Raw genomic sequence first — 112783 nt, forward strand, 5'->3', positions numbered from 1 at the left:
CCTCACCGCGGGGGCGGACCTCGGGCAGAAGTGCACCCTGGGGACGGCGAACTGCGCGCTGCCCGCGGAGAGCCCCGCGGCCGCGGCCGGCCTGCGCCCCGGCGACACGATCGTCGCCATCGGCGGCCGCCCGCTGGAGACCGACGCCTTCGACAGCTGGACGACGGTCCAGGAGGAGATCCGCAGCTCCCCGGGCCAGGCCGTCGTCCTGACCGTCGAGCGGGACGGCGACCGGCGCGACGTGACCGTCACGCCCATCGAGAACACCGTCTACGTCGAGGCCGGCAGCGCCGAGACCACGACGGCCGGCTTCCTCGGCGTGAGCCCCACGCCGGGGTTCGCCCGCCAGTCGATCGGCGACGTGCCGGGCTACTTCGGCATGGTGATCTCGCAGTCGGTGCAGAAGCTGGTGCAGATCCCCGAGCGCATCCCGCAGGTGTTCCGGGCGGCGTTCCTCGGCGAGGAGCGGGACCCGAACGGCCCGATCGGCGTCGTCGGGGTCGGCCGGATCTCCGGCGAGGTGTTCGCCGAGCAGAACTTCAGCGGCATCCAGAAGGTCAGCCTGTTCCTCAGCCTGCTGGCCTCGATCAACCTGGTGCTGTTCCTGTTCAACCTGCTGCCGATCTACCCGCTCGACGGCGGGCACATCGCCGGGGCGCTCTACGAGAAGGCGCGGGCCACCGTGGCCCGCCTGCGCGGCCGGCCCGACCCCGGCCCGTTCGACATCGCGCGGCTCATGCCGGTGGCCTACCTGGTGGCCGGCGTGTTCCTCGTGCTGTCGGCGCTGCTGCTCGTCGCCGACGTCGTCAACCCGATCACCCTCGGCTGAGGCCCCCTCCAGGGCACCGCCCCGAGCGTGCGAGGGGTGGGGAGGAGGGGGTCCTTGATCACACGGCTGCTCCCGGCGTGAGCCGGAACGCCGGGCGATACTGGGAGCCATGGCGATCCCCGTCAGCCTCGGCATGCCCGAGGCGCCCCCGCCCGTGCTCGCTCCCCGCCGCAAGACCCGGCAGCTGAACGTCGGCGGGGTGGGGGTCGGCAGCGACTTCCCGATCAGCGTGCAGTCGATGACGACGACGAAGACCGCCGACGTCAACGCGACGCTGCAGCAGATCGCCGAGCTCACCGCCTCGGGCTGCCAGATCGTGCGGGTCGCCGTCCCGGACACCGACGACGCCGAGGCGCTGCCGCAGATCGCGAAGCACTCGCAGATCCCGGTGATCGCCGACATCCACTTCCAGCCGCGGTACGTGTTCGCGGCCATCGACGCCGGGTGTGCCGCCGTCCGGGTCAACCCGGGCAACATCAAGAAGTTCGATGACCGGGTCGGCGAGATCGCCAAGGCGGCCAAGGACGCCGGCATCCCGATCCGGATCGGCGTCAACGCCGGCTCGCTGGACAAGCGGCTGCTGGCCAAGTACGGCAAGGCCACGCCCGAGGCGCTCGTCGAGTCGGCGCTGTGGGAGTGCTCGCTGTTCGAGGAGCACGACTTCCGCGACATCAAGATCTCGGTGAAGCACAACGACCCGGTCGTCATGGTGCGCGCCTACGAGCTGCTCGCCGCGCAGTGCGACTACCCGCTGCACCTCGGCGTCACCGAGGCCGGCCCGGCGTTCCAGGGCACGATCAAGTCCGCCGTCGCCTTCGGCGCGCTGCTCTCCCAGGGCATCGGCGACACGATCCGCGTCTCCCTCTCCGCCCCGCCGGTGGAGGAGGTCAAGGTCGGCACCCAGATCCTGGAGTCGCTGAACCTGCGCCAGCGCGGGCTGGAGATCGTCAGCTGCCCGTCGTGCGGCCGCGCGCAGGTCGACGTCTACCGGCTGGCCAACGAGGTCACCGCGGGGCTCTCGGGCATGGAGGTCCCGCTGCGGGTCGCGGTCATGGGCTGCGTCGTCAACGGCCCCGGCGAGGCCCGCGAGGCCGACCTCGGCGTCGCCTCCGGCAACGGCAAGGGGCAGATCTTCGTGAAGGGCGAGGTCATCAAGACCGTCCCCGAGTCGCAGATCGTCGAGACGCTGATCGAGGAGGCCCTGCGGCTCGCCGGGGAGTCCGCCGAGGACGGCGCCCCCGCCGGGTCGCCGGTCGTCACCGTCTCCTGACCGGCGCCCGGCTCGCCTCGATGCTCCGCACGCAGCCCGCCCGGGTGCTCGGCGAGGCCGACGAGCCGGCCGTGCTCCGGCTGCTGGCCTCCGACCCCGTGGCCGCCTGCGTGCTCGCCGGGCGGGTCGAGGCCGCCGGGACCTCGCCGACCACCCTGGGCGCCCCGCTCTGGGGCGTGGGCAGCGGCGAGACGCTCGACGCCGTCTGCCTCGCCGGGGCCAACCTCATCCCGTTCGCCGCGCCCGGCGCCGAGCGCGCCGCCGCCGCGGCCTTCGCCGAGCGCGCCCGGCGGGCCGGCCGCCGCTGCTCGACCATCGTCGGTCCCGCGACGTCGGTCGCGCCGCTGTGGGACCTGCTCGCCCCGTACTGGGGCCCGTGCCGAGACCACCGGCCGCGCCAGCCGCTCATGGCCATCGAGGGCCCGCCCGCCGTCCCGCCGGAGCCGCGGGTGCGCCCGGTGCGCCCCTCCGAGCTCGAGGTGCTGATGCCGGCCGCGATCGCCATGTTCACCGAGGAGGTCGGCGTCAGCCCGCTGCGCGCCGACGGCGGCGTCGGGTACCGCGCCCGGGTCTCCGAGCTGGTCCGGGCCGGGCAGTCGCTGGCCTGGATCGAGGGCGGCGAGGTGCTGTTCAAGGCCGAGATCGGCGCGGTGTCCCGGGCGGCCTGTCAGATCCAGGGCGTCTGGGTCGCGCCGGCCTACCGCGGCCGCGGCGTCGGCACGGTCGGGACGGCGGCCGTCGTCGAGTACGCCCGCACCGCCATCGCGCCGGTCGTGAGCCTCTACGTCAACGACTTCAACGCCCCCGCCCGCGCGGCCTACCGCCGGGTGGGCTTCCGCGAGGTCGGCCGCTACGCCAGCGTGCTGTTCTGACCCGTCCCGCCGGGCCGGAGAGGGGTGCGCACGGCGCGTCGAGAGGCCACCATGGGCGCTGCCCGAGCCGGGGTAGCCGACCCCGGCCGCGGGTCACCTCCCCGGGAGCCGCGATGGCCACAGGGCTCATCGAACTGGTCGAGCACGAGCCGCAGCGGGTGGCGGTGGTCCACGGGAACGTGGGCAACTCCGAGTTCGACGACTTCCTCGCGCGCGCGTTCAGCGAGGTCCGGGCGCTGCTGGCCGACCAGCACCGGACCGCGGCCGGACCACCCTTCGCCCGCTACCGGGCGACCCGGCGAGGGATGGACGTCGAGGCCGGCCTGCCCGTCGAGGACGGCGTCCGGCCGTCGGGCCGGGTGACCGTGGAGACCCTGCCCGGCGGCGCGATGGTGACGGCGCCGCACCACGGCGACCACGACACCGTCGGCTTCACCTACGAGACCCTCTGGGAGTGGCTCGCCGGCAACGGCTGGGTCGCCACGGGCGACCCGTGGGAGTCCTACGTGGACCTGCCCGGGGCCTCTCCCGTGACCGTGGTGACCGTGCCCTGCCGACGGGTCCCCCCGGCGCCGCCACACCACTTCCACAACTGACCGGCGGAGGTCACTCGCAGGCCACGCCGTCGCCGTCGCCGTCGAGCTCGGGGCGGTAGCCCGGCTGCCCCTCGCGCAGCGGCGCGGCGCCAGCGGCCCGGGCGGCGTCGCAGCTCGCGTAGCCGTCCTCCGGAGGGGAGGACGGCGCCGGGACGTCGGCGCGCACTCCGCCGGGCAGCGGCTCGCCCGGGCAGGTGCTGAGCACCGTCGCGGCTGCGTTCTTCTCCGCGCCGGTCATCCAGAGGCCGTAGGAGATCTTGACGGCCACCTGCCGGGCCACGTACGCGCAGCGGTAGGACCGGTTCGGCGGCAGCCAGGTGGCCGCGTCGCCGTCCCCCTTCTGCGTGTTGAGCGAGCCGTCGACCGCCAGCAGGTTCAGCGGGTCGTTGGCGAAGGCGACGCGGCGCTCGGCGGTCCAGCCCTGCGCGCCCTTCTGCCACGCGTCGGAGAGCGCGACGACGTGGTCGATCTGCACGTCGTCGCTGGTGCCCTCGCCCCGCACGAACGCGATGGTGGTGCCGGAGTACGGGTCGTCGAGCGTGCCGGTCCGGACCACGCAGTCGTGCGTGCCCGGCGCGAACGTCTCGTCCACGAGGTCGCGGGCGAGGACGTCGTTGCGGGTGTCGCAGCCGTTGCGGTCGGTGTCGACCCAGCCGGAGCCGAACTCGTCCCGCGCGTACCCCGTGCGCGGCGCGCGGCCCTTGACGTCGACGGCGGCCAGCGCCGCGAGGGCCGAGGACGGCGGGGCGGCCTCGACCGCGGACGTCGCCGCCGGGTCGTCCAGGACGTCCGTCGGCGCGCCCGGTCCGGCCGACGGCAGCGGCGTGCACCCGGCGAGACCGGCCAGCAGGACGACGCCGGCGACCGCCGACCGCACGGATCGGCCCGACTGCTGCCTCACGAGGTTCCCCCTTCCACCGCGACGGTAGGTGAGCGCCCGGCCCCACCCGGAAGCGACCCTCCGCGCGTGCGCCTCGGCGCCGGCCGGCCGATCTGAGAGGCTGGCCGTCGTGCGTAGACGGCGGGGGAGAGCCCTGGTCCTGACCGCGGCGCTGCTGGCCGCGCCGGTGCTGACGGCGTGCTCGGGATCGGCGGAGGACGACGTGCGGGCGGCCGCGCAGGACTTCCTCGACGAGTGGACCGGCGGCTCCCCGGACGCCGCGGCGAAGCTGACCAGTGACCCCGCGGCCACCACCACCCTGCTGCAGCAGACCGCCGAGGACCTGCCCGACGCGACGCTGTCCGCCGAGCTCAGCCGGGTGCGCGTCGACGGCGAGCAGGCGACCGTCGCCTGGACGGCGACCTGGGACCTCGCCGCCGCGCCCGACTGGAGCTACGACGCGACGCTGGACCTGCGGGAGGGCGACGACGGCTGGCAGGTGGTCAGCGCGCCGACGATCGTCAGCCCGGAGCTGGGGGAGGGGCAGCACCTCGCGCTGACCCGCAGCCTGCCCGAGCGGGCCGCGATCACCGACGCCACGGGAGCGCCGCTGTTCACCCCGACCGAGGTGGTCAACGTCGGCGTCGACCCCGGTCAGGTCACCGACCTGCCCGCGCTCGCCGCCGCGCTGTCCGCGGCCACCGGCATCGACGCGCAGCAGATCGTCACCGACGTCCAGAAGGCGCAACCGGGGCAGTTCGTCCCCGTCATCACGCTGCGCCGTCCCGACTTCGAGGCGATCCGCGCCCAGGTGTTCGACCTGCCCGGCGCCGTCTTCCCGACCGACACCCGGCTGCTGGCGCCGAGCTCCCGCTTCGCCGTGGGCCTGCTGGGCCGGGTCGGCGCGGCAACCGCGGAGGTGCTCGACGAGACCCGGGGCGACGACGACGGGCCGCTGTACGCCGCCGGGGACCAGCTCGGGCTGTCCGGCCTGCAGCGGGCCTTCCAGGAGGAGCTGACCGGCACCCCCGGCTTCACCGTGTCGGTGGTCAGCACCGACGAGAGCACCGGCGACGAGGGGCGCGAGATCGCCTCGGTCGCCCCGGAGCCCGGCACGCCGGTCCAGACGCCGCTCGTGCCGGCGATCCAGAACGCGGCCGACGCCGCCGTGGCCACGCAGCAGCTGCCGGCGCACATCGTGGTCGTCCGACCCGGCACCGGCGAGATCCTGGCCGTCTCGTCGAACGAGGCCGCCGACCCGGGCAACGCGCTGCGCGGCCAGTTCCCGCCCGGCTCGAGCATGAAGACGATGACGGCAACCGCGCTGCTCACCGCCGGCGCCGTCACGCCCGACACCCCCGTGGCCTGCCCCGGCACCACCGTGGTCGAGGGCCGCGAGTTCGAGAACGAGGACCAGTTCGACCTGGGCACCGTGCCGTTCACCGAGGCGTTCGCGCAGTCCTGCAACACCACGTTCATCCAGCTCGGCCTGGAGCTGCCCGACGACGCCCTGGCGCAGGCGGCAGCCTCGTACGGCGTCGGCTCCGAGTGGGACCTCCCCATCGGGATCTTCAGCGGCGAGGTGCCCTCCGACGCGACGGGCACCACCAAGGCCGCCGACGCGATCGGGCAGGGCCAGGTGCTGATGAGCCCGGCGCAGATGGCGCTGGTCGCCGCCGGCATCGCCAGCGGCACCCCGGCGCCACCGGTCGAGGTGGTGGGCGCCGATCCGGCCGGCGACGCGCCGTCCGGGCCGTCGCAGCAGGTCCTCGACGCCCTCCGGCCGCTGATGCGGCAGGTGGTGCTCAGCGGGACGGCGACGGCACTGGGCGACCGCGGCGAGGTCTACGGCAAGACCGGGACGGCGGAGTTCGGCGACAAGACGCCGCCGGACGCGCACGGCTGGTTCGTCGGCTACCGGCTCGGCGGGACGCAGGGTGACATCGCCTTCGCCGTCCTCGTGGAGGGCGGGCAGTCCAGCAGCGCCGCCGTCGCGATCACCGACGCCTTCCTCGGCAACCTGGGCTGATCCGGAGGGGATTCGTCTGCGTGACGCGCACGAATCCCCTCCACTTACTGCTCCGGGAGCCCGGGGAAGGCGGTGGTCACCGGGGTCTGCCCCGCCGCGGTCCGCCAGCCGACGGCGCGCACCTCGGTGGCGCCGAGCGTCTCGACGGCTAGCACCCGCACGTCGCGGTCGGCCGCGCCGCCGAGCACCCGCACCCAGGCCCCGGCAACGCCGTTCTCGAGGACGACGGCCAGCGCGGCGGCGTCGACCGCGGACAGCACCGGGAAGGGGAGGTCGTACGCGGCCTGCGCCGGCACGGGGTCGGCCTCGCGCTCGTCCAGCATCGCGACGAGCTGGTCGCGGACGTCGCGGTGGGCGCCCTCGGACACCCCTGCCGCCGCACGGGCGTCGGGCGCGAGCGCCGCACCCACGACGCCGTAGCCCCACACGGCGGCGTGCTCGGCGGCCAGCGCCTCGCGCAGGGCCGAGGTCTCGGTGCGCGCGTCGACCTCGGTGCCGGTGTCGTCAGCCATTCGCCGTCCCCCTCACGCGAGCTGTGCGTCCTGGCCGCGCAGCCCCGCGGCGATCGAGCCGAGCAGCGCGGCCCGCGCCCCCGTCTGGTCGAGGCAGGCGGCGGCGTGCGAGTCGGCCGTCGCGGCGACCTGGCTGCGCAGCCAGGCCCGGGCGTCCGGGGCGGCCGGCGCAACGGCGTTCGACGACGAGGCGCTGGCGGAGGAGCCGGGCGCCGCCGCCTTCAGCCGGTCCAGCTGCTCCTGCGCCTGCGCCGCGAGGTCGGCCACCTGCAGCGCCGGGTCCGCCGTCGTCGCGGCCGTGAAGGCCGCCACGAGGGCCTCCTGCACGGTCACCTGCCCGGCGAGCTCGTCGGCCTGCTGCGGGGTCACCGAGGCCTCGTCGTCGGACGGCGTGCACCCGACCAGCAGCGCGCCGAGCCCCGCCGCGGAGGCGGCGAGCAGCGTGCGGCGGGAGAAGGCCGTGCGCGCGCCGGGTGGGGAGGACACCGCGGCGAGGGGGGTCGTGGGGGCCATCACCGCAATCCTGACAGCCGGGACCGCGGAGGGCCGCAACGCCCACCGGCGACCCTCCGGGCGCGTCACACCCGTCCCGTCCGGCACGGTCGCGCCTGCGATGGCCCGCGTCCGGGCCGAACGTGCGCGACCGCCGGGCGGTAGCCTGACCACTTCCCGCCGTTCCCGGCCCGACCAGCATCTGGACCGTCCCGGACGGCGGGTCTGCCGTGCGCTAGAGAGCCGATCGAGGACTGCGATCGAGCCAGGAGGAGGAGCCCGTGTCCGCGTCTCGCGGCAGCCGACGGCCCGATCCGGCGACCGAGCGGCTGGCCGGCTGGATCGAGCCCGTCGTCGGCGCCGCCGGCTACGACCTCGAGGAGCTCGTGGTCACCCCGGCCGGCCGGCGCAGCGTCGTCCGGGTGGTGGTCGACCGCGACCACGGCGTCACCCTCGACGACATCGCGGAGGTCAGCCGGGCGGTCTCCGCGGTCCTCGACGACAACGACGGCGACCTGGGCCGCGCGCCCTACGTCCTCGAGGTGACCAGCCCCGGGGTCGACCGGCCGCTCACCGAGCCGCGGCACTGGCGGCGCAACGTCGGCCGGCTGGTCTCGGTCGCGGTCGGGCCGGCCGGCTCGGCCGAGCAGGTCACCGCCCGGATCACGGCCGTGGACGACGCCGGCGTCACGCTGGCCGTCGAGGCGAAGGGCAAGCCGGGAGCGAAGAAGCGGGCGCCGGTGCCCCGGCAGGTCCCGTGGGCCGCGCTGGGCACCGGCCGGGTGCAGGTCGAGTTCGGCCGCACCGCGGCAGGGGAGGACGACGAACCCGAGAACGACCTCCCGGACGACGAGGACGTGCGCGCGGGGAGCGACGGAGGAGAACGGTGAACATCGACGTGACCGCGCTCAAGGCGGTCGAGCGCGAGAAGGGCATCCCCGCGGACACGGTCATCGAGGCGATCGAGTCGGCACTGGTGACGGCCTACCGGCACGCCGACGGCGCGGCCAAGCACGTGCGCGTGCACGTCGACCGCAAGACCGGCGAGGTCGCCGTCCTGGCCCAGGAGCTCGGGCCCGACGGCGAGGTGGTGCGCGAGTGGGACGACACCCCGTCCGACTTCGGCCGGATCGCGGCCAGCACGGCCAAGCAGGTCATCGTGCAGCGGCTGCGCGACGCCGAGCACGAGCAGACCTTCGGCGAGTACGCCGGCAAGGAGGGCGACATCGTCAGCGGCATCGTGCAGGCGCACGACCGCCGCAACGTCCAGGGCACGGTGCTCATCGACATCGGCAAGGTCGAGGCCGTCCTGCCCCCCGCCGAGCAGGTGCCGGGGGAGACCTACGCGCACGGCACCCGGCTCAAGGCCTACGTGGTCTCGGTCTCCCGCACCTTCCGCGGTCCGCAGGTCACCGTCTCGCGCACCCACCCGAACCTGGTGCGCAAGCTGTTCGCCCTCGAGGTGCCCGAGATCGCCGACGGCAGCGTGGAGATCGTCGCCGTGGCCCGCGAGGCCGGGCACCGGTCCAAGATCGCCGTCCGCACCAAGGTGGCCGGGCTCAACGCCAAGGGCGCGTGCATCGGCCCGATGGGGCAGCGGGTGCGCAACGTCATGAGCGAGCTGCACGGCGAGAAGATCGACATCGTCGACTGGTCGGAGGATCCCGCCACGTTCGTCGCCTCCGCGCTCAGCCCGGCCCGGGTGAGCAGCGCCCGGGTGGTCGACCCGCAGGCCAGGGCGGTGCGGGTGGTCGTCCCCGACTACCAGCTCTCCCTGGCCATCGGGAAGGAAGGGCAGAACGCCCGGCTCGCCGCGCGGCTGACCGGCTGCCGGATCGACATCCGCAGCGACGCCCAGCCCGACGACGACGCGGCCACCCCGTCCCCGGGCATCGGCCGGCCCCCCCTGCGCTCCGGTGTGCCCGCCGGCGGTCCCGGTGGACGCGGCCAGGCCCCGGGAGGGGGAGGTCACCGTCCCCCGCCACGCCGGGCGGAACATCCCGGTCCCGCCGCGCGCTAGACTCCGAGGTGGCCGAAACGTCGATCCCGGTGCGCACGTGTGTGGGCTGCCGGAAGCGCGCTCCGGTCACCGAGCTGCTGCGTGTCGTCGCGCGGAACGGGGAACTCGTCCCTGATCCGCGGCGCCGGCTCCCCGGCCGGGGTGCGTCCCTGCACCCCACGCCGGAGTGCCTGCACGCAGCGGAGCGACGCCGGGCCTTCGTCCGGGCGCTGCGCTGCAGCGCCCCGCTGGAGGTCGGTCCGGTCCGGTCCCACGTCCTCGGCGTCTCCCCGGAGGCGCACGCGGGCGCGGAGCCGGAACGGGCACAGACAGCACGACAGACCCGCAGTTCCACAGTCGGGCCGGCACCAGGCCGGCCCACGCGTCGAGAGCAGGACGTCGTCGGATGAGTCAGCCGTGAAGTTCCCACGATGACCATGCACCACTAGCGACAAGGTCGAGCGGGCAAGCCGCCGGCCTCGAAGAGGAGATCCGTGCCAGGCAAAGCCCGTGTACACGAACTCGCCAAGGAGTTCGGTGTCGACAGCAAGACCGTGCTCGCGAAGCTCAAGGAGCAGGGCGAGTTCGTGAAGTCCGCCTCGTCCACCGTCGAGGCCCCGGTGGCCCGTCGGCTGCGTGAGGCGTTCGTCGCCGGTGGTTCCGGCGGCTCCGGCAACGGTGGTGGGGCGCCCGCTCCGGCGCCGGCCGCCCGCCCCGCCGCTCCGGCAGCCCCCGCTCCGCGTCCCGCCGCTCCGGCGGCGGCCGCACCCGCCGCGCCGGCCGCACCCGCGGCGCCGGCCCAGCCGGCCGTGCGCCCGTCCGGTCCGACCCCGGGCCCGCGCCCGGCGCCCCGTCCCGCCGCGCCCCAGGCTCCGGCGGCCAGCGCTCCGGCGGCCAGCGCTCCGGCGGCCAGTGCTCCGGCGGCCGGCGCTCCGGCTCCGTCCGCTCCGTCCGCCCCGGCACCGGGCGCCCCTGCGCCCGGCCCGCGTCCGGCCGCGCCGGGTCCGCGCCCGGCTCCCGCCGGTGGCGCGGCGCCCGGTTCGGCGCGTCCCGGCGCGCCCGGCCCGCGGCCCGGTCCCCGTCCGGCCCCGCGGCCGGGCAACAACCCCTTCAGCAGCGCGCCGCGTCCCGCCCCCGCGGGCGGCGGCCCGCGTCCCGGCCCGGCCGCTCCCGGCGCCCGGCCGGCCCCCGGTGGCCCGCGTCCGGGTCCCGGTGCCGGCGGTCCGCGTCCCGCGGCCGGTCCCGGCGGCCCGCGTCCCGGCCCGGGTGCCGGCGGTCCGCGTCCCGCGGCCGGTCCCGGTGGTCCCCGGCCGAACCCGGGCATGATGCCGCAGCGCCCGTCGCCCGGCATGATGCCGCCGCGGCCGGCCGGCGGTGGCCGTCCCGGTGGCCCGGGTGGCCCCGGTGGCGGTCGTGGCCGTCCGGGCGGTGGCCCGGGTGGCGGCGGCGGTGGCTTCCGTCCCGGCGGCGGTGGCGGCGCCCCCGGTGGCGGCGGCGCTCCGGCCGGCGGTGGCTTCCGCGGCGGCGGCGGCGGCCGTGGCCGTGGGCGCGGCGGTTCCGGTGCGGGTACCGCGGGGGCCTTCGGGCGTCCCGGTGGTCGCGGACCGGTCCGCGGGCGCAAGAGCAAGAAGCAGCGGCGTCAGGAGTTCGACTCGATGGCGGCGCCCAGCATGGGCGGCGTCAGCCTGCCCCGCGGCAACGGCCAGACGGTCCGCCTGCCGCGCGGTGCCTCGCTGACCGACCTGGCCGAGCGCATCGGCGCCCAGCCGGCCGCCCTGGTGACCGCCCTGTTCCACCTGGGCGAGATGGTCACCGCCACGCAGTCGGTGAACGAGGACACGCTGCAGCTGCTCGGCGCCGAGATCGGCTGGGACATCCAGGTGGTCAGCCCCGAGGACGAGGACCGCGAGCTCCTCGAGACCTTCGACCTCACCTTCGGCGACGAGGGTGACGAGGAGGACTGGGAGGCCCGCCCGCCGGTCGTCACGGTCATGGGTCACGTCGACCACGGCAAGACCAAGCTGCTCGACGCCATCCGCAACACCAACGTGGTGGCGCGGGAGGCCGGCGGCATCACCCAGCACATCGGCGCCTACCAGATCGTCACCGAGCTGGAGGGCGAGGAGCGGCCGATCACCTTCATCGACACCCCGGGTCACGAGTCGTTCACCGCGATGCGTGCCCGCGGCGCGAAGGTGACCGACATCGTCGTCCTGGTGGTCGCCGCCGACGACGGCGTCATGCCGCAGACGGTCGAGGCGCTCAACCACGCCCAGGCCGCCGACGTGCCGATCGTGGTAGCGGTGAACAAGATCGACAAGGAGGGGGCCAACCCCGCCAAGATCCGCCAGCAGCTCACCGAGTACGGCCTGGTGGCCGAGGAGTACGGCGGCGAGACGATGTTCGTCGACGTCTCGGCGACCACCCGCCAGGGCATCGAGGACCTGCTCGCGGCGATCCTGCTCACCGCGGACGCCTCGCTGGACCTGCGGGCGAACGCCCAGCAGGACCCGCAGGGTGTGGTCATCGAGGGCAAGCTGGACAAGGGACGCGGCCCCGTGGCCACCGTCCTGGTCCAGCGCGGCACGCTGCGGGTCGGCGACTCGATCGTGGCCGGCGACGCCTACGGGCGCGTCCGGTCGCTGCTCGACGAGCACGGCACCAAGCTCAAGGAGGCCCTGCCGGCCCGCCCGGTGCAGGTCGTCGGCCTCACGTCGGTGCCGCGCGCCGGTGACACGTTCCTCGTCGTCGACGAGGACCGCGTGGCCCGGCAGATCGCCGACCGCCGGCAGGCCCGCATCCGCAACGCGCAGAACGCCTCGATGCGCAAGCGGATCAGCCTCGAGGACCTCGACGCAGCGCTCAAGGAGACCCGCCAGCTCAACCTGATCATCAAGGGCGACAACTCGGGCACCGTGGAGGCGCTCGAGGAGGCCCTGATGAAGATCGAGGTGAGCGACGACCTGTCGCTGCGGGTCATCCACCGCGGCGTCGGCGGCATCACCAAGAGCGACATCGACCTGGCGCTGGCCGACGACGTCATCGTCCTGGGCTTCAACGTCCGGGCCGAGGGTCAGGCCACCGAGCTGGCCAACCGCGAGGGCGTCGACGTCCGGTACTACTCGGTCATCTACCAGGCGATCGAGGAGATCGAGGCGGCCCTCAAGGGCATGCTCAAGCCGGAGTTCGAGGAGGTCGCGCTCGGGACGGCGGAGGTCCGCGAGGTCTTCCGGGTGCCGAGGATCGGCAACGTCGCCGGTTCGATCGTCCGCAGCGGGACGATCAACCGGAACTCGAAGGCCCGGCTGGTCCGCGACGGCGTCGTGGTCGCCGACAACCTCACCGTCGAGTCGCTGCGCCGCTTCAAGGACGACGTCACCGAGGTCCGCGAGGGCTACGAGTGCGGTATCGGCCTGGGGTCGTTCAACGACATCAAGGTCGAGGACGTCATCGAGACGTTCGAGGTGCGCGAGAAGCCGCGCGCCTGAACAAGGACCCCCGTGCCCCCCGGCGTCCGAGCAAGCTCGGACGCCGGGGCCCTGCACGGGGGCCGTTCCAACACCTCAGCAGGGGGTAGTCCGGTGTTCACGGGGGCGCTGACCGCCGACCTGCTGCTGGGCGACGTCCACTCGCTCAAGGGCAAGCGCGCCGTGGTCCGGCCGATCGTGGCCGAGCTGCGGCGACGCTTCGCGGTGGCCGCCGCCGAGGTGGGCGACACCGACCTGCACCGCCGCGTGCAGGTCGGTGTCGCCACCGTCGCCGGGGACGCCGGTCAGGTGACCGACGTGCTCGACGCGTGCGAGCGGTTGCTGGCCGAGCGGCCGGAGGTGACGCTGCTGTCGACGCACCGACAGCTGTTCTCCGATACCGACGACTGAGCACCGGTCGAGCAGCCCCTCGTCCCTGTCCGCCCGGCGCACTGCTGCGCCCCGACACCCAGGAGGGTCCGATGGCCGATCCGGCCCGCGCCCGCAAGCTGGCCGTCCGCATCCGGCAGATCGTCTCCGCCGCGATCGAGATGCAGATCAAGGACCCCCGCCTGGGCATGGTCACGGTGACCGATGCCCGCGTGACCAACGACCTGCGCGAGGCCACGGTCTTCTACACGGTCTTCGGCGACGACACCCAGGTCGCCGACTCGGCCAAGGCCCTGGCCAGCGCCACCGGAGTGCTCCGCTCCACCGTCGGCCGGCAGACCGGGGTGAAGTTCGTCCCCACGCTGACCTTCGTCGCCGACCACGTGCCCGACACCGCCCGTGAGCTGGACGAGGCGCTCGAACGGGTCCGGCACGCCGACGCCGAGCTGGCCCGTGCCCGGGAGGGCGCCCGCTACGCCGGGGACGCCGACCCGTACCGGCGTCCGGCTGAGCGTCTGGACGACGACGAGACTGCCGATGAGAGTGCTGACGACGTCGACGCCCTCGGGCAAGCCGTGCCCGCCGATCCCTGGAGCCGTTCGTGAGCGAAGTGGACCCGGATCCCCAGCTCCCCGACGAGGGGCAGGACCGCGCCACCCTCGGCGGCCGGCAGGAGCCGGCCACGGGTGATCCCACCGAGGGCGGCAAGCGCGGGGAGATCGGCGAGGCGCCGAGCATCGCCGCCGACGAGCCCGGCGACGGGACCAGTTTCCCGGTCGGCGGCGGGCACGTGAGTGAGGAGTCCGACGCCGCGCCTGTCGCCGACCCGGGCCCGGGCGCCTGAGCCCATGAGCTTTCCCCTGCGCGAGGTCGCGCAGCCGAGCGTCGCCGCCGTGCTCGCCGAGGCGGCGGCCGCCCGCGCCACCGTCGTCCTCTCCGGGCACGTCCAGCCCGACGCCGATGCCGTCGGCAGCACCCTCGCCCTCGCCGAGGGGCTGCGTCGGCGCGGCGCCCGCGTGCTGCCGACGTTCCCGGATCCCTTCGTGCTGCCCGCGTCGCTGGGCTGGTTGCCCGGCGCGGACGCCTTCGTCCCCTCGAGTGAGGTGCCGGCCTCCCCGGACGTGTTCGTCAGCCTGGACGCCGCCTCCCCGGGCCGGCTCGGCGAGCTGGCCGGGCTGCTGGAGTCCGCGGCCACCGCCGTGGTCATCGACCACCACGCCAGCAACCCGGGCTTCGGCGACGTGTCCCTCGTCGACCCCTCCGCCCCGGCCACGGTGACGCTGGTCGCCGCGGTGCTCGACGACCTCGGGGTGCTGGTCGACCGGCGGATCGCCACGTGCCTCTACGCCGGGCTGGCCGCCGACACCGGGTCCTTCCGCTTCGGCAGCACCCGGCCGGAGACCCACGCGTTCGCCGCCCGCCTGCTGGCCACCGGCATCGACCACGCCGACATCAGCCGGCGGCTGTTCGACACCGCGCCGTTCGGCTGGCTCGGGCTGCTGTCGGTGGTCACCGGCCGCGCCGTCCTCGAGGCCGGCATCGGCGCGGGCCTGGTCTGGACCTGGTCGAGCACCGCCGAGGCGGCCGAGCACGGCCTGCCCGGTGAGCAGCTGGAGGCGCTCGTCGACGTCGTCCGCTCCACGCAGGAGGCCGACGTCGCCTGCGTGCTCAAGGGCCAGGACGACGGCTCGTGGTCGGTGTCGCTGCGCTCGCGCGGCGCCACGGACGTCGCGCGGGTCGCGATGGCGCTGGGCGGCGGCGGGCACCGCGCGGCCGCCGGCTACACGTCGTGGCAGGACCGCGAGACCACCGTGGCGGCGCTGCGGAAGCAGCTCACCGCGGAGTGACCCGCCCTCCGCAGCGCGGCGTCCTCGCCCTCGCCGCGCCGGCTCTCGTGGTCCTGGCCGCGGAGCCGCTGTACCTGCTGGTCGACACCGCCGTCGTCGGGCACCTCGGGACCGTGGCGCTGGGCGGGCTCGCCGTCGGCGGCGGCCTGCTGGCCTGGGCCGGGGCCCTGCTGAACTTCCTCGCCTACGGGACGACGGCCCGCGCCGCCCGCCGCGCCGGGGCCGGGGACCGCGCCGGCGCCGTCGCCGAGGGCGTGCAGGCCTCGTGGCTCGCCCTGGGACTGGGCATCGGCGTCCTGCTGCTCTTCCAGCTGCTGGCCGGGCCGCTGACCCGGCTGCTCGCCGGCTCCACCGGGCCGGTCGCCGAGGCGGGGGAGACGTGGCTGCGGATCGCCTCCGTCGGCCTGCCCCTGCTGCTGCTCTCGCTGGCCGGGAACGGGTGGCTGCGCGGCGTGCAGGACCTGCACAGGCCGGTGCGCTACGTGCTCGCCGGCAGCCTGCTCAGCCTGGTCCTCTGCCCGCTGCTGGTGCACCCGGCCGGCGTGGGGCTGCCCGGCTCGGCGATCGCCAACGTCGTCGGCCAGGCGGTCGCCGCCGCGCTGTTCGTCCGCGCGCTGCGGCGGGAGGGCGTGCCGCTGCGCCCGCGTCCGGCCGCGATCCGTGCCCAGCTGGGCATCGGCCGCGACCTGCTGCTGCGCGCGGCGGTGCTCCAGCTGTCCTTCCTCGTCGCCGCCGGCGTGGTCGCCCGCGAGGGAGCGGCGCAGCTCGGCGCCCACCAGATCGCGCTGCAGCTGTTCTTCTTCCTCGCCCTGGTCCTCGACGCCTACGCCATCGCCGCGCAGACGCTGGTCGGCTCCGCCCTCGGTGCCGAGCGGCCCGACGAGGCGCGCACGACCGCCCGCCGGGTGACCCTCTGGGGCCTGGGGACCGGGGTGCTCGTGGCCGCGGTGCTCCTCGCGCTGCGCGACGTCCTGCCGCCGTTGTTCACCAGCGACCCCGCCGTCCTCGAGCAGGCGGCGCTCGTCTGGTGGTTCCTCGCGCTGATGCAGCCGCTGGCCGGCGTCGTCTTCGCGCTCGACGGCGTGCTCATGGGCGCCGGCGACGTCGGCTACCTGCGCACCATCACGATCGGCTCCGCGCTGCTCGGGTTCCTCCCGCTCTCGCTGCTGGCGCATCCGCTCGGCTGGGGCGTGGCCGGCGTCTGGACCGGGCTGGACCTGTTCATCGGGCTGCGGCTGGTCGCCGTCCTGGCCCGCGTGGCCGGACGGCGGTGGCTGTCTGCTGGGGTGGTCGCATGAGTCCGAGACGGCCCGACGCCGACGTCCCGCCCGGTCTGCTGCTGGTCGACAAGGCCGGCGGCATGACCTCGCACGACGTGGTGGCCCGGGCGCGGCGGGCCCTGTCGGTGCGCCGGATCGGGCACGCGGGCACCCTCGACCCGATGGCCACCGGCCTGCTGGTCCTCGGTGTCGGCGCGGCCACCCGGCTGCTCGGGTACGTCGGCGGGCACGACAAGACCTACGAGGCGACGATCCGCCTCGGTGAGACGACGGTCACCGACGACCGGGAGGGCGAGGTCCTGACGACGACGTCGGCGGCCTCCCTCACCGACGACGACGTCCGGACGGCGCTGGCCGCGCAGACCGGCGCCCTCCAGCAGGTGCCCTCGTCGGTGAGCGCGGTCAAGGTGGGCGGCCGGCGCTCCTACGACCGGGTGCGCGCCGGGGAACAGGTCGAGCTGGCGCCGCGCGCGGTCACGGTGCACGACCTCGTGGTCCACCGCATCACCCGCCCCACCCCCGACCTGGTCGACGTCGAGGTGACCGTGCGCTGCTCCGCCGGCACCTACATCCGCGCCATCGCCCGCGACACCGGGGCGGCCCTCGGGGTCGGCGGGCACCTCACCGCCCTGCGCCGCACCGCCTCCGGCCCGTTCACCGTCGCGCAGGCCGCGCCGGTGGAGGAGGCCGCCGCGGCGCTCGCGGCCGGCGGCGGGACCGGCACGCTGGCACTCACCGAGGCGGCGACGACGACCTTCCCCGCCCGCGCGGTCACCGAGGACGAGGCCCGGGCGCTGGTGTTCGGGCAGCGGATCCCGGCCACCGGCGCACCCGGACTGCACGCCGCGGTCGACCCGACCGGCCGGCTGGTCGCGCTGGTGGAGGACGCCGGCCCGACCGCGCGCGTGGCGGTCGGCTTCCCGCCGGGTGGCTAACCTCGCCTCCGTGACCCTCGACGCCCGCCTCGCCGCGCTGCACGAGCAGCTGGCCGCGCTGCCCGGCGTGCTGGTCGCCTTCTCCGGCGGCGTCGACTCGGGGATGCTGCTCGCCGCCGCCGTCCGCGCCCTCGGCGCCGACCGGGTGGTCGCGGCCACCGCCGTCTCGGCCGGCCTGCCCGCGGCCGAGCGGGCCGGCGCGGTCGCGTTCGCGGCGGGGCTCGGGGTGCGGCACGAGCTGCCCCGCACCTTCGAGCTCTCCCGCGCCGGCTACGTGGCCAACGCCGGCGACCGCTGCGCCTTCTGCAAGACCGAGCTCGTCGACGTCCTGCTGCCGCTGGCGGCCCGGTTCGGCATCGCCGACGTCGTCACCGGCACCAACGCCGACGACCTGCAGGCCGGCTTCCGTCCCGGCATCCGCGCCGCCGCCGAGCGTGGGGCATGGGCGCCCCTGGCGAAGGCCGGGCTCACCAAGGACGACGTCCGCGCGGCCGCCCGCCGGTGGGGGCTGTCCCTGGCGGACAAGCCGGCCGCCGCCTGCCTGGCCAGCCGGATCGCCTACGGCGTGCCGGTCTCCGCCGAGGGCCTGGCCCGTGTGGAGGCCGCGGAGGGAGCGCTGCGCGCGGCCCTGACCGACGCCGACCTGCCGGTGCGCGACCTGCGGGTCCGCGACCTGGGGGACGACGTCGCCCGGGTCGAGGTGGACGCCGCGCTGGTCGCCGACCTGCGGACGCGGCCGGAGCTGCTCGCCGGCGTCCGCGGGTTCGCCCGCGTGGAGGTCGACCCGCGGGGCTTCCGGTCCGGCTCGATGAACGAGCTGCTGCCGGACCCGGCGCGCTACCGCTGAGCCGAGCGGGCGATCCGCGCGGCGGCGACCCCCGCGCCGAAGCCGTTGTCGATGTTGACCACGAGCACGCCGGGGGCGCAGGCGGTGAGCATGGTCAGCAGCGCCGCGAGCCCCTCGAACGCCGCGCCGTAGCCCACCGACGTCGGGACGGCGACCACCAGCCGGTCGGTCAGCCCCGCCACCACGCTGGGCAGGGCGCCGTCCATCCCGGCGACGACGACCACGGCGTCGGCCGCGGCGATGTCCGGTGCGACCTCCAGCACGCGGTGCACGCCGGCGACGCCGACGTCATCGACCCGCCGGGCGCGGACCCCGCAGGCGGCCAGCGTTGCCGCGGCCTCGGCCGCCACCGGGCCGTCGGAGGTGCCGGCGGTCAGCACGAGCACGTCCCCGACCGGGGCCAGCAGCTCACCCACGAACACGCAGCGGGCCTCGGCGTCGACCCGCGCCTGCGGCCACCGGGCCAGAACGGCGTCGGCGGTGGCGTCGTCCACCCTCGTGGCCCAGGCGAGCGGGGTCCCGGCGTCCAGCAGCCCGGCCAGGCAGGCCACCGTCTGCTCCGGTGTCTTCCCGGCGGCGTAGACGACCTCCGGTGTCCCGGTGCGGGCGGCCCGGTCGACGTCGAGCCGGGCGAAGCCGAGGTGGGCGGTGCGCTGCGGGTTCACGCCGTCCAGCATGCGGGATTGATCTCCGGCCGTGCCGGGAAGGGGAGGCCCATGAGCATCGTCAAGATCAATGCGATCACCGTGCCCAAGGACAAGCAGGACCGCTTCGAGGAGCGGTTCCGCGGGCGGGCCGGGGCGGTCGAGGAGACCGAGGGCTTCGAGTGGTTCGAGCTGCTGCGGCCGCTCGAGGGCACCGACCAGTACCTCGTCTACACGCGGTGGAGCAGCGAGGAGGCCTACCGCACCTGGGAGAGCGGCCAGGACTTCGCCCGCGCGCACGAGGGCGGCGGCAGCGATCTCGCGCCCGCGGCCAGCGATTCCCACCACCTGTGGAGCTACGAGGTGATCGAGAGTGCGGGGCCGAAGGCCGGTCAGGCGTAGTCGCGGGGCTACTGTGACGAGGCGGGGCGGCGATCCGCCGCGCCCGCCACGTCCCTCGCCCGCAGGTAGGAGCCATGACCGACACGCTCTCCGACAGCCGCAACACCTCCCGGTTCTTCACCGAGGGTGTGCCGGTGGTCGTGGAGGACGTGCGGCGCCGGCCGGCGGCCGAGCGGGCCGAGCTGCTGGCCGACCCCGGGTTCGGCCGCTACTTCACCGACTCGATGTTCGTGGCCCGCTACCGCACCGGGGAGGGCTGGTACGACGCCCGGCTGACCGCCTACGCCCCGCTGCAGATGGACCCGAGCACGGCCGCGCTGCACTACGCCCAGTCGATCTTCGAGGGGCTGAAGGCCTACGCCCAGCCCGACGGCAGCGTGGCCACCTTCCGCCCCGAGGCCAACGCCGCCCGCTTCGTCCGCGGTGCCAAGCGGCTGGCGATGCCGCCGGTGCCGGAGGAGGCCTTCATCGCCGCCGTCGACGCGCTGGTCGACGCCGACCGCGACTGGGTTCCCACCGGCCCCGACCAGACGCTGTACCTGCGGCCCTACCAGCTGGCCACGGAGCCGTTCCTCGGCGTCCGGCCGGCCAACGAGTACCTCTTCCTGGTCATCGCCAGCCCGGCCGGCGCCTACTTCGCCCGCGGCGTGCACCCGGTGTCGGTGTACCTCTCGGAGGACTACATCCGCGCGGCGCCGGGCGGCACCGGTGACGTCAAGTGCGCCGGCAACTACGCCGCCAGCCTGCTCGCGCAGGAGCAGGCGATCGCGGCCGGCTGCGACCAGGTCGTCTGGCTCGACGCGGTGGAGAAGCGCTACGTCGAGGAGATGGGCGGGATGAACCTGTTCTTCGTCCTCGGCTCCGGCGCCGACGCCGAGCTGGTCACCCCAGAGCTCACCGGCACGCTGCTGCCCGGCATCACCCGCGACTCGCTGATCACGCTGGCCCGGGAGATGGGCCACCGGGTGACCGAGCGGCGGTTCAGCGTGGAGGAGTGGCGCAAGGGCGTCGCCGACGGCACGGTCACCGAGACCTTCGCCTGCGGCACCGCCGCCGTCATCACGCCGGTCGGCGAGGTGCGCGCCCGCACCGGCGACTTCGTCATCGGCGACGGCAGCCCCGGCCCGCTGTCGATGACGCTGCGCGAGTCCCTCCTGGACATCCAGCACGGCCGGGTGGCCGACACCCACGGCTGGCTGCACCGGGTCTCCTGAGCGTGCGCCGCTGGCGGGGGCTGGAGGCGACCCCGGGGGATCTCGGCCGCACCGTCGTCACCATCGGGATGTACGACGGCGTCCACCGGGGGCACCAGGCGCTGATCGGGGAGGCGGTCGCGCGCGCCCGGGCCCTGAACCGGCCCTGCCTGCTGCTCACCTTCGACCCGCACCCGGCCGAGGTCATCCGCCCCGGCTCCCACCCGGCGATCCTCACGTCGCTGGACCGCAAGGCCGAGCTGGTGGCCGAACTCGGCGTCGACGCCATGTGCGTGCTGCCGTTCACGCAGGACTTCATGCGGCTGTCGCCGGAGAGCTTCACGCACACGGTGCTCGTCGAGCACCTGCACGCGGCGCTGGTCGTCGTCGGCCAGAACTTCACCTACGGCCACAAGGCCGCGGGCAACGTGCAGACGCTGGCCGACGAGGGCCGCCGGTTCGGCTTCGCGGTGGAGGGCGTGCCGCTGGCGAGCGTCGAGGAGGACGACGGGGTCACCATCTCCTCGACCTACATCCGCGCCTGCGTCGCGGCCGGCGACATGGAGCCCGCCGCCCACGCCCTCGGGCGGTCGCACCGGGTGGACGGCGTCGTCGTCCGCGGTGACCGCCGCGGCCGGGCGCTGGGGTACCCGACGGCGAACGTGGAGACCCCGGCGTTCACCGCCGTCCCGGCCGACGGCGTGTACGCCGGGCACCTGGTCCTGCGCGACCCTCGCAGCGGAGCCAGCAAGCAGCGGTACCCCGCCGCGATCTCCGTCGGTACCAACCCGACCTTCGAGGGCAGCCGGCGCACCGTGGAGGCCTTCGTCCTCGACTTCGACGGCGACCTGTACGGCGAGCACGTGGGGGTCGAGTTCGTCTCCCGGCTGCGGGGCATGGTCGCCTTCCCGGACGTCGCCGCGCTGGTCGCCGCCATGGACGACGACGTGCGCCGGACCCGGGTGCTGCTGGACGTGCCGTCGCCGGACTGAGTGCTGCCCGGCGAGCTCCAGATCTGCCGCTGGTAACGTTGGTCCGTCGTCGGTGAACCCGACGCGTGTGCAGGCTGCCCCCGTGACCGAGACCGGGGGCCACACGTGACCTGGTCCAGGAGGCCGTCCATGGCGCTCGAGAGCGCAGTCAAGAAGCAGATCATGACCGAGTACGCGACGGTCGAGAACGACACCGGTTCGCCGGAGGTCCAGGTCGCGATGCTGACCCGCCGGATCAGCGACCTGACCGAGCACCTCAAGCAGCACAAGCACGACCACCACAGCCGGCGGGGCCTGCTCCTGCTGGTCGGCCGTCGTCGCCGCCTGCTGAACTACCTGGCCAAGACCGACATCAACCGCTACCGCTCGCTCATCGAGCGGCTCGGTCTGCGCCGGTAAGCACGACGAGGGGACCGTCTCCGGACGGTCCCCTCTCTCGTGCGGCACCCGCCGCACGGGACCGACGGCCCCGCCGCACCCGTCAGCGGGCCGGTCCTCGGTAGTGGCTCCCGGGCATATCCGGTCCCCGTTCGGGGGATCAGTTCCCGGGGGCTTCGATCGAAGACCGGTCACCCCGGAGCAGCAGGCGCAGGGTCGCCACAAGAGGAGAAGCGCACCGGTTCTCGGGGGCATGGGCCCCCAGGGCCGGGTGCGACGAAGAGAGAAGGACACGTGTCCGCACCCACAACCCAGGGCAGCATCGCTGCCGAGTTCGACCCCGAGGACGGGGTCACCACGGCCACCGCCGTCATCGACAACGGCAGCTACGGCAGCCGCAGCATCACCTTCGAGACCGGCCGCCTCGCGCGTCAGGCCGCCGGCTCCGTCACGGTCACCATGGGCGACACCATGCTGCTCTCGGCCACCACGGCCGGCCGCCAGCCCAAGGACCAGTTCGACTTCTTCCCGCTGACCGTGGACGTCGAGGAGCGGATGTACGCCGCCGGGCGCATCCCCGGCTCGTTCTTCCGCCGCGAGGGCCGCCCGTCCGAGGACGCGATCCTCACCTGCCGGCTGATCGACCGCCCGCTGCGGCCGACGTTCGCCAAGGGCCTGCGCAACGAGGTCCAGGTGGTCATCACCGTCCTGTCCCTCGACCCCGACCACCTCTACGACGTCCTCGCCATCAACGGCGCCTCGGCGTCCACCCAGCTGTCCGGCCTGCCGTTCTCCGGCCCGGTCGGCGGCACCCGTGTCGCGCTGATCGGCGGCCAGTGGGTCGCCTTCCCGACGCACAAGGAGCTCGAGGAGGCCGTCTTCGACATGGTCGTGGCCGGCCGGGTCCTGCCCGACGGCGACGTCGCGATCATGATGGTCGAGGCCGAGGCCACCGAGAAGACCATCGAACTGGTGGCCGGCGGCGCGACCGCGCCCACCGAGGAGGTCGTGGCGCAGGGCCTCGAGGCCGCCAAACCGTTCATCAAGGTGCTCTGCGAGGCGCAGAGCGCGCTGGCGGCCAAGGCCGCCAAGCCGATCGCCGACTTCCCGCGCTTCCTCGACTACCAGGACGACGTCTACGCCGCCGTCGAGGCCGAGGCCGCCGCCGAGCTGGCCACCGTCCAGGCCATCGCGGGCAAGCACGACCGCGAGCTCGCCACCGACGAGCTCAAGGAGACGGTGAAGGCCAAGCTGGCCGAGCAGTTCGCCGGCCGCGAGAAGGAGGTCTCCGCGGCGTTCCGCGCGGTGACCAAGAAGGTCGTCCGGCAGCGGATCCTCCGCGACAAGGTGCGCATCGACGGCCGCGGCGTCACCGACATCCGGCCGCTGTCGGCCGAGGTCGAGGTCGTCCCGCGGGTGCACGGCTCGGCGCTGTTCGAGCGCGGCGAGACCCAGATCCTGGGCATCACCACGCTGAACATGCTGCGCATGGAGCAGCAGCTCGACACGCTCTCGCCCGAGACGCGCAAGCGCTACATGCACAACTACAACTTCCCGCCGTACTCCACCGGTGAGACCGGCCGCGTGGGCTCGCCGAAGCGCCGCGAGATCGGCCACGGCGCGCTCGCCGAGCGGGCGCTGCTGCCGGTGCTGCCCGACCGCGAGGAGTTCCCCTACGCGATCCGGCAGGTGTCCGAGGCGCTGGGCTCCAACGGCTCGACGTCCATGGGCTCGGTGTGCGCCTCCACCCTGGCGCTGCTCAACGCGGGTGTGCCGCTGAAGGCCCCGGTCGCCGGCATCGCCATGGGCCTGGTGTCCGACGAGGTCGACGGCAAGACCGAGTACGTCGCGCTGACCGACATCCTCGGCGCCGAGGACGCCTTCGGTGACATGGACTTCAAGGTCGCCGGCACCAAGGACTTCGTCACGGCGTTGCAGCTCGACACCAAGCTCGACGGCATCCCGTCCGACGTCCTGGCGCAGGCGCTGACCCAGGCCCGTGCGGCCCGGCTGCACATCCTCGACGTCATGAGCGAGGCCATCGACGGCCCCGACGAGATGAGCCCGTACGCGCCCCGCGTGACGACGGTGCGCATCCCGGTCGACAAGATCGGCGCGGTCATCGGCCCCAAGGGCCAGATGATCAACGCGATCCAGGACGAGACCGGCGCCGACATCACCATCGAGGACGACGGCACGATCTACGTCGGCGCCTCCGACGGCCCCTCGGCGCAGGCCGCGGTCGACCGCATCAACGCGATCGCCAACCCGCAGATGCCGAAGGTCGGCGAGCGGTTCCTCGGCACCGTGGTGAAGACGACGCCGTTCGGCGCCTTCGTCTCGCTGCTGCCGGGCAAGGACGGCCTGGTGCACATCAGCAAGCTCGGTGGCGGCAAGCGCATCGGCAAGGTCGAGGACGTGGTCAACGTCGGCGACAAGCTGCAGGTCGAGATCACCGACATCGACGCCCGCGGCAAGATCAGCCTCGTCCCCGTGCAGGCCGAGGCCGCCGCTGAGGGCGGCGACTCCGCCGAGGTGGCTGCCGCCGAGGACGTGGCCGAGGCCGCGCACGCGGGTGAGTGACCACGCCTGAGGTTCTGGGGAACGGGGTGGGTGCTACGGCACCCACCCCGTTCCCTGTCGGGAAGACCGTGCTGCTCGACCAGGACGAGGTCGGCGGGCGGGTGGAGCGGACCGAGCTGCCCGGGGGGCTGCGGGTCCTGACCGAGACGATGCCGGGGGTGCTCTCGGCGACCCTCGGGATCTGGGTGGGCGTCGGCTCGCGGGACGAGTCCCCCGCGCTGGCCGGCTCGTCGCACTTCCTCGAGCACCTGCTGTTCAAGGGGACGACGAGCCGCACCGCGCTGGAGATCGCGACGGCGATGGACGCCGTCGGCGGGGAGATGAACGCCTTCACCGCCAAGGAGCACACCTGCTACTACGCGAACGTGCTCGCCAGCGACCTCCCGCTGGCCGTGACCCTGCTCTCCGATCTGGTCACCGAGGCGTGCAACACCGCCGAGGACCTCGAGGCGGAGCGCACGGTGGTGCTCGAGGAGATCGCCATGCGCGACGACGAGCCCTCCGACGCGGTGCACGACCTGTTCGCCGAGACGCTGTTCGGTGCCACGCCCCTCGGGCGGTCCGTGCTCGGCTCGGTCGAGTCGATCGAGAACCTCACCCGGGACGACGTCGACGGCTGGTACCGCCGGCGGTACACGATGCCCTCGATCGTCGTCACCGCGGCCGGCCGGGTGGACCACCAGCAGGTGCTCGACCTGGTCACCGCGGCGTTCGCCGACCGGCTCGGCGGCGAGTCCGGCCCCGCGCCGCTGCGCCGGGGCGACGACATCTCCCTGGAGCGCCCGGCCCGGGCCACCGGGCTGATCAACCGGCGCACCGAGCAGACGCACCTGCTCTACGGCGGCCTCGGCCTCGGCCGGCTCGACGAGCGGCGCTACGCCGCGGCCGTGCTCGAGGCCGCGGTCGGCGGCGGGATGAGCTCGCGGCTGTTCCAGGAGATCCGCGAGAAGCGCGGGCTGGTCTACAGCGTCGGCTCGGCGCTGACCCACTACGCGGGCACGGGCTCCTTCTCGGTGTACGCGGGCTGCTCGCCCAAGCGGGTTCCGGAGGTGCTGCGGCTGGTCCGCGAGGAGCTGGCGCGGGTGGCCTCGGAAGGTCTCACCGCCGAGGAGGTGGCGCGCGGCCGCGGCCAGCTCAAGGGCGGCCTGGTGCTCGGCCTCGAGGACACCGGCTCCCGGATGAGCCGGCTGGGCAAGAGCGAGCTGTCCTACGGGGAGTACCTGCCGGTGCGCGAGGTGCTGGGCCGCCTGGACGCCGTCGACGAGGACCAGGTGCGCGCCGTCGGCGCCGACCTGCTCACCCGGGAGACCTGCCTGGCGGTCGTCGGCCCGTACCGCGAGTCGGACCTCGACCGCCTGTAGCGATGACCGGCCCGCTGCAGGTCCACAGCCCGCTGTCCCGCGGCGTCTTCGCCGTCACGGTGCTCGTCTCGCTGGCGGTGCTGTTCGCGCCCGCGGCCGACGTGCCGACCGCGCCGCCGGGGGTGGACAAGCTGGTCCACGTCGTCCTCTTCGGCGCGCTGGCGTTCACCGGGCGCTGGGCCGGGCTGCCGCGTGCACCGCTGGCCGGGCTGCTCGTGCTCTACGCAGCCGTGAGCGAGGTGCTGCAGGGCCTCCCGCTCCTCGACCGCTCACCGTCGGTCGGCGACTGGGTGGCCGATGTCGCCGGCGTCCTGCTCGGGTTGCTGCTGTGGGGCGTGCTGGAGCAGCGGCGGGCTGCGCGCTGACCCGGTGTGTTGCACCGGGCCTGCCGGTTGGTAAGCCTGACGCCGTGACCACGAGCGCCTCCGTGCCCGGCCGGAAGTCCGATTCCTCCGAAGGGGCATCGGTCATCACCGTCGGCGTCCTCGGGGCGCGTGGCCGCATGGGCACCGAGGTGGTGAAGGCCGTCAACGCCGCCGACGACCTCGAGCTCGTGGCGATGGTCGACGCAGGGGACTGGCTGTTCAACGTCGCCGACGCCGGCGCCCAGGTCGTCGTGGACTTCACGCGCCCGGACGTCGTCATGGACAACATCCGCTTCTGCATCGACAACAACATCCACTGCGTCGTGGGGACGACGGGCTTCGACGAGCAGAAGCTGGCGACGGTCGCCGAGTGGCTCGAGCCCAAGCCTGACCTCGGCGTGGTCATCGCCCCCAACTTCGGCATCGGTGCGGTGCTGCTGATGCGCTTCGCGCAGGAGGCGGCGCGGTTCTTCCCGTCGGTCGAGGTGGTCGAGCTGCACCACCCGAACAAGGTGGACGCCCCCTCGGGGACCGCCGTCCGCACCGCTCGTCTCGTGGCCGCCGCCCGCCGGGCCGCCGGGCTGCCGGCCGCGCCCGACGCGACGACGGACTCGCTGCCGGGCGCGCGGGGGGCCGACGTGGAGGGGATCCCGGTGCACGCCGTGCGGCTCACCGGGCTGGTCGCCCACCAGGAGGTGCTCATGGGCGCCGCGGGGGAGACGCTGACCCTCCGCCACGACTCCTACGACCGCGCCTCCTTCATGCCCGGCGTGCTGCTCGCCGTCCGGGAGATCGGCCGGCGTCCCGGCCTGACCGTGGGGATCGAGGGCCTCCTGGGCCTGTGACCGGGACCCCGGGGACCCCTGTGCACCGGCCTCCCGAGTCGTGTATGGTCGTCGATGCGCCGCGCGGGCCGAGAGGCCAACCGGACGATCCCCTGCGGGAATGTCCGGTCGCGGTGTAGGGTTGGACATTAAGCCGCCATCGACGAAGCCCGTGAGGGTCTGTTCGGTGCGCGTCCGCTCCTTGAGAACTCAACAGCGTGCCGAAAGTCAGTGCCAAGTAACAACCCCTTTGTGGGTTTCTTTGGGTTGATTGACATCAAGAGTGCTAGCTCTTGGTTCTCGGCCTGGTTTCGAATTCATCTACGGAGAGTTTGATCCTGGCTCAGGACGAACGCTGGCGGCGTGCTTAACACATGCAAGTCGAACGGTGAACCCGCTTCGGTGGGGGATCAGTGGCGAACGGGTGAGTAACACGTGGGCAACCTGCCCTCAGCTCTGGGATAACTCCAAGAAATTGGGGCTAATACCGGATATGTCCGCTGACCGCATGGTCGGGTGGTGGAAAGGGTTTCCGGCTGGGGATGGGCCCGCGGCCTATCAGCTTGTTGGTGGGGTAGTGGCCTACCAAGGCGACGACGGGTAGCCGGCCTGAGAGGGTGACCGGCCACACTGGGACTGAGACACGGCCCAGACTCCTACGGGAGGCAGCAGTGGGGAATATTGCGCAATGGGCGAAAGCCTGACGCAGCGACGCCGCGTGGGGGATGACGGCCTTCGGGTTGTAAACCTCTTTCAGCAGGGACGAAGCCGTGAGGTGACGGTACCTGCAGAAGAAGCACCGGCCAACTACGTGCCAGCAGCCGCGGTAATACGTAGGGTGCAAGCGTTGTCCGGAATTATTGGGCGTAAAGAGCTCGTAGGCGGTTCGTCGCGTCGGCTGTGAAATCCCGGAGCTCAACTCCGGGTCTGCAGTCGATACGGGCGGACTGGAGTTCGGCAGGGGAGACTGGAATTCCTGGTGTAGCGGTGAAATGCGCAGATATCAGGAGGAACACCGGTGGCGAAGGCGGGTCTCTGGGCCGATACTGACGCTGAGGAGCGAAAGCGTGGGGAGCGAACAGGATTAGATACCCTGGTAGTCCACGCCGTAAACGTTGGGCGCTAGGTGTGGGGGCCATTCCACGGTCTCCGTGCCGCAGCTAACGCATTAAGCGCCCCGCCTGGGGAGTACGGCCGCAAGGCTAAAACTCAAAGGAATTGACGGGGGCCCGCACAAGCGGCGGAGCATGTTGCTTAATTCGATGCAACGCGAAGAACCTTACCTAGGCTTGACATGCACGGAAATCTCCCAGAGATGGGGGGTCCGTAAGGGCCGTGCACAGGTGGTGCATGGTTGTCGTCAGCTCGTGTCGTGAGATGTTGGGTTAAGTCCCGCAACGAGCGCAACCCTCGTTCCATGTTGCCAGCACGTAATGGTGGGGACTCATGGGAGACTGCCGGGGTCAACTCGGAGGAAGGTGGGGATGACGTCAAATCATCATGCCCCTTATGTCTAGGGCTGCAAACATGCTACAATGGCCGGTACAAAGGGCTGCGATACCGTGAGGTGGAGCGAATCCCAAAAAGCCGGTCTCAGTTCGGATTGGGGTCTGCAACTCGACCCCATGAAGTTGGAGTCGCTAGTAATCGCAGATCAGCAACGCTGCGGTGAATACGTTCCCGGGCCTTGTACACACCGCCCGTCACGTCACGAAAGTCGGTAACGCCCGAAGCCGGTGGCCCAACCCCCTGGGAGGGAGCCGTCGAAGGCGGGATCGGCGATTGGGACGAAGTCGTAACAAGGTAGCCGTACCGGAAGGTGCGGCTGGATCACCTCCTTTCTAAGGAGCACTCACCGCCCGGGAGCCCCGGGTGGTGCAGGGCCACGCCAGAACAGGAGCGGCGCCCGTGGTGGGTGCTGCCGGGTCGTCTGGGTGGTGCTCGAGGGTGGAACGCTGACCAGTTCGGCCGGTGCGTCCGGTGGGCGCCGCTAGTACTGCACTCCCGTCCGCGGGGTGCGTGGAGCGCGGTGTGCTCGGGGGGGTCGGTCGTAGGCACGCTGTTGGGTCCTGAGGGAGCGGGCATGCTTCCTTGCCGACAGGGCCGGTTGTCTGTCGTACCGCCCGGGGCCGTGGGTTCCCGGGGCCGGCGGCGGAGGCTCAACCGGTGGCTGTTTGTTCGTTGAGAACTGCACAGTGGACGCGAGCATCTTCTGACTCTGTTTTGCAGGGTGTGTAGGCCCGCCCGGATCGCCGGACCCTCTTCGGGGGTGTGGTGGTGTGGGTGGGGTTTTGTTGTGTCAAGTTGGTAAGGGCACACGGTGGATGCCTGGGCACCAGGAGCCGATGAAGGACGTGGGAGGCTGCGATAAGCCTCGGGGAGCTGCCAACCGAGCGTTGATCCGAGGGTGTCCGAATGGGGGAACCCCGCACCAGTCATGTGGTGTGACCCGCGCCTGAACACATAGGGCGTGTGGAGGGAACGTGGGGAAGTGAAACATCTCAGTACCCACAGGAAGAGAAAACAACCGTGATTCCGTGAGTAGTGGCGAGCGAAAGCGGAGGAGGCTAAACCGGTCGCATGTGAGACCCGGCAGGGGTTGTGCGGTCGGGGTTGTGGGACGATCCAGCCATTTCTGCCGGAGTGGCGGGGAGTGAGAAAGCGGCGTCGTTAGTGGAAGGCCTCTGGAAGGGGTCGCCGTAGAGGGTGAGAGCCCCGTACACGAAAGCGTGTCGCCTCCCGGATCTGTTTCCCAAGTAGCACCGAGCCCGTGGAATTCGGTGTGAATCCGGCGGGACCACCCGCTAAGCCTGAATACTCCCTGGTGACCGATAGCGGACAAGTACCGTGAGGGAAAGGTGAAAAGTACCCCGGGAGGGGAGTGAAATAGTACCTGAAACCGTGTGCCTACAAGCCGTGAGAGCCTTAGCCGCATCCGTGTGGCGGGGTGATTGCGTGCCTTTTGAAGAATGAGCCTGCGAGTTAGTGGTACGTGGCGAGGTTAACCCGTGGGGGGTAGCCGTAGCGAAAGCGAGTCCGAACAGGGCGCCTTTGAGTCGCGTGCTCTAGACCCGAAGCCGAGTGATCTACCCATGGCCAGGTTGAAGCGCGGGTAAGACCGCGTGGAGGACCGAACCCACCAGGGTTGAAAACCTGGGGGATGAGCTGTGGGTAGGGGTGAAAGGCCAATCAAACTCGGTGATAGCTGGTTCTCCCCGAAATGCATTTAGGTGCAGCGTCGCGTGTTTCTTGCCGGAGGTAGAGCACTGGATGGCCTAGGGGGCCCACAAGCTTACTGAAGTCAACCAAACTCCGAATGCCGGTAAGTGAGAGCGCGGCAGTGAGACTGCGGGCGATAAGGTTCGTAGTCGAGAGGGAAACAGCCCAGATCATCGGCTAAGGCCCCGAAGCGTGTGCTAAGTGGAAAAGGATGTGGGATCGCAGAGACAACCAGGAGGTTGGCTTAGAAGCAGCCATCCTTGAAAGAGTGCGTAATAGCTCACTGGTCAAGTGGTTCCGCGCCGACAATGTAGCGGGGCTCAAGCACACCGCCGAAGCCGTGACACTTCAGCACGTCCCCGCCGCCGGCCTCGAGTCGGCGGCCAGGGGCTGGGGTGGGTAGGGGAGCGTCGCGTGGTGGGTGAAGCGGCGGAGGGATCCAGCCGTGGACGCCACGCGAGTGAGAATGCAGGCATGAGTAGCGAGAGGGGAGTGAGAAACTCCCCCGCCGGAAGACCAAGGGTTCCTGGGCCAGGCTAATCCGCCCAGGGTGAGTCGGGACCTAAGGCGAGGCCGACAGGCGTAGTCGATGGACAACGGGTTGATATTCCCGTACCCGCGAAGGAGCGCCCATGCCGAACCCGGCGATGCTAACCACCCGAAACCGCGCCGAGCTTTCGAGCGAGGCGCGGCGGAGCGTGGGACCCGGACTGGTAGTAGGCAAGCGATGGGGTGACGCAGGAAGGTAGTCGGGCCGGTGAGTGGTAGGACCGGTGCAAGGGTGTGGCCCGTGGGGTAGGCAAATCCGCTCCACATCAGGGTGAGGCCTGACGCATAGCCGAATGAGGCGAATTCGATGATCCTATGCTGCCGAGAAAAGCCTCTAGCGAGTTCCGAGCGGCCCGTACCCCAAACCAACTCAGGTGGTCAGGTAGAGAATACCGAGGCGATCGAGCGAACTGTGGTTAAGGAACTCGGCAAAATGCCCCCGTAACTTCGGGAGAAGGGGGACCCCAGCCCGTCAACACCCTCGCGGTGGGCGGCGGGAGGGGGTCGCAGAGACCAGTGAGAAGCGACTGTTTACTAAAAACACAGGTCCGTGCGAAGTCGTAAGACGAGGTATACGGACTGACGCCTGCCCGGTGCTGGAACGTTAAGGGGACGGGTTAGCTCTTCGGGGCGAAGCTCAGAACTCAAGCGCCAGTAAACGGCGGTGGTAACTATAACCATCCTAAGGTAGCGAAATTCCTTGTCGGGTAAGTTCCGACCTGCACGAATGGCGTAACGACTTCTCAGCTGTCTCAACCACAGGCTCGGCGAAATTGCACTACGAGTAAAGATGCTCGTTACGCGCGGCAGGACGGAAAGACCCCGGGACCTTCACTACAGCTTGATATTGGTGTTCGGTTCGGCTTGTGTAGGATAGGTGGGAGACTGGGAAGCGGGCACGCCAGTGTTCGTGGAGTCGCCGTTGAAATACCACTCTGGTCGAATTGGATGTCTAACCTCGGTCCGTGATCCGGATCAGGAACAGTGTCAGGTGGGTAGTTTAACTGGGGCGGTTGCCTCCCAAAATGTAACGGAGGCGCCCAAAGGTTCCCTCAGCCTGGTTGGCAATCAGGTGTCGAGTGCAAGTGCACAAGGGAGCTTGACTGCGAGACCGACGGGTCGAGCAGGAGCGAAAGCTGGGACTAGTGACCCGGCACCGGCAGGTGGAAGCGGTGTCGCTCAACGGATAAAAGGTACCCCGGGGATAACAGGCTGATCTTCCCCAAGAGTCCATATCGACGGGATGGTTTGGCACCTCGATGTCGGCTCGTCGCATCCTGGGGCTGGAGTAGGTCCCAAGGGTTGGGCTGTTCGCCCATTAAAGCGGTACGCGAGCTGGGTTTAGAACGTCGTGAGACAGTTCGGTCCCTATCCGCCGTGCGCGTAAGAGACTTGCGAAGAGCTGTCCCTAGTACGAGAGGACCGGGACGGACGAACCTCTGGTGTGCCAGTTGTACCGCCAGGTGCACTGCTGGTTGGCTACGTTCGGCAGGGATAACCGCTGAAAGCATCTAAGCGGGAAGCTCGCTTCAAGATGAGGTCTCTCACCTCCACGAGAGGGTAAGGCCCCCGCCCAGACCAGCGGGTTGATAGGCCGGAAGTGGAAGCACCGCAAGGTGTGCAGCTGACCGGTACTAACAGGCCGAGGACTTGACACACTCATCTACTTGTTCTCCTGCCGGCAGCGGCAGGGAGATCTCGCGTCCACTGTGCGGTTCTGAACGCACAAACCAGCCCACCCCCACCCGGGGTGCCCGGTTTGACATGTTCACAGCGTTACGGCGGCCATGGCGAGAGGGAAACGCCCGGACCCATTCCGAACCCGGAAGCTAAGCCTCTCAGCGCCGATGGTACTGCCCCGGGGACGGGGTGGGAGAGTAGGACGCCGCCGGACACCACCTCCCGAACGGGGCCCCAGCCACCAGGCAGCGGGCCCCGTTCGCCATGCCCGCACCCCCTGCGCTTCATCGGGATAAAGCGCACGCGCTTTGCCGCGACAAGACGGGCCGGCGGTGCCGTCAGCGGCGGGGTTCCTTGGTCGTGGCTCCGACATTGTCGGCGAGCCACAGGTTCAGCGGGTGCAATTCGCGCCAGGCCGCGCGCACCTCGTCGAGCGCCTGCCGCTGGTGCAGCCAGTCGGCCGGCTCCCAGCGGCGGCTGGCGTGCAGCGACTTGTGCTTCAGCAGTTCCACCCGGGGCGCGTCGGCGGCGTGCCCCGAGGGCACCCGGGTCAGGCGCTCGCCGTCGATGCTGAAGCCGGCGGCGGCCAGTCGCTCCACCTCCTGCTGGAGGCGCGGTCCCTGCACGTCGTCGGCCACAGCCCGGCGGAACCGGTCGACCTGGTCGGACTCCAGCCGCCAGGAGCCGCCGGACACCATCAGCCCGTCCGCGGAGATCTGCACGTACCAGGCGCCGGCTCCCCGCCCGTCGGGGGCCACGACCGCGCCGGCGTGCGTCTTGTACGGCGTCTTGTCGTGGCTGAACCGCACGTCGCGGTACGGGCGGAACATCTTCGCCGTCCCGAACTCCGGCGCCAGCTCCTCGAGCAGCGCCAGCATCGGCTTGTGCACGTGGGCCTCGTAGTCGGCCTTGTGCCGGGTCCAGTAGGTCTTGCTGTTGTCCGCCTCGAGGCCCTCGTAGAAGACCAGCCCCTCGTCCGGGAACCCCTCGAACGTCACCGGGTCTCCTCCCCGTCGTCGACGACGTCGTCGAGCATCGTGTGCCAGCGGAGCTCGCGCAGCGGCTCGCCGCCGGTGTCCAGGGTTCGCGCCCAGCCCTGCTGCGCCCAGCCCGCGGACTCGAAGAACCGGGCGGAGACGCTGTCGGCCTCCGGCAACCACACCTGCAGCCGGGCGGCGCCGGTCGCGCGGGCCAGGTCGGCCACCGCGGCGAGCAGCCGGCTGCCGTGGCCGCGCCGGCCCCAGCGCGGCTCCACCAGCAGGGTGGCGATCTCCGTCGTCGGCCCGGACGGGTCCGGCTCCTCCCCGCGGGCGAGCTCGGCAGGGCCGTAGGCCGCGAAGCCCACCACGTCGTCGCGCTCGACGGCCACGAGGACGCCGTGGCCGGGCGTCGGCGGCGTCGTCACCGCGGCGCGCCAGGACTCCGTCGCGGCCGCGTCGTCCCAGTCGTCGAGGACGGCGGGGGGCAGGACGTCGCGGTAGGCGGTCCGCCAGGTCACCAGCTGGACGCGCGCGACCGCGGCGGCGTCGTCGGCCCGGGCCGGCCGGACCGAGACCTCCGCCGTCCCCGAGAAGCGGGGGAAGGGGCTGGCGGCGTCCACCCCGGCAGCGTAGGACGCGCACCGGACCGGCTCGGACGGGCGGCGGCGCGGGTGCTGGAATCGGGGAGTGACGACGACGCGCGAGAACAGCGCACCCCGCCCGTCGGCGGGCACCCGGCCGGTGACCGCAGGCGTCGTCGGCGCCCTGGCGATCGTCTACGTGGTCTGGGGCTCGACCTACCTGGCCATCAAGTACACCGTCGCCGATCTGCCGCCGTTCCTGGCGATGGGTTGCCGCTTCCTGCTCGCCGGCACGCTGCTGCTGCTCGTCGTCCTCGCCACCCGCGGCCGGACGGCGCTGCGCGCGACGCGCGGCCAGCTGGCCACTGCCGCGGCCTGCGGGCTGCTCCTGCTCGTGGGCGGCAACGGGCTCGTCGCCGTCGCCGAGCAGTACGTCGACTCGGGGCTGGCCGCACTGCTCATCGCCGCGACGCCGCTGTGGGTCGTCGTCCTCCGGGCGCTGTTCGGGGACCGGCCCGCGGCGGCGACCGTCGGTGGCCTCGTCCTGGGCATCGCCGGGGTCGGCGTGCTGCTGCGGCCGGGCTTCGGCGGCGAGCACGGGATCGGCCCGCTCCTGCTGGTCTGCCTCAGCTCGCTGCTCTGGTCGGTCGGCACGGTGCTCGCGACCCGGCGCCCGCTGCCGGCGGACCCGTTCGCCACCACGGTCGTCGAGATGGCGGCCGGTGGCACGGTCATGGTCGCCCTCGGTTCGGTGGGCGGTGAGTGGGCGCGGGTCGACCTCGGCGCCGTCGACGGGGCGTCCTGGCTCGCCTTCGGCTACCTCGTCGTCGTCGGCAGCCTCGTCGCCTACAGCGCGTACGTGTGGCTGCTCGCCCACGCGCGGGTCTCGCTGGTGACCACCTACGCCTACGTGAACCCGGCCGTGGCCGTCGGCCTCGGCGCGCTGTTCCTCCACGAGCCGCTCAGCGCCCCGGTGCTGATCGGCGGCGCGGTGATCATCGTCGCCGTCGCACTGGTGATCACGGCCGAATCGCGCAGCGCCCGGCGAGCGCTGCCCGTGGAGCCGACCTAGCCCCGACCTGAACCTGTCGGACCGGAACGGCACCATCCATCGGGTGAGCACCCGAGCCGAGCGCCTGCCGGCGGCCCTGGCCCGGCGCATCGCCCTCGCCGCCCAGGGCTTCGCCGAGCCGCGGCCGACCGGCCTCGTCGACACCCGGCAGTTGCGCCGGCTCACCGCGCGGCTCGGCGTCGTCCAGATCGACTCGGTCAACGTGCTGTCCCGCTCGCACTACCTGCCCGCGTTCAGCCGGCTCGGGCCCTACCCCCGCGCGGCTCTCGACGACCTCGCCGGGCCTCGGCGCGAGCTCTTCGAGTACTGGGCGCACGAGGCCTCGTACCTGCCCGTGCGGCTGCAGCCGTACCTGCGCTGGCGCATGGCCGCCGCCGAGCAGCACGCCTGGGGGTCGATGGTCCGTCTCCAGCGCGAGCGGCCCGGCTACGTCGCGGAGATGCTCGACCGGGTGCGCGAGCAGGGCCCGCTCAAGGCGAGCGACCTGCTCGAGGCCAGGCCCGAGCGGCCGGGGACGATGTGGAACTGGCACGCCGGCAAGGTCGCGCTCGAGTGGCTCTTCTACACCGGTGTGCTCACCGCACGGCACCGGACCGCGGGCTTCGAGCGCGTCTACGACCTCACCGAGCGGGTCCTCCCGGCCGAGGTCCTGGCCGTCCCGACCCCCGAGCCCGGGGCGGCGTTCCGCGAGCTGATCCGCACGGCGGCCCGGGCGCTCGGGGTGGCGACCGAGCGGGACCTGCGGGACTACTTCCGGCTCAAGCCCGCGCCGGCGCGGCAGGCGATCGCCGAGCTGGCCGAGGCCGGCGAGCTGCACCCGGTCGAGGTCGACGGCTGGGGTGCGCCCGCCTGGCTGGACCCGGCGGCGCGCCGGCCGCGCTGGATCCGCGCCCGCGCCCTGCTCAGCCCGTTCGACTCGCTGGTGTGGGAACGGCCGCGGGTCGAGCGCATCTTCGGCTTCCGCTACCGCCTGGAGATCTACACGCCCGCGGCCAAGCGGGTGCACGGCTACTACGTACTGCCCTTCCTGCTGGGCGACCGCCTGGTCGGCCGGGTCGACCTCAAGGCCGACCGGCAGGCCGGCGTCCTGCGCGTGCAGTCGGCCTTCGCCGAGGACGGCGTCGACCGTGCGCTGGTCGCCGCGGAGCTGGCCGACGAGCTGGCGCTCATGGCCGGGTGGCTGGAGCTGGACGCCGTCGCCGTCACCGACCGGGGAGATCTGGCGCCCGACCTGCAGGCAGTGCTGGGACCGGCCGCCGCGGCGGGCTGACCCCGTGGCTCATGCCCGGGTCGCCGGCCGGATGCGCAGGTCGCCGGAGACGGTCCGTACCGCGACCCGCAGCTGGGCCGGCCCGTCGCCGTCCGGTCCCTCCTCGTCGAGCAGGGACTCCATCCGGCCGGACACGCTGGCGAGGTCCAGCCAGACCCGCAGGCCCGGGACGACGCCCAGTGAGACGTCTCCGGACACGGTCTTGACGCCCACCTTGCCCCCGGCGACCCGGTCGATGCCGACGTCCCCGGACGCGGTGTTGATCGAGACGTCGCCCCCGGCGGAGCCGACCTCGACGTCCCCGGACGCCGTCTTCACCTCCAGGCCGGCGCCCACCTCTTCCACCCGCAGGTCCGCCGACGCAGAGCCGACGGTCGCCCGGCCGGACACCGTGCCGATCCGGGCGTTCCCGCTGGCGGTGCGCAGCTGCAGGTCGGTGCAGGACTCCACGGCGGAGTCGCCGCTGGCCCCGGTCAGCTCGACCCGGCCGAGCTCACCCCGGAGCTCGACGTCGGCCGAGGCGACGGCGACGCGGGCGGCGGTGCCCGTGGGGACGGTGACCCGCAGTGCGAAGGCGGGAGTGCGCAGCTGCAGCCGCCGCTCGGGAACGGCGACCCGCAGCCGCGAGCCGGCGAGGTACAGGTCGACGCGGTCGACGAGCTCTTCGGCGGCGCTGTCGAGGGGCGCGATCTCGACCACGTACTCGGTCGTGCCCTCGACCGCGTCGACGTCGACCGAGCCGGCGGGGTTGCGGATCTCGACGGCGAACGGGCCGGCGCCGACGGGGAAGCGGTGCGTGCGCGTGTCCAACGATTCCTCCAGAAGACGGCTAGCTGCGGGCGAAGCCGGAGTAGCGGCGGGGGCCACGGCCGGGCGGGGGACCGGGGCGGGGCTCGCGCAGCGCACCCGAGACCGCTCGCACGAGCCAGGCGTTGAGCGAGACGCCGGAAGCGGCCGCGGCCGCCTCCGCGCGGGACTTGAGCTGCTCGGGGAGGCGCAGGCTGATGCGGGCGACCGACCCGTCGTCGTCCCCGGCGTCCTCGTCGGGAGCCTCGGGCTCCTCGGCCGGCTCGTGGTGCACGGGCGGGACGACGACGACCTCGGGGTCGCGTCCGCGCACGCGGATGTCGACGAGGCCTCCCTCGAGCGCCGCGGTGACCTCGGCCGCCATGTCCGACAGCGCGTTGGTCACCGTCAGCCGGACGGCGGGCTCCATCGTGTCGGCCAGCAGGCGGGCGGTCTCCCGCGCCTGCTCGCCGCCGGCGGCCGCTGCCGCGGTCAGGGAGGTGCGCAGAGCCTCGACGTAGTCGCTGAGATCCATGGACGCCATGGTGGCGTCAGTCCCCCCGCACGACGGTCTCGGGGCCGCCGCGGTGCCTCCGCCAAGGGGACAGCAGGCGCGCCACGTCGCGGTCGTGGTCGCGTCCGGCGTGCCGGCTCCGGGGCTGGCGCAGCCGGGCCCGGAGCTCCTCGGTGTAGGTCCAGTTGTCCATGGCGTCATCATGGCACCACGGTGACGCCATAGCAATGCCATACTGCAGTCGTCGTGATGTCGGGACCCGGCGCGCCGTAGGCTCCGCGCCGTGCCCTCGATCGTGCGGCTCAAGGTCCAGGTGATCGCCCAGACCCACTTCGATCCCCCGGCCGACGTGCCCTGGGAGACCGACGCGGACGGTGGTCAGGCGCTCGCCGAGTTCGCCGGCCGGGCCTGCTACCAGTCCTGGAGCAAGCCGAATCCGGCGACGGCGACCAACGAGGGCTACCTGCGGCACATCCTCGAGGTGGGCCACCTCTCGGTGCTCGAGCACGGGACGGTGAGCCTGTACCTGTCCGGGGTGTCCCGCTCGCTGACCCACGAGCTGATCCGGCACCGGCACTTCTCCTACAGCCAGCTCTCCCAGCGGTACGTGCCCGAGGGCGACGCCGCCGTCGTCGAGCCGGCCGTGATCGCCGACGACCCGGAGCTGCACGAGAAGTTCCTCGCCGCCACCGACGCCGCGCTGGCGGCCTACGGCGAGCTGCTCGAGGCCCTGGAGAAGCGGTTCGCCGACGTCCCGAACGGCACGCTGCGGCGCAAGCAGGCCCGTCAGGCCGCCCGCGCGGTGCTGCCCAACGCCATCGAGACCCGCATCGTCGTCACCGGCAACTACCGCGCCTGGCGGCACTTCATCGCGATGCGGGCCAGCGAGCACGCCGACGTCGAGATCCGCGAGCTGGCGATCGCGTGCCTGCGGGAGCTGCAGGCGGTCGCCGGCCACGTCTTCAGCGACTTCCGGATCAGCCGGCTGGCCGACGGCACCGAGGTGGCCGCGAGCCCTTACGTGGCCGAAGGCTGATCCGCGCCTAGAGTCGACGGCCGTGGCGGACCGGACGATTGACACCCAGTACGAAGACCTGCTGCGCCGGGTGCTGGAGAGCGGGACCCCGAAGTCCGACCGCACCGGCACCGGCACGACCAGCGCCTTCGGGGAGCGGCTGCGCTACGACCTGTCCCGCGGCTTCCCGCTGGTGACGACGAAGAAGGTGCACTTCAAGTCGGTCGCCTACGAGCTGCTGTGGTTCCTGCGCGGCGAGGGCAACGTCCGGTGGCTGCAGGAGCACGGCGTCTCCATCTGGGACGAGTGGGCGGCCGAGGACGGCGGCCTCGGCCCGGTCTACGGCGTGCAGTGGCGGTCCTGGCCGGCACCCGACGGCGGCGCGATCGACCAGATCTCGCAGGTGCTCGAGACCCTCCGCTCCGACCCGGACTCGCGGCGCATGATCGTCTCCGCGTGGAACGTCGGGGCGCTGCCGGAGATGGCGCTGGCGCCGTGCCACGCGATGTTCCAGTTCTACGTGGCCGACGGCCGGCTGTCCTGCCAGCTCTACCAGCGCAGCGCGGACCTGTTCCTGGGCGTGCCGTTCAACATCGCCAGCTACGCGCTGCTCACCCAGATGGTCGCCCAGCAGGTCGGCCTGGAGCCCGGCGACCTCATCTGGGTCGGCGGGGACTGCCACGTGTACGCCAACCACGTCGACCAGGTGCGTGAGCAGCTCTCCCGCGAGGTCCGGCCGTTCCCGCGGCTGACGATCGACCGGGCGCCGTCGCTGTTCGAGTACGACTACGCCGACTTCCACGTGCACGACTACGACCCCCACCCGGCGATCCGCGCCGCGGTCGCGGTCTGACGGAGCTCGCGAGGTCAGGGGTGCAGAGCACGGTCCGCCTCGTCTGGGCGCAGGACGCCGCCGGCATCATCGGGGCCGACGGCGCACTGCCCTGGCACCTGCCCGAGGACCTGCGGCTGTTCCGCGCGCTCACCCTCGGCTCGACGGTGGTCATGGGCCGCCGGACCTGGCTGTCGCTGCCGCCGCGGGTGCGGCCCCTGCCGGGCCGGCGCAACGTCGTGCTCAGCACGACGCTCACCGACGCCGATGCCGGGGTGCCGGTGGCGACCTCGGTCGGGGAGGTCCTCGCGGCGCACGACGAGCTGTGGGTGATCGGCGGCGGCGGGGTCTACACGGCCTTCCTGCCGCACGCCGCCGAGGTCGTGGTCACCGAGGTCGACGGCCGGTTTCCCGGCGACACCTGGGCGCCGCGGCTCGACGGCGACTGGGAGCCGGCGATGCGGGTGCCGGCGGAGGGGTGGCTGCCCTCCTCGGGCGGTCTCCGGTTCGCCGTCACCTGGTGGCGCCGGGAGGCGGGTGCCGGCTCGGCCGGCAGCCCGGTTCCCGGGGCCCTGACACGCTGGCGCGCGGACGTCGTCGGGAGGGCTGAGTCCGCTGCTCGGGGTCGGTAGATTCCTCCCATGAGCATCGATCCCGCGCGGCCCTTCGGGCGCGTGCTGACGGCGATGGTGACGCCCCTCGCCGAGGACGGGACGATCGACCTCGCCGGTGCGCAGGAGCTCGCCGCCCACCTGGTGGACCGGTGCGCGCACGACGGGCTGGTCATCTCCGGGACGACGGGGGAGTCGCCCACCATCTCCGACGCCGAGCAGCGGGCGGTGCTGGAGGCGGTGCTGGACGCCGTGGGCGACCGGGCCGTCGTCGTCGCCGGCGTCGGCACCAACGACACCGCGCACTCGATCGAGAAGGCCCGCGACGCCGAGCGGATCGGCGCGCACGGCCTGCTCGTCGTCACCCCGTACTACAACAAGCCGCCGCAGGCCGGGCTGCTCAAGCACTTCACCGCGGTCGCCGACGCGACCGACCTGCCGGTGATGCTCTACGACATCCCGCCGCGGACCGTCGTCCCCATCGAGGTGGAGACCCTGGTCCGGGCCGCGGAGCACCCGCGGATCGTCGCGGTGAAGGACGCCAAGGGCGACCTCGGTTCCGTCGCCTGGACCCTCGCCCGCACCGACCTGGCCTACTACAGCGGCGAGGACATGCTCAACCTGCCGCTGCTGGCCCTGGGCGCGGTCGGGGTCGTCAGCGTCGTCGGCCACATCGCCGGTCCGCGCATGGCCGAGCTGATCGCCGCGGTCGAGTCCGGCGACCTGGTCAAGGCGCGCGCGGTCAACGAGACCTTGCTGCCCCTCTACACCGGCATCTTCCGCACCCAGGGGGTCATCCTGATCAAGGCGGCGCTGCGCGAGCTCGGCCTGCCCGGCGGCCCGGTCCGTCCGCCGCTGGTGGACGCCACCCCCGAACAGGTCGCGCAGCTGCGCGCCGATCTCGCGGCCGGGGGAATCACCCCGTGACCGGTGCGGGCAGAATCGTTCCGTGACCGGTCAGCTGGCCCAGCCCCATCTCGATCTGCAAGCGCCGCCGCCGCTCCCGGACGGCGGCCTGCGCGTCATGGCCCTCGGCGGGCTCGGCGAGATCGGCCGCAACATGGCCGTCCTCGAGTACGACGGCGCGCTGCTGGTCATCGACTGCGGCGTCCTGTTCCCCGAGGCCGAGCAGCCGGGCGTCGACCTGATCCTGCCCGACTTCGGGGTCATCGAGCACCGCCTCGGCGATATCGCCGCCGTCGTCCTCACCCACGGGCACGAGGACCACATCGGCGCGGTGCCCTACCTGCTGCGGCTGCGCGGCGACATCCCGCTGGTGGGATCGCGGTTCACGCTCGCGCTGGTCAGCGCCAAGCTGCGCGAGCACCGGATCGACCCGACGCTGGTCGAGGTCGCCGCCGGCGACGACCACGTCGCCGGGCCGTTCCACTGCGAGTTCATCAACGTCAACCACTCGATCCCCGACGCGCTGGCCGTCGCCGTCCACACGCCGGCCGGGACGGTCGTGCACACCGGCGACTTCAAGATGGACCAGTTGCCGCTCGACGGCGTCCTCACCGACCTCGGCGCGTTCGCGCGGCTCGGCGTGCGGGGCGGCATCGACCTGCTGCTGGCCGACTCCACCAACGCCGAGGTGCCGGGCTTCGTCACCTCCGAGCGGGCCATCGGCCCCGTGCTCGAGGACGTCTTCCGCCGGGCCACCCAGCGGCTGATCGTCTCCAGCTTCGCCAGCCACGTGCACCGCATCCAGCAGGTCCTCGACGCCGCGGAGATGCACGGTCGCAAGGTCGCGTTCGTCGGCCGCTCGATGGTCCGCAACATGGGCGTCGCGCGCGATCTCGGGCTGCTGCGGGTGGCGCCCGGGCTGATGGTGTCGCTGGACGAAGCGACGTCGATGCCGCCGGAGCAGGTGGTCCTGGTCAGCACCGGGTCGCAGGGCGAGCCGCTGTCGGCGCTCGGGCGGATGGCCCGCGGGGAGCACCACCAGGTCACCATCGAGGCCGGCGACACGATCGTGCTGGCCTCCTCGCTCGTGCCCGGCAACGAGACCGCCGTCTACAAGGTGATCAACGGGCTGGCCCGGCTCGGCGCGACCGTCGTGCACAAGGAGACGGCGATGGTGCACGTCTCCGGGCACGCCCCGGCCGGGGAGCTGCGGACGCTGCTCAACGTGGCCAAGCCGCACTACCTGATGCCCGTGCACGGCGAGTGGCGGCACCTGCGGGCGCACGCGGCGCTGGCCGAGCAGACCGGGATGAGCAGCGACCGGGTGCTGCTGGCCGAGAACGGCGTGGTGGTGGACCTGGTCGACGGCAAGGCCTCGATCACCGGGTCGGTGCCGATCGGGGACGTCTACGTCGACGGGCTCAACGTGGGTGACGTGGGGGAGGAATCGCTGCAGGCCCGCCGGATCCTCGGCGACGAGGGCTTCGTGGCGCTGACCGTCGTCGTCGAACCCTCGACGCGGACCATCGTCCGGCCGGTGCACCTGTCCACCCGCGGCTTCTCCGACGACCCGTCGGCCTTCGACGAGGTGCTGACCCTCGTCGAGGACAACCTGAAGCGCGCGCTGGAGGACGACGAGATCGACCCGCACCGGCTCTCGCAGCTGATCCGCCGGACGGTGGGCAAGTGGGTGTCCGACAAGCACCGCCGCCGCCCGATGATCATCCCCACCGTTCTCGAGGTGTGATGCGGAGGAGATTCGTGCGCGTCACGCGCGCGGATCTCCTCCGCTCACCTCGATGGGCGTGATGCCCTCCTCCGCGGGCAGGGCGAAGCCCCAGACTTGGGCGTAGAAGGACAGCTCGCCGTCCAGGGCGGTGCGGATGTTCTCCGCGCGCCGGAACCCGTGCTGCTCGCCGGGGAAGAGCAGGTAGGCGTGCGGGACGCCCTTCTCCCGCAGCGCGGCGACGATCGCCTCCGCCTGCTCCGGCGGCACGATCTCGTCCTCCTCGCCCTGGAAGACGGCGAGCGGGGTGTCCAGCGCGTCCACGTGGGTGAGCGGTGAGCGCTCGGTGTACACGTCGGCGCCCTCGGGATACGGCGCGACCAGGCCGTCGAGGTACCGCGACTCGAACTTGTGCGTGTCGGCGGCCAGCGCGGCGAGGTCGGCGACGCCGTAGTGGCTCGCGCCGGCGGTGAACACGCCGGGCCGCATGGTCACCGCGGCGAGGGTCGTGTAGCCCCCGGCCGAGCCGCCGCGGATCGCCATCCGGGCCGGGTCCACCCGCCCGGCGTCGGCGAGGAACCGCGCGCAGGCGATGACGTCGTCGAGGTCCACGACGCCCCAGCGGCCCTTGAGGGCCTCCCGGTACCGGCGGCCGTAGCCGGTCGAGCCGCGGTAGTCGACGTCGGCGACGCAGAACCCGCGGGAGGTCCAGTACTGCACCGACAGGTCGAGGACGGACGACGCCGCGGCGGTCGGCCCGCCGTGCACGACCACGAGCAGCGGCGGCCGCTGGCCCGCGGGGGCGGTCACCTCGGGGTTCGCCGGCGGGTAGACCAGCGCGTGCGCCTCCGCGATGCCCGTCCCGCCGTCCTCGGTCGCGAACGTGGTGTGCTCGGGCATAGAGAACCACGCCGGGTCGAGGCCCAGGTCGCGGGCCGGCTGCAGCACCTCGGCGGCGCCGGTGTCCACCCCGACCCGCAGCACGACCGGCTCGCTCGTCGGCCCGCCCGCAACGCACACGACCGCGGCACCCTGCGCGGCCAGCGAGCCGAACGCGGCGTACGGCAGGTCGAGCTCGCGCAGGTCGCCGTCCGGGGTGAGGACGCCGAGCCGGTCGGCGCCCTCCCGTGCGAAGGCGAGCACGACGCGGCCGTCGTCGAGGAGAGCGAAGCGGCGCTGCCCGAACTGCCACTGCGGGCCGGCGATGTCGCAGCCCACGTCGAGCACCAGCTCCACCTGCCCGTCCGGGCGCCGGCGATGCAGGGACCACACGTCGGTGGCATCGCACAGGAACCACAGCGTCCCGTCGGCGGCCCAGGTCGGCGACACCACGGACTCGCCCCCGCCGCCCGCGACCACCGTCTCGGTGCCGTCGGGCGCCCGGACGACCAGCTGCGCGGCGTCCCAGGGCATGTCGGGGTGGTTCCACTGCAGCCACGACAGGGTGGCGCCGTCGGGAGCCTGGCGCGGGTCGGAGACGAAGTCCGGCCCGGTGACGAGGACGGTCTGCGAGCCGTCGGGGGCGATCCGGACGATCTCGTTGACGACGTCGGCCGCGGCGCCCCTGTCGGTGTGCGTCTCCCGGACGGCGAGCACGCCCGCCCCGTCGGGGAGCACGGCGAGGTCGGCGAAGCGGACGCCCGCGGGGATCGGCGGCTCGGGCGTCACCGCGACCGGCTCGCCCGCGCCCGGGCCGAGCCGGTACAGGCGCTGGTCGGCGAACTCGGTGAACCACAGCGTGCCGCCGGCGACCGTCCACGACCCGCCGCCGTACTCGTGCACCCGGGTCCGGGCGTTCCACGGCGAGGCCAGGAGCTCGGCGCCGTTCCGGACGACCGCCGTCCGGCCGCCCTCGCCGGGGCGGAACTCGCCCCACCAGACGTCGTCGCCGTCGACGGCGACCCCGCTCGGCCGGGCGGCGGCGAGCACGACGAGCTCCGAGGTGATCGGGGTGGGCCAGCTGCCGTAGGGGAGCTCCATGCCGCAAACCGTAGGTGGGGGACACGACGTCGTGCCTGCCCGATCAGGGGTGCACCCAGGATTACCGTCTGACGCATGCCTGCCCGCACCACGCCGACCCGCCGGCCGGCGGCGTCCTCCCGGAGCCGCTCCGGGTCGACGGCGTCCCGCAAGCGGGCACCCGCCAAGCGGCCCGCCGCCGGCGGCCGCAAGCCGGCCGCCCGGAAGAAGTCCAGCGGCGGCCTGCTGCGCATCGTCGGCGGCGGCTGGTCGCTGCTGGCCAAGGGTGTCGGCGGGCTGGCCCGCTCGATCGCCCGCCCCGAGGAGGCCGAGCCGCTCGGCCCGGAGCACCGCCGCGACGGCGTCGGCCTGGCCGTGCTCGGGCTGGCGGTCGTGCTCGGCGCCGCGGTGTGGACCAACGGCATCGGCCCGGTCGGCGCGGCGATCGCCGACGGCAGCCGCTGGATCGTCGGCTCGGTGGTCGTCGTCCTGCCGGTGTTCTTCTTCTTCATCTCGCTGCGCCTGCTGCGCCACCCGCCGAACCCTGAGGCGCGCGGCCGGCTCGTGGTCGGCTGGTTCTGCCTGACCGCGTCCGTGCTCGGCATCGCCTCCGTCGTCGGCGGTGGCGCGCAGAACGGCCCCTCGCAGGGCCGCCCCGGCTCCGGCGGGCTGGCCGGCTGGGCGGTCGGCACCCCGCTGTCCGCGGGCGTGGGCGCCGTCGTCGCCGTCGTCCTGCTCGTGCTGGTCGCCTTCTTCGGCCTGCTGGTCGTCACCGCGACGCCGGTGCACCAGATCCCCGAGCGGCTGCGCGAGCTCGCCGACCGCATGGTCGGCCGAGACGACGACGAGTACGACGAGGACGAGTACGAGGACGAGGACGAGGACGTCGAGGAGGACCTCGAGGAGCAGCCCGCGCGCGGCCGCCGCAAGACGGCCGTGTCCGAGGACATGCTCACCACCGGCCCGATCGACACCGGAGCCCTCGACGCGGCGGCCGATGCGGTGGTGCTGGAGGCGGAGCTGCCCCCCGTCCCGGTCGCACGCCCCAAGCCCGTCGACCGGACGGCGCCGCCGGAGGAGCTCGAGCCGGTCACCGAGCCCGAGCAGCTGTCCATCCAGCCGGTCGAGGGCGACTACACCCTGCCCTCGGTGACCATGCTGCGGCCGGGCACGCCGCCGCGGGCTCGGTCGAAGTCCAACGACGTCGCCATCGAGGCGATCACCGGCGTGCTGGAGCAGTTCAACATCGACGCCGCCGTCACTGGCTTCACCCGCGGCCCGACGGTCACCCGCTACGAGGTCGAGCTGGGCCCCGCGGTCAAGGTCGAGAAGATCACCCAGCTGACCAAGAACATCGCCTACGCGGTGGCCAACGACAACATCCGGATCCTCGCGCCGATCCCGGGGAAGTCGGCGGTCGGCATCGAGGTGCCCAACACCGACCGCGAGACGGTGAGCCTCGGCGACGTGCTGCGCTCCGGCGCGGCCAAGCAGGACCCGCACCCGATGCTGGTCGGCCTCGGCAAGGACATCGAGGGCGGCTTCGTCTGCGCCAACCTGGCGAAGATGCCGCACCTGCTCGTCGCCGGCGCCACCGGTGCCGGTAAGTCCAGCTGCGTCAACTCGATCCTGACCTCGCTGCTGATCCGCGCCACCCCGGAGCAGCTGCGGCTGATCCTGGTCGACCCGAAGATGGTCGAGCTCACGCCGTACGACGGCATCCCGCACCTGATCACGCCGATCATCACCGACCCCAAGAAGGCCGCCACCGCGCTGGCCTGGCTGGTCGAGGAGATGGAGCAGCGCTACCAGGACATGCGGGCCACTGGGGTCCGGCACATCGACGACTTCAACCGCAAGGTGACCAAGGGCGAGATCGTCGCCCCGCCCGGCAGCGAGCGGGTGTACCGGGAGTACCCGTACATCCTCGCGGTGGTCGACGAGCTCGCCGACCTGATGATGGTCGCCCCGCGCGACGTCGAGGACTACATCGTCCGGATCACCCAGAAGGCGCGTGCCGCGGGGATCCACCTGATCCTCGCCACGCAGCGGCCGTCGGTCGACGTCGTCACCGGCCTGATCAAGGCCAACGTGCCGTCGCGGCTGGCGTTCTCCACCTCGAGCCTCACCGACAGCCGGGTCATCCTCGACCAGCCGGGCGCAGAGAAGCTCATCGGCATGGGCGACGCGCTGTTCCTGCCCATCGGGGCGGGCAAGCCGATGCGCGTCCAGGGCGCCTACGTGTCCGACACCGAGATCGAGGCGGTCGTCGAGTTCACCAAGCGCCAGGCCGAGCCGGAGTACCGCGAGGAGGTCTTCTCCGCCGGTGCCGCCGGGGAGAAGAAGGAGATCGACGAGGACATCGGCGGCGACCTCGACCTGCTGCTGCAGGCCGTGGAGCTCATCGTCACCAGCCAGTTCGGCTCCACGTCGATGCTGCAGCGCAAGCTGCGGGTCGGCTTCGCCAAGGCCGGGCGGCTCATGGACCTCATGGAGAGCCGCGGCATCGTCGGCCCGTCCGAGGGGTCCAAGGCCCGCGACGTGCTGATCAAGCCCGACGAGCTCGAGGCCACGCTGTTCACCATCCGCGGCGGCGGGGCCGAGTGATGAAGGACCCCCTGCCCCCCGCCACTCGCGAGCTCGCGGCGGGACCCTGCAGAGGGCCACTACGATGGACCGGTGACAGCTCTGCCCCGCCATGCCCGCACCGTGGCGGTGGTCACCCTCGGGTGCGCCCGCAACGAGGTCGACTCCGAGGAGCTCGCCGGCCGGCTCGCCGCCGACGGCTACGAGCTGGTGGACGACGCCGACGCGGCCGACGCGGTCCTGGTCAACACCTGCGGCTTCATCGAGAGCGCCAAGAAGGACTCCGTCGACGCGCTGCTCGCGGCGGGTGACTCCGGCGCTCCGGTGGTGGCCGTGGGATGCATGGCCGAGCGCTACGGCTCGGAGCTGGCCGGTGCGCTGCCCGAGGCGACGGTCCTGGGCTTCGACGACTACGCGCAGATCGGCGACCGGCTGGACGACGTCCTGGCGGGGCGACCGCTGGTGCCGCACACGCCGCGGGACCGGCGCACGCTGCTGCCGATCAGCCCGGTGGAGCGCACCGGGGCCGCCGTCGAGGCCGCCATCCCGGGGCACGACTGGCTGCGCCGGCGGCGGCTGACCGGCGGTCCGTCCGCCGCGCTCAAGCTCGCCTCGGGCTGCGACCGCCGCTGTGCCTTCTGTGCGATCCCGGCCTTCCGCGGGGCGTTCGTCTCCCGGCCGCCGGCCGAGGTGCTCTCCGAGGCGCAGTGGCTGGCCGCGCAGGGCGTGACCGAGCTCGTGCTGGTCAGCGAGAACTCCACCTCCTACGGCAAGGACCTCGGCGACCTGCGCTCGCTGGAGAAACTGCTGCCGCAGCTGGCCGCGGTCGAGGGCATCGCCCGGGTGCGCGTCGCCTACCTGCAGCCGGCCGAGCTGCGGCCCGGGCTGCTCGAGGTGATCGCCGGGACCGACGGCGTCGCGCCGTACTTCGACCTGTCCTTCCAGCACTCCGCGCCGGCGCTGCTGCGCCGGATGCGCCGGTTCGGCGGCACCGACGACTTCCTCGGGCTGATCGAGCGCGCCCGCGCGCTGGCGCCGACCGCCGGGTTCCGCACCAACGTGATCCTCGGCTTCCCCGGCGAGACCGAGGACGACGTCGCCGAGCTCGAGCGCTTCCTCACCGAGGGCCGCCTCGACGCGGTGGGTGTCTTCGGCTACTCCGACGAGGAGGGCACCGAGGCGATCGGCCTGTCCGGCAAGCTGGACCAGGCCGAGATCGACGCCCGCGTCCGCAGGATCACCGACCTGGTCGAGGAGCTCACCGCGCAGCGCGCCGAGGACCGCCTCGGCGAGCGGGTCGACGTCCTGCTGCTCGAGAACCTCGGGGACGGCGAGTGGACCGGTTCGGCCGCCCACCAGGATCCCGACAGCGACGGCACCACGACCGTGACCGGGGTGCCCGACGGCGTCGTCCCGGGCTCGATCGTGACCGCCGAGGTCGTCGGCACCGACGGCGTCGACCTGGTCGCCGCTGCGCTGCAGCCCGCCGCCGTACCGGCCGGGCGGTGACAGCGGTGAGTGACGTCGCTCCTGACCCGGCCGCGACGCCGCCCCAGACCGCGCGCCTGCTCAACCTGCCCAACACGCTGACCGTGCTGCGGCTGGCCGTCGTCCCGCTGTTCGCCGTCCTGCTGCTCTCCGACCACGGCGCCTCCACCGCCGGCCGCTACTGGGCGACGCTGTTCTTCGCGCTGGCGATCATCACCGACCGCTACGACGGGATGATCGCCCGCCGCCGCGGCCAGGTCACCGAGTTCGGCAAGCTGGCCGACCCCATCGCGGACAAGGCGCTCACCGGCACCGCGCTGATCGGGCTGTCGGTGCTCGGGCTGCTGCCGTGGTGGGTGACCCTGGCGATCCTGGTCCGCGAGGTGGGCGTCACCCTGCTGCGGTTCTGGGTGATCCGGCACGGTGTGATCGCCGCCAGCCGCGGCGGCAAGGCCAAGACGGTGCTGCAGGCGCTGGCGATCGGGCTCTACATCCTGCCGCTGTCGGGGGTCCTGGCCAGCGCCCGCTGGTGGGTCATGGGCGTCGCGCTCGTGCTCACCGTCATCACCGGGCTGGACTACGTCTACCGGGCGCTGATGCTGCGCCGCACCAGTGCCCGCGCCATGGCCCGCGCGGCGGCCCGCCGCGAGGCCGGGACGACGGGCGGCTCGGGCTCGGTCACCGACACGGCGGCGTGACCGCCGACCCCGCCGCCGTGGCGCCGTCGTCCACGCCACCGACCTCAAGGCGGTCCTGGCCGGCGGGCCCGAGGACCTGCTCGCCGCGCACGGCCCGGTCAGACAAAGGACCCTCCTGCCCCCCGCCACTCGCAAGCTCGCGCCGGGCGCCTGCAGGAGGGCCGCGGGGGCGTCGCCGACGGACGGCGCACCGACATCACCCGGCTGGGACCTACCGGGGGACCGGCAGGCGGTGCGCGAGGGCGCGGTCGCGGCCGCCTACGAGCGGCTCCTCGCGATGCTGGCCGGGGGCGGGAACGCCGTCCCTGACCACGGCGTTACGCCATGAGCGGACGCGGGCCGGTCGGGTGGGTTCCCGTCGGTGGCGCCGCGTACCGTGAGCGCACGGCGCCCCTCGGGGCGCCGCCGCTTCCCACTGCAGGACAGGAGACGGCCATGACGCTGCTGCGCACCCAGCTGGGGAACTCGCTGCGCGGCCACCGGTTGCGTCAGCGCCGCACCCTGCGCGACGTCTCGGGCAAGGCCCGGGTGAGCCTCGGGTACCTGTCCGAGGTCGAGCGCGGGCAGAAGGAGGCCTCCTCCGAGCTGCTCGCCTCCATCTGCGACGCCCTCGACGTGGAGCTCGCCGACCTGCTGGCGGAGGTCAGCGACTCGCTGCGGGCCGGCTCGCCGGCGCCCGTCACCGTCCGCCCGCTCACGCCGTCCGGGGACAAGGCCGCCGAGACCGCGGCGGAGCAGCCGGCGGCGAGCGCCGAGCCCGCGCTGGCTCTCGTCGGCGCCGGGCAGTCCGCACGGGCCGCCGCGCGTCGCGCTGGGGCGGTCTCGCTGGCCGCCTGACGCGGCCCTTGTCGTCCCGCCCGCCCGCGCACGTCCCGGGAGCGCACACCCGCGGCGGCAACGCGATGAACCGCACCCGCCGCGGGCTGCTCGACGGCGCCGCCCGGGCGTTCGCGGCCTCCGGGCTGCGCCGGGCCACCATGCAGTCGATCGCGAGCGCCGCCGGGGTGGCCAAGGCCACGCTCTACAACCACTTCCGGACCAAGGACGAGGTCGCCCGCGCGCTGCTGGCCACCGAGCTGGACCGGCTGACCTCCCTGGCCGCCGGGCTCCCGCCGGACCAGGCGCTTGCGGCTCTCGCCGACGAGTGCGCCGGGCACCCGGTGCTGCGCCGGCTGGCCGAGACCGAACCGGAGCTGCTCGCCGGGCTGCTCGGCACCGACCGCTGGCCCGAGGTGAGCGGCCGGCTGGCGAGCGCCCTGGCGGTGGACGACGAGGCCGCCGAGCTGGCCGCCCGCTGGCTGCTCGGCGTCGTCCTGCAGCCCGGCCGGTCGGGGCCGCGGCACCGGGCCGCCGCCCGCCTGGCCGCCGTCCTCGCGCAGCCGCTGCCGTCCGGCTACTGAATCGCGGTGAGCACGGTCCGGTCCGCGCCCGGGCCGGCGTGGCCGGGGGAGACCGCGGCGTGCGCCCCGAGCCGCGCGGCCAGTGCGGTCACCGCCGGGTCGCCGGGCACCACCACCGCCTGCACCGCCCGCGCGCCCAGCCCCCTGGCCAGTGCCGTGAACCGGTCGAGCAGCGCGCCGGCCACGCCGGTGCGCCGGAAGGCCGGGTGGACCGCCAGGGCGTGGACGACCGCCAGCCGGTCGGCGGTCACCACCCCGAGCAGATAACCGGCGTCCCGGTCGTCGGGCGTCAGCGCGACCGCGCCGAAGCCGCCGAACTGGGCGAAGAACACCGGGTCGTGCCGGGCACGGACCTCGTCCTCCTCGAGCCGCGTGCCGGCCCAGAACTCGCCGGCGGCCGCCAGCAGGCGCGTGCGCAGCGCCGCAGCGGAGAGCTCCTCGATGCCGACCAGCCGCAGGCCGGCGCTCACCGCCCGGCCAGGGAGGCGCGCGCCGCCGCGAGTTCGGCGCGGGTCGGCGGGTCGGCGCCGACCCGGGTGCAGTTGAGGGCGGCGACCAGCGCCGCGTCGTCCAGGATCGCGGTCAGCCGCTCGTCGTCGAGGTCGTCGAGCGCGGCTCGGGTCGTCACCCCTGCCTCCAGCAGGCCGCTGAGCAGGCCGGCGGCGAGCGAGTCGCCGGCGCCCACGGTGTCGGCGACGGTCACCCGCGGCGGGCTCCGGTGCAGCAGCGGGCGGCCGGGCCGCGCGACCCGCAGCGGCGCCCCGCCGTCGGTCAGCAGCACCAGGCCGGGGCCGCGCTGCGCCCACCGCTGGGCGGCGGCGTCCAGGTCGGCCGTGCCCGGCTCCAGCCAGCCGAGGTCCTCGGCGCTGACCTTGACCACGTCGGCCCGGGCGACGAGCCGGTCGAGCCGGTCGCGCACCGCGGCGGCGCTGTTGCCGAGGCTCGCGCCGACCGGACCGTCGGCGAGCATCGGCCGGATGTTGGGGTCGACGCTGATCAGCGTGCGGCCCTCGTCGTCCAGCCGCGCCACCAGGGCCGCGATGGCGTCGCACCCCGGCGGCGTCCAGCTGGAGATCGAGCCGACGTGCAGGATCCCGGGCAGCTCACCGAACACCGCCGCGAGCTCGGCGTCGGTCCACTGCCAGTCGGCGGCGCCGAGGACGTGGAAGCCGTAGTCGGGGGAGCCGTCGGGGCCCAGGCCGACGACGGCGAGGCTCACCGGCTCCTGCGCCGTCACCAGGCCCTCCAGGCCCACCCCGGAGAGCTCGGCGTGCCGGCGCAGCGCGGGCGCCAGGGGCCCGGTGCCCAGCCGGGCGAGCAGCCGCACCGGTGCGCCCAGCCGGCCCGCGGCCACCGCGACGTTGAGCGCGTTGCCGCCCGGGCGGGCGATGTAGTGCGGCGCCGTCCCCTCCGGTCCGGCGCCCGCGGACGGGTTCGGGATCAGGTCGACGACGAACTCACCGAGGACGCTGAGCACCGCGTTTCCTGGGGACACGGCGGAACACTAGCGACGGGAACCCGGCGGGGAGCCGAGCAGTTGCCCGCGGTAGCGGGTCACCTGGGACGATGAGGTGACGACGTCACACGCTCGCGGTCCGGCCGGACCCCGCGCCGGACAGGAGGAACGATGCCCAACCCGTTCGTGAAGCTGTGGAAGTACCTCACGGCCTCGGCCAACGCCAAGATCGACGAGAAGGCGGACCCGAAGATCCAGATCGCCCAGGCGATCGAGGCGGAGCAGCAGCGGCACCAGGCGCTGGCCAACCAGGCCGCCGCGGTGCTGGGGAACCAGCGCCAGCTGGAGATGCGGCTCAACCGCCAGCTCGGCGAGGTGGAGAAGCTGCAGGCCTCGGCCCGGCAGGCGCTGGTGCTCGCCGACCAGACCCGCGCCAAGGGCGACGCGGCCAAGGCGTCGGAGTACGAGAACGCCGCGCAGGCCTTCGCCACCCAGCTGGTCGCCGCCGAGCAGGCGATGGAGGACCTCAAGCGCAGCCACGACGAGGCGCTGCAGGCGGCCGAGCAGGCGCGCGGCGCCGTCGAGCAGAGCCGCATGCGGCTGCAGACGACGCTGGCCGAGCGCACCAAGCTGATGAGCCAGCTCGAGCAGGCGAAGATGCAGGAGCACGTCGCGAGCTCGCTCAAGCAGGTCAACGAGCTCTCCGCGCCCGGCAACACCCCCAGCCTGCAGGAGGTACGGGACAAGATCGAGGCGCGCTACGCCAACGCGCTCGGCCAGGCCGAGCTGGCGCAGACCTCGGTCGAGGGCCGGATGCTCGAGGTGCAGAAGGCCACCCTCGACGTGGCCGGCGCCTCCCGGCTGGACCAGATCCGCGCCTCGATGAACGCCGGCCCGGCCGCGGTCGAGGGCAGCTCGGCCGCCGCGGCGATCGAGCAGGGCACGCCGCCGGTCGAGCAGCCGACCGCCGAGACGCCGGTGGCCGAGCCGGTCGAGCGCCAGGAACCGACCGCCTGAGCCCGGTCGTGTCGGGCTTCGCCTACCCACCCGACGTCTACGCCGGCGACGGCGGGGAGGTCAGCGCCGTCCTGCGGCGCGCCGACCAGCCGCCGGAGCTGGCGCACGCGTCGGGTGGGGGCGCGGCCTACCTCGCCACGGGGGCGAGCACAGGCGGGGCCTTCGGGCTCTACCGGTGGGACATGGGGCCGCGGCCCAGCGGGCCGTCGCCGCACTTCCACCGCAGCATCACCGAGTCGTTCTACGTGCTGTCCGGCGCCGTCCGGCTCTTCGACGGCGCCCGGTGGGTCGACGCGGCCGCCGGGGACTTCCTGTTCGTGCCGGAGGGCGGCGTCCACGGCTTCCGCAACGAGTCGGGCGAGCCGGCGTCCCTGCTGATCCTGTTCACGCCGGGTGCGCCGCGGGAGGACTACTTCGAGACGCTGGCCGACGCGGTGCGCCGGGAGGCGATGACGGAGGAGGACTGGACGGCGTTCTACCTCCGGCACGACACCTTCTGGGTGGATCGCTCCTAGCCCGTCACGAGGGGGCGCGGGCGGCCGGGCTCGCCGGTCCGGGCCGCCGGGTCGATCGGGGAGCTCGCCGCCTGACACCGGGGGCACCACCAGGTGACCCGCTCCTGGGTGGCCGGGCCCTGGTCGCCGAGCAGGATCGTCGTGCCGCAGCGGCGGCAGGGCTTGCCGCGCCGACCGGCCACCCAGTGGTCCTCCCCGCGCCGCAGGCTGCCCGTGGTGTTCTGGGCGGGGTGGTCCCGATTGGCCCGCATGAGGGTGCGGGCCCGCTCGACCAGCGCGCGCAGGTCCGCCACGTCGGCGACCCTCGCCCAGGGGTGCACGCCGCAGAGGAACAGCGACTCGACCTTGTAGAGGTTGCCGATCCCGGCCAGGTTGCGCTGGTCGAGCAGGGCGACGCCGATCTGCTCGTCGGGCCGCGCGCGCAGCCGGCGCAGCGCCTCCTCGAGGTCCCAGTCCGGGCCGAGGACGTCGGGGCCGAGGTGCCCGACCAGCGAGCCCTCCTTCGCCGTCGGGACCAGCGCCAGGTCGTGCAGCCGGTAGCCGACGCAGTCGTGCGCGCCCGTGGTGAGCACCGCTCGGATGTCGTACGCCGGCCCGCCCCGCCACTTCCCGCCGGAGCGGTAGATGTGCCAGCTGCCGTCCATGCGGAAGTGGCTGTGCAGCGTCCGGTCGTCGGCCAGCCGGATCAGCAGGTGCTTGCCGCGGGGGACGACCTCGCGCACCCCGACGCCGGCCAGGTCGACCGCGGCCAGCTGGGGCACCCGCAGCTCGCCGCGGCGCAGCGTCGCGCCGGCCAGCGCGCGGTGCATGCGCTGGGCGGCCAGCCAGACGGTGTCTCCCTCGGGCACGCGGACCAGTCTGCACCGCGGGGGCGGCGGTCGTCGGTCCAGCTCACGGCGGTGTGAGAACGGCGGACCAGGGTGAGGGATCGGTCCAGCTCTTCGGGTGATCCGACCTGCTCCGCCTGGTCGAACCACGGCTGGTGCACCGCCGCGCCCGCAGCAGCGACGGGGCCTGGGCCTGGCTCACCGCCTACCGCGGTGCCCTCGTCGCCGTCAGGCCGCCGTCGAGCTGGTGCGTGGCTGCGAGCCTTTGCCGTGGTGCGGCAGATCGGTCCCGCTGCTGTCGCGGTTCTCGGCGGGCAAGCGCTGTGCGGACACGGCGCAGTCCTGATGTGCCGCGACGTCGGCTCGCCGTCACTCCCATGGACGGAGTGGATCGGATACCCACCAAGAGGCGGATCGTGGTGGTCTACCGAACTCGGGATACCGCCGTAAGGCGACACTCGGCGGTATCGCGGCCGGCCCGTCCCCCCGCCAGGTCAAAGGTTGCCTGACGCGGCACTAGCTGACGCGGCGATAGCGGATGTGGGTGGTGAGCGGTGAGTGAAGCACCTCGACGGGTTCGAAGTCGAAGGATTCGACCCCGTCGAAGATGCGCTCGCCCGCACCGAGCAGGACCGGTGCGATGTCGAGGGTGAGCTCGTCGATCACGCCTGCGATCAGTGCCTGTCGGACGGTCGAGGCCCCACCGGCGATGTCCACGCCGTCGTCCCCGGCGGCCTGGCACGCTGCGGAGTAGGCCGCGTCGAAGCCCTCGGTGACGAAGTGGAACGTCGTCCCGCCGTCCATCTGGATCGGGTCATGTCCGTGATGGGTCAGCACGAACACCGGCGCGTGGTACGGCGGTTCCGGGCCCCACCACCCGGTCCATTCCTCATCCCACTCCCCGCGGATCGGGCCGAACATGTTGCGACCCATCACATACGCGCCCCGCGGGCGCATGAGCCACTCGTTCGCGACCTTGTCGGCATCGTTGGCTCGCGGGTCGCCGATGTGCCAGCCGTGCAGCTCCCGCCCACGCTTGCCCAGGGGGTTCTCGCGGCTCTGGTCCGGCCCGGCGACGAAGCCGTCCAGCGAGATCGACATGTGGCAGGTGGTGTCCGGCACCGCGAACCTCCTGGGTGACTGCGACGTGCAGGCGGTCGTGCGGACGGTAGCGGGTGACGGCACCCCGCAGGTGCTCCTCGATGCGCTCGGAGACGGCGCCATCGCGTCACCCTCGTGTGCGGTGCTCACGGCGGTGTGAGGCCGCCGACACCCGGGATGGAACGGGGCGCCGCGCGCGCTGGGGACCGGCGTGGAGGGAACCACGCGACTGCGCACCCTGCTGGCCGGCCCGACTCCGGCGCCGGTGGCCGAGCCGGTGACGGTGACCGTGGCCCGCGTCGTCCGGCCCGATCGCCGGCAGGCGTTCGAGCGGTGGGCGGCGCACGCCCTCGCCATGGCGTCGTCCTTCCCCGGCAACCTCGGCGCGACGCTGCTGCACCCCGGTGCGGCCAGCTCCGAGTACCACCTGGTCTACCGGTTCGCCGACGACGAGTCCTTGGCCGGCTGGGAGCGTTCGCCCCAGCGGGCGGCGCTGCTGGCCGAGCTCGCGGAGATGGTCGACGAGGAGCGCTACGCCCGCGTCCAGGGCCTCGACAGCTTCTTCACCCGCCCGGCCGCGCCCGGCCCGCGCTGGCGCTCCACGCTGCTCACCATCGCGGCGGTCTTCGCGATCACCTCGCTGTTCCAGCAGCTGGTGACCCCGCACTTGGCGAGCTGGCCCGTGGAGGCCCGGCTGGCCCTGTCGGCGGTCGTGGTCGTCGTGCTGCTCGGGTACGTGGTCATGCCGGCGCTGACCCGGCTGTTCCGCCGGTGGCTCCAGCCGCGCCGGCTCCAGCCCCAGGCCTCGCCGGCCGTCCTACGGTGAGGCATGGGCGTTCCCGCTGACTGCGGTCCGGTCGGGCGGGGACGCCTGTGGCAGGTGGCGGTCTGCGGCACGCGCAAGCGGCTGCACGGGGACGACGCCGTCGCCGAGTTCGTCCGCTTCGTCAGCGTGGGGGTGTCGAGCAGCGTCGTCTACTTCGCGCTGTTCCTGACCCTGCGCGGGATCGGGCCGCTGCGGGCCAACGTGGTCGCCTTCGTGCTCTCCTCCGTCCTGGCCAACGAGCTGCACCGGCGGGTGACCTTCCACGCCGGCGGCCGGGTCGGCTGGCTCGCCGCCCAGTGGGAGGGCTCTGCCCTGGCGGTCGCGGGGCTGCTGGCCACGAGCGCCGCCCTGGCCGCCCTCGACGGGGTGCTCGGCACCGCCTGGTGGGCGCAGCTGGTGCTCATCTCGGCGGTCACCGGGGCGATCGGTCTCATCCGCTTCGCCGCGCTGCGGCTCTGGGTCTTCTCGGGGCACCCGCATCGCGCCGCGGTCTCGCCGTCCTGACGCTGGTCCTGGCTACGGTCGCCCCGTGCTGCAGAGGATCGCGGTGGACGGCTACCGCTCCCTGCGCAGCCTCGTCGTCCCCCTCGGCCGGCTGACCGTCGTCACCGGCGCGAACGGCGCGGGCAAGTCCAGCCTCTACCGCGTGCTGCGGCTGCTGTCGGCGACCGCGCACGGCGGCGCGGTGCGGGCGCTGGCCGCCGAGGGCGGCCTGGAGTCGGTGCTCTGGGCCGGGCCGGAGGTGTTCGGCGAGGGCGTCCGCAGCGGCCGGCATCCGATCACCGGGACGGTGCGGACCCGTCCGGTGGCGCTGCGGATCGGCCTGGGCGGCGACGACCTCGGCTACGCCATCGACTTCGGACTGCCGCGGCCGGACGAGACGACGATGTTCGACCGCGACCCGGAGATCAAGCTGGAGGTGGTCTGGGCCGGACCGGTGCTGCGCCCGTCGGCCGTGCTCAGCCGGCGTGCGGGGCCGGCCGTCATGACCCGGGACGGGCGCCGGTGGGCCGACACGGGGCGCCGGCTGGAGCGGCAGGACAGCCTGCTCGCCGAGGTGTCCGACGCCGTGACCGCGCCCGAGGTGCTCGCCGTGCGCAACCGGGTGCGCAGCTGGCGCTTCTACGACTCGTTCCGCACCGACCCGCAGGCCCCGGCTCGCGGTGCCCGGATGGGCACCTTCACGCCGGTGATGGCCGACGACGGCGGTGACCTCGCCTCGGCGCTGCAGACGCTGCGCGAGCTGGGACCGGACGACGAGCTGGACGAGGCGATCGCGCAGGCCTTCCCCGGTAGCCGGCTGGAGATCGTCGACTCCGGCGGCCTGTTCCGGCTGGGGCTGCGGCAGACCGGGCTGCTGCGCACCCTGGACGCCGCCGAGCTCTCCGACGGCACGCTGCGCTTCCTGCTGTGGGCGGCCGCCCTGCTCACCCCGCGTCCGCCGGAGCTGTTCGTCCTCAACGAGCCGGAGACCAGCCTGCACCCGGACCTGCTGCGGCCGCTGGCGGGCATGGTGGCGCGGGCGGCGTCGCGCACCCAGGTCGTCGTGGTCACCCACTCGGCGCCGCTGCGCGCGCTGCTGGCCGACGCCGTCGACGAGGACGACCGCCGCGACGTGCACCTGGTCAAGGTGAACGGCGAGACGGTGATCGACGGCCTGGGACCGCTGGACCGGCCGCCCTGGCACTGGCCGGAGCGGTGAGGCCCCGGTTCAGTCGAGCGGCCGGACCCCGGTCGCGTTGATCCCGCGGTCGCCGCGGGCGCGGGAGAACTCGACCCGCTGGCCCTCGGCGAGCTCCCGGTAGCCGCCGTCGTCCTCGATCTCGGAGAAGTGGACGAACACGTCCTCGCCGCCGTCGTCCGGGGAGATGAAACCGAAACCCTTGTCGGGGTTGAACCACTGGACGGTGCCCTGGGTCGCGCCGCCGGTGTCGCGCCGTCCCCGGCCGCCCCGGTCGCGGTCCGCCGGCCGGGACTCGCGGCGCCCGGGATCGCGCCGTGCGGGGGCACCGCGGCCGGCGGAGAGCAGGCGGACGCCGTCGGCCTGCAGGCCCCGCGGGCCCTCGACCAGCTCGAACTCGACGCGGTCGCCCTCCTCCGGCTCGTCCCGTCCGCTGCGCATCGCGGAGACGTGGACGAACACGTCGTCGGGGACGATGAAGCCGAAGCCCTTGTCGTCGTCGAACCGGGCGATCGTGCCGGTCATCACCGGCCCGCGCGGGCCGGCGTTCCGGCTCGTGTCGCGCCGCGGCTCCCGCCGGTCGTCGCGGCGGTCGTCCCGGCCGCGCGACACCGGGGCGCCGCCGAGCGGCTGGACGTTCTCCGCCTGCGGGCCGCGCGGACCGGGCGACGCCGAGTACTCGACCCGCTGACCCTCGTCGAGGGTGCGGAATCCGCCCGTGTCGGAGATCGCGGAGAAGTGCACGAAGACGTCATCCCCGCCGTCCTCGGGCTCGATGAACCCGAAGCCCTTCTCCGGGTTGAACCACCGCACTGTGCCGACTGCCATCTGCTGCTCAACTTCCCGCGGGCACCTGCCCGCGTTCTCCGACGCCCGCCTCCGGGCCTCACGTTCCTCCGTACCAGCGTCCCAGCGCCGGGTCGCTCGTGCGCGGCCGGGTCAGGCTCGCACCCGCAGGCCGCGCGGGGTAGCGGCGAACCCGGCCGCCTGCAGCGCCGCCGACAGCGGCGTCGACTCGTGCACCGAGGCGCCGTCGGCCTTCTGCACTACCATGCGGCCGAGCGCGCCCGCGGCCACCGCGCCCGACAGCGCCGTCGCCGCCTCCTTGAGAACGTGCTCGTCCTCGGTCCACGACAGCAGCGTCTTGCCGCCGCGCTCGACGTAGAGGACCAGCTCGCCGTCGACGAGCACGACCAGCGCGCCGGCCTTGCGCCCCGCCCGGTGACCGCTGCCCTTGCGCGCGGTGCCCTCGCCGATGTCGACGGCCTCGTCGCCGTCGGTGCCCGGCCGTTCGGGCCAGGGCAGCGCGGCGCCGTACACGTTGGCCGGGTCGGTCGCCGCGAGCACGACCGCGCCGGCGGGTTGCCGGTCGGGCGCGGCGAAGCTGCGCAGCCGATCCACTGAGCCGGGGGTGCCGAACTGGGCCGCGCCGAGCGTCTCGACGAAGTAGCCGCGCCGGGCCCGGCCGTTCTCCTCGAACGCCCGCAGCACCGGGTACACCGCGGAGAAGCCGCCGCTCACCTGCTCCGCCTGGACCGCGCCGCGGGTGAGGACGCCGTGCCGCTCCAGCAGCGCCTCGGCGCGGGCGGTCGTGCGCCTGGTCGGGTTGGTCTCCCGGTCGGGGAGCCGCGACCAGCGGCCGGCGACCGTCGGCGGGCCGGTGCGCGAGGGCATCGCCGGCCGGCCGAGCCGGGGGCGCCCGTAGCGGGAGCGGGTCACCCGCGGCTGTGGCGCGGCCGCCCGCTTGTGCGTGCCGCCACCGGCCAGCCGGGTGCGCAGCGGAGCCAGGGTGTCGTTGGTCAGCTGCCCGGACCAGACCAGGTCCCACACCACGTCGGCCAGCGCGGTGTCGTCGGTCGAGCTCACGAGGTCGGACAGGCCGCGGAAGAACAGCGCCTGCCCGCCGGCCAGCTGCGCGAGCACCGCCGCGCCGACCGACTCCGGCTCGGGGCTCTCCAGCGGCTCGGGCAGGAGGACGTCGGCGAGGTCGGCCGGGACGAGGCTGATCCAGCCGTCGCCCCCGGGGAGGCCGCCGGCGCCGGCCCACAGCACCTCGCCGGCGCTGGTCAGCTCGTCGAGCATCGCGGGGGAGTAGTCGCGCACCCGCGCGGGCAGCACCAGCGACTCCAGCGCGCTGGCCGGCACGAGCGCCCCGGCCAGCTGCTCGACGACGGCGAGCACGCCGTCGGGCCCGCGCAGCCGGCTGCCGACCGACTGCCAGGACGGCGTGAAGCGCGCCAGCGTGCCCACCGGCACGGGCTCGACCTCCTGGCGCAGCCTGGCCAGGCTGCGGCGGCGGATGCCCCGCAGCACCTCGGCGTCGCACCACTCCTGCCCCGTGCCGCCGGGCCGGAACTCCCCGCTGACCAGCCGACCGGTGCCGACCAGCCGCTGCAGGGTCGCGGTCACCACCGCGACGCCCAGCCCGAGGCGGGCGGCCACCTCGGCCGGCTGGAACGGGCCGTGGGTGCGGGCGTAGCGGCCGATCAGGTCGCCCAGCGGGTCCGCGACCGGCTCGGTGAACACCTCCGGCACTCCGACCGGCAACGCCGTCCCCAGCGCGTCGCGCAGCCGGCCGGCGTCCTCGATGGCGACGTAGCGCTCCTGCCCGGCGATGCGCACCTGCAGGGCCCGGCGGGAGGCGACCAGCTCCTCCAGCCACGCCGGGGTCACCCCGCGGGCCATCGCCTCGGCCGCCGTGAGGTCGCCGACGTACCGGAGCAGGTCGGCGGCGCCGTCGAGGTCGCGGGGGTGCCGCTCGGCGGGAAGTTTCTGCAGCTCGCGCTCGAGCTCGGTGATGGCCTCGGCGTCGAGCAGCTCGCGCAGCTCGGAGCGGCCGAGCAGCTCGGCCAGCAGCCCGGTGTCGAGCGCCAGCGCCTGCGCGCGCTGCTCGGCCAGCGGGGCGTCGCCCTCGTAGAGGAACTGGCCGACGTAGCCGAACAACAGCGACTGCGCGAACGGCGACGCCGTCTGCGTCTGCACGTCGACCACCCGCACCCGGCGGGCGCGCACGTCGCGCATGAGCTCGACCAGCCCGGGCACGTCGTAGACGTCCTGCAGCACCTCGCGGGCGGCCTCGAGGGTGATCGGGAACGAGGAGAACTCGCCGGCCACGGAGAGCAGCTGGGCGGAGCGCTGGCGCTGCTGCCACAGCGGGGTGCGCTTGCGCGGGTCGCGGCGGGGGAGCAGCAGCGCGCGGGCGGCGCACTCGCGGAACCGGCTGGCGAACAGCGCGGAGCTGCCGACCTCGGCGGTCACCTCCCGCTCGACGTCGTCCGGGTCGAGGACGGCGAGGTCGGCCTCCGGCGGCTCGCCGGTGGTGTCGGGCAGCCGCAGCACGATCCCGTCGTCGGAGTGCATGGCGGCGACGTCCATGCCGTAGCGCTCCCGCAGCCGGGCGGCGAGGACCAGCGCCCACGGGGCATTGACCTGCGCACCGAACGGCGAGTGGACGACCAGCCGCCAGTCGCCGAGCTCGTCGCGGAACCGCTCGACCAGCAGGGTGCGGTCGTCGGGCAGGTGGCCGGTCGCCGCCTTCTGCTCGGCCAGGTAGGCGGCGAGGTTCGCCGCACCCCACTCGTCCAGACCCGCCGCGCGGGCCCGCTCCAGCCCCGCCTCCGGGGTCGCGGAGCCCACCTCGCGCAGGAACGCGCCCAGCGCCCGGCCGAGCTCCAGCGGCCGGCCCGGTGCGTCGCCCTTCCAGAACGGCATCTTCCCGGGCTGCCCCGGCGCCGGGCTGACCAGCACCCGGTCGTGCGTGATGTCCTCGATCCGCCAGGACGACGAGCCGAGCAGGAAGACGTCGCCGGCCCGCGACTCGTAGACCATCTCCTCGTCGAGCTCGCCGACCCGCCGGCCGCCGGACCCCTCGGAACCGACGAGGAAGACGCCGAACAGGCCGCGGTCGGGGATGGTGCCGCCGCTGGTCACGGCCAGCCGCTGGGCACCGGCGCGGGCGGTGAGCGTGTCGGTGACGCGGTCCCAGGTCAGCCGCGGCCGTAGCTCGGCGAACGCGTCCGACGGGTAGCGCCCGGCGAGCATGTCGAGGACGGCCTGCAGCGCCGACTCGGGCAGCGAGGCGAACGGCGCCGACCGCCGCACCAGCGCGCCGACCTCGTCGACGGTGCGCGGTCGCTCGGAGACGATCGCGACGATCTGCTGGGCGAGCACGTCCAGCGGATTGCGCAGGTAGCGGATCGACTCGATCGCGCCGGCCTTCATCCGCTCGGCCACCAGCGCGCACTGCACCAGGTCGCCCCGGTACTTCGGGAACAGCACCCCGCGGCTGACCGCGCCCACCTGGTGCCCCGCGCGGCCCACCCGCTGCAGTCCGGAGGCCACCGTGGGCGGTGCCTCGACCTGCACCACGAGGTCGACCGCGCCCATGTCGATGCCCAGCTCGAGGCTGGAGGTGGCGACGACGGCGGGCAGCCGGCCGGACTTCAGCGCCTCCTCGACGACCGCCCGCTGCTCGCGGGAGACCGAGCCGTGGTGGGCGGCGGCCACCGGCTGGAAGGCCTCGGGCAGCCCGCCGCCGGACCCGGCCTGCGCCATGAGCGCGGCGGCGTTGGTGCCCGGCGGCACCGCCTCGCCGGTGGTCCGCTCGTAGGACAGCTCGTTGAGCCGGCTGGTCAGCCGCTCGGCCAGCCGGCGGGAGTTGGCGAACACGATCGTGCTGCGGTGCGCCTCGACCAGGTCCAGCACCCGTTCCTCGACCGCCGGCCAGATCGACGTCCGCGGTTCCGCGCCCGCGGCCGAGCCGTCGAGCTCCCCGGTGGGCCGGCCGAGCTCGCTCATGTCCTCGACCGGGACGACGACCGCGAGGTCCCACTGCTTCCTCGCCTCCGGCGCGACCACCTGCACGGGCCGGCCGCCGGCGAGGAAGGTGGCGACCTCCTCGATCGGCCGCACCGTCGCCGACAGGCCGATCCGCTGCGCGGGGCGGTCGAGCAGCTCGTCGAGCCGGTCGAGGGAGACCGCGAGGTGCGCGCCACGCTTGGTGTCGGCGACCGCGTGCACCTCGTCGACGATCACCGTCTCCACGCCGCGCAGCGCCTCCCGCGCCGAGCTGGTCAGCAGCAGGAACAGCGACTCCGGCGTGGTGATGAGGATGTCGGTGGGCCGGCGGGCGAAGGCGCGGCGCTCGTCGGCGGGGGTGTCACCGGACCGGATCGCGACCTTCACCTCCGGCCGCGGCAGTCCGAGCCGCAGCGCGGCCTGACCGATGCCGGTCAGCGGCGCCCGCAGGTTGCGCTCGACGTCGACGGCGAGGGCCTTGAGCGGGGAGACGTAGAGGACCCGGCAGCGCGCCTGCTCGTCGGCCGGCAGCGGCGTGCTCGCCAGCCGGTCGAGCGACCAGAGGAAGGCGGCGAGGGTCTTGCCGGAGCCCGTCGGGGCGACGACGAGGGCGTGCTCCCCGCTGCTGATCGCCGACCAGGCGCCCTCCTGCGCCGGCGTGGGCGCCTCGAACGCACCGGAGAACCAGGCCCGGGTGGCCTCGGAGAACCGGTCGAGGGTCGACATGTCGGCAAGTGTCCCTGCTCGGTACGACACTTCGCCGGTGCAGACGACGACGCGACCCGGCTACGTGCTCGAGGTCGAGGACACCTTCGGCGGCGAGCAGCTCGACCGGGGCCTCTGGCTGCCGCACTTCCTCCCGCACTGGAGCTCGCGAGCGGCGTCGGCGGCCCGCTACCGGCTCGGCGACGGCGTCCTGCGGCTCGTCGTCGAGGAGGACCAGCCGCCCTGGTGCCCGGAGTTCGACGACGGCGTGCGGGTCTCCTCCCTGCAGACCGGGGAGTTCTGCGGACCGCTCGGCAGCGCGGTCGGGCAGCACCGCTTCAACCCGGCGGTCGTGGTGCGCGAGGAGCAGGACGACGTCCGGCTCTACACGCCGCAGTACGGGTTCTTCGAGGTCCGCGCGCGCATGCGCGTCGACGCCACCGGCATGGCCGCGCTGTGGATGATCGGCTACGAGGACGCCCCCGAGCGGTCCGCGGAGATCTGCGTCTTCGAGGTCTTCGGCCGCGACATCGGTCCGGACGGCCCGCGGATCGGCATGGGCGTGCACCCCTTCGGCGACCCGTCGATCGCCGACGAGTTCGAGCAGGTGGCCCTGCCGATCGACGTCCGCGAGTTCCACGTCTACGCCGCGGAGTGGACGCCGGAGCAGGTGTCGTTCCTGGTCGACGACGAGGTGGTCAAGGTCGTCCGGCAGTCCCCGGCCTACCCGATGCAGTTCATGCTCGACGTCTACGCCTTCCCGGGGGACGACGACCCGCCCGTGCCGCAGGAACTGGTCGTGGACCGGTTCCGCGGCTGGCGGCCCGGATCGGGCGCTCGGGAGAGGTAGGGCACACTCCCGGGCATGCGCCACTCCCTGTACGAGACCGAGCACGACGAGTTCCGCGACATGGTCCGCGGCTGGGCGGAGAAGAACGTCGCGCCGTTCCACGCGGACTGGGAGAAGGCGGGCATCGTCCCGCGGGAGGTGTGGCTCTCCGGCGGCGCGCAGGGCCTGCTCGGCATGGACATCGACGAGCAGTACGGCGGCGGGGGAGTCCGCGACTTCCGCTACAACGCCGTCCTCGACGAGGAGATGACCCGGATCGGCGCCAGCGGCGTCGGCTTCGGCCTGCACAACGACGTCGTCGCCCCGTACCTGCGCGACCTGGCCACCGACGAGCAGAAGCAGCGCTGGCTGCCCAGGTTCTGCAGCGGCGAGCTCATCACCGCGATCGCCATGACCGAGCCGGGTGCCGGCAGCGACCTGCAGGGCATCGCGACGACCGCCCGCAAGGACGGCGACGGCTGGCTCCTCAGCGGGGCGAAGACGTTCATCACCAACGGCATCAACGCCGACCTGGTCATCGTGGTCGCGCGCACCGACCCCGACGCCCCGGCGGCCAAAGGCATCAGCCTGCTGGTCGTCGAGCGGGACATGCCCGGCTTCAGCCGCGGCCGCAACCTGGACAAGGTGGGCCTCAAGGCCCAGGACACCGCGGAGCTGTTCTTCGACGACGTGCGGGTGCCGGCCGAGAACCTGCTCGGCAGCGAGAACCGCGGCTTCTACCACCTCATGGAGAACCTGCCGCAGGAGCGGCTGTCGATCGCCGTCGGCGCGGTCGCCTCGGCCGAGACGGTGCTGGCCCAGACGCGCGAGTACGTGGCCGGGCGGACGGCGTTCGGCAAGCCGGTGGGCTCGTTCCAGAACACCCGCTTCGTGCTCGCCGAGCTGCACACCGAGACGACGATCGCTCGCACCTTCGTCGACGAGTGCGTGCGTCAGCTCAACAGCGGCGACCTCACCGCCGTCGACGCCGCCATGGCCAAGTGGTGGACGACGGAGCTGCAGAACAAGGTCGCCGACCGCTGCCTGCAGCTGCACGGCGGCTACGGCTACATGGACGAGTACCCGGTCTCGAAGGCGTGGCGGGATGCCCGCGTGCAGTCGATCTACGGCGGCACCAACGAGATCATGAAGGAGATCATCGGCCGCTCGATGGGGTTGTAGGGGCTGCCAGACTGGCGGTCGTGACGCTGACGACCGCCGACGCCCAGCACGTGCAGCGGCGGACGGTCGGCGTCCTCTCGGGCGCGGTGGCGCTCGCCGGCCTCGGGGTGACCGTCGGCATCACCGTCGGCGGGCTGCTCGCCCGCGACGTGGCCGGTACCGACACCGCCGCGGGCCTCGGGCAGACCGCCGGGGTCCTGGGTTCGGCGGTGATCGCGGTGCCGCTCGCCCGGCTCAGCGACCGGGCGGGTCGCCGCGCCGGCCTCGTCGCCGGCTACGGGGTCGCCGTCCTCGGGTCGGTGCTGACCGTCGTCGCCGCCGCGGTGTCCTCGCTGGCGCTGCTGCTGGTCGGGCTGTTCGCCTTCGGCGCGGCCACGGCCTGCGGCCTGCAGGCCCGCTACGCCGCCGCCGACCTGGCCGCCCCGGAGCGGCGCGGGCGGGCGCTGGCGATGGTCGTGTGGGCCACGACGGTCGGGTCGGTCCTCGGCCCCAACCTGGCCGAACCGGGGAACGTGCTCGGGCGGGCGCTCGGGCTGCCCGAGCTCGGGGGCGCCTTCGTCGTCTCGATCGCGGTCTTCGGTGTCGTGGCCGGCGCGCTGCTGGTGCTCCTGCGCCCGGACCCGCTGGTGCTCGCCCGCCGGCTGGGCGGGACGGGCGCGCCGGTCGGCCGCCCGCGCGGCGCCACCGCCGCGGCGCTGCGCGCGGTCTGGGCCACCCCGGGCGGCCGGCTGGGGGTCACCGCCGTCATCGTGGCCCACTCGGTCATGGTCGGCGTCATGGTCATGACCCCGGTGCACATGGGCCACGCCGGCGGCCCGGCCGGGACGACGCTGCGGATCATCGGCCTGGTCATCAGCGTGCACGTCGCCGGCATGTACCTCTTCTCACCCCTCGTCGGCCTGCTCGCCGACCGCGCCGGGCGGACGGCGACCGTCGCGGCCGGCGGGCTGCTGCTCCTGGCCGCGGCCGCGCTGGCGGGGACGGCGCCGCCGGGGGCCGCTCTGCAGCTGGGCATCGGGCTGTTCCTGCTCGGGCTCGGCTGGTCGTGCGCGCTGATCGCCGGCTCGACCCTGGTGACCGAGTCGGTGGCCGCGGACCTGCGGCCGACGGCGCAGGGCGGCACCGACCTGCTCATGGGTCTCGGCGCGGCGCTGGCCGGGGCCGCGGGCGGACCGCTGCTGGCGGCCGGCGGCTTCGGGCTCGTGTCGGGCGTCTCCGCCGCGCTGGTGCTGCCGCTGGCGCTCGTGTGGGCGCGCACGGCCCGTGCCGCGGCTCTTCAGCGCCCCCGGTAGTGCCGGATCAGCAGGACGATCCAGGCGACCAGGCAGGCCGCGATGCCGATCTGCAGGATCACGTCCCAGGTGGGCGAGCCCGTGCTGAGCCCCATGCGCAGAGCATAGGTCCGGCGTATCGTGAAGTGTCTTCACGATGAAGGGGCTTCACCATGGCCGACGACCGGACGGCGGTGCTGGACCGCATCCTCGAACTGGTGGCCGTCCTCGACACCGACACCCGCGAGAGCCTCGCCCGTGACGGGCTGACGCCGGCCCGCGCGCACCTGCTGTGGGTGCTGCAGCACCGGGGGCCGCTCCCGCAGCGGGCGCTCGCCGAGGCGCTGCGCGTGAGCGCCCGCAACGTCACCGGCCTGGTCGACGGCCTGGTCGACGGCGGATTCGTGACCCGCCAGCCGCATCCCACGGACCGCCGGGCGACCCTGGTGTCGTTCACCCGGCACGGCGCCGCCACGGCGGCACGGCTCGAGCGGGAGCACGCCGAGTTCGCGCGCATCCTGTTCGCCGACCTCCCCGAGGACCGGTTCCGGGCCTTCGCCGACGGGCTCGACCACGTGCTGGAGCGCCTGCGCGAGCACGGCGTCTCCCTCGACGACCAGGCCGATCGGTGAGCGCCGCGGTGGCACCGGTGCGGCGCCTGCTCGCCTACGAGCTGGGCATGTGGCGGAGCCTGTACCGCTGGGTGCTCCGCCGCCCGGTGGCGCCGGACGGCGAGGCGTTCGGCTACGCGGGCGTGGTCACACCGGTGATCTGGGCGTTCATCGGGGTCTCGGCGATCGAGGTCCCGGCGGTGCACCTGCTGCTGCCGTGGGACGCGGTGCGCCGCGTCGCGCTCGTCCTCGGCGTCTACGGCCTGCTCTGGATGGTCGGCATGCTGGCCGCGCTCAAGGTGCACCCGCACGTCCTCGACGCCGGCGGCCTGCGGGTGCGCAACGGCCTCTCGCTCGACGTCACCGTCCCGTGGGAGCAGATCGCGTCGGTGCGGTACCGGATGCGCTCGCTGGAGGGCATGCGCAACGTGCAGGTCCACGACGACGGACCGGGCCGCGCGCTCTCGGTGGGGGTCGGCAGCCAGACCAACGTCGACGTCGTCCTCCGGGAGCCGGTGGTCCTCCCGGTCCGGCGGACGGCGGGGCAGCCGGTCGGCGAACTGCGGATCTACGCCGACGACGCCCGCGGGCTGGTGGCGCGGCTGCGCCAGGGCCCCGGGCACCCCCGGCCGGCGGACGCGGGGGAGCGGGCGCGCTAGCGTCGGAGGGGTGCGCCTGCAGGAGTTCTGGTCCCGCCTGACCGACCACTTCGGCTCGATGCGGGCCGAGAGCGTGGCGCGCGACCACGTCTTCGCCTCCCTAGGCGGGCGCAGCGCGGTCGATGCGATCGAGGCGGGCGTGCCCGTCCGCCGGGTCTGGCTGGCGATCTGCGAGGAGTACGAGGTCCCGCCGAAACTGCGGTGAGCGGGGTGCGCGTGGCGCGTGGGACAGGAGGCGTGTCGGCGTAGCAGTCGAACGCTTGTTCGGTCTACAGTCGTCCACAGGTCGGCCCCTTCTCCACAGCCGGGCCGGTCGACCGAGAACTGTCGGACCCCCGATCTAGCGTCGATCCCGACCGCTCCACGCGACTTCCCGAAGGTGAGCACCATGGCAACGCTCGACCGCGACAAGGCCCTCGACATGGCCCTCGCCCAGATCGACAAGCAGTTCGGCAAGGGCTCGGTCATGCGCCTGGGCGACAGCACGTCCCAGGCCATCAAGGTCATCCCGACCGGCTCCATCGCCCTGGACATCGCCCTGGGCATCGGGGGCCTGCCCCGCGGCCGGGTCATCGAGGTCTACGGCCCGGAGGCCTCCGGCAAGACCACGGTCGCCCTGCACGCGGTGGCCAACGCCCAGGCCGCCGGCGGCATCGCCGCGTTCATCGACGCCGAGCACGCGCTCGACCCCGAGTACGCGCGGGCCATCGGCGTCGACACCGACGCCCTGCTGGTCAGCCAGCCCGACACCGGTGAGCAGGCGCTCGAGATCGCCGACATGCTCATCCGCTCCGGCGCGCTCGACATCATCGTCATCGACTCGGTCGCCGCGCTCGTGCCGCGGGCCGAGATCGAGGGCGAGATGGGCGACAGCCACGTCGGTCTGCAGGCCCGCCTGATGAGCCAGGCGCTGCGCAAGATCACCGGCGCGCTCAACAACTCGGGCACCACCGCGATCTTCATCAACCAGCTGCGCGAGAAGGTCGGCGTCGTCTACGGCTCCCCCGAGGTCACCACCGGTGGCCGCGCGCTGAAGTTCTACGCCTCGGTCCGCCTCGACGTCCGCCGCATCGAGACCCTCAAGCAGGGCACCGACGCGGTCGGCAGCCGGGTGCGCGTCAAGGTCGTCAAGAACAAGGTGGCCGCGCCGTTCAAGCAGGCCGAGCTCGACCTGCTCTGGGGTCAGGGCTTCAGCCGCGAGGGCGGTCTCATCGACGCCGGCGTCGAACAGGGCTTCATCCGCAAGTCCGGCGCCTGGTACACGTACGAGGGCGACCAGCTCGGGCAGGGCAAGGAGAACGTCCGCAACTTCCTCCGCGACAACCCCGACCTCGCCGACGAGATCGAGAAGAAGGTCAAGGAGAAGCTCGGCATCGGCGCCACCCTCGACGCCCCGGCCGAGGCGTCGGCCGGGCCGGCCGCTCCGGCCGCTCCGGCCGACTTCTGAGGCCTGCGGTGACCACCCGCGCGACCCGCCGGCCTCGTGCCGGTGGGTCGCGTCGGTCCGCGCGTGACGCGGCGGAGGGCCCGTCCAGGGCGGGCCTGGACAGCGGGGACGACGCTGCCGCCCCGGGGGCGGCCGAGGACGATCCCGGCGATCCGGAATCCGTCGCCCGCGCCATCTGCCTGCGCGCACTGACCGGCGCCGCCAAGACCCGCAAGCAGCTCGCCGACCTGCTGGCCAAGCGGGGCGTGCCCGAGGAGGCGGCGACCGCCGTCCTCGACCGGTTCACCGAGGTCGGGCTTATCGACGACGCCGCCTTCGCGCGCGCCTGGGTCAGTTCGCGGCAGGCCGGCCGCGGCCTCGCCCGCCGCGCGCTGCGGGCGGAGCTGCAGGCCAAGGGAGTCGACCGGGAGGTGGCCGCCGCCGCGGTGGAGGAGGTCGACCCGCAGGAGGAGTGGGACGCGGCCCGGCGCCTGGTCGCCCGGCGGCTGCCCTCGATGCACCGGCTGGACCGGCAGACCGCCGAGCGGCGCCTGATCGGCATGCTCGCCCGCAAGGGCTACGGCGGCGGCCTGGCCGCCTACGTCGTCCGTGAGGCGCTCGACGAGCGCGGCGACGAGGACGACGGCGGCCGGTACCACCCGGACCTCGGCGAGGACGCCTTCCTGCCCTGACGCCGCCGGCTTTCAGGACGGGTCGGGGTCCTTCGGGCCCTGCCGCTGCCCCTCCGTCCCGCCGAGCTCGCTGACCCCCGCGTACGGCTCGTGGCGCCGGCCCAGGTGAGCCTCGTCCTGCAGCCGCTGCAGCAGGTGCGGGTAGTGCGCCTCGAACGCCGGCCGGTTGGAGCGGATCTTCGGGATCTCCAGGAAGTTGTGTCGCGGCGGCGGGGACGACGTCGCCCACTCCAGCGAGTTGCCGTGGCCCCAGGGGTCGTCGCGCACCGCCAGCGCCCCGTACCGCCACGAGTGCACGACGTTGTAGAGGAACGGCAGGATCGAGGCGCCCAGCACGAAGCTGAAGATCGTCGAGATCGTGTTCAGCGTGGTGAACCCGTCGGTCTCCAGATAGTCGGCGTAGCGCCGCGGCATGCCCTCGTTGCCCAGCCAGTGCTGGATGAGGAACGTCCCGTGGAACCCGATGAAGGTCATCCAGAACTGCAGCTTGCCGAGCCGCTCGTCGAGCATCCGGCCGCACATCTTCGGGAACCAGAACGCGATCCCGGCGTTCGCCGCGAACACCACGGTGCCGAACACCACGTAGTGGAAGTGCGCCACGACGAAGTACGTGTCGGAGATGTGCCAGTCCAGCGGCGGCGACGCGAGCAGCACACCGGTCAGCCCGCCGAGCAGGAAGGTCACCAGGAAGCCGATGCACCAGAGCATCGGCGTCTCGAAGCTGATCTTCCCCTTCCACATCGTGCCGATCCAGTTGACGAACTTGATCCCGGTCGGCACGGCGATGAGGTAGGTCAGGAAGCTGAAGAAGGGCAGCAGCACCGCGCCGGTGGCGAACATGTGGTGCGCCCACACCGCGAGGGAGAGGAAGCCGATCGAGAGCGTGGCGAAGACCATGCCCTTGTAGCCGAACAGCGGTTTCCGGCTGAACACCGGGATGACCTCGGTGATGATCCCGAAGAACGGCAGCGCGATGATGTAGACCTCGGGGTGCCCGAAGTACCAGAACAGGTGCTGCCACAGCATCGGGCCGCCGTTCTCATCCGAGTAGACGAGCGCCCCGACGTTGCGGTCGGCGAGCAGGGCCATCAGCGCCGCGGTGAGGATCGGGAACGCCAGCAGCACGAGGAGGCTGGTGACCAGGGTGTTCCAGGTGAAGATCGGCATCCGGAACATGGTCATGCCGGGCGCGCGCAGGCAGACGATCGTCGTGGCGAAGTTGACGCCGCCCAGGATCGTCCCGAGGCCGCTGACCGCCAGCCCCGCGATCCACAGGCTCGGGCCGGCGCCCGGTGAGTTGGTGACATCGGACAGCGGGGTGTAGGCGGTCCACCCGAAGTCGGCGGCGCCGCCGGGGGTGAGGAACCCGGCCACCGCCAGCGAGCTCCCGAACAGGAAGAGCCAGTACGAGAAGGAGTTCAGCCGCGGGAACGCGACATCGGGGGAGCCGATCTGCAGCGGCATGATCAGGTTGCCGAAGGCGAAGAACAGCGGCGTCGCGAAGAACAGCAGCATGATCGTGCCGTGCATGGTGAACAGCTGGTTGTACTGCTCGGGTGAGAGGAACTGCAGGTCCGGCCGGGCCAGTTCGGCGCGCATGAGCATCGCCATGAGCCCGCCGACGACGAACCAGGCGAAGGAGGTCGCCAGGTACATCAGGCCGATGACCTTGTGGTCCGTCGTCCGCAGGAGACTCAGGAACCGGGAGCCCTTCTCCGGATGCGCGACCGGGCTCGGCCGGCTGACGATCGGGCTCGGGGCGATCGCGGTCATACCGCACCTCCATGCGGCCGCGGGCGCGCGTCCGCGGCAAGCCGCGCGACCGCCGTCGCGCGGCAGCCCCATCGTGACGCAATCGGGCGCCGGGCGAAACTCGTCCGCCCACCCGATCTCAGGTCGCGGCGACCCAGGCGGGGATGTCCACCGCCGCACCGCCCGGCGCGTCCGCGTCCGCGACCAGCCAGGCAGCGTCCCGGGGCGCCCCCTCGCCCAGCCACCGCTGGATCTGCACGTCGAACCCGAGCCGGAAGGCCGCGCCGGGACGACCGGCGGGGCCGAGGAAGACGACGTCGGTCTCGCCTCCGTCGGCGGCGCGCAGCACCACGCGGCACCGGCTGCGGCGGTGCCGGGCGGGCGGAACCGCCTCGACCACCACGGCGGTCGGCGCCCCCGCGGCCGCGGCGAACAGCGGGGCGGCCGCGCGCAGCCGGGCGACGAACTCCTGGGCGGCGTCCTGCTGCACCTGCTCGGGGTCCCCGGAGCGGGGCACCGGTGGCAGGTAGCGCGGGCTGCGGGCGAGGATCGTCTCCATGACGGCGGTCAGTGTCGCCGTCCTGACCGGACGTGGCCGCGCGGCGCGCCGGTCGGCGCCGGGCGCTGTCAGCGGACCGGCACCACACCTCCGCCGCCCCCGTCCATCTGCACGTCCGCGGCCAGCTCGACGTCGGCGGTCGCCGCCCTGGTGCTGCGGCGGGTACGCCGCTCGACGAAGCGGGCCAGCCAGGACAGCAGCACGTTGACGACGATGTAGATCAGTGCGGCACCGACGTAGAGCTGGAAGGTGTAGGTGTCGCCGAAGCGGAAGTTGAAGAACTCCACCAGGCTGCGGGCCTGCCGGAGCAGTTCCAGGTATCCGACGATGAAGCCCAGCGAGGAGTCCTTGAGCAGCACGACGAGCTGCGCCACGAGGACCGGCAGCATCCGGCGAACCGCCTGCGGGAGCAGGACCGACGTCATGACCTGCGTCTTGCGCATTCCCAGGGCGAACGCCGCCTCGCGCTGGCCGCGGTCGATGGACAGGATCCCCGCCCGGAAGATCTCGGCCAGGACGGCCATGTTGTAGAGCGTCAGCCCGAGGACCAGGGCCCGGAACGCGGTCATCGGCACGCCAACCGCGGGCAGGTAGAGCAGGCAGAACAGGATCAGGATCAGCAGCGGCACGGCCCGGAAGAACTCGATCACCACGGTGACCGGGGCGCGCACCCAGGCGTGGTCGGAGAGCCGGCCGACCGCGAGCAGCGCGCCCAGGACGGTGGCGAGCACCATGCCGACCGCGGCGGCCGCGAGCGTGTTGAGCAGCGCGTCCCACAGCGCCTGCGGCACGCCCGACGACGGGTCGAAAAGGATCGCCCAGCGGTCGGCGTCCAGCTGCTCGTTCTTGCCCAGCTGCCAGAGCGCCAGGCCGACGAGCACGGCCACGAGCAGGCCGCCGACGACCGTGCCGATGCGCTGGCGGCGCCGCGCCCGGGGTCCCGGCAGGTCGAAGAGGACGGGGGAGCTCATCGGACGATCGCCACCCGCTTCTCGACCGCGCGGATCACCCAGGCCGAGGGCAGGGTGATCAGCAGGTACGCCGCGATGATCGCGACGAACACGGCCACCAGCTGGTCGGCGTTGGCATTGGCCAACCGCTGCAGAGCGGCGGTGAGGTCGGTGACGGCGAACCCGGCCGCGATCGAGGTGTTCTTGGCCAGCGCGATCCACACGTTGCCCAGCGGCGGCACGACGGTGCGGAAGGCCTGCGGGAGGACGACGGTCCCCAGGGTCTGCCGGAAGTCCAGGCCGAGGGCGCGGGCGGCCTCGGCCTGCCCGGGCGGGACGGCGTTGATGCCCGACCGCAGCGCCTCACAGACGAACGCGGCCGTGTAGAGGGACAGGGCGGCCACAGCGGTGAGGAACCGAGACGGGAACTGCAGGTTGATCTGGACGATCCCGAAGAAGAGGAAGAAGAAGACCACCGTCAGCGGGGTGTTCCGGAAGACCTCCACGTAGAAGGTCGCCAGGCCGCGCAGCGGGGGGATCGGGCTGACCCGCATCCCGGCCAGGACCGTGCCGAGCACCAGAGCGAGGATGCCGCTGAGGACGGCGAGCGAGAGCGTCGTCAGGAAGGCGCTGCGCAGCAGCGGGAAGTTGTCCACGACGAGTGACACGTCTCCTCCTCTCCTCGGGACCTCGCGGATGAGCGGTGCAGCGGCGTGGCGTGGGGACCGGGGGGCGCCCGGTCCCCACGCCCGCGCCGATCAGTAGCGGTCGACCGACGGCGGCTCGGGGGCCTCCTCGCCGGTGATCTGACCGACGGTCGCGTCCCAGGCGTCGGCCCAGCGGCCGTCCTCGTAGGACGCCTCGAGGACGTCGTTGATGAACGAGCGGAACTCGTCGTCGCCCTTGGTCAGGCCGATGCCGTACGGCTCCTCGGTGAACGGGTTGCCCACCAGCTCGAAGTCGTCCGGGCTGCCCGCGACCAGGCCGGTGAGGATGACGTTGTCCGTGGTGACCGCCGCGACGTTGCCGTTGCGCAGGTCGTCGGCGCACTTGGAGTAGACGTCGTAGGTGATCAGGTTGGCCTCGGGGTAGTTGTCCCGGATGTTCTGCGCCGGGGTCGAGCCCTCGACCGAGCAGACAGCCTTCCCGGCCAGGTCCTCCGGCCCCTTGATGCCCTCCGGGTTGCCCTTGGCCACCATGATGTCCTGGCCGGCGACGTAGTAGGGGCCGGCGAAGTCCACCCGCTGCTTGCGCTCGTCGTTGATCGTGTAGGTGGCGACCACGAAGTCGACCTGGCCGTTCTCGATGAACGGTTCTCGGTTGGCCGACACCGTCTCCACGAACTCGACGTTCTCGGGATCGATGCCCAGCTCCGCGGCGATGATCTCGGCGATCTCGACGTCGAAGCCCTCCGGCCGGTCGGTCTGCGGGTTCAGCAGGCCGAACCCCGGCTGGTCGAACTTGGTGCCGACGGTGACCGTGCCGGCCTCGTTCAACTCGGCCATCGTGGTGCCGGCCTCGAACGAGACGTCCTCGGCGACCTCCCGGGTGTTCTCGGCCTGCTGCTCGGCGTTCTGGCCGGCCTCGCTCGAACAGCCGGCGAGCACGATGCCGGCTGCGGCCGCCGCGGCCGCGTACCTGGTGATGCGCATGTGCGTCCCTCTTCCGGATCAGTGGTGGAGGATCTTGGACAGGAAGTCCTGGGCCCGCCCGGAGGTGGGCCGGGTGAAGAAGGTCTCCGGGTCGCTGGACTCGACGATGCGGCCGCCGTCCATGAAGACGACCCGGTTGGCGGCCCGACGGGCGAAGCCCATCTCGTGGGTGACGACGACCATGGTCATGCCGTCCCGGGCGAGCGACGTCATGACGTCGAGGACCTCGTTGATCATCTCCGGGTCCAGGGCCGACGTCGGCTCGTCGAAGAGCATGATCTTGGGATCCATGGCGAGCGCGCGGGCGATCGCGACCCGCTGCTGCTGGCCGCCGGAGAGCTGCGCCGGGTACTTGTCGGCCTGCGCGGCGACGCCCACCCGCTCCAGGAGCTGACGGGCACGCTGCTCGGCGTCGGCTCTGCGTTGCCGCCGCACCTTGACCGGCCCCAGGGTGACGTTCTGCAGGACCGTCTTGTGGGCGAAGAGGTTGAAGCTCTGGAACACCATCCCGACGTCGCTGCGCAGCTTCGCCAGCTCCTTGCCCTCCTGGGGCAGCGGCCGGCCGTCGATGGCGATCTCACCCTGCTGCACCGACTCCAGCCGGTTGATGGCCCGGCACAAGGTCGACTTCCCCGACCCGGAGGGGCCGATGACGACGACCACCTCGCCCCGCTCGATCGTCAGATCGATGTCCTGCAGGACGTGCAGGTCGCCGAACCACTTGTTGACGCCGGTGAGCCGCAGCAGGGGCTCGGCGTTCGTCGGGCTGGCCACGGCTCCGACCCTAGGGGCGGCGGGTGGTGGCCAACGGACCCGGCCGTCACGAAGCAGTAACGAAACCCGCAGCGGCGCGCCGGGCGGTCCCTGCCCGCGCTCGTGACCCGGCCCCTGGCGTGCGCCGTACCCTCGCTCCTGACATGGAGACCGCGAACCCGCAGCCCGAGACCCGCACCTACCGCGTGCGGACCTTCGGCTGCCAGATGAACGTGCACGACTCCGAGCGGCTCCAGGCCTACGGATTCATGTCCCTCGGTCCCCAACGGACCCTAGCGATCGCGAAGGCGTAACGAACGCGCCCGTCAGGGCCCGGTTCACATGCGGCTCTGGCCCCCGGCCGCGCTGCTCAGCGCGCTCAGGATGGAGGGCCGGGCCAGGACGAGGAGTCCCAGGAGGACCACGGTGACGCCGACGACTCGCGTCAGGGCGACGCCGTGCCGCCAGGTCTTCTCCGCCAGGAACACGGCGGCGATCCCGGCCATCCAGCTCAGGTTCATCAGGCCGACGGTGAACAACACCGCCATGAGGGCCCAGCAGCAGCCGGCGCAGTAGAGGCCGTGGGCGACGCCGGTGCGGAAGGTCCTACGCAGTCCCGTGCCGAAGTCGTGCGAGACCAGGAACGTCATCGGGCTGCGGCAAGCCCGGAGGCAGGTGTCCTTCCATCGGGAGAACTGATAGGCGCCGGCGAGGACCAGGACCGCACCGGCCATCCGGGTGACCCAGCCCGACGGCTCGGTGACCTGCCGAAAGGCGTACAGCACGAGCAACGGGACGATGCCGAGCGCCGTCCACACGGTGAGGTAGCCCAGCGCGAAGACCGCGCTCGGCAGCGGTCCGTCCCCCCGACGGCGCATGACCAGCCGGTGCAGCAGCACGATCGGTGCAACGGTGGGGAACATCATCGCGACCATCATGGTGAGCCACACAGCCATGAACAGGGCCGCACTCATGTCGAAGGGCATCGCCCTGCCGACATCGGCCAGGCCGCTCACCATGGGGGACATCTCCCCGGCGGTGTCGACGGTGACCCACCACGCCACCCCGGCGAGGCCGAGGAGGAGGACCAGCGTGGCGGCCAGCGTGCGGCCTTCCAGCTCGCGGTAGGACCAGCGGACGTGCCTCGCCCCGGCCGGGTGGCCTGGCAGCGGGGAGGTCATGTGGGCCCCTCGTGTGCCGGCCGGTGGTCGCTCTTCTCCCACGCCCGCCGTCATGCCGACGCCCGTGGCGTGATGACCGGTGCCATGCGGTTCTCGCTGGACCACTCCACCTCGGAGTAGAAGGCGTTGTTGCCGGCGTGGTCGAACGCGACGCCGTCCGCCGACACGCGGTTCTCCGAGCTCGTGCCGATGTGTCCGTCCGTGAAGATGAAGCCGGTCGGCAGCACCATGTGCGCCTCGTGCTTCTCCCCGCTCACCGGGTCCGTGAAGCTCTGCAGGGTCATCGCGAACCTGTCGCCGACCCGGACGCGCGAGTCGATGCCGGCGTCCTCGATCTCGATCGGCTCGAAGAACGGGCCGTGCAGCTCCGTGAGCGTCGCGGCGAGGATTTCCCACGGCAGTCCGGGGTCCTCCGCGGTCAGGATCGGCACGAGGGCCTGCCGCTGCTCCTCGGTCGCGTCGATGAACACCGCCGCCTTGCCGTTGCCCTCGTGGATCGCGCCGGGCCACGCGACACCGACCGCGACCTTGGCACCTCTGAGGTCGACGCCGTCCCGTTCACCCTCGGTGACCTGGAAGGCGACGTTGCCCTCGCAGAAGCCGTGGGTGGGGAAGCCGCTCATGTTGCAGGGACACCCGTACGCGCAGTTGCAGGCCTCGTAGTACTTGGCCGGGATGTGCCACGGCATGGAAACCCCCAGCAGATCCCTCGGGGTCGGCTGCCCGACCGCAGCCGGCCGGAGTCCTCACGGTCCCGGCTCGGTGGCCCGACGGGCCGACCGATCGTCGCTGGCGGACAGGGTCCTCCCGTCCCGCAGGTGGAGACAAGGGCACTCGGTCCGAAACTCGGGCGGTGGAGCGGAGACACCCGATCGGCTCGCCGTACCCTCGGTCCGTCATGGGAACCGAGCTGGGGGCAGCCGCGCGCACCTACCGGGTGCGCACCTACGGGTGCCAGATGAACGTGCACGACTCGGAGCGGCTGTCCGGCCTGCTCGAGGCCGCCGGCTACCGGCCCGCCGCCGAGGGCAGCGACGCCGACGTCGTCGTCCTCAACACCTGCGCGGTCCGGGAGAACGCCGACAACCGGCTCTACGGCAACCTCGGCCACCTGCGGCCGGTCAAGGATGCCCACCCCGGGATGCAGATCGCCGTCGGGGGCTGCCTGGCGCAGAAGGACCGCGGGGAGATCGTCCGCCGGGCGCCCTGGGTCGACGTCGTCTTCGGCACCCACAACGTCGGCTCCCTGCCGGCCCTGCTGGAGCGCGCCCGGCACAACGCCGAGGCCCAGGTCGAGATCGCCGAGGCGCTGGAGGTCTTCCCGTCGACCCTGCCCGCCAAGCGCGACTCCGCCTACTCCGGCTGGGTGTCGATCAGCGTCGGCTGCAACAACACCTGCACGTTCTGCATCGTCCCGGCGCTGCGCGGCAGGGAGAAGGACCGCCGGCCGGGGGAGATCCTCGCCGAGGTACAGGCGCTGGTCGACCAGGGCGTGCTCGAGGTGACGCTGCTCGGTCAGAACGTGAACGCCTACGGCGTCGAGTTCCGCGACCGCGGCGCCTTCGCCGACCTGCTCCGGGCGACCGGCGGGATCGACGGGCTGGAGCGGGTGCGGTTCACCAGCCCGCACCCGCGGGAGTTCACCGACGACGTCATCGCCGCGATGGCCGAGACGCCGGCGGTCTGCCACCAGCTGCACATGCCGCTGCAGTCGGGGTCGGACGACGTGCTGCGCCGGATGCGCCGCGGCTACCGGCAGGACCGGTACCTGGGGATCATCGACCGGGTGCGGGCCGCGATGCCCGACGCCGCGATCACCACCGACATCATCGTCGGCTTCCCCGGCGAGACCGACGCCGACTTCGAGCAGACCCTCGACGTCGTCCGCCGGGCCCGCTTCGCCAGCGCCTTCACCTTCCAGTACTCCAAGCGCCCGGGGACGCCGGCCGCCGAGATGGCGGACCAGCTGCCGAAGGCCGTCGTCCAGGAGCGCTACGAGCGGCTGATCGCGCTGCAGGAGGAGATCAGCTGGGCGGAGAACCGCGCGCTGATCGGCTCCACCGTGGAGCTGCTGGTCGCGGCGGGGGAGGGCAGCAAGGACGCCGTCCGTGGCCGGATGACCGGCCGCGCCCGCGACGGCCGGTTGGTGCACTTCACGGCGACGGACGGCGTCCGGCCCGGCGACGTCGTCGAGACCGTCCTGACCCAGGCCGCGCCGCACCACCTGGTCGCCGACGGCCCGCTGCTCTCGCACCGGCGCACCCGGGCCGGCGACGCGAGCGAGGCCGGCACCCGCCCCACCACCCCCGGCATCCTGCTGGGCATGCCGAGGATCGGCGCGCCGGCCTGAGCCCCTGCTCAGCCCGCCGGCGCGGGAGCGCGCGCAGCCTCCTGGGACAGCGACTCCAGGACCTCGACGACCCGGTCGGGCATCGACCACTGCGGGACGTGCGCCGAGGGCAGCCGGACGACGTGGTCGGCCTGCTGCGCGAACGCCTCCTGCAATTCCGCGGGGATGGCGCGGTCCTGTTCGCAGATGACGTAGGTGACCGGATGCGTCCGATCCGGCGCCGTGCTCGTCGCCGTGAACGCCGTGCCCGACTGGAGGACGAGCCGGTCCCGCAACTCCTGGGCCTGCTCCCGGGTCAGGTCGGCGCAGAGCCCCTCGCGGACGGCGTCGACGTCGTCGCTGACCTCGAAGTTGCCGTCCGGCCGGGGCACGATCCAGGCAGGCATGGGCCCCTCGCTCAGGAAGGACTGCACGGCCTGACCGCGCTGCGGCCAGAACGCCGTCAGGTACACCGTGTGCGCGACGCCGGGATCGTCGGCGAGCTCGGTGATCACCATGCCGCCGTAGGAGTGGCCGACCAGCACGACCGGCTCGCCGGCGTCCCGGATCGCGGCGCGGACCACCTCGGCGTCGGCCTGCAGGTCGCCCAGCGCGGCGGGGTCGGCCCCGGCGCTGACCAGCTGGACCGTGGTGGCCCGGTGACCGTCACGCTCCAGACGCGAGACGACCTCGTCCCACGCCCAGCCCCCGCCCCACGCCCCGTGCACGAGAAGGAAGTGCGTCATGGCCGGCAGTGTGATCCGGCCCTGCCCGCCCGCGGAGCCGGGCGGCGCAAGGGGAGAGAACGGCGGCGTGGGGTGACCGAGCGGAGTCGTCCGGCTCAGCGGCGGCCGGCGGACTTCTCGGCCTCGGCGAGCCACTCCCGGCGGGTGGCGAGATTGGCCCGCGCCTCCTCGATCCGGCGCTCGTCCCCGGCCGCCTCGGCCTTGGCCAGCTGCTCCTCGGCCTTGGTCACCGCCGCGCGCATCGAGGTCACCATCGGGTTCTCCGGGGCACTGCGGGCGCGCCCCGCGTCGGCGGCGCCGCGGATCCGCTGCTCGACCGCCTGCATCCGGTCCTCCAGGGACCGCATCGCGCCGCGCGGCACGTGGCCGATCGCGTCGTAGCGCTCCTGGATCTTGCGCAGTGCGTTCTGCGCGCCGCGCAGGTCGGTGGTCGGGTCGAGCTTCTCGGCCTCGGCGAGCAGCTCCTCCTTCTTCTGCTGGTTGGCCAGCTGCTCGGCGTTGCGCGCCTTGTCCTGCTCGCCGCGCGCGGTGAAGAAGACGTCCTGGGCGGCGCGGAACTGCTTCCACAGGTCGTCGTCACCGTCGCGACCGGTGCGCGGGACGGCCTTCCAGCGGTCCATGAGGGTGCGCATGGCGGCCGAGGTCGCGCCCCAGTCGGTGGACGACGAGAGCCGCTGCGCCTCGGCGATGAGCTCCTGCTTGGCCGCGCGGGCCTCGTTGCGCTGCGCGTCCAGGGAGGCGAAGTGCGCCCCGCGGCGGCGGCCGAAGGCGTCACGGGCCGCGGCGAAGCGCGACCAGAGCGCCTCGTCGGTCTTGCGGTCGATGCCGCGGATGGTCTTCCACTCCTCGACGATCGCCTTGAGCCGGTCACCCGCGGCCTTCCAGGACGTCGACTCGGCGGCGATCTGCTCCGCCTCCGCGGCCAGCGCCTCCTTGCGGGCGATCTGCGCGGCGCGGGCGGCGGCCTTCTCGGCGCGGGACTCGGCCGCGGCCTCATCGGCGGTGCCGACCATCGCGCGGGCGCGGGCCGCCAGTCCCTCGAGGTCGCCGACCGCTGTGGCCGTGGGGATCGAATCGGCCAGGGCCTGCGCCTTGGCCTTCAGCTCGCTCGGGTTGCCGGTGTGCGCCTTGAGCCGGGCCTCCAGTAGCGACACCTCGGTGGCGAGGTCGTCGTAGCGGCGCGCGTAGTGGGCCAGCCCCGCGGCGGGGTCGCCGGCCTGCCAGGAGCCGACCGCACGCTCGCCCTCGGCGGTGCGGACGTAGACCGTGCCGTCCTCGTCGACGCGGCCCCACTGGCCAGGGTCGCTCGCCGCGGCGGCGGGCACGGGGTCGGGCGCCGGCATCTCGACGGCGGGGTTCGGTGCGTGGGTCGGGACGGCGGCCGGGGTGGGTGCGGGCGGCTCGGGCAGCTCCGGCGCGACGGCGACCTCGGGCGTCACCTCGGCGGCCGGCTCCTCGCTGGCTCCGGTGGACGCGGCCGGGGACTCCGCAGCCTCCGTCGTCGGGTCGGCCGGCGCCGCGTCGCCGGGCGCCGGCGCCTCCGGCGTACCGGCCTCCGGCGTCACGGCGTCGGACGTCGCCGTCTCCGGCGGTAGAACCTGCTGCGTCCCGTCTCCGGGGTTCTCCGTGCTCGACACGGACCGCAGTGTCCCACGCCGCATCGGAGAGACTGCTCGCCGTGAGTGCTGTCCCGCCCGCGTCCCCCGCCGTCGCGGGGTCGACGGTCGCCGTGGCGTTCTGCCCGTCGCCGCCGCTGCTGCCGCCCGTCGTCGCCGGTCGGGCCGCCGCGGAGACCGCCGGCCTGCGCGCGGCCTGCGCCGACGCGGTCGCCGCGCTGCTGGCCGGCAGGCCGGAGGTCGTCGTCGTGGTCGGGGACGGCGCCGGGGCCGGCCTGCGGTTCGGCCCCGGGGACGCCGGCGACCTGCGCGGCTTCGGCGTCGACCTCGAGGTGGAATTCTCCGGCCCGGCGCGTCCCGGCGGCCGGCGCCTTCCGCTGGCACACACGCTCGGCGCCTGGCTGCTCGGCGAGGCCGGCCACGCCGGGACCCGCCTCGGCGTCGGGCCGCGGGATCTCGCCGCGGTGCTCGCCGGGCTGCCGGGGCACGTGGGCGTGCTCGCGATGGGCGACGGGTCGGCGCGGCGCACCCTCAAGGCGCCCGGCTACCTGGACGAGGCGGCCGCTCCGTTCGACGCCGCCGTCTCGGCCGCGCTCGCCGCCGGGGACGCCGCGGCGCTGGCCGCCCTCGACGCCGACGAGGGGCGGCGGCTGCTCGCCTCCGGAGTGCCCACGTGGCGCGTGGTCGGGGCGGCCTGCGTCGCGCGGAACGTCACCGCGACCCTGCGCTTCGACGACGCGCCCTTCGGCGTCGGCTACCTCGTCGCCGACTGGCACGTGACGTGACGGGGCTGCCGCCGGTGGTCGCCGTCGTCGGGCCCACCGCCACCGGCAAGACCGCGCTCGCGGTCGAGCTGGCCACCCGGCTGGGCGGCGAGGTGGTCAACGCCGACTCCATGCAGCTCTACCGCGGCATGGACATCGGCACCGCCAAGCCGACCGCCGCCGAGCGCGGCGGCGTGCCGCACCACGTGCTCGATCTGTGGCACGTCCGCGAGCCGGCGTCGGTGGCGGAGTACCGGCGGCACGCGCGGGCGGTGATCGACCGGCTGCGCGCGGACGGCGTCGTCCCCCTGCTGGTCGGCGGCTCGGGGCTCTACGTCCGCGCCGTCCTCGACCGGCTCGACATCCCGGCGACCGATCCCGCGGTCCGGGCCCGGCTGGCGGGCGAGCTCGCCGCGGCCGGTCCGGCGGCGCTGCACGCCCGGCTGGCCGCCCTCGACCCGGAGGCGGCCGCCGCGATCCTGCCGAGCAACGGGCGGCGGATCGTCCGCGCCCTCGAGGTCGTCGAGCTGACCGGCGAGCCGTTCCGGGCGACCCTGCCGGAGCCGGCCCCGCACTACCCGGTGGTCGGCATCGGCCTGGACCGAGAGCCGGCCGCCCTCGACGAGCGGATCGCCGTCCGGGTGGACCGCATGTGGGCCGCCGGGTTCGTCGCCGAGGTCGAGGCGCTGGCCGCCGAGGGCCTGCGCGAGGGCCCGACGGCGTCGCGCGCGCTCGGCTACGCGCAGGTGCTCGCCCAGTTCGACGGCGTGCTCACCGCCGCCGAGGCGCGCGAGCGGACGGTCAGCACCACGCGCCGGTTCGTGCGCCGGCAGCGCTCGTGGTTCCGCCGCGACGCCACCCTCACCTGGTTCGACGCGGCCCGGCCCGACCTGGCCGACGCGGTCGCCGCGCACGTGGGCGAACGTACGATCGGCTCATGAGCGAGCGGGTGCTGAAGGGGCACGGCACCGAGAACGACTTCGTCGTCCTGCCCGACCCCGACGGCACCGCCTGGCCGGACGACCGGCTCACCCCCGAGCTCGTCCGCCGGCTGTGCGAGCGGCGGGCGGGGCTCGGCGGCGACGGCGTGCTGCGCCTCGTCCGCAGCATCCACGTCGCCGACGCGCGCGAGGTCCTCGGCGCGGACCTCGACCGCTGCGAGTGGTTCATGGACCACCGCAACGCCGACGGCTCGTACGCGGAGATGTGCGGCAACGGGATCCGGCTGTTCCTGCACGCGCTGATCAGCGAGGGCCTGCTCGACCGCGGCGCCTGCGAGGCCGGGGTGCTGGTCGGCACCCGCGGCGGGCCGCGTCGGGTCGGGGCGGTGCCCGGCGGCGGCTACTGGGTGGACATGGGGCCGGCCCGCCCGTTCGGTCGCGGCGACGCCAAGGTGCCCGGCGGCTCGCTGCCCGGGCTCGCGGTGTCGATGGGCAATCCCCATCTGGCCTGCCTCACCGACGTGCCGGTCGACACGGTCGACCTCGCAGCAGCTCCCGTCGTCGACCCCGCCCTGTTCCCCGAGGGCGTCAACGTCGAGGTGGTCAACGTGCTCGACCCGGGCCGGCACATCCGCCTGCGGGTGCACGAGCGCGGCGTCGGGGAGACCCGCTCCTGCGGCACCGGGGCCGTGGCGGCCGCCTACACCGCCGTGACCGCGAGCGGTACCGACAGCGGCACCGTCGTCGTCGACGTGCCGGGCGGGCGGCTCACCGTCCGCATCGGCGACGGGACGACGGTGCTCACCGGTCCCGCCGTCCTCGTCGCCGCCGGGGAGCTCTCCGGGGAGTGGCTCGCGGGCTAAGGGTTGTCCGGGCTGTCGGCGCGGGTCTCCGGCTCCTCGGTCGGCGGCTCCGGCTTGTCCGCCGGTCCGACGTTGCCCTCGCCCGCCGGCTGTCCCTGGCCGGTGTCCTGGCTGCCCCCGAAGATCACGTTGCGGGGCGGGTCGAGCCCCTTGGGGTCGCGGCCGGGGTCGTCGATCTCGCCACTGGTGCTGCTGCTCATGCGCGGCCCCTACCCGGCGACCGGCTCCTCATGCGGGGCCGCCAGCTCGCGCGGCAGCTCCCGCATGCCCATGAGCGGGCTGGCCACCACCCACAGCGCGGCCAGGCCGCCGACGGCGACCGAGACCCACAGCGTCGGCACGACGCCGATCCAGCCGCCGAGCGCGCCGCCGATCAGGGCGCCGAGCGGCTGGGTGCCGTACACGATGAACCGCACCGAGGCGTTCATCCGCCCGAGCAGGTGCGGCGGGCACAGCCGCTGCCGGAAGCTGACCTGGGTGATGTTGTAGGCGACGACCGCCCAGCTGAACCCGAACCAGCCGAGGACCAGCAGCACCGCCGGCGCGCCGACGACGGCCAGCGGGATCAGCGCGGTGAACGGCATGATCACCAGCGACGACAGCGGGATGGCGCGCCCCTCGCCGACCCAGCGGGCGAACCGGGCGCCGGTGACCGCGCCGACCAGCCCGCCGACGGAGCCGGCGGCGAAGACGATGCCGACGGTGCTCTCCGAGAGCCCGAGCTCGCGCAGCGCGTAGAGCACCAGCAGGGCCCCGCTCATCGCCGAGGCGAAGTTGGCGGTGCCGGTGCAGGCGACGATCCGGCGCAGCAGGGGGTGCCGGACGACGAACCCGAGCCCCTCGGCGATCTCGGCCCGCAGCGACCGGCGGGTGGCCCGGTCGGGCACCGTGTCGACGTGCCGGATGCGGCCGATGAACAGCGCGGAGATCAGGAAGGACAGCGCGTCGAACGCGATGAGCACCGGGGCGCCGAGGACCCGCAGCAGGACGCCGGTGATCCCGGGCCCGGCCACCTGGGCGACGGCGCGGCTGCTCTCCAGCTTGCCGTTGCCGTCGACGATCTGGTCGGGGTCGACCAGCGTGGGCAGGTAGCTCTGGTAGGCGACGTCGAAGAAGACCGTGGCCGTGCCGGTGACCGCCGCGACGACGAACAGCTGCCACAGGGTGAGGACGTCGAGGACGTAGGCCAGCGGCAGCGTCGCGAGCGCCACCGCCCGCACGAGGTCGTTCGCGACGAGGACCCGCTTGCGCCGCCAGCGGTCCACCCAGGCTCCGGCGGGCAGGCCGATGACGAGGAAGGCCGCCGTCTCCAGCGCGGTCAGCACGCCCATCTCCAGCGGCGTGGCGTGGAGCAGGGTGACCGCCAGCACCGGCAGCGCCAGCAGGGTGATCTGCGTGCCCAGCTGGCTGACCGTCTCGGCCGCCCACAGCTGACGGAAGTCGCGGTGCGCCCAGAGGCCGGCCGGCGTGCTCACCGGGGCAGCATCCGTCGAGTGATTGGGAAAAGTCAATCAGTGGACGGCGTGTCGCCTAGGCTCGTCGGCGTGACGGAGGACGGCGCCCCGCACATCCGCGGGCCCAAGCGCAGGGCGAGCGATGCCGAGTACCGCGCCGTCGCCTCCGCCGTCCGCCTGCGGATCCTGCGGATGTGCTGGTCGGAGGCGCTGACCAACAAGGAGCTGGCCGAGCGGCTGGGACGCAACCCCGCGACGGTCCTGCACCACGTGCGCACCCTGGTCGACACCGGGTTCCTGGCCGCCCAGCCGGACCGGCGCGGCACCCGCGGATCGCGCGAGGTGCCCTACCGGGCGACCGGCAAGAGCTGGCTGATGGACGTCGACGACCGGCCGCCGCCCCGGCGCGACCCCATGCTCGCCGCCTTCCTGGAGGAGGTGGGCGAGGTGGGGGAGCAGCACCTGCAGAGCAGCCGCCTCGGTCTGCGGCTGTCCCCGGAGAACCTGGAGGAGTTCCGCCGGCGGCTGCACGGCCTCCTCGACGAGTACGCCCGCCGTCCCGAGGACCCGGACGCCGAGCACTGGTCGCTCTACCTCGGGATGCATCCGGAGCCCTGACGTGTTGCACCCGGTGATGACATCCAGTGCACAAACCCAGGTGACCGCGGCGGACCCCCGTGTCACGCTGGAGCCGATGACAACCGCTTCCGAATTCCCCCTCGTCGAGGAGCCGGACGACACCACCGGCTCCTACGCCCTCGAGGAGCGCGGTGCGCTCCGCCGCGTCGCGGGGCTGTCGACCGAGCTCGCCGACGTCACCGAGGTCGAGTACCGGCGGCTGCGCCTCGAGCGCGTCGTGCTCGTCGGGGTCTGGACCGAGGGGACGGCGGCCGACGCCGACCGCTCCCTCGCCGAGCTCGCCGCCCTCGCCGAGACGGCCGGATCGATGGTGCTCGAGGCCGTCAGCCAGCGGCGCTCCACGCCCGACGCCGGCACCTACGTCGGCTCCGGCAAGGCCGCCGAGATCCGCGACATCGTCGCCGCCACCGGCGCCGACACCGTGATCTGCGACGGTGAGCTGACCCCCGGCCAGCTCAACGCGCTGGAGAAGATCATCAAGGTCAAGGTGGTCGACCGGACCGCGCTGATCCTCGACATCTTCGCCCAGCACGCCAGCAGCCGGGAGGGCAAGGCCCAGGTCGAGCTGGCCCAGATGCAGTACATGCTGCCGCGGCTGCGCGGCTGGGGTGAGTCGCTGTCGCGGCAGGCCGGTGGCCGCGTGGCCGGCGGTGGCGGCATCGGGACCCGCGGTCCCGGTGAGACCAAGATCGAGACGGACCGTCGCCGGATCCGGTCGCGGATGAGCAAGCTGCGCCGCGAGATCGCCGGCATGTCGACCGCGCGGGCCACCCAGCGCGCGAACCGCGGCCGCAACGCCGTTCCGAGCGTGGCGATCGCCGGCTACACCAACGCCGGCAAGTCCAGCCTGCTCAACCGGCTGACCGGTGCCGGGGTGCTGGTCGAGAACGCGCTGTTCGCCACGCTGGACCCGACGGTCCGCCGGGCGGAGTCCCCGGACGGCCGCGAGTACACGTTGACCGACACCGTCGGCTTCGTGCGGCACCTGCCGCACCAGCTGGTCGACGCCTTCCGGTCGACGCTGGAGGAGGTCGCCGCGGCGGACCTTCTCGTGCACGTGGTCGACGGGTCCGACCCCGACCCGCTGGGGCAGATCCAGGCGGTGCACACGGTGCTCGGCGAGATCGACGCGTCGGCGGTGCCGGAGCTGGTCGTGGTGAACAAGGTCGACGCGATGACCGAGGACGACGTCCTGACCCTGCGCCAGGCGCTGCCCGGCGCGGTCTGGGTCTCCGCCCGCACCGGGCACGGGATCGACCAGCTGCGCGAGATCATCGCCGCGCGGCTGCCGCACCCGGACGTCGACGTCGAGGTCCTCGTGCCCTACGGGCGCGGCGATCTGGTCGCGCGCATGCACCGCGACGGCGAGGTGCTCTCGGAGCAGCACGAGACCGGTGGCACGCGCCTGACCGCGCGGGTGGACGGCGCCCTCGCCGCGACCCTGGAGGAGTTCGCCGCCCCATCGGTCTGAGCCGTTCGGGCAGGTCGAGATCACGAACGGGTCACGGGACCCGGTACCGTGACGCCGTGACGATCGGCGCGATGCGGCGGGGCCCCGGTGAGGCCTCCGTCGTCGCCGAAGCCGGCGACGCGCGGGCCCCGGCCGTCGTGTCGCCGGGCCGGCCGCCGTGGTGGCTGCTCGCGCTGGCGGGCGTGGTCACCGTGGCCGTCTCGGTCGACCTGTTCAGCCGTGGCTCGCTCGAACGCATGGACCTGCGCGTCTCCGAGGTGGTCAGCTCCTGGGGCATCAAGGAGTCGGGCGCCTACTGGCCGGTCTGGGCGGTCACCCAGCTCGGCGGGCGCGGGTTCATCCTCATCGTCCTGGCGGCGCTGGTCGGCTACCTCGGCTGGCGGCGCCGGACGCTGGTGCCGCTGCTGCGCGTCCTCGTCGCCCTCGCCCTGCTCACCGCGGTCGTGTACGGCTTCAAGTACGGCGCCGGGCGCACGGCGCCGTCCTACCCTGGGTCGTTCTTCCACCGGGACGGCGCCTCCTACCCCTCGGGGCACGTCGCGAACGCGGTGCTGATGTGGGGCGTGGCCCGCTGGCAGGCGGTCGAGTTCGGCCTGCCCGCGCCGGTGCAGCGGGCGTTCCGGTGGCTGTCGATCCTCGGCCCCGTGGCCGCGGGCGCGGCGATGGTGTCCCTGGACTTCCACTGGGTTACCGACGCGGTCGTCGGCGGCGCCGTGGGCATCCTGCTGTTGGGCGTGGTGCATGCACTCGACGCGTCCATTCTGTCACGCTGGGTACGTGCCCGAGCCGGCCGGCGGTCCGCCTAGTCGCGTGCGGGCGCGTCCGTTGCCGGCGGCGGTGGCCCTGGCCACGGCGTTCGTGGTCGCCGGCGCCGTCCCCGCGGCCGCGGAGGAGGCCGCCGCGGCCGACGCCACCGCGCCGCATCCCCTGTGCCAGGTGACCGATCCCCGGCTCGGGGAGCTGTCCGGCCTGGTGGTGCTGGGCGACCGCATGGTGGCCATCAACGACGGCGGCGTGGAGCTGGCCGTCTACGTGCTCGACCCGGCCTGCCAGATCGTCGAGGTCCACACCGCGCCGGTCGACCCCTACGACCCTGAGGACCTCGCGGTCGGTGCCGACGGCACCGTGTGGCTGGCCGACATCGGGGACAACCGGGCCGACCGGCCCACGGTCGCGCTCCTCGCCCTGCGGCCCGACGGGTCGACCGGGGTGTTCCGCATGACCTACCCCGACGGGCCGCACGACGCCGAGTCGCTGCTGCTGGCGCCGGACGGGACGCCGTACCTGGTCACCAAGGAGATCCTCGGGGCCAGCGGCGTCTACCGGCCCACCGCCGCCCTGGCCGACGGCGGCACGGTGGCGCTGGAGAGGGTGGCCTCGGTCAACTTCACGCTCACCGGCACCGACGGCGGTCCCGTCGGCCGCGCCGGCCAGCTGATGGCCACCGGGGGAGCGGTGTCGCGTGACGGCACGCTGCTCGCGCTGCGCACGTACACCGACGCCTACGTCTGGCCGCTGTCCGGCTCCGACGTGGCCGGCGCCCTGGGTGCGGCGCCCGTGCGGATCGCGCTGCCCTCGGCTCCACAGGGGGAGGCGATCAGCTTCAGCGCCGACGACCGGCAGCTGGTGGTCGCCGGTGAGGGCCTCCCCGGCGACGTGACCCTCGTGCCGGCCACGGCGCAGCTGGCGCCGGTCGCCGCCGCCGCGCAGGGCTCGGCCGAGGCCGACCCCGCGTCAGGTCCGCCCGCGTTCACCGCGGGCCTCATCGCCGCCGCCGTGGCCACCGTGGTGGTCTGGCTGGGCGGTCTGCTGATCCGACGGCGCGGGACCGTCTGAGCCCCGCGCCGTCGTCGGCTCAGACCCGGCGCAGGACGGTGACGACCCGGCCGAGGATCGTCGCGTCGTCCCCGGGGATCGGCTCGTACGCCGGGTTGTGCGGCAGCAGCCACACGTGCCCGTCGCGGCGCTTGTAGGTCTTCACCGTCGCCTCGCCGTCGATCATGGCGGCGACGATCTCACCGTTCTCCGCGGTGGGCTGCTGCCGGACCACGACCCAGTCGCCGTCGCAGATCGCCGCCTCGACCATGGAGTCGCCGGCGACCTTGAGCATGAACAGCGTCCCCTCACCGACCAGCTCGCGGGGCAGCGGGAACACGTCCTCCACCGCCTGCTCGGCGAGAACCGGGCCGCCGGCCGCGATCCGGCCGACGAGCGGCACGTAGGTCGGCGCGGCGGTGCCGGTCTCCTCCGCCGCCGGGAGCGCGGCCGGGCCGTGCTCGCCGGGCAGGCGCACGTCGAGGGCGCGCGGCCGGTTGGGGTCGCGGCGCAGCCAGCCCTTCTTCTGCAGCACCGAGAGCTGGTGCGCCACGGACGACGCCGAGGACAGTCCCACGGCCTCGCCGATCTCGCGCACCGACGGCGGGTAGCCCCGCCGCTCGATCGAGTCGCGGATGACCTCGAGCACCCGCCGCTGCCGCTGCGTCAGGCCGTCGCCGGCCTCGCCCCGGTCCGGGAAGGACCGCACGGCGGCCGGTGCGTCGTCCGTCGTCGTGCCGGCCGTCTCCGCCGCACGGCGCCGGCCGGTCGTGCCGGCGCCGTCACCGGCCGTCCGGCGACCGCCGGACGTCCCCCTCGTGCCCGCCACGTCTCCTCCTCGCCGCCGGCCCCGTCGCCGGATCGCGCCGTCCGTCCGTCCTTGGTGGCAGACCGTAGCGCTGTCGAACGGAATTTTCAAACACACGTTCGAAGTCCCGACGCGTCGGGTCGCTTCTGTCGGGCCCCTCCGGTAGACATTCGCACGGACGTTCGATTCGAACAGGCGTTCGACCGTGACGGGATGTCGGGATCGGCGGGAGGAGAGGGTCGTGGCAAGCGTGCAGCAGGCAGTCCTGGACTTCGACGAGGCGGTGCAGGCGCCCTGGCGGCCCTCGCTCCGGTCCGTCACGGGTGATCGCCCGATGGAGGCCGCGCGGCCCGTGCGGGCGGAACGGTCGGTCCGGCCCGGCGAGCGGGTGGGCCGTTCGCCGTCCCCGCTCGCCCCGCCGGCCCGGCCGGCGTCCTCCGCGCCGTCCGGGCGGCCCTCGGTGACCGGGCGCCCGGTCCGGGGCGGCTGCGCCACGCCCTCACGCCCGTCCGCGGCTCCGCTGCGCCTGACCCGGCGTGCCCGCCGGCTGCTGGTCGTCCTCGGGCTGGCGGCGGCGGTCGGCCTCGGCTCCTGGGTCGGTCCGCTGGTCACCGGCGGCGCGGGGGACGACCTGCGTCTCGCGGGCGTGAGCACGGTGGTGGTCGAGCCGGGTGACACGCTGTGGTCGATCGCGGCCGCAGTGGCCGACGAGGGCGACGACGTGCGCGCGGTGGTCTACGAGATCCAGCAGCTCAACCGGCTCGAGGGTGCGGGTGTCGTCCCGGGTCAGGTCCTCCAGCTGCCGTGAGCGCAGGGTGTGGTCCCGGGTTCCGACTCGTCCCGCGAAGACTCCGACAACATCCGGGCGCTGACTTCGTCAACCCTCAGTACCCGTGCCTTCACGCTCCGTACTGGTCTCACCGCTTACCGTCGTCGCGTGTCAGGCGCCATGGAGAGTCGTGCAGCGGTGTTCACCAGTCAGCCGCAGAACGTCGAGGTGTACGCGGCGGGGGAGTGGCTGCCCGGGTCGCTCCTCGGCTGGCGGCACGACGCCGGCGGCGCCTGCCAGGTCTGGGTGCGCCTGACCATGGGTGGCGTCGAGGAGTCCACCTGGACCGACCTCGAGAGCCTGCGGCTGCCCGAGCCGCACCTCGCCGTCGCGCCGGAGCCCGCGGAGGCCCCGGCGGAGGACCCGGCGGCCACGCGGAGCTTGCGCCTCTCCGGAGTCTCCGCCACCGGGCCGGTCCGCCGCGGCCGGCCCGCGGCGCCCGGCGCGCGCCCGGCCCGGGAGGTTCGGGAGCTGCCCGCCGTCCGCGAGGACGCCGCCAGCCGCGCGGTGCACCCGGCCGGCCGGCGGCGCGCCGACTCGCGGGTCGTCGGCGAGACCGCCGAGTTCCCGGCGGTGGGGGTCCGGGCGGGGCGGCACCGGGCCCCGGCGTCGCCGTCCGGATCGGGCCGGCACCGCGCCGCCGACACCGGCGTCTGGCCCGCGGTGACCGACTCGCCGGTCGACGTCCGCACGCCCGCCGCCCGCGCTGCCGGGGCCTGGGGCGCCCGGTCGGACGACACCTGGCCCGGGGTGTCCGGCGCTTCCTGGAGTGAGCCCGGCGCGCCGTCGCTCGAGCCGGACCTGCTCACCCGGCCGATGCGGCTCGGTGGCGTCGGGCGGGGCGAGTCGGTGCCGCAACCGCGCAGCGCGCGCTGGGACGACACGCTCACCGGCGTCTGAGGCCGGCGGTCCGCCGGCCGTCGGATCGAGCCCTTCCCGGCCCCGCCGGACCGGGCGCGGTGTCGCGCAGCATGCCCCTCTACCGCATCACCGGCCAGCCGGCGGGCGCGTCGCGCGGCGTGTCGTGTGACGGCTGCGGCGAGTTGTTGCGGCAGGTCACGGGCGGGTCTCGGTGGAACACAACGCGCGTGCGTCCTCTTGCACATGTAGTGGGGCCCTGCCTAGGGTTCCCCTACATCTAGTAGTTGCAGAGCTGTGAGTCCGTCCACACGGCGCCCTCAGGTTCTCCCCCGGACGTCCACCGGATGTCCCCAGGAGGGTCCACAGGCGCCGCCGGCGGACAGGCTCTGCTAGCGAGGCTCCGGAAGGAGGTGGATCGCCGTGCGGTGCCCGTTCTGCCACAACCCCGACAGCCGGGTCATCGACTCCCGGGAGGCCGACGAGGGGGCGACCACCCGTCGCCGCCGCTCCTGCCCCGCCTGCGGGCGCCGGTTCACCACCGTCGAGGAGGCGGTGCTGGCCGTCGTCAAGCGCAGCGGGGTGAGCGAGCCGTTCAACCGCGCCAAGGTCGTCGCGGGGGTCCGGCGGGCCTGCCAGGGCCGTCCGGTGGACGAGGACCAGCTGGCCCAGCTGGCCCAGCAGGTCGAGGACGCCATCCGGGCCAGCGGCGCGGCAGAGGTGCCGAGCCACGAGGTCGGGTTGGCGATCCTGCGGCCGCTGCGGGAGCTGGACGAGGTGGCCTACCTCCGCTTCGCCAGCGTCTACCGGGCGTTCGACTCCCTCGAGGACTTCGAGAAGGAGATCACCGAGCTGCGGGCCCGGCACCTGCCGGGCGGCACCCCGCCGCTGCCGGGGATGCAGCCCGACGTCCCGCCGTCCCGCCGCCGGGGCGGCGGCCGTCCGTCCACCGGCACCTGAGAACTGTCAGCACCACCCGCTACACACCAGTCAGGGCACCACCGATCGCGGCGCTTCCCCAGCCGCAGCCGCACCAAGGGAGAGCTCCAACTCATGACCGAGACCGACGACCGCCTGACCCCCACCCGAGCACGTCGCGGGGGCAAGGCGCCAGCCCGGGGGAAGGGCCTGAAGGTCAAGCGGGTCTTCACGACCGCGGGCGTGCACCCGTACGACGAGGTGACGTGGGAGCGCCGCGACGTCGTCATGACGAACTGGCGTGACGGCTCGATCAACTTCGAGCAGCGCGGCGTCGAGTTCCCCGCCGAGTGGAGCATCAACGCGACCAACATCGTCACGACCAAGTACTTCCGCGGCGCCGTCGGCAGCCCGCAGCGCGAGAACAGCCTGCGCCAGCTCATCGACCGCGTCGTCCTCACCTACGGGGCGGCCGGCCGCGAGTACGGCTACTTCGCCACCGAGGGCGACGCCGAGATCTTCGAGCACGAGCTGACCTGGATGCTGCTGCACCAGTACTTCAGCTTCAACTCGCCCGTCTGGTTCAACGTCGGCACGAGCGCGCCGCAGCAGGTCAGCGCCTGCTTCATCCTCGCCGTCGACGACACGATGGACTCGATCCTGAACTGGTACCGGGAGGAGGGGCTGATCTTCAAGGGCGGCTCCGGCGCCGGCCTGAACCTCTCCCGCATCCGCTCCTCGAAGGAGCTGCTCTCCTCCGGCGGCACCGCGTCCGGCCCGGTCAGCTTCATGCGCGGCGCCGACGCCTCCGCCGGGACGATCAAGTCCGGTGGCGCCACCCGGCGCGCGGCCAAGATGGTCGTCCTCGACATCGACCACCCCGACATCGAGGAGTTCATCGAGACCAAGGCGCGCGAGGAGGACAAGATCCGCGCGCTGCGCGACGCCGGGTACGACATGGACCTCGGCGGCAAGGACATCACCAGCGTCCAGTACCAGAACGCCAACAACTCCGTCCGGGTCTCCGACGAGTTCATGCGGGCGGTCGAGGACGGCACCGAGTTCGGTCTCCGGGCGCGGCTCGACGGCTCGGTCATCCAGACCACCGACGCCAAGGCGCTGTTCCGCAAGGTCACCCAGGCGGCCTGGGAGTGCGCCGACCCGGGCATCCAGTACGACGACACGATCAACGACTGGCACACCAACCCTGAGACCGGCCGGATCAACGCGTCCAACCCGTGCTCGGAGTACATGAGCCTGGACAACAGCTCGTGCAACCTGGCGTCGTTGAACCTGATGAAGTTCCTCAAGGACGACGGCACGTTCGACTCGAGGAACTTCGTCAAGGCCGTCGAGCTGGTCATCACGGCGATGGACATCTCCATCTGCTTCGCCGACTTCCCGACCGAGCCGATCGGTGAGACGACGCGCGCCTACCGGCAGCTGGGCATCGGCTACGCCAACCTGGGCGCTCTGCTCATGGCGACCGGCCACGCGTACGACTCGCGCGGCGGGCAGACCCTCGCGGCGGCCATCACCTCGCTGATGACCGGTACCGCCTACCGCCGCTCGGCCGAGCTGGCCGGCATCGTCGGCCCGTACGACGGCTTCGCCCGCAACGCCGACGCCCACGCCCGGGTCATGCGCAAGCACGCCGCGGCCAACGACGCGATCCGCCCGGTGGGCGCCGACGACGCCGACGTGCTCAAGGCGGCGACCGCGCAGTGGCAGGAGTGTCTCGAGATCGGCGCCGACAACGGCTGGCGCAACGCCCAGGCCTCGGTCCTGGCCCCCACCGGGACCATCGGCTTCATGATGGACTGCGACACGACCGGTATCGAGCCGGACTTCTCGCTGGTCAAGTTCAAGAAGCTGGTCGGCGGCGGCTCGATGCAGATCGTCAACCAGACGGTGCCGCGCGCGCTCAAGAGCCTGGGCTACCAGGAGGAGCAGATCGAGGCGATCGTCGAGTACATCGCCGAGCACGGCCACGTCGTCAACGCCCCGAGCCTGCGCCCGGAGCACTACGAGGTGTTCGACTGCGCGATGGGCGAGCGGGCCATCTCCCCGATGGGCCACGTGCGGATGATGGCGGCCGTCCAGCCGTTCATCTCCGGCGCCATCAGCAAGACGGTGAACATGCCGGAGTCGGCGACCGTCGAGGACGTCGAGCACATCTACTTCCAGGGCTGGAAGCTCGGCCTCAAGGCGCTGGCGATCTACCGCGACAACTGCAAGGTCGGCCAGCCGCTCTCCGACGCCAAGGCGAAGAAGGCCGAGACCAAGGCCGAGGTCGAGGCGCCGGCCGCGCTGTCGCACCCGGTGCGCAAGCGGCTGCCGAAGAAGCGGACCAGCGTCACCACCTCGTTCAGCGTCGCCGGCGCCGAGGGCTACATGACCGCCGGCATGTACGAGGACGGCAGCCTCGGTGAGGTGTTCCTCAAGCTCGGCAAGCAGGGCTCGACCCTGGCCGGTGTCATGGACGCCTTCTCCATCGCGCTGTCGATCGCGCTGCAGCACGGTGTGCCGCTGGAGACCTACATCCAAAAGTTCACCAACATGCGCTTCGAGCCGGCCGGCATGACCGACGACCCGGACATCCGGATCGCCCAGTCGGTGATGGACTACATCTTCCGTCGCCTGGCGCTGGACCACCTGCCGGTCGAGACCCGCGCGACCCTCGGCATCTTCACGGCCGAGGAGCGGGCCGCCCAGGTGTCCGGCTACGGCACCTCCGCGTCGGCCGGCACGGTCGTCGAGGAGGACGTCGACCTGGAGGCGCTGCGCAGCTCGGCTCCGACCGACGAGCGCAAGCCCGAGACCGCGACCGAGAAGCCGGTCAAGGAGGCGCACTCCTCGGCCGAGCTGCTCGAGCTGGTGACCGGCACCGCCACCGACGCGCCGCTGTGCATGACCTGCGGCACGAAGATGCGCCCCGCCGGCAGCTGCTACGTCTGCGAGGGCTGCGGCTCCACCAGCGGCTGCAGCTGATCACCGCCTGATCCGGCCGGCGCCCCGGTCCCGCCTTCGCGCGGGGCCGGGGCGCCGGCCGTTGTGGCCTCCAGCCCGGCCGCCGAGATCGGCGCGGTCAGAGCGCCAGCTCGCGCCCGGCCCCGGCGGCCCGGGCGGCCGCGAGCACGAGGGCCGCCGCCGTGGCGTCCTGCACCGCGACGCCCACGGACTTGTACAGCGTGATCTGGTCGGGCGAGGTGCGGCCCGGCCTGGTGCCGGCGACGAGCTCGCCGACCTCGACCATCCCGTCCTCGGTGATGAGGCCGCCGCGCAGCGGCTCGGTGAGGTCGGCACTGCCCGCAGCGGCGAGCGAAGCCAAGGCCACCCCGCGCGACTCGACGCACACCAGCGCCTCGGCAACGGTCGCGTCGTCGACCTCTCGGCCGCCGGGGGACCAGCCCACGGAGGTCACGTGCGTGCCCGGGGTCAACCATTCCCGCCGGACGACCGGCTCGGTGGGATGGGTCGTCGCGCAGACGATGTGGGCGCCGTCCGTCGCCTCGCGGTAGGAGCCGACCGCGCGGACCTCGATGTCGAGCTGCTTCTGCAGGTCCGTGGCCGCGGACTCAATCCGGGACGGGTCGCGGCCGGCGACCCGGACCTCACGGATCGGGCGGACCTTCGCCATGGCCCGGGCGTGCGAGCGGGCCTGCACGCCGGTCCCCAGGACCGCCAGGACCGACGCGTCCTCCCGCGCCAGCAGTCGCGCGGACAACGCCGAGCCGGCACCGGTGCGGACGGCGGTGATGACGGTGCCGTCCAGCAGGGCGGCCGGGGCGCCCGTCGCGGCGTCGAAGACGACGATCACCGCCTGGTGGGTGGGCAACGCGGACCCGGCGTTGCGCGGGAAGAGCGAGACCAGCTTGGTCACGAGCGCACCCTGGGAGGGCACGTATCCGGGCATCGCGAGCAGCCGCCCGTCCGCCTCCGGGACGACGGCGCCGGTCCGCTCGGGCACCGACGCGCGGCCGGCGCTGAGGTCCGCCATCGCCGGGGCGAGCGCGTCGATCAGCGCGTCCAGGTCGAGGAGCGCGGCGACCTCATCGCCGGTGAGCACCAGCACCCGGCAGATGCTCCGCGCGGGTCCGGGCCGGGGTCAACGCCCCGGCACGGCCGACACGCGTGCGGCGCGGACGCACGGTCCTGCGCCGGCGCTCACCTAGCCTTCGGCGCGTGCGTCAGCTGCTGCGGTTCGGATGGGTCGAGGCGCAGTGCTGCCTGTTCGCGGCCCTGTTCTTCCTCGGGCTGGCGCTCGTCCGGCTCGTGCCGCTCCCGATCGATCCCGCCGACGCGCTGCTGGTGTGGTGTCTCGGCGTCACCCTGGTGCTCTGGCTCGTCCGCTGGGAGACCGGCCGCGAGGTCGCCGTGATCTTCGGCTTCCACCTCGTCGGGCTCGCCCTGGAGCTGTTCAAGGTCCGGCAGGGCTCGTGGTCCTATCCCGACACCGGCCTCGCGACGGTCGGCGACGTCCCGCTCTACAGCGGCTTCATGTACGCGGCCGTCGGCAGCTACGTCTGCCAGGCGTGGCGCCGCCTCGACCTGCGGATCACCGCCTACCGGGCCCGCAGCACCGCCGCCGTGGCCGGCCTCGTCTACCTGAACTTCTTCACCTCCCACGTGATGTGGGACGCGAGACTCGTGCTGGCCGCCGCCCTGCTGCTCGTGACGAGGCGTACCTGGGTGCACTTCACCGTCGGCGCGCACCGCTACGCCATGCCGCTCGCGCTCTCCTTCGGCCTCATCGGCTTCTTCCTCTGGGCCGCGGAGAACGCCGCCACGTTCCTGCGGGCCTGGCAGTACCCGTCGCAGGAGTCGGTGTGGACGCTCGTCCACCCGGCCAAGCTCGGGTCGTGGTCCCTGCTCGTCGTCGTCAGCATCGTGCTGGTCGCGGCGGTCAAGGCCTACGAGGGGCGGCTGTACGGCAGCGTCCGCGACCGGACCGTCCTCCGGGCCGGCCCGGCACCGCGCCGGCTGCCGCGGCCGGTCGTCGCCACCGGCGCCGTCGAGCCCGTCGGGTCATCCGCGGCCGAGCCGGCCACCTGAGCGTCGAGCTCAGCGGACGGCGAGCCGCTCCCGCCGCGCCTGCACCGCGCGGACCACGCGGAGGACGGCCACCACCGCAGCGGGCACCGCGATCAGCAGCCAGCCGTGGTCGCCGACGAAGTAGGCGATCGCGCAGAGGGCCACCCCGATCGCCACGGCCTGGGCGATGGTCCACAGGCGCCGGCGGCGCTCCACCCCGCTGTGCCCCGAGACGACGCGCCGCGCGAGCAGCAGCGGCAGCACGACGAGGGCGATGCCCAGCGCCCAGCTGATCAGCACGACGGTGCCCTTGACGAACAGCAGCAGCAGCCAGCCGACGATGCCGACGGCGGCGACGACGGCCGCGCCGACGACCAGCGACGACAGCAGCGGGCGGGACGTGCGGACCGGCGTGGTCATGGCGGCACGGTAGTCCCGGCTCCTGGGAAAGGGCTGTGATCGACGCCGGGTCAGTGCGCGAACACGGCGGACAGCGCCCGCCCGACGTCGCGGTGGTCGCGCACCAGCCGGACCCGCCCGCGGCCGAGCCGGGCCAGGTCGCGGCCGAGCTCCACGTCGTCCTCACCCGACGTGTCGAGCAGGACGTCGAGCCGCGGCAGCCGCGCGGCGGTCGTGCGCGGGTCGGGGCCGGCGTTGTGCACGCAGTCGGACAGCAGCAGCACCCGCGCGTCCCGCGGGGACACGTTCGCCAGCTGCCTGCCGGCCACCTCCAGCGCGAACGCCACGTTGGTCAGCCCCCGGGCGGGCACCCGGAGCAGCAGGTCGAGCACCCGCAGCGGCGACACCGGCTCGCCGAGGCGCACCAGGACGGCGGCGTCGGACCAGAACGCCACCACGGCCAGCTGGTCGCGGTGCAGCTCGCCGGCGAGCGCGCCGACGGCCGCCGCCGCCGTCCGGACCCGCTCCCCCTTCATCGATCCGGACACGTCGACGACCAGGACCACCGACCGGCGGGTGCGCTCCCGCTCGCGCACGATGATGTCGTCGTCCTCCGGCACCGGGTTGCCGGCGAGGACGTCGAGGGTCCGGTCGAGGTCGATGTCGTCGGCGACTGCCCGGTAGGGCACGCTCTCCAGCTCGCCGATGCCGCGGCGGGCGTGGGTGTCGCGCCGGGGGCGGGGCATCGCGAGCCGGGCCGCGATCTCCCGCGCGCGCTGCCGGGCCACCCGCTCGTCGACGTCGGTGAGCTCCAGGTCGGCCAGCGCGATCGTCTGCGCCGGCTCGTCGGTCGTCCCCGGCGCGCTGCTCCCGCGCTGCCGGGCCGCGGGCCCGCGCCGCCCGGCGTCGCGGGCGGAGAGCACCAGCCCGCCCTGACCGCCGGTGGCCGGGGCGAACAGCGAGGGTTCCTCGGTGAGCTGCTTGGGCCTGCGCCGCAGCGGCCGCAGGGTGCGCGACCGGCTCGCGCGGGAGTCCCGCCGCCGGCGCACCGGGGAATCGGCCTCGATCGCCCTTCAACCGGGCTGGGCGGCCGCCGGGCTGAGCAGGAAATGGTCCTCCCAGATCTGGCGGAGCACGTCCTCCGGCGTCTCCTCGATCGTCTCGTCGAGGTGGATCCGGCCGGACAGCGCCACGAGCATCGCGTCGAGGACCAGGCCGGTGTACGCCTCGGGCAACCCCCGCGGCGGGTCGATCGAGGCGTCGTCCGGCAGCTCGACGCCGCGCATCGTGGCCAGCTGCGCGGCGATGAGCGCGACGTCGATCGCGCCCCGCACGCTGCTGCCCTGCTGCACGTCCTCGCGCTCCCGGGTGGCCCGGGTGAGGCCGACCGCGTCGGCGACCAGGCGCGGCGAGGAGATCCCCGTGCGCCGGTCGACGATGCCGCGCTCGGCCTCGGCGTCCTGGTAGTCGACCGACAGGCGGCACAGCCGGTCGTGCACGGACGTCGACAGCCGCGTCGTCCCGATGTTGTCGTACGGGTTCATCGAGGCGATGACGCGGAACGTCGGCAGCGCGTCCACGGTGCCCACCCGCGGGACGGCGATCCGCCGCTCCGCCATCGCGGTCAGCAGCGTGTTCAGCGTGTCCTCGGGTGCCCGGTTGAACTCCTCGACGTACAGGAAGCCGCCGGTGCGCATCGCCTCGACCAGCGGGCCCGCGACGAAGTTGTTCTCCGAGTAGTCCTCACGCAGCACCCGCGCCGGGTTGTGGTGCCCGACCAGCCGGGACGGCGTCAGGTCGGCGTTGCCCTCGACGAACAGCAGCGGGATGCCCCACTCGGCGGTGATGGCGCGCAGCAGCGTCGACTTGGAGGTCCCGGGCGGTCCCTCGAGCAGCACGTCGCGGCCGGCCGCGACGGCGGCGAGCAGCAGGTCGAGCTCGCGCCCGCGCCCGACCAGGTGGACGGCGATGCGCTCCCGTGCCTCCCGGACGGCGGCCGCCTCGTCGCGGGTCACCCGGGTGGCGGCGAGGGCCGGGTCGGACAGCGGGGCGTCGGTGCTCAGGACCGCCTCCCGGGGCGCAGCGGGGTGGACGTGACCGGTCGCGGTCTGTCTACCGCCCGCGCCCGCCGTCCGCCACCACAGGGGTGCGGGGCCGCCCTTGACCCGGAGTGTGACGCGCGCCACGGTCGGGGGACGGGCTCGGCGGAGAGCCCGCTGCCGAGGGGAGGCACGAAGTGGGACGAGTGCAGGGAAAGGTCGCTTTCATCACCGGGGCCGCACGCGGTCAGGGGCGTTCGCACGCGGTCCGCCTGGCCCAGGAGGGCGCCGACATCATCGCCGTGGACATCTGCGAGGACGTGCCCGGCGTGCCCTATCCGGGCGCCAGCCAGTCGGACCTGGACCAGACGGTGAAGGAGGTGGAGAGCCTCGACCGCCGGATAGTGGCCCGCAAGGCCGACGTGCGCGACCTCTCGGCGCTGCAGGCCGCCGTCGACGAGGGGATGTCCCAGTTCGGCCACATCGACATCGTCTGCGCGAACGCCGGCATCGGGACCTTCGGGCCCGCGCTGGACCTCAGCGAGGACGACTGGCAGACGATGATCGACATCAACCTGACCGGGGTCTGGAAGACGGTGAAGGCCGCCGCACGACCGATGGTGGACCGTGGCGAGGGCGGGTCGATCATCCTGACCAGCTCCACCGCGGGGCTGGTGGCGTTCCCCAACCTGGCGCACTACACCGCGGCCAAGCACGGCGTCGTCGGGCTCATGCGGACACTGGCCGTGGAGCTCGCGCCGGCGCGGATCCGGGTCAACTCCGTGCACCCCACCACCGTCGACACCCCGATGGTGCAGAACCCGGCCATGTACGAGCTGTTCGGGCTGCCGGGCGCCAGCCGGGAGGAGGCCGCCCAGGGCTTCCGGGCGATCAACGCGCTGCCGATCCCCTGGGTCGAGGCCGTCGACATCAGCAACGCCGTCCTGTTCCTCGCCTCGGACGAGGCGCGCTACGTCACCGGCATCACCCTGCAGGTCGACGCTGGAGGCACCGCGCCCTACCGGATCCCGCCCGAGGCCTGACCGCCGGCGCGCCGTGGTCGCCCGCAGCCGGGTGACCACGGCGTCCCGGACGGGGCGCCCCTGGTGGAGCGGGGCGACGAGCATCACAGAAAGATCACGCCGGAGCGCCTCCTGTCACGCAGGCATCGCGCCGATGACCTCAGTGGTCATCGATCCAGCATCTGCGGCACCGCTCAGCGACGAGGGTTCCGATCGGCGAACGCGAGTTCACCGGCCGGTGGCCATGCCCCTTTCGTCCACCTGAACGGAACACCGCTCCACCATGATCGCCGCCCTCGGTTTCCTCGCGGCCGCCCTCAGCATCACCGTCGTCTGGCCCCAGGTCTGGCTCTCCTGCCGGCACGGCCGCACCCTCGGGCTGTCCCCGACGAGCACCTGGCTCGCCGTCGGCCTCAACCTCTGCTGGCTGACCTTCGGCGTCCTCATCGGCGACCCGGCGCAGATCGTGACCAACGCGGTCGTCGGCGCCGGGAACGCGGCCGTGCTGGCCGCCCTGCTGAACGCCCAGCCGCGGCTGCGCTCGAGCGCGATGCTGCGGGGCACCGCGTCCGGCGCCGCCGGTCTCGCCACGCTGGCCGCGGGCAGCCTGGTCGCGGTGGACGTGCTCGGTGCCGACCCGGCGGCGGTCGCGGGCACGCTCGGCTCGGTGGTCACCCTGGTGGGCGCGGCCGCCGCGCTGCCGCAGCTGCTGGGCATCCTGTTCGACCGCACCCGGGACCTCTCCGGCATGTCGCCGGCGCGGTGGTACCTCGGCGCGGGGTCGTGCACCTCCTGGGTGGGCTACGGCGTGCTGGTCGACCAGCCGGCCATGTGGCTCTCGGCCGGCTTCAGCCTGTGCTGCGCCGTCGTCACCTGCGGCGTCCTCCGCGCCCGGCGGACGGCGCCGGCCGGCCCGCTCGTCGCGCTCCGGCCGGCCGTGGCCGTGCGGACCGGACGGCTGCCGCGCGCGTTCGCCTGCCCCGCCGACGCCCGGGCGGTGCTCGCCGCCGCGGTGTGACGGCCGGGACTCACTCGGTGGCCGGGCCCGCCGGCACACCGCCGCCGACGACGTAGGTCCGCGCGTTGGTGAACTCGAGCGCGCCGGCCTCGCCGAGCTCGCGGCCGTAGCCCGAGCGCTTGGTGCCGCCGAAGGGCAGCCGCGGGTCCGACGCGACGACGGCGTTGACGAACAGCGCGCCGGAGGTGATCCGCCGCCCCACGGCGAGCGCCCGCTGCTCGTCGGCGCTCCACACGCTGGCGCCGAGCCCGTACCGGGTCGTGTTCGCCACCCGGACCGCCTCGTCGTCGTCGGCCACCACCACGACGGCGGCGACCGGGCCGAACGTCTCCTCGCCCATCACCGGCATGTCCGGGGTCACGCCGGTGATCACCGTCGGCGCGAAGAACGCCCCCGGGCCGTCCAGCGCAGAGCCCCCGGTCAGCACGGTGGCACCGGCGGCGACGGACTCGCGCACCTGGCGCTCGAGCCCCTCGCGCAGGTCGGCCCGCGCCATCGGCCCGACCGCGGTCGTCTCGTCGCGCGGGTCGCCGACCCGCAGCTCTGCGACCGCCGCGGCGAAACGCCGGGTGAACTCCTCGGCCACGCCCGCCTGCACCACGAACCGCTTCGCGGCCAGGCAGCTCTGCCCGGAGTTGATGAACCGGCTCTTCACCGCGCCCGCGACGGCCAGCTCGAGATCGGCGTCGTCCAGGACGACGAAGGGATCGGACCCGCCGAGCTCGAGCAGGCTCTTCTTGACGGCCCGGCCGGCCGCCTCCGCGACCGCCGCCCCGGCCCGCTCGCTGCCGGTGAGGCTGACCGCCGTGATCCGGTCGTCCTCGATGAGCGCCCGGCTGACCTCCGGCACGTCGGCCTCGGCGACGACGACGCTGCGGAACACGTCGTCGGGCAGCCCGGCGTCCCGGAACACCTGCTCGATCGCCAGCGCGCACCCGGTGACGTTGGGGGAGTGCTTGAGGATCGCGGTGTTGCCGGCGAGGAGGGTCGGCGCGGCGAAACGCAGCACCTGCCAGAAGGGGAAGTTCCACGGCATCACCGCGAGGACGACGCCGAGCGGCTCGTGCGCCACCCAGCTGCGCTGGTTCCCGCCGGTGTCCACCGGCCGCGGGGCGAGGAAGCCCGGTCCGTGCTCGGCGTAGTAGTCGCACGCGGTCGCGGACTTCTCCACCTCGGCGCGGGCCTCGACGATCGGCTTGCCCATCTCGGCGGTCATCAGCCCGGCGAGCTCGTCGGCCTGCTTGCGCAGTCGTGCGCCGATCGCGCGGACGAGGTCGGCGCGCTCCTCGACCGGCCGCGCCGCCCAGGCGGGCCCTGCCGCGTGCACGGCGGTGAGCACCGCGCGGACCCCGTCGACGTCCGAGGCCGGGTAGGTGGCCAGTGGCTCCCCGGTCGACGGGTCGACCGTGGTGACCTCAGACATCGATCGTTTCGTAGGTCTTGACGCTGCGCTCGGCCAGGTACTCGATGATGTAGCCGAACACGTTCTCCTGGAAGTGCGGCGTGTTCTTGTGGTCCTCGTAGGCCTGCGCGTCGGTGTACTGCTCGTACAGGAAGAACGTCTCCGGGTCCTCCGGGTTGACCTGCGCCTGGTAGAAGACGTTGCCCGGCTCCGCGCGCGACAGCGGCGTCATCTTCCTGATCACCTCGGTGACCCGCTCGGCCTCCCCGGGCTTGGCCTTCCAGGTGGCCGCGACGACGAACGCCATGTCAGTTGTCCTTCCGGTTGGGTGTGCCGACGGTGTTGCGGAGGACGCCGATCGGGCCGGCTTCCATCTCGATGACGTCCCCGGGCTGGATCCAGCGGTCGAGCTCCAGGCCCGAGCCGCCGGTGGCGGTCCCCGAGCCGAGGACCTCGCCCGGCAGCAGGGTCTGGTCCTGCGCCGCGTAGGCGATCAGGTCGCCGAACGAGTGGTACATCGCCGAGACGCGGTCCCCGCCCCAGCGCTCCCCGTTGACCCGGACCTCGAGCTCCAACGTGGCGAGGTCGATCTCGTCCGGGGTGACGATGCAGGGGCCGAGGACGTTGGAGCCGTCCCACTCCTTGGCCTTGGCCGGGCCCATGCCCACCGGCAGCTCGCGGCGCTGGACGTCGCGGGCGGACATGTCGTTCCAGATCGTGAACCCGAAGACGCAGTCGAGCGCGTCCGCGGGCGCCACGTCGCGGCACGGCCGGCCGATCACCGCGGCGAGCTCCAGCTCGTGGTCGAGCTGCCGGCTGTAGGAGGGCCAGGGCAGCTCGGTGTCCGGCCCGATGACCGTCGTCCCCATGCTCCGGTAGTAGACCGGCACGTCGTACCACTCGGCCGGGACCTCCCGGCCGAGGTTCTTGTACGCGTTCTTCAGGTGCCCCTCGAAGGCGAGGAAGTCACGGAACGAGCGGGGCACCAGCGGCGCGAGCAGTCGTGCCCCCGGCACCGGCCGCTCGTCGCCGAGCGGCGCACCCGCCTCGATGAAGGCGACCATGTCGCCGTCGAAGCCGACGTCGAGCACCGTCGCGCCGTCCAGCCGGCCGACCCGGGAGGGGACGTCGGCCGACGCGTAGGTGACGAACCGCACGGGTGCTAGATCGTGGTGATCGGGCGGGACTGCAGCAGGTACAGGTCGCCGGCCGCGTCGAAGGCCCACTCGATGTCCTGCGGGCAGCCGTGCAGGCCGGCCAGCTTCTGGCCCATCCGCGCCAGCGCCGCGCACTCCTCGTCGGTCAGCACCCGCTCGGCGTCGACGACCTTGGACTTCTTCACGACCCCCTCGCGGTTGAGCGTGTAGTTGTCCGGGGTGGTCTCGCCGGAGACGACGGCCTCGCCGAGCCCGCGGGCGGCCTCCACGACCATGCGGTCCTTGCGGCCGTGCACCGGGTCGACGGTGAACAGGACCCCGGACTTCTGGCTGTCGACCATCTGCTGGACGACGACGGCCATCGCCACGTCCTCCAGCGACCCCTTCTCCTGCCGGTAGAACACGGCGCGGTCGGTGAAGAAGGACAGCCAGCACTCCACGACGTTGTGCAGCACCGCCTCGAGACCCTCGGTGTTGAGGAACGTCTCCTGCTGGCCGGCGTAGCTCGCTCCCTCCGAGTCCTCGGCGCAGGCCGAGGACCGGACGGCGACCGGGCCGGAGAGCGCGGCGAAGGCCGCGGCGATGAGCTCGCGCGGCGGCTGCGCGGCGGCGACCAGCGCACGGGCGGCCTCGACGTCCTTGCGGCGCATCGCCTCGCGCAGGGCGTCGGAGTCCACCGCGGCGGCGAAGGCCGCCGACGTGATGACGAAGCCCGGCGGGACCGGAAGCCCCTCGGCGGTCATGCTGGCCAGGCTCGCGCCCTTGCCGCCGGTCAGCTCGACCACCTGGCAGCGGGGGTCGGTGAACGGCAGGACGAGCGGCTCGTCGTGGGTCGCCTCGGACGCGGTGGGCAGGATCGCGGTCATCGGTGGCCTCTCAGAGCGCTGATCACAGGGCGGCGGCGGGCGCGGTCCGGACGTCGCTGACGATCTCGACGCGGCCAGTCGAGCCGTTGACGCGCACCCGGTCACCGGTCGTGATCCGGCGGGTCGCGTCGGACGTGCCGACGACGGCCGGGATGCCGAACTCGCGAGAGACGACGGCGGGGTGCGAGGCCATGCCGCCGGCGTCGGTGACCAGGCCGGAGATCTTGGTGAACAGCACGACCCAGGACGGGCTGGTCATCCGGCAGATTACGATGTCGCCCTCCTCCACCTCGCCGAACTGCTCGGCGGAGAGGACGACGCGGGCGGTGCCCTCGACCACGCCGGCCGAGGCGGGCAGGCCCGGGATCTCGCCTTCGTGGCTCGGTGCCGGCCGATTCAGCTTCTCCGGGAAGGCCCACAGCGACCAGTAGGGGAAGCCGACCTGCGACTCGGAGGCGGTGCCGATCCAGTCGCGCGGCCGGACCTCGTAGGCCTCCTCGCGGGCGTCGCGGCGGTCGCCGACGAGCTCCTTGGCGTCGAAGGAGTTGCTGCCGGCCATGAGGCGGCGCAGCTCGTTGTACTTGAGGTACATGACGTCCTCGTCGTCGTCGAGCTTGTCCTCCTCGACGAGCTTGCGGCCGATCGCGACGAGCACCAGCCGGACGCGGGCGTTGGTGCCCTGGTCGATGTAGAAGTGGTGGTCGGGGGTGAGCGGGTTCATCCGCAGGCTCAGCTCGAGCGCCCGCTCCAGCTCGTCGCGCGCCGGACCGGGCTCCACGCCCTCGAACACCTCCGCCTTGGCCTTCTCCAGGTCGTCGGCGACGGCCTGCAGCTCCGCGGGGTAGTCGTAGTCGCTCTCGAGGTAGCCGCGGACGGCCTCGACGATCGGCGCCGGGTCCTCCCGCCACGTCCGGAACGAGAACTCGTGGGCGTACATCGACTTGAAGCCGAAGGTCTTCTGGTACGGCTCGACGTGCTCGGCGAGGAAGGCGCGGCCGGCCTCGCTGCCGTGCAGCGCCCGCAGGACGTCACCGGCGGTGGCCTTCTCGAAGGCGCGGGCGACCTCGCCCTGCTCCTTCTTCACCCACTCCTTGATCTTCCAGAGCTCCTCGATGGAGTCCCAGTTCCGGTTCACCGTCGAGCTCTGCAGCCGGCCCATGAGCGCGGAGTGGTCGCCCTCGCCCTTCGCGGCGGCGATGGCGGCGTTGAGCGCCAGGGTCGAGGAGAACTGGGCGAAGTTGAGCACCCAGTGGATCTGCCAGTGCCGGTCGTGCATGTCGATCGCGTCCTCGAGCAGGATCGCGAGCTCGACCAGGCTGGCGCCCTCGTAGTCGTACTCGTCGAAGCGGACGAAGTTGTGCTCCATCTCGGGGCGCAGCCGGTCACGCCACCACACGAGGAAGTTCTCCGCGTAGTACGGCAGCGTCCAGCCCATGTACCCGCCCATCTCGGCGGGGTCCTGCGGGTCGAGCGGCACCCGGGGGGTGTACCGGCTGCCGTACTCCGATGCCTCGGCGGACAGACCCGGTGTCGCGGGGATCGCGGCGGTGTAGACGTAGCCGTTGACGATCTTGGAGATCCAGTCGGAGGCGAACGGCGTCCCGAAGCGGCGGAACATGTAGTCGCACTTCAGCCACCAGCCGCCGATGTCGGCGTACATCGGCGAGATGGGGTTGGGGATGTGCAGGTCGTCGTGCACCCAGAAGAGCTCCTTCTGGCCGTCCTCCCACTGCACCGGGAACTCGTCGTCCCCGTAGAAGGTCGCCAGGACGGTGTCGTTGGCGCTGTCGTCGCTCATGCCCACTCCGTCGTGAGTCGTGGTGGTGCGGGATCGGGGGATCTGCCGTGCCACCGGGGCGCGCCCCCGGCGGCGAACTATCGATAATCAAGCACGGCCGTGTGACGCACGTCAACCCTCTCGCGTGACCCCCGTCGCAGCGTGTGGAACGCTGGACGGTGGGAACGGGCGCCGTGGCCTGCTGCTTGACACGGCGGCGCCCCGCGGCGCTAACTATCGATAACCGGGCCGTTCTGCATCGGGCCATCGATAAGAGGAGGGCTCATGGAACGGGCGCCGCAGCGCACCGGTCTCCTCCGGGACGCGATCAAGGAACGGATCGTCGAGCGCATCCTCGACGGAACCTACGGACCGGGGGAGCGCATCGTCGAGAGCGCCGTCGCGGCGGAGTTCGGCGTGAGCCAGGCGCCCGTGCGCGAGGCCCTCCGCGACCTCGAGGCCATGCGCTTCGTCGAGTCCCAGCCGCACCGCGGCGCGCGGGTCCGCGAGGTCAGCCCCGAGGAGCTCATCCAGATCTACCCGGTGCGCGCCGCGCTCGAGGAGGTGGCCGGGCGCGAGGCGGCGACGCGGATCACCGAGGAGCAGCTGGCGGCTCTCGGCGAGGAGCTCGCCGGCATGCGGCGCGCCGCCGGGACCGGCGACCTGCACGCGCTGATGGTCCACGACACCCGCTTCCACGAGATCATCGTCGAGGCCTCGGGCAACCAGGTGCTGCTCGACGTGTGGCGGTCGCTGCGGGTGGAGGCGCGCAGCCTGGTCAGCGCGCTCAAGAGCCACTCCGACCTGCACGCCATCGCCGAGCTGCACCGGCCGGTGCTGCAGGCGGTGCAGTTCCGCGACCCCGAGCTCGCGGGCAAGGAGATGCGGGCGCACATCGAGTTCTTCGGCGCGTCGGTGATCAGCCATCTCGGTCGCGGTGCCTAGGTGGCCCCGTCCGGAGGCTCGCCCCCGAGCGTGCGAGGGGTGAGAGGGACGGGGTCCTCCTCCGCGCTGCGCCGGTGAGTCGCGCCGTCCGCACCGCAGCAGCCCTGGTCGTCGTCCTGCTGACCGCCACGGGCTGCGGCTTCCTGGACGCGATGACGCACCCCGAGGAGCAGCAGGAGGGGGCCGTGACGTCGTCGGCCGCGGCCCCGCCGCCGGCCACCCCACCCCCGATCCCGACGAGCCGGTCGTCGTCGCCTGGGCCGACATCCGGGTCGCGCCCAGCGACTCCGCCGGCACGCTGCGGGTCAGCGTCGGCCCCGTGGTGACCGGGCTGGTGCTCCCGTTCACCGAGTTCTTCGAGGGCTGCCCGGTGGAGGGTCCATCGCTGCAGTACGTGCGGGTCTCTTCGAGTACGCGGTGGAGGGGGAGACCCAGCCGGCCCTCGCCGGCCATCTCACGGTCACCCCGGGACCGGCCACGCCCGCTGACATCGGTGACGTCGGCGTCTTCTTCAACCCGAGCCCGGGCCACGACCAGTACTGCACCGACCATCCGCCGCTGCCGGTCACGGACACGTTCTGGTCCCGGGGCGGGCCGAACCGGGTGACCGGCTACGTGGTCCTCGACGAAGCGGTCACCCCGGCCACCCCCGAGGGGCGGGCCGACGTCTTCCCCACGCTGCAGGCGCGCATCGACACGCTGCGCCTCGAGGACGCGGCCACCGGCGCCGAGCGGGCGATCACGCCGGCCGCCGTCCACGTCGGCGCCCCGTGCCCGGACGACCCCGCAGCGCTCTGCGTCCCGCTCGGCTGAGCTGGCTAGGCGGCCGTCGGCTCCACGCCGAGGTAGCGGCGCTGCGCCTCCTCGTCGGCCAGGAGGTCCGCCGAGGTGGTCTCCAGGGCCACCTCGCCGTGCACCATCACCAGCAAGCGGTCGGCCACCGCCGTGGCCATGCCGAGGTTCTGCTCGACGATGAGCAGGGTGAGGCCCTCGGCGACCAGCGTCCGGCAGGTGTCGGTGAGCTGCTCGACGATGGTCGGCGCGAGGCCCTCGGACGGCTCGTCCATGACCAGCAGCTTCGGGTTGGTCAGCAGCGCCCGCCCGATCGCCAGCATCTGCTGCTCGCCGCCGGAGAGCATCGCGGCGCTGACCTTCCGCCGCTCGGCCAGCCGCGGGTAGAGGTCGTAGACGGCGTCGATCGTCCACTTCCCCCGCGTGGCCAGGGACCGGCCGAGCATGCGCAGGTGCTCGTCGGTGGACAGCGACGGGAAGATCCGGCGGCCCTGCGGCACGTAGGCGATCCCGCGGCGGCAGATGTCGTACGACGGCCGGCCCAGGATCTCCTCGCCGTCCAGCCGGATCGACCCGCGCGCCCGGGGCGGGGTGAGCCCCATGATCGCCTTGCACAGGGTCGACTTCCCCATGCCGTTGCGGCCGACGATGCCGGTGGACGTCCGCCCCACCGACAGCGACAGGGAGTGCAGCACGTGCGCGCTGCCGTAGTGGGCGTCGAGGCCGGAGATCTCCAGCACCTGCTCAGACATGGGCCCGTCCCAGGTAGAGGTCGTGGACGCGCTGGTTCCCGCGGATCTCGGCGGGCGTCCCTTCGACGATCACGACGCCGTCGTGCATCATCGTCACCCGCTCGGCCACGGTGAGGGCCACGTCCATGTCGTGCTCGATGAGCAGCAGCGTCACCGCCCGGTCGAGGGAGAGCAGCAGCGCCGTCAGCAGCTGCCGCTCGGCCCGGGACAGCCCCGCGGCCGGCTCGTCGAGCAGCAGCATCCGCGGCTCGGCCACTAGGGCCAGGCCGATCTCGAGCTGGCGCTGCTCGCCGTGGGAGAGGTCGCCGGCGAGGGTGTCCAGCCGGTCGGTCATGCCGACGGCCGCCGCCGTCCGCGCCGCCCGCTCGCGCGCGTCGCGGTCCCGGCCGGTGCGCAGCAGGCGGAACCGGCCACCGGCGACACCGATCGCGGCCAGGTAGAGGTTGTCGGCCACGGTCAGCCCGGTGAGCAGCCGCGAGGTCTGGAAGGTGCGGGAGAGCCCCATCCGGGTCCGCCGGCGTGCGCCGAGGCCGGTCACGTCCCGGCCGAACAGCTCGATGCCGCCGGCCGTGGGGATGTCCGCTCCCGCGATGAGGTTGAACAGCGTCGACTTGCCCGCGCCGTTCGGGCCGAGCACCGCCCGCCGCTCGCCGGGTGCGATGTCGAGGTCGACGTCGCTGACGGCGGTGACGCCGCCGAAGCGGCGGGTCAGCCCGCGCACCCGCAGCACGCTGTCTGTCACATCGACCCCTTCGTCGACGCCGGGACGGGAACGGCCGGCGGCGCAACCGGCGGGGCGGCCGGCGCGGCCGGCCCGCCCGGGAGGTGGCGCCTGAGCCAGGCTCCGGTGCTGCCCAGCACGCCGACGATCCCGCCGGGGGAGACCAGCACGATCACCAGGAAGACGACGCCCAGCCAGGTGGTGAAGCGGTCGCTCCAGCCCCGCAGGTAGGTGTCGCAGAGGGTGTAGAGGAACGCGCCGACCCAGGCGCCCTCCAGCCGGTTGAGCCCGCCGATGACCGCCGCGGTCAGGACGAGGATCGCGATGCCCAGCGAGATGGACCCGGCCGACATGCGGGTGTTCGACCAGGCCGACAGCACGCCGGCGGCCCCCGCGACGGGCGCGGCGAGGGCGAAGCCGAGCGTCCGGTGCAGCCGGACGTTGTAGCCGAGGGCGGCCATGCGCACCGGGTCGTCGCGCACGCCCTGCAGGGCCAGGCCGAAGGCGGTGCGGGACACCCACCGCAGCCCGAGGTAGACGACCACGGACACCAGGAGCAGGAACCAGTACATCCGGTCCGGCTCCTGCACCGGGTCGCCGAGCACCGCGGGCGGCCGGACGGCGTTGATGCCCTCGTGCGCGCCGAAGGTCGGCACGGCGGCGAAGTAGAAGTAGGTCACCTGCGCGAACGCCAGGGTGATGATCAGGAAGTAGATGCCCTGGCTGCCGCTGGCCACGGCCCCGAAGAGCAGCCCGACCGCGGTCGCGGCCGCGATCCCGACCAGCGCGGCCACCCACGGGTTCCAGCCCGCCTCCGCGGACAGCTTGGCCGCGATGAGCCCGGCCACGCCGAACAGCGCCGTCTGGGCCAGGGACACCATGCCCCCGTAGCCGGACAGGAAGGTCAGGCTCACCGCGACGATGCCGAGCCACAGCGAGGTGAGCCCGACCTGGCTGGTGAAGAAGGTGGTGGTCAGCACCGGCACGAGGGCGACGACGACCAGCACGGCCGCCAGGACGCCGCGGGTGCCGAGGGACCAGATGCGGTTCATCGGGCCTTCCCGAACAGTCCGGTCGGCCGCACCGCGAGGATCGCGGCGAGCAGCACGAAGGTGAGCAGGGCGGAGAGGTTCGAGTACTCGGCCGGCAGGTACGCGCTCGAGTACTGGTCGACCAGGCCGAGCAGCAGGGCGCCGAGTGCCGCGCCGCCGAGGCTGCCCATGCCGCCCACGATGACGACGACGAGCGCGCTGACCAGGAACGTCTGGTCCTGGCCGGGCGCCAGCGACAGCGCGGTGCCGGCGAACACGCCGCCGAGCCCGGCCAGCGCGGAGCCGACGAAGAAGGCGATCGCGAAGGCCCGCTGGACGTTCACGCCGAGGGCCGAGGTCATCTGGGTGTCGTCGACACCGGCCCGGACGACCATGCCGACCCGGGTCCGCTTGTACACGAGCCAGAAGATCAGCCCGACCAGCACCGCGGCGACCAGCATCGCGATGCGGAAGGT

General features: G+C 73.4%; 109 protein-coding genes, 3 rRNA genes and 1 pseudogene (2 of these 113 running past the window's edge). 71 read left to right on the top strand and 42 right to left on the bottom strand.

Going from position 1 to position 112783, the window contains the following annotated elements; genetic code table 11:
* The 4 genes from ACWIYF_RS06990 to ACWIYF_RS07005 all read left to right on the top strand — a co-directional run.
* Nucleotides 1-829 carry the 3' portion of a M50 family metallopeptidase gene (locus ACWIYF_RS06990; protein ID WP_448628729.1) on the top strand. It extends 521 nt beyond the left edge of the window, so 829 of the gene's 1350 nt are visible here — the last part of the coding sequence; its start codon lies off the left edge, out of view; its stop codon occupies nucleotides 827-829.
* Nucleotides 830-938: 109 nt separating this feature from the next.
* Nucleotides 939-2099, top strand: a complete 1161-nt coding sequence (ispG, locus tag ACWIYF_RS06995) for a flavodoxin-dependent (E)-4-hydroxy-3-methylbut-2-enyl-diphosphate synthase (protein ID WP_448627393.1) — start codon at nucleotides 939-941, stop codon at nucleotides 2097-2099.
* 20 nt (nucleotides 2100-2119) lie between these two features.
* A complete protein-coding gene (locus ACWIYF_RS07000) occupies nucleotides 2120-2971 on the top strand; it encodes a GNAT family N-acetyltransferase (RefSeq protein WP_448627394.1) in 852 nt (283 codons plus the stop codon).
* A 113-nt stretch (nucleotides 2972-3084) separates the two neighbouring features.
* Nucleotides 3085-3567 (top strand): GyrI-like domain-containing protein, encoded by a 483-nt coding sequence (locus ACWIYF_RS07005; protein WP_448627395.1) that lies wholly within the window; start codon nucleotides 3085-3087, stop codon nucleotides 3565-3567.
* A 10-nt stretch (nucleotides 3568-3577) separates the two neighbouring features.
* Here ACWIYF_RS07005 and ACWIYF_RS07010 read toward each other — a convergent pair whose 3' ends face one another.
* Nucleotides 3578-4468, bottom strand: coding sequence for a GmrSD restriction endonuclease domain-containing protein (locus ACWIYF_RS07010; RefSeq protein WP_448627396.1), 891 nt, complete (start codon nucleotides 4466-4468; stop codon nucleotides 3578-3580).
* A gap of 109 nt (nucleotides 4469-4577) precedes the next feature.
* Here ACWIYF_RS07010 and ACWIYF_RS07015 point away from each other — a divergent pair, with 109 nt between their 5' ends.
* Entirely contained in the window at nucleotides 4578-6476 is a 1899-nt protein-coding gene (locus tag ACWIYF_RS07015) for a penicillin-binding transpeptidase domain-containing protein (RefSeq protein ID WP_448627397.1), read from the top strand.
* 44 nt (nucleotides 6477-6520) lie between these two features.
* On the opposite strand, the gene ACWIYF_RS07020 is transcribed toward ACWIYF_RS07015, so the two are convergent.
* Both ACWIYF_RS07020 and ACWIYF_RS07025 read right to left on the bottom strand, forming a co-directional pair.
* Complete coding sequence (locus ACWIYF_RS07020; RefSeq protein WP_448627398.1) at nucleotides 6521-6988, bottom strand: ferritin-like domain-containing protein; 468 nt, start codon at nucleotides 6986-6988, stop codon at nucleotides 6521-6523.
* A 12-nt stretch (nucleotides 6989-7000) separates the two neighbouring features.
* Nucleotides 7001-7501 carry a hypothetical protein gene (locus tag ACWIYF_RS07025; protein WP_448627399.1) on the bottom strand — a complete coding sequence of 167 codons (501 nt, stop codon included), beginning with the start codon at nucleotides 7499-7501 and terminating at the stop codon, nucleotides 7001-7003.
* A gap of 260 nt (nucleotides 7502-7761) precedes the next feature.
* Here ACWIYF_RS07025 and rimP point away from each other — a divergent pair, with 260 nt between their 5' ends.
* From rimP to larE, 12 genes and pseudogenes are all read left to right on the top strand, one after another.
* A complete protein-coding gene (gene rimP, locus ACWIYF_RS07030) occupies nucleotides 7762-8370 on the top strand; it encodes a ribosome maturation factor RimP (RefSeq protein WP_448627400.1) in 609 nt (202 codons plus the stop codon).
* Nucleotides 8367-9500 (top strand): transcription termination factor NusA, encoded by a 1134-nt coding sequence (nusA, locus tag ACWIYF_RS07035; protein WP_448627401.1) that lies wholly within the window; start codon nucleotides 8367-8369, stop codon nucleotides 9498-9500. Before rimP ends, nusA begins: the two co-directional genes overlap by 4 nt.
* A gap of 41 nt (nucleotides 9501-9541) precedes the next feature.
* A complete protein-coding gene (locus ACWIYF_RS07040) occupies nucleotides 9542-9889 on the top strand; it encodes a YlxR family protein (RefSeq protein ID WP_448628730.1) in 348 nt (115 codons plus the stop codon).
* A gap of 84 nt (nucleotides 9890-9973) precedes the next feature.
* Nucleotides 9974-10114: pseudogene (locus ACWIYF_RS07045) on the top strand (translation initiation factor IF-2 N-terminal domain-containing protein); the annotation flags it as partial.
* A 1020-nt stretch (nucleotides 10115-11134) separates the two neighbouring features.
* A complete protein-coding gene (infB, locus tag ACWIYF_RS07050; RefSeq protein WP_448628731.1) occupies nucleotides 11135-12967 on the top strand; it encodes a translation initiation factor IF-2 in 1833 nt (610 codons plus the stop codon).
* 93 nt (nucleotides 12968-13060) lie between these two features.
* Nucleotides 13061-13357, top strand: coding sequence for a DUF503 domain-containing protein (locus tag ACWIYF_RS07055; protein WP_448627402.1), 297 nt, complete (start codon nucleotides 13061-13063; stop codon nucleotides 13355-13357).
* Between the two features lie 71 nt (nucleotides 13358-13428).
* Nucleotides 13429-13941: a 30S ribosome-binding factor RbfA gene (gene rbfA / locus ACWIYF_RS07060; RefSeq protein WP_448627403.1), complete on the top strand. Its 513-nt coding sequence runs from the start codon at nucleotides 13429-13431 to the stop codon at nucleotides 13939-13941.
* Entirely contained in the window at nucleotides 13938-14180 is a 243-nt protein-coding gene (locus ACWIYF_RS07065) for a hypothetical protein (protein WP_448627404.1), read from the top strand. Before rbfA ends, ACWIYF_RS07065 begins: the two co-directional genes overlap by 4 nt.
* A 4-nt stretch (nucleotides 14181-14184) precedes the next feature.
* Nucleotides 14185-15183, top strand: a complete 999-nt coding sequence (locus ACWIYF_RS07070; protein ID WP_448627405.1) for a DHH family phosphoesterase — start codon at nucleotides 14185-14187, stop codon at nucleotides 15181-15183.
* Nucleotides 15180-16481 carry an MATE family efflux transporter gene (locus tag ACWIYF_RS07075; RefSeq protein WP_448627406.1) on the top strand — a complete coding sequence of 434 codons (1302 nt, stop codon included), beginning with the start codon at nucleotides 15180-15182 and terminating at the stop codon, nucleotides 16479-16481. The genes ACWIYF_RS07070 and ACWIYF_RS07075 overlap by 4 nt, the downstream gene beginning before the upstream one ends.
* Nucleotides 16478-17398 (top strand): tRNA pseudouridine(55) synthase TruB, encoded by a 921-nt coding sequence (gene truB, locus ACWIYF_RS07080; RefSeq protein ID WP_448627407.1) that lies wholly within the window; start codon nucleotides 16478-16480, stop codon nucleotides 17396-17398. The genes ACWIYF_RS07075 and truB overlap by 4 nt, the downstream gene beginning before the upstream one ends.
* A 10-nt stretch (nucleotides 17399-17408) precedes the next feature.
* Complete coding sequence (gene larE / locus ACWIYF_RS07085; protein ID WP_448627408.1) at nucleotides 17409-18245, top strand: ATP-dependent sacrificial sulfur transferase LarE; 837 nt, start codon at nucleotides 17409-17411, stop codon at nucleotides 18243-18245.
* Here larE and larB read toward each other — a convergent pair.
* The gene (larB, locus tag ACWIYF_RS07090) at nucleotides 18236-18922 is read right to left on the bottom strand and encodes a nickel pincer cofactor biosynthesis protein LarB (protein WP_448627409.1); all 687 of its coding nucleotides are present in this window, start codon (nucleotides 18920-18922) and stop codon (nucleotides 18236-18238) included. The genes larE and larB overlap by 10 nt on opposite strands.
* Nucleotides 18923-18961: 39 nt before the next feature.
* On the opposite strand from larB, the gene ACWIYF_RS07095 reads away from it, so the two are divergent.
* The 11 genes from ACWIYF_RS07095 (at nucleotide 18962) to rrf (ending at nucleotide 32649) form a co-directional block, all read left to right on the top strand.
* Nucleotides 18962-19291, top strand: coding sequence for an antibiotic biosynthesis monooxygenase family protein (locus ACWIYF_RS07095; protein WP_448627410.1), 330 nt, complete (start codon nucleotides 18962-18964; stop codon nucleotides 19289-19291).
* A gap of 74 nt (nucleotides 19292-19365) precedes the next feature.
* On the top strand, nucleotides 19366-20505 hold the full coding sequence (locus tag ACWIYF_RS07100; protein WP_448627411.1) for a branched-chain amino acid aminotransferase: 1140 nt from the start codon (nucleotides 19366-19368) through the stop codon (nucleotides 20503-20505).
* A gap of 2 nt (nucleotides 20506-20507) precedes the next feature.
* Entirely contained in the window at nucleotides 20508-21476 is a 969-nt protein-coding gene (locus ACWIYF_RS07105) for a bifunctional riboflavin kinase/FAD synthetase (RefSeq protein ID WP_448627412.1), read from the top strand.
* A 129-nt stretch (nucleotides 21477-21605) separates the two neighbouring features.
* Nucleotides 21606-21875 (top strand): 30S ribosomal protein S15, encoded by a 270-nt coding sequence (gene rpsO, locus ACWIYF_RS07110; RefSeq protein WP_448627413.1) that lies wholly within the window; start codon nucleotides 21606-21608, stop codon nucleotides 21873-21875.
* A gap of 273 nt (nucleotides 21876-22148) precedes the next feature.
* A complete protein-coding gene (locus ACWIYF_RS07115; RefSeq protein WP_448627414.1) occupies nucleotides 22149-24437 on the top strand; it encodes a polyribonucleotide nucleotidyltransferase in 2289 nt (762 codons plus the stop codon).
* A gap of 68 nt (nucleotides 24438-24505) precedes the next feature.
* Nucleotides 24506-25798, top strand: a complete 1293-nt coding sequence (locus ACWIYF_RS07120; protein WP_448627415.1) for a M16 family metallopeptidase — start codon at nucleotides 24506-24508, stop codon at nucleotides 25796-25798.
* 2 nt (nucleotides 25799-25800) lie between these two features.
* Nucleotides 25801-26163: a VanZ family protein gene (locus ACWIYF_RS07125; protein WP_448627416.1), complete on the top strand. Its 363-nt coding sequence runs from the start codon at nucleotides 25801-25803 to the stop codon at nucleotides 26161-26163.
* Nucleotides 26164-26207: 44 nt separating this feature from the next.
* Nucleotides 26208-27008, top strand: a complete 801-nt coding sequence (gene dapB / locus ACWIYF_RS07130; RefSeq protein WP_448627417.1) for a 4-hydroxy-tetrahydrodipicolinate reductase — start codon at nucleotides 26208-26210, stop codon at nucleotides 27006-27008.
* Nucleotides 27009-27307: 299 nt separating this feature from the next.
* Nucleotides 27308-28828: ribosomal RNA gene (locus ACWIYF_RS07135) — 16S ribosomal RNA — on the top strand.
* Between the two features lie 456 nt (nucleotides 28829-29284).
* A 23S ribosomal RNA gene (locus tag ACWIYF_RS07140) occupies nucleotides 29285-32413 on the top strand.
* Nucleotides 32414-32532: 119 nt separating this feature from the next.
* A 5S ribosomal RNA gene (rrf, locus tag ACWIYF_RS07145) occupies nucleotides 32533-32649 on the top strand.
* The 16S, 23S and 5S rRNA genes sit together here, the layout of an rRNA operon.
* Nucleotides 32650-32773: 124 nt before the next feature.
* Here rrf and ACWIYF_RS07150 read toward each other — a convergent pair.
* Nucleotides 32774-33433 carry a DUF2461 domain-containing protein gene (locus ACWIYF_RS07150; RefSeq protein ID WP_448627418.1) on the bottom strand — a complete coding sequence of 220 codons (660 nt, stop codon included), beginning with the start codon at nucleotides 33431-33433 and terminating at the stop codon, nucleotides 32774-32776.
* On the bottom strand, nucleotides 33430-34035 hold the full coding sequence (locus tag ACWIYF_RS07155) for an N-acetyltransferase family protein (protein ID WP_448627419.1): 606 nt from the start codon (nucleotides 34033-34035) through the stop codon (nucleotides 33430-33432). Before ACWIYF_RS07155 ends, ACWIYF_RS07150 begins: the two co-directional genes overlap by 4 nt.
* Nucleotides 34036-34102: 67 nt before the next feature.
* On the opposite strand from ACWIYF_RS07155, the gene ACWIYF_RS07160 reads away from it, so the two are divergent.
* Together ACWIYF_RS07160 and ACWIYF_RS07165 are read left to right on the top strand one after the other, a co-directional pair.
* Complete coding sequence (locus ACWIYF_RS07160) at nucleotides 34103-35068, top strand: EamA family transporter (protein WP_448627420.1); 966 nt, start codon at nucleotides 34103-34105, stop codon at nucleotides 35066-35068.
* A 43-nt stretch (nucleotides 35069-35111) separates the two neighbouring features.
* A complete protein-coding gene (locus ACWIYF_RS07165) occupies nucleotides 35112-36338 on the top strand; it encodes a winged helix-turn-helix domain-containing protein (protein ID WP_448627421.1) in 1227 nt (408 codons plus the stop codon).
* Nucleotides 36339-36347: 9 nt separating this feature from the next.
* Here the strand turns inward: ACWIYF_RS07165 and ACWIYF_RS07170 are convergent, their stop codons facing one another.
* Genes ACWIYF_RS07170 through ACWIYF_RS07180 form a run of 3 tightly spaced genes read right to left on the bottom strand, consistent with a single transcriptional unit; the run spans nucleotide 36348 to nucleotide 37831 of the window.
* Complete coding sequence (locus ACWIYF_RS07170; RefSeq protein ID WP_448627422.1) at nucleotides 36348-37148, bottom strand: DUF4097 family beta strand repeat-containing protein; 801 nt, start codon at nucleotides 37146-37148, stop codon at nucleotides 36348-36350.
* A gap of 19 nt (nucleotides 37149-37167) precedes the next feature.
* Nucleotides 37168-37659, bottom strand: a complete 492-nt coding sequence (locus ACWIYF_RS07175; protein WP_448627423.1) for a toxin-antitoxin system HicB family antitoxin — start codon at nucleotides 37657-37659, stop codon at nucleotides 37168-37170.
* Nucleotides 37660-37675: 16 nt separating this feature from the next.
* Entirely contained in the window at nucleotides 37676-37831 is a 156-nt protein-coding gene (locus ACWIYF_RS07180) for a hypothetical protein (RefSeq protein WP_448627424.1), read from the bottom strand.
* 90 nt (nucleotides 37832-37921) lie between these two features.
* Between ACWIYF_RS07180 and thyX the strand changes: the two genes are divergently transcribed.
* From thyX to ACWIYF_RS07205, 5 genes are read left to right on the top strand one after another with little or no spacing between them, the layout of a single operon-like run.
* Nucleotides 37922-38674: an FAD-dependent thymidylate synthase gene (thyX, locus tag ACWIYF_RS07185; RefSeq protein ID WP_448627425.1), complete on the top strand. Its 753-nt coding sequence runs from the start codon at nucleotides 37922-37924 to the stop codon at nucleotides 38672-38674.
* 22 nt (nucleotides 38675-38696) lie between these two features.
* Nucleotides 38697-39506 carry a thymidylate synthase gene (locus ACWIYF_RS07190; RefSeq protein WP_448627426.1) on the top strand — a complete coding sequence of 270 codons (810 nt, stop codon included), beginning with the start codon at nucleotides 38697-38699 and terminating at the stop codon, nucleotides 39504-39506.
* A gap of 20 nt (nucleotides 39507-39526) precedes the next feature.
* Nucleotides 39527-40117 (top strand): dihydrofolate reductase, encoded by a 591-nt coding sequence (locus ACWIYF_RS07195; RefSeq protein ID WP_448627427.1) that lies wholly within the window; start codon nucleotides 39527-39529, stop codon nucleotides 40115-40117.
* Between the two features lie 9 nt (nucleotides 40118-40126).
* Nucleotides 40127-41023, top strand: coding sequence for a 4-hydroxy-tetrahydrodipicolinate synthase (dapA, locus tag ACWIYF_RS07200; protein ID WP_448627428.1), 897 nt, complete (start codon nucleotides 40127-40129; stop codon nucleotides 41021-41023).
* 22 nt (nucleotides 41024-41045) lie between these two features.
* The gene (locus ACWIYF_RS07205; protein WP_448627429.1) at nucleotides 41046-42749 is read left to right on the top strand and encodes a ribonuclease J; all 1704 of its coding nucleotides are present in this window, start codon (nucleotides 41046-41048) and stop codon (nucleotides 42747-42749) included.
* A 21-nt stretch (nucleotides 42750-42770) separates the two neighbouring features.
* Here the strand turns inward: ACWIYF_RS07205 and ACWIYF_RS07210 are convergent, their stop codons facing one another.
* The gene (locus tag ACWIYF_RS07210) at nucleotides 42771-44708 is read right to left on the bottom strand and encodes a prolyl oligopeptidase family serine peptidase (RefSeq protein ID WP_448627430.1); all 1938 of its coding nucleotides are present in this window, start codon (nucleotides 44706-44708) and stop codon (nucleotides 42771-42773) included.
* Between the two features lie 75 nt (nucleotides 44709-44783).
* Here ACWIYF_RS07210 and ACWIYF_RS07215 point away from each other — a divergent pair, with 75 nt between their 5' ends.
* From ACWIYF_RS07215 to ACWIYF_RS07235, 5 genes are all read left to right on the top strand, one after another.
* The gene (locus tag ACWIYF_RS07215; protein WP_448627431.1) at nucleotides 44784-47294 is read left to right on the top strand and encodes a DNA translocase FtsK; all 2511 of its coding nucleotides are present in this window, start codon (nucleotides 44784-44786) and stop codon (nucleotides 47292-47294) included.
* Between the two features lie 72 nt (nucleotides 47295-47366).
* Entirely contained in the window at nucleotides 47367-48782 is a 1416-nt protein-coding gene (rimO, locus tag ACWIYF_RS07220; RefSeq protein ID WP_448627432.1) for a 30S ribosomal protein S12 methylthiotransferase RimO, read from the top strand.
* 5 nt (nucleotides 48783-48787) lie between these two features.
* Nucleotides 48788-49459 carry a CDP-diacylglycerol--glycerol-3-phosphate 3-phosphatidyltransferase gene (gene pgsA, locus ACWIYF_RS07225; RefSeq protein ID WP_448627433.1) on the top strand — a complete coding sequence of 224 codons (672 nt, stop codon included), beginning with the start codon at nucleotides 48788-48790 and terminating at the stop codon, nucleotides 49457-49459.
* Between the two features lie 435 nt (nucleotides 49460-49894).
* The gene (locus tag ACWIYF_RS07230; protein ID WP_448627434.1) at nucleotides 49895-50296 is read left to right on the top strand and encodes a helix-turn-helix domain-containing protein; all 402 of its coding nucleotides are present in this window, start codon (nucleotides 49895-49897) and stop codon (nucleotides 50294-50296) included.
* Nucleotides 50297-50361: 65 nt separating this feature from the next.
* Nucleotides 50362-50859: a TetR family transcriptional regulator gene (locus tag ACWIYF_RS07235; RefSeq protein WP_448627435.1), complete on the top strand. Its 498-nt coding sequence runs from the start codon at nucleotides 50362-50364 to the stop codon at nucleotides 50857-50859.
* Here ACWIYF_RS07235 and ACWIYF_RS07240 read toward each other — a convergent pair.
* Nucleotides 50853-51329 carry a GNAT family N-acetyltransferase gene (locus ACWIYF_RS07240; RefSeq protein ID WP_448627436.1) on the bottom strand — a complete coding sequence of 159 codons (477 nt, stop codon included), beginning with the start codon at nucleotides 51327-51329 and terminating at the stop codon, nucleotides 50853-50855. The genes ACWIYF_RS07235 and ACWIYF_RS07240 overlap by 7 nt on opposite strands.
* Nucleotides 51326-52354, bottom strand: a complete 1029-nt coding sequence (locus ACWIYF_RS07245) for a PfkB family carbohydrate kinase (RefSeq protein WP_448627437.1) — start codon at nucleotides 52352-52354, stop codon at nucleotides 51326-51328. The genes ACWIYF_RS07240 and ACWIYF_RS07245 overlap by 4 nt, the downstream gene beginning before the upstream one ends.
* 132 nt (nucleotides 52355-52486) lie before the next feature.
* Between ACWIYF_RS07245 and ACWIYF_RS07250 the strand changes: the two genes are divergently transcribed.
* Nucleotides 52487-53332 carry a PspA/IM30 family protein gene (locus ACWIYF_RS07250; RefSeq protein WP_448627438.1) on the top strand — a complete coding sequence of 282 codons (846 nt, stop codon included), beginning with the start codon at nucleotides 52487-52489 and terminating at the stop codon, nucleotides 53330-53332.
* A gap of 8 nt (nucleotides 53333-53340) precedes the next feature.
* On the top strand, nucleotides 53341-53847 hold the full coding sequence (locus ACWIYF_RS07255) for a cupin domain-containing protein (RefSeq protein WP_448627439.1): 507 nt from the start codon (nucleotides 53341-53343) through the stop codon (nucleotides 53845-53847).
* On the opposite strand, the gene ACWIYF_RS07260 is transcribed toward ACWIYF_RS07255, so the two are convergent.
* Both ACWIYF_RS07260 and ACWIYF_RS07265 read right to left on the bottom strand, forming a co-directional pair.
* Nucleotides 53844-54695, bottom strand: a complete 852-nt coding sequence (locus ACWIYF_RS07260) for a DNA-formamidopyrimidine glycosylase family protein (protein WP_448627440.1) — start codon at nucleotides 54693-54695, stop codon at nucleotides 53844-53846. The two genes, ACWIYF_RS07255 and ACWIYF_RS07260, sit on opposite strands and share 4 nt — an antisense overlap.
* Before the next feature lie 495 nt (nucleotides 54696-55190).
* Nucleotides 55191-55796 (bottom strand): dihydrofolate reductase family protein, encoded by a 606-nt coding sequence (locus ACWIYF_RS07265; RefSeq protein ID WP_448627441.1) that lies wholly within the window; start codon nucleotides 55794-55796, stop codon nucleotides 55191-55193.
* Between the two features lie 190 nt (nucleotides 55797-55986).
* Here ACWIYF_RS07265 and ACWIYF_RS07270 point away from each other — a divergent pair, with 190 nt between their 5' ends.
* From ACWIYF_RS07270 to ACWIYF_RS07280, 3 genes are read left to right on the top strand one after another with little or no spacing between them, the layout of a single operon-like run.
* Entirely contained in the window at nucleotides 55987-56601 is a 615-nt protein-coding gene (locus ACWIYF_RS07270) for an antibiotic biosynthesis monooxygenase (protein ID WP_448627442.1), read from the top strand.
* Nucleotides 56602-56604: 3 nt separating this feature from the next.
* Complete coding sequence (locus ACWIYF_RS07275) at nucleotides 56605-57105, top strand: GtrA family protein (protein WP_448627443.1); 501 nt, start codon at nucleotides 56605-56607, stop codon at nucleotides 57103-57105.
* Between the two features lie 25 nt (nucleotides 57106-57130).
* Nucleotides 57131-58303, top strand: a complete 1173-nt coding sequence (locus ACWIYF_RS07280; RefSeq protein WP_448627444.1) for an AAA family ATPase — start codon at nucleotides 57131-57133, stop codon at nucleotides 58301-58303.
* A gap of 9 nt (nucleotides 58304-58312) precedes the next feature.
* Here the strand turns inward: ACWIYF_RS07280 and ACWIYF_RS07285 are convergent, their stop codons facing one another.
* Nucleotides 58313-59110: a cold-shock protein gene (locus ACWIYF_RS07285; protein WP_448627445.1), complete on the bottom strand. Its 798-nt coding sequence runs from the start codon at nucleotides 59108-59110 to the stop codon at nucleotides 58313-58315.
* Nucleotides 59111-59221: 111 nt separating this feature from the next.
* Nucleotides 59222-63805, bottom strand: coding sequence for an ATP-dependent helicase (locus ACWIYF_RS07290; RefSeq protein WP_448627446.1), 4584 nt, complete (start codon nucleotides 63803-63805; stop codon nucleotides 59222-59224).
* Nucleotides 63806-63842: 37 nt separating this feature from the next.
* On the opposite strand from ACWIYF_RS07290, the gene ACWIYF_RS07295 reads away from it, so the two are divergent.
* The 8 genes from ACWIYF_RS07295 (at nucleotide 63843) to ACWIYF_RS07330 (ending at nucleotide 70454) form a co-directional block, all read left to right on the top strand.
* A complete protein-coding gene (locus tag ACWIYF_RS07295; protein WP_448627447.1) occupies nucleotides 63843-64634 on the top strand; it encodes a glycoside hydrolase family 16 protein in 792 nt (263 codons plus the stop codon).
* 15 nt (nucleotides 64635-64649) lie between these two features.
* Nucleotides 64650-65795, top strand: a complete 1146-nt coding sequence (locus ACWIYF_RS07300) for an acyl-CoA dehydrogenase family protein (RefSeq protein WP_448627448.1) — start codon at nucleotides 64650-64652, stop codon at nucleotides 65793-65795.
* A gap of 20 nt (nucleotides 65796-65815) precedes the next feature.
* On the top strand, nucleotides 65816-67087 hold the full coding sequence (locus ACWIYF_RS07305) for an MFS transporter (RefSeq protein ID WP_448627449.1): 1272 nt from the start codon (nucleotides 65816-65818) through the stop codon (nucleotides 67085-67087).
* A gap of 152 nt (nucleotides 67088-67239) precedes the next feature.
* Nucleotides 67240-67698 carry a MarR family winged helix-turn-helix transcriptional regulator gene (locus ACWIYF_RS07310; RefSeq protein WP_448627450.1) on the top strand — a complete coding sequence of 153 codons (459 nt, stop codon included), beginning with the start codon at nucleotides 67240-67242 and terminating at the stop codon, nucleotides 67696-67698.
* The gene (locus ACWIYF_RS07315) at nucleotides 67695-68336 is read left to right on the top strand and encodes a hypothetical protein (RefSeq protein WP_448627451.1); all 642 of its coding nucleotides are present in this window, start codon (nucleotides 67695-67697) and stop codon (nucleotides 68334-68336) included. Before ACWIYF_RS07310 ends, ACWIYF_RS07315 begins: the two co-directional genes overlap by 4 nt.
* A gap of 10 nt (nucleotides 68337-68346) precedes the next feature.
* Nucleotides 68347-68541 (top strand): DUF3046 domain-containing protein, encoded by a 195-nt coding sequence (locus tag ACWIYF_RS07320; protein WP_448627452.1) that lies wholly within the window; start codon nucleotides 68347-68349, stop codon nucleotides 68539-68541.
* Nucleotides 68542-68724: 183 nt separating this feature from the next.
* Entirely contained in the window at nucleotides 68725-69783 is a 1059-nt protein-coding gene (gene recA, locus ACWIYF_RS07325) for a recombinase RecA (protein WP_448627453.1), read from the top strand.
* Between the two features lie 8 nt (nucleotides 69784-69791).
* Complete coding sequence (locus ACWIYF_RS07330; protein ID WP_448627454.1) at nucleotides 69792-70454, top strand: regulatory protein RecX; 663 nt, start codon at nucleotides 69792-69794, stop codon at nucleotides 70452-70454.
* A 12-nt stretch (nucleotides 70455-70466) separates the two neighbouring features.
* On the opposite strand, the gene ctaD is transcribed toward ACWIYF_RS07330, so the two are convergent.
* The 6 genes from ctaD to ACWIYF_RS07360 form a co-directional block, all read right to left on the bottom strand.
* Complete coding sequence (gene ctaD, locus ACWIYF_RS07335) at nucleotides 70467-72227, bottom strand: aa3-type cytochrome oxidase subunit I (RefSeq protein WP_448627455.1); 1761 nt, start codon at nucleotides 72225-72227, stop codon at nucleotides 70467-70469.
* 118 nt (nucleotides 72228-72345) lie between these two features.
* Entirely contained in the window at nucleotides 72346-72765 is a 420-nt protein-coding gene (locus tag ACWIYF_RS07340; protein WP_448627456.1) for a hypothetical protein, read from the bottom strand.
* 68 nt (nucleotides 72766-72833) lie between these two features.
* Complete coding sequence (locus tag ACWIYF_RS07345; RefSeq protein ID WP_448627457.1) at nucleotides 72834-73736, bottom strand: amino acid ABC transporter permease; 903 nt, start codon at nucleotides 73734-73736, stop codon at nucleotides 72834-72836.
* Nucleotides 73733-74383, bottom strand: coding sequence for an amino acid ABC transporter permease (locus ACWIYF_RS07350; protein WP_448627458.1), 651 nt, complete (start codon nucleotides 74381-74383; stop codon nucleotides 73733-73735). The genes ACWIYF_RS07345 and ACWIYF_RS07350 overlap by 4 nt, the downstream gene beginning before the upstream one ends.
* Before the next feature lie 90 nt (nucleotides 74384-74473).
* Entirely contained in the window at nucleotides 74474-75367 is an 894-nt protein-coding gene (locus ACWIYF_RS07355; RefSeq protein ID WP_448627459.1) for a glutamate ABC transporter substrate-binding protein, read from the bottom strand.
* An 18-nt stretch (nucleotides 75368-75385) separates the two neighbouring features.
* On the bottom strand, nucleotides 75386-76114 hold the full coding sequence (locus tag ACWIYF_RS07360) for an amino acid ABC transporter ATP-binding protein (protein WP_448628732.1): 729 nt from the start codon (nucleotides 76112-76114) through the stop codon (nucleotides 75386-75388).
* A 170-nt stretch (nucleotides 76115-76284) separates the two neighbouring features.
* On the opposite strand from ACWIYF_RS07360, the gene ACWIYF_RS07365 reads away from it, so the two are divergent.
* Entirely contained in the window at nucleotides 76285-76434 is a 150-nt protein-coding gene (locus ACWIYF_RS07365; RefSeq protein WP_448627460.1) for a hypothetical protein, read from the top strand.
* Between the two features lie 24 nt (nucleotides 76435-76458).
* On the opposite strand, the gene ACWIYF_RS07370 is transcribed toward ACWIYF_RS07365, so the two are convergent.
* On the bottom strand, nucleotides 76459-77301 hold the full coding sequence (locus ACWIYF_RS07370) for a DUF2182 domain-containing protein (RefSeq protein WP_448627461.1): 843 nt from the start codon (nucleotides 77299-77301) through the stop codon (nucleotides 76459-76461).
* Nucleotides 77302-77351: 50 nt separating this feature from the next.
* Nucleotides 77352-77990 carry a DUF1326 domain-containing protein gene (locus tag ACWIYF_RS07375; protein WP_448627462.1) on the bottom strand — a complete coding sequence of 213 codons (639 nt, stop codon included), beginning with the start codon at nucleotides 77988-77990 and terminating at the stop codon, nucleotides 77352-77354.
* A 209-nt stretch (nucleotides 77991-78199) separates the two neighbouring features.
* On the opposite strand from ACWIYF_RS07375, the gene miaB reads away from it, so the two are divergent.
* Nucleotides 78200-79651, top strand: a complete 1452-nt coding sequence (gene miaB / locus ACWIYF_RS07380; RefSeq protein ID WP_448627463.1) for a tRNA (N6-isopentenyl adenosine(37)-C2)-methylthiotransferase MiaB — start codon at nucleotides 78200-78202, stop codon at nucleotides 79649-79651.
* An 8-nt stretch (nucleotides 79652-79659) separates the two neighbouring features.
* Here miaB and ACWIYF_RS07385 read toward each other — a convergent pair whose 3' ends face one another.
* Nucleotides 79660-80376, bottom strand: coding sequence for an alpha/beta fold hydrolase (locus ACWIYF_RS07385; RefSeq protein ID WP_448627464.1), 717 nt, complete (start codon nucleotides 80374-80376; stop codon nucleotides 79660-79662).
* 95 nt (nucleotides 80377-80471) lie between these two features.
* Entirely contained in the window at nucleotides 80472-82013 is a 1542-nt protein-coding gene (locus ACWIYF_RS07390; RefSeq protein ID WP_448627465.1) for a DUF349 domain-containing protein, read from the bottom strand.
* Nucleotides 82014-82054: 41 nt separating this feature from the next.
* Between ACWIYF_RS07390 and ACWIYF_RS07395 the strand changes: the two genes are divergently transcribed.
* Genes ACWIYF_RS07395 through dapF form a run of 3 tightly spaced genes read left to right on the top strand, consistent with a single transcriptional unit; the run spans nucleotide 82055 to nucleotide 84560 of the window.
* Nucleotides 82055-82777: a hypothetical protein gene (locus ACWIYF_RS07395; protein WP_448627466.1), complete on the top strand. Its 723-nt coding sequence runs from the start codon at nucleotides 82055-82057 to the stop codon at nucleotides 82775-82777.
* Nucleotides 82774-83697 carry a tRNA (adenosine(37)-N6)-dimethylallyltransferase MiaA gene (gene miaA, locus ACWIYF_RS07400; RefSeq protein WP_448627467.1) on the top strand — a complete coding sequence of 308 codons (924 nt, stop codon included), beginning with the start codon at nucleotides 82774-82776 and terminating at the stop codon, nucleotides 83695-83697. Before ACWIYF_RS07395 ends, miaA begins: the two co-directional genes overlap by 4 nt.
* Entirely contained in the window at nucleotides 83694-84560 is an 867-nt protein-coding gene (gene dapF, locus ACWIYF_RS07405) for a diaminopimelate epimerase (RefSeq protein WP_448627468.1), read from the top strand. The genes miaA and dapF overlap by 4 nt, the downstream gene beginning before the upstream one ends.
* Here the strand turns inward: dapF and ACWIYF_RS07410 are convergent.
* Nucleotides 84557-84760, bottom strand: a complete 204-nt coding sequence (locus tag ACWIYF_RS07410; RefSeq protein ID WP_448627469.1) for a hypothetical protein — start codon at nucleotides 84758-84760, stop codon at nucleotides 84557-84559. The genes dapF and ACWIYF_RS07410 overlap by 4 nt on opposite strands.
* Before the next feature lie 9 nt (nucleotides 84761-84769).
* Nucleotides 84770-86035 (bottom strand): MFS transporter, encoded by a 1266-nt coding sequence (locus ACWIYF_RS07415; protein ID WP_448627470.1) that lies wholly within the window; start codon nucleotides 86033-86035, stop codon nucleotides 84770-84772.
* A gap of 69 nt (nucleotides 86036-86104) precedes the next feature.
* Here ACWIYF_RS07415 and ACWIYF_RS07420 point away from each other — a divergent pair, with 69 nt between their 5' ends.
* The 4 genes from ACWIYF_RS07420 to ACWIYF_RS07435 all read left to right on the top strand — a co-directional run bounded on the left by ACWIYF_RS07420 (nucleotide 86105) and on the right by ACWIYF_RS07435 (nucleotide 89960).
* Complete coding sequence (locus tag ACWIYF_RS07420; protein ID WP_448627471.1) at nucleotides 86105-86632, top strand: ArsR/SmtB family transcription factor; 528 nt, start codon at nucleotides 86105-86107, stop codon at nucleotides 86630-86632.
* A 76-nt stretch (nucleotides 86633-86708) separates the two neighbouring features.
* Entirely contained in the window at nucleotides 86709-88124 is a 1416-nt protein-coding gene (hflX, locus tag ACWIYF_RS07425; RefSeq protein ID WP_448627472.1) for a GTPase HflX, read from the top strand.
* A 56-nt stretch (nucleotides 88125-88180) separates the two neighbouring features.
* Complete coding sequence (locus tag ACWIYF_RS07430) at nucleotides 88181-88930, top strand: phosphatase PAP2 family protein (protein ID WP_448627473.1); 750 nt, start codon at nucleotides 88181-88183, stop codon at nucleotides 88928-88930.
* 4 nt (nucleotides 88931-88934) lie between these two features.
* A complete protein-coding gene (locus ACWIYF_RS07435) occupies nucleotides 88935-89960 on the top strand; it encodes a hypothetical protein (protein WP_448627474.1) in 1026 nt (341 codons plus the stop codon).
* Nucleotides 89961-89979: 19 nt separating this feature from the next.
* Here the strand turns inward: ACWIYF_RS07435 and lexA are convergent, their stop codons facing one another.
* Nucleotides 89980-90768 (bottom strand): transcriptional repressor LexA, encoded by a 789-nt coding sequence (gene lexA / locus ACWIYF_RS07440; protein WP_448627475.1) that lies wholly within the window; start codon nucleotides 90766-90768, stop codon nucleotides 89980-89982.
* Between the two features lie 220 nt (nucleotides 90769-90988).
* On the opposite strand from lexA, the gene ACWIYF_RS07445 reads away from it, so the two are divergent.
* The 4 genes from ACWIYF_RS07445 (at nucleotide 90989) to ACWIYF_RS07460 (ending at nucleotide 96343) form a co-directional block, all read left to right on the top strand.
* A complete protein-coding gene (locus ACWIYF_RS07445; protein WP_448627476.1) occupies nucleotides 90989-91555 on the top strand; it encodes a LysM peptidoglycan-binding domain-containing protein in 567 nt (188 codons plus the stop codon).
* Nucleotides 91556-91684: 129 nt separating this feature from the next.
* Nucleotides 91685-92476 carry a hypothetical protein gene (locus ACWIYF_RS07450; protein WP_448627477.1) on the top strand — a complete coding sequence of 264 codons (792 nt, stop codon included), beginning with the start codon at nucleotides 91685-91687 and terminating at the stop codon, nucleotides 92474-92476.
* Between the two features lie 381 nt (nucleotides 92477-92857).
* Nucleotides 92858-93394 (top strand): transcriptional regulator NrdR, encoded by a 537-nt coding sequence (gene nrdR / locus ACWIYF_RS07455; protein ID WP_448627478.1) that lies wholly within the window; start codon nucleotides 92858-92860, stop codon nucleotides 93392-93394.
* A gap of 93 nt (nucleotides 93395-93487) precedes the next feature.
* Entirely contained in the window at nucleotides 93488-96343 is a 2856-nt protein-coding gene (locus ACWIYF_RS07460) for a vitamin B12-dependent ribonucleotide reductase (RefSeq protein WP_448627479.1), read from the top strand.
* Nucleotides 96344-96440: 97 nt separating this feature from the next.
* Here ACWIYF_RS07460 and ACWIYF_RS07465 read toward each other — a convergent pair whose 3' ends face one another.
* On the bottom strand, nucleotides 96441-97427 hold the full coding sequence (locus tag ACWIYF_RS07465) for an ornithine cyclodeaminase family protein (protein ID WP_448627480.1): 987 nt from the start codon (nucleotides 97425-97427) through the stop codon (nucleotides 96441-96443).
* A gap of 110 nt (nucleotides 97428-97537) precedes the next feature.
* Here ACWIYF_RS07465 and ACWIYF_RS07470 point away from each other — a divergent pair, with 110 nt between their 5' ends.
* Nucleotides 97538-98407, top strand: coding sequence for a DUF817 domain-containing protein (locus ACWIYF_RS07470; protein ID WP_448627481.1), 870 nt, complete (start codon nucleotides 97538-97540; stop codon nucleotides 98405-98407).
* Between the two features lie 9 nt (nucleotides 98408-98416).
* Here the strand turns inward: ACWIYF_RS07470 and ACWIYF_RS07475 are convergent, their stop codons facing one another.
* The 3 genes from ACWIYF_RS07475 to ACWIYF_RS07485 are packed head-to-tail and all read right to left on the bottom strand — an operon-like array spanning nucleotide 98417 to nucleotide 100971.
* Entirely contained in the window at nucleotides 98417-98806 is a 390-nt protein-coding gene (locus tag ACWIYF_RS07475) for a hypothetical protein (protein WP_448627482.1), read from the bottom strand.
* A 50-nt stretch (nucleotides 98807-98856) separates the two neighbouring features.
* On the bottom strand, nucleotides 98857-99834 hold the full coding sequence (locus ACWIYF_RS07480; RefSeq protein ID WP_448627483.1) for a vWA domain-containing protein: 978 nt from the start codon (nucleotides 99832-99834) through the stop codon (nucleotides 98857-98859).
* A gap of 24 nt (nucleotides 99835-99858) precedes the next feature.
* Complete coding sequence (locus ACWIYF_RS07485; RefSeq protein WP_448627484.1) at nucleotides 99859-100971, bottom strand: AAA family ATPase; 1113 nt, start codon at nucleotides 100969-100971, stop codon at nucleotides 99859-99861.
* Nucleotides 100972-101021: 50 nt separating this feature from the next.
* Between ACWIYF_RS07485 and ACWIYF_RS07490 the strand changes: the two genes are divergently transcribed.
* Both ACWIYF_RS07490 and ACWIYF_RS07495 read left to right on the top strand, forming a co-directional pair.
* A complete protein-coding gene (locus ACWIYF_RS07490) occupies nucleotides 101022-101867 on the top strand; it encodes a mycofactocin-coupled SDR family oxidoreductase (RefSeq protein ID WP_448627485.1) in 846 nt (281 codons plus the stop codon).
* 262 nt (nucleotides 101868-102129) lie between these two features.
* On the top strand, nucleotides 102130-102864 hold the full coding sequence (locus ACWIYF_RS07495) for a SemiSWEET transporter (protein ID WP_448627486.1): 735 nt from the start codon (nucleotides 102130-102132) through the stop codon (nucleotides 102862-102864).
* A 10-nt stretch (nucleotides 102865-102874) separates the two neighbouring features.
* Here the strand turns inward: ACWIYF_RS07495 and ACWIYF_RS07500 are convergent, their stop codons facing one another.
* The 5 genes from ACWIYF_RS07500 to ACWIYF_RS07520 are packed head-to-tail and all read right to left on the bottom strand — an operon-like array spanning nucleotide 102875 to nucleotide 108087.
* Nucleotides 102875-104287 carry an NAD-dependent succinate-semialdehyde dehydrogenase gene (locus ACWIYF_RS07500; protein WP_448627487.1) on the bottom strand — a complete coding sequence of 471 codons (1413 nt, stop codon included), beginning with the start codon at nucleotides 104285-104287 and terminating at the stop codon, nucleotides 102875-102877.
* Nucleotides 104280-104573, bottom strand: coding sequence for a putative quinol monooxygenase (locus ACWIYF_RS07505; RefSeq protein WP_448627488.1), 294 nt, complete (start codon nucleotides 104571-104573; stop codon nucleotides 104280-104282). Before ACWIYF_RS07505 ends, ACWIYF_RS07500 begins: the two co-directional genes overlap by 8 nt.
* 1 nt (nucleotide 104574) lies before the next feature.
* Entirely contained in the window at nucleotides 104575-105423 is an 849-nt protein-coding gene (locus ACWIYF_RS07510; RefSeq protein ID WP_448627489.1) for a fumarylacetoacetate hydrolase family protein, read from the bottom strand.
* A gap of 5 nt (nucleotides 105424-105428) precedes the next feature.
* Complete coding sequence (locus ACWIYF_RS07515; RefSeq protein ID WP_448627490.1) at nucleotides 105429-106289, bottom strand: PEP/pyruvate-binding domain-containing protein; 861 nt, start codon at nucleotides 106287-106289, stop codon at nucleotides 105429-105431.
* 22 nt (nucleotides 106290-106311) lie between these two features.
* Nucleotides 106312-108087 (bottom strand): PEP-utilizing enzyme, encoded by a 1776-nt coding sequence (locus ACWIYF_RS07520; protein WP_448627491.1) that lies wholly within the window; start codon nucleotides 108085-108087, stop codon nucleotides 106312-106314.
* A 264-nt stretch (nucleotides 108088-108351) separates the two neighbouring features.
* Here ACWIYF_RS07520 and ACWIYF_RS07525 point away from each other — a divergent pair, with 264 nt between their 5' ends.
* Nucleotides 108352-109011 (top strand): GntR family transcriptional regulator, encoded by a 660-nt coding sequence (locus ACWIYF_RS07525; protein WP_448627492.1) that lies wholly within the window; start codon nucleotides 108352-108354, stop codon nucleotides 109009-109011.
* A 417-nt stretch (nucleotides 109012-109428) separates the two neighbouring features.
* Nucleotides 109429-109824: a hypothetical protein gene (locus ACWIYF_RS07530; protein WP_448627493.1), complete on the top strand. Its 396-nt coding sequence runs from the start codon at nucleotides 109429-109431 to the stop codon at nucleotides 109822-109824.
* Between the two features lie 5 nt (nucleotides 109825-109829).
* On the opposite strand, the gene ACWIYF_RS07535 is transcribed toward ACWIYF_RS07530, so the two are convergent.
* The 4 genes in view from ACWIYF_RS07535 to ACWIYF_RS07550 are tightly spaced (each overlapping or abutting the next) and all read right to left on the bottom strand, a layout consistent with a single transcriptional unit that may run on beyond the window.
* The gene (locus tag ACWIYF_RS07535; protein ID WP_448627494.1) at nucleotides 109830-110555 is read right to left on the bottom strand and encodes an ABC transporter ATP-binding protein; all 726 of its coding nucleotides are present in this window, start codon (nucleotides 110553-110555) and stop codon (nucleotides 109830-109832) included.
* The gene (locus ACWIYF_RS07540; RefSeq protein ID WP_448627495.1) at nucleotides 110548-111297 is read right to left on the bottom strand and encodes an ABC transporter ATP-binding protein; all 750 of its coding nucleotides are present in this window, start codon (nucleotides 111295-111297) and stop codon (nucleotides 110548-110550) included. Before ACWIYF_RS07540 ends, ACWIYF_RS07535 begins: the two co-directional genes overlap by 8 nt.
* Complete coding sequence (locus ACWIYF_RS07545) at nucleotides 111294-112328, bottom strand: branched-chain amino acid ABC transporter permease (protein ID WP_448627496.1); 1035 nt, start codon at nucleotides 112326-112328, stop codon at nucleotides 111294-111296. Before ACWIYF_RS07545 ends, ACWIYF_RS07540 begins: the two co-directional genes overlap by 4 nt.
* Nucleotides 112325-112783: the 3' portion of a branched-chain amino acid ABC transporter permease gene (locus ACWIYF_RS07550; protein ID WP_448627497.1), read on the bottom strand. 564 nt of this gene lie beyond the right edge of the window; 459 of the gene's 1023 nt are visible here — the last part of the coding sequence; its start codon lies off the right edge, out of view; the stop codon is at nucleotides 112325-112327. Before ACWIYF_RS07550 ends, ACWIYF_RS07545 begins: the two co-directional genes overlap by 4 nt.

The organism is Geodermatophilus sp. URMC 64 (genome assembly GCF_053502555.1).

Coding starts and splice junctions, on each gene's coding strand:
- ispG (WP_448627393.1), top strand. CDS start 939: ATGGCGATCCCCGTCAGCCTCGGCATGCCCGAGGCGCCCCCGCCCGTG.
- ACWIYF_RS07000 (WP_448627394.1), top strand. CDS start 2,120: ATGCTCCGCACGCAGCCCGCCCGGGTGCTCGGCGAGGCCGACGAGCCG.
- ACWIYF_RS07005 (WP_448627395.1), top strand. CDS start 3,085: ATGGCCACAGGGCTCATCGAACTGGTCGAGCACGAGCCGCAGCGGGTG.
- ACWIYF_RS07020 (WP_448627398.1), bottom strand. CDS start 6,988: ATGGCTGACGACACCGGCACCGAGGTCGACGCGCGCACCGAGACCTCG.
- ACWIYF_RS07025 (WP_448627399.1), bottom strand. CDS start 7,501: ATGGCCCCCACGACCCCCCTCGCCGCGGTGTCCTCCCCACCCGGCGCG.
- infB (WP_448628731.1), top strand. CDS start 11,135: ATGGCGGCGCCCAGCATGGGCGGCGTCAGCCTGCCCCGCGGCAACGGC.
- rbfA (WP_448627403.1), top strand. CDS start 13,429: ATGGCCGATCCGGCCCGCGCCCGCAAGCTGGCCGTCCGCATCCGGCAG.
- ACWIYF_RS07070 (WP_448627405.1), top strand. CDS start 14,185: ATGAGCTTTCCCCTGCGCGAGGTCGCGCAGCCGAGCGTCGCCGCCGTG.
- truB (WP_448627407.1), top strand. CDS start 16,478: ATGAGTCCGAGACGGCCCGACGCCGACGTCCCGCCCGGTCTGCTGCTG.
- larB (WP_448627409.1), bottom strand. CDS start 18,922: ATGCTGGACGGCGTGAACCCGCAGCGCACCGCCCACCTCGGCTTCGCC.
- ACWIYF_RS07095 (WP_448627410.1), top strand. CDS start 18,962: ATGAGCATCGTCAAGATCAATGCGATCACCGTGCCCAAGGACAAGCAG.
- ACWIYF_RS07100 (WP_448627411.1), top strand. CDS start 19,366: ATGACCGACACGCTCTCCGACAGCCGCAACACCTCCCGGTTCTTCACC.
- rpsO (WP_448627413.1), top strand. CDS start 21,606: ATGGCGCTCGAGAGCGCAGTCAAGAAGCAGATCATGACCGAGTACGCG.
- ACWIYF_RS07125 (WP_448627416.1), top strand. CDS start 25,801: ATGACCGGCCCGCTGCAGGTCCACAGCCCGCTGTCCCGCGGCGTCTTC.
- ACWIYF_RS07175 (WP_448627423.1), bottom strand. CDS start 37,659: ATGGATCTCAGCGACTACGTCGAGGCTCTGCGCACCTCCCTGACCGCG.
- ACWIYF_RS07180 (WP_448627424.1), bottom strand. CDS start 37,831: ATGGACAACTGGACCTACACCGAGGAGCTCCGGGCCCGGCTGCGCCAG.
- dapA (WP_448627428.1), top strand. CDS start 40,127: ATGAGCATCGATCCCGCGCGGCCCTTCGGGCGCGTGCTGACGGCGATG.
- ACWIYF_RS07210 (WP_448627430.1), bottom strand. CDS start 44,708: ATGGAGCTCCCCTACGGCAGCTGGCCCACCCCGATCACCTCGGAGCTC.
- ACWIYF_RS07215 (WP_448627431.1), top strand. CDS start 44,784: ATGCCTGCCCGCACCACGCCGACCCGCCGGCCGGCGGCGTCCTCCCGG.
- ACWIYF_RS07230 (WP_448627434.1), top strand. CDS start 49,895: ATGACGCTGCTGCGCACCCAGCTGGGGAACTCGCTGCGCGGCCACCGG.
- ACWIYF_RS07235 (WP_448627435.1), top strand. CDS start 50,362: ATGAACCGCACCCGCCGCGGGCTGCTCGACGGCGCCGCCCGGGCGTTC.
- ACWIYF_RS07250 (WP_448627438.1), top strand. CDS start 52,487: ATGCCCAACCCGTTCGTGAAGCTGTGGAAGTACCTCACGGCCTCGGCC.
- ACWIYF_RS07275 (WP_448627443.1), top strand. CDS start 56,605: ATGGGCGTTCCCGCTGACTGCGGTCCGGTCGGGCGGGGACGCCTGTGG.
- ACWIYF_RS07285 (WP_448627445.1), bottom strand. CDS start 59,110: ATGGCAGTCGGCACAGTGCGGTGGTTCAACCCGGAGAAGGGCTTCGGG.
- ACWIYF_RS07290 (WP_448627446.1), bottom strand. CDS start 63,805: ATGTCGACCCTCGACCGGTTCTCCGAGGCCACCCGGGCCTGGTTCTCC.
- ACWIYF_RS07300 (WP_448627448.1), top strand. CDS start 64,650: ATGCGCCACTCCCTGTACGAGACCGAGCACGACGAGTTCCGCGACATG.
- ACWIYF_RS07310 (WP_448627450.1), top strand. CDS start 67,240: ATGGCCGACGACCGGACGGCGGTGCTGGACCGCATCCTCGAACTGGTG.
- recA (WP_448627453.1), top strand. CDS start 68,725: ATGGCAACGCTCGACCGCGACAAGGCCCTCGACATGGCCCTCGCCCAG.
- ctaD (WP_448627455.1), bottom strand. CDS start 72,227: ATGACCGCGATCGCCCCGAGCCCGATCGTCAGCCGGCCGAGCCCGGTC.
- ACWIYF_RS07340 (WP_448627456.1), bottom strand. CDS start 72,765: ATGGAGACGATCCTCGCCCGCAGCCCGCGCTACCTGCCACCGGTGCCC.
- ACWIYF_RS07345 (WP_448627457.1), bottom strand. CDS start 73,736: ATGAGCTCCCCCGTCCTCTTCGACCTGCCGGGACCCCGGGCGCGGCGC.
- ACWIYF_RS07355 (WP_448627459.1), bottom strand. CDS start 75,367: ATGCGCATCACCAGGTACGCGGCCGCGGCGGCCGCAGCCGGCATCGTG.
- ACWIYF_RS07365 (WP_448627460.1), top strand. CDS start 76,285: ATGGAGACCGCGAACCCGCAGCCCGAGACCCGCACCTACCGCGTGCGG.
- ACWIYF_RS07370 (WP_448627461.1), bottom strand. CDS start 77,301: ATGACCTCCCCGCTGCCAGGCCACCCGGCCGGGGCGAGGCACGTCCGC.
- ACWIYF_RS07375 (WP_448627462.1), bottom strand. CDS start 77,990: ATGCCGTGGCACATCCCGGCCAAGTACTACGAGGCCTGCAACTGCGCG.
- miaB (WP_448627463.1), top strand. CDS start 78,200: ATGGGAACCGAGCTGGGGGCAGCCGCGCGCACCTACCGGGTGCGCACC.
- ACWIYF_RS07385 (WP_448627464.1), bottom strand. CDS start 80,376: ATGACGCACTTCCTTCTCGTGCACGGGGCGTGGGGCGGGGGCTGGGCG.
- dapF (WP_448627468.1), top strand. CDS start 83,694: ATGAGCGAGCGGGTGCTGAAGGGGCACGGCACCGAGAACGACTTCGTC.
- ACWIYF_RS07410 (WP_448627469.1), bottom strand. CDS start 84,760: ATGAGCAGCAGCACCAGTGGCGAGATCGACGACCCCGGCCGCGACCCC.
- hflX (WP_448627472.1), top strand. CDS start 86,709: ATGACAACCGCTTCCGAATTCCCCCTCGTCGAGGAGCCGGACGACACC.
- ACWIYF_RS07460 (WP_448627479.1), top strand. CDS start 93,488: ATGACCGAGACCGACGACCGCCTGACCCCCACCCGAGCACGTCGCGGG.
- ACWIYF_RS07475 (WP_448627482.1), bottom strand. CDS start 98,806: ATGACCACGCCGGTCCGCACGTCCCGCCCGCTGCTGTCGTCGCTGGTC.
- ACWIYF_RS07495 (WP_448627486.1), top strand. CDS start 102,130: ATGATCGCCGCCCTCGGTTTCCTCGCGGCCGCCCTCAGCATCACCGTC.
- ACWIYF_RS07500 (WP_448627487.1), bottom strand. CDS start 104,287: ATGTCTGAGGTCACCACGGTCGACCCGTCGACCGGGGAGCCACTGGCC.
- ACWIYF_RS07505 (WP_448627488.1), bottom strand. CDS start 104,573: ATGGCGTTCGTCGTCGCGGCCACCTGGAAGGCCAAGCCCGGGGAGGCC.
- ACWIYF_RS07515 (WP_448627490.1), bottom strand. CDS start 106,289: ATGACCGCGATCCTGCCCACCGCGTCCGAGGCGACCCACGACGAGCCG.
- ACWIYF_RS07520 (WP_448627491.1), bottom strand. CDS start 108,087: ATGAGCGACGACAGCGCCAACGACACCGTCCTGGCGACCTTCTACGGG.
- ACWIYF_RS07525 (WP_448627492.1), top strand. CDS start 108,352: ATGGAACGGGCGCCGCAGCGCACCGGTCTCCTCCGGGACGCGATCAAG.
- ACWIYF_RS07535 (WP_448627494.1), bottom strand. CDS start 110,555: ATGTCTGAGCAGGTGCTGGAGATCTCCGGCCTCGACGCCCACTACGGC.
- ACWIYF_RS07545 (WP_448627496.1), bottom strand. CDS start 112,328: ATGAACCGCATCTGGTCCCTCGGCACCCGCGGCGTCCTGGCGGCCGTG.